This window comes from Luteococcus sp. H101, assembly GCF_038433155.1.
Lineage (GTDB): Bacteria > Actinomycetota > Actinomycetes > Propionibacteriales > Propionibacteriaceae > Luteococcus.
Genome location: NZ_JBCDMW010000023.1, coordinates 1 through 115343 on the forward strand (window position 1 = coordinate 1; position 115343 = coordinate 115343).

A 115343-nucleotide genomic window follows, 5' to 3' on the forward strand; every position below is an offset into this window, starting at 1 on the left:
CCCCCCCCCCCCCCCCCCCCCCCCCCCCCCCCCCCCCCCCCCCCCCCCCCCCCCCCCCCCCCCCCCCCCCCCCCCCCCCCCCCCCCCCCCCCCCCCCCCCCCCCCCCCCCCCCCCCCCCCCCCCCGGACGCTCTGCTGTGAAGTCACCTGTGTGGGGTCGGCTCTCACCAGGCTCGGAGGGCCACTTCGTGGCCCGTCCTCGCCCGGTGGAAACGCAGGTCAATGTGGCGCGAACGTCGGACGAGGACGGGTCGCGGAGCGATCCTCCGAGTCTGGCGGGAGTCGACCACCCACCGTCGCGAGTCCGACGCCAAGCGTGAGCGGCGGGGACGATGGAAAGGGCGCTGAAGGTTGCCCCGGCCACAGCGCACGGTGCCACGAGAGACAGAGTCTTGGAAGGTCGCCCATTCCATCGTCCCCGCCGCTCACGCGTCGCAAGCACCAAAACGCAACCACAGAGCCCCTCGACAAGCTCGGGGACCATGGACGCAGTCCCCTCGACAGGCTCGGGGATCATCTCCGGGCCCGGGGACCGTCGTCTCAGCTGTAGACGTGCGGGGCCAGCGTGCCGACGTCGCGCAGGTTGCGGTACTTGCCGGCGTAGTCCAGGCCGTAGCCGACGACGAACTCATTGGGGATGTCGAAGCCGACGTACTTCACCTCGACGGGGGCGGTGACCGCCTCCGGCTTGCGGAACATCGCCGCCACCTCGATGGTCTCGGGCTCGCGGCTCTTCAGGTTCTGCACCAGGTAGCTCAGGGTGAGACCGGTGTCCACGATGTCCTCGACGATCAGCACGTGCTTGCCGGAGATGTCGGTGGTCAGGTCCTTGAGGATCCGCACCACGCCGGAGCTCTTGGTGCCGGAACCGTAGGAGGAGATGGCCATCCAGTCCATCGTGCAGTGGCTGGTCATGGCGCGGGAAAGGTCGCTCATCACCATGATCGCGCCGTTCAGCACGCCCACCAGCAGCACGTCGCGACCGGCATAGTCGGCGTCGATCTGCGCCGCCATCTCGGTGATACGTCCCTGCACCTGGTCGGCGGTGTAGAGGACTTTGGTCAGGTCATCGGAAATCTGCGCGGCATCCACGACGCCAGCCTAGCCGGGACCCCTGCTGCATCATGCGCCGGCTAGGACGAGCCGGGACTGGGGCTGGCCAGGTCCGCCCGGAGCAAGGGTCATCAGTTCCCCACGGCCTTGGGCCCCGCCACCAGCACTCCACCGGATCGACGGGCCCTGATCCCCCCGGGGAGGTCCACGCCGCGCTGACCGCGCCACTGCTCCACCAGGGCGGCGACGGCCTGGACGTGCTGCATCGTCGGGGCCGGGACCCCACGGTCCAGCAGCCAGGCCCGCAGCACCCGGCCGCGCAGCGCGGGGTGCAGGTGCAGCAGGCCGACGGCATCCAGTTCGTCGCCGCGGACCAGGTCCCGCGCCGAATCGGCGGCCAGCCGCTCCAGCAGGTCATTGTCCTGCCGGGCGAGGTCCGCGGTACGGCCCAGGGCCTCGGTCACACCGGGGCCGAGGACGTCAGCCAAGGTGGGCAGCAGGTCACAACGCACCCGGACCCGACGGAAGCGGGGGTCGGCATTCATCGGGTCATCCCAGGGTTCCAGACCCCATTCGGCGCACGCCGCCCGGGTCTGTTCCCGTCGGACCCCCAACAGCGGACGCACCACCAGTGGGCCACCGTCGTGCCGGCGCATCGGCGCCATTCCCTGCAGGGAGGCGCAGCCGGAGCCACGGGCCAGCCCCAGCAAGACCGTCTCCGCCTGGTCATCCAGGGTGTGGGCCAGCCAGACCGGTTGCCCGTCGGCCAGCAGCGCGGCCAGCCGGGCTTCCCGCGCGGCCGCCTCCAGCCCCTGGCCCTGCTCACGCACCAGCACGCGGGTCACCCGGGCCTCGATTCCCATTCGCCGGACCTCTTCGGCCACGCTGGCAGCTCGCTCGGCGGAGCCCGCCTGCAGCCCGTGGTCCACCACGATCGCCGTGGCCGCCTGCGGGGCCAGATGGGCCAGGGTGGCGGTCAGCGCCAGCGAGTCGGCACCGCCGGAGCAACCGACCACCAGCCTGCCGCCGAGCTGCTCGAGCACAGGACGCACGGCCTGCACCAGGCTGAGCTGGGCGGGGCCCAAAGCACGCCGAGCCATCAGCAGGTGCACCCGGTCAGCGTGGCCGCCATCCGGTCCAGCCAGTTTCGGACCTCCCACTCCTGGGTGGGATTGTTGGCCATGAAGGCAAAGACCACCTCGCGGCCATTGCGGGTGCGGGTGTAGCCGGCCAGGGTCGAGACCTTGCTGAGCGTGCCGGTCTTGGCATTGACCCAGCCCCGGCCGGCCGCGGCCTCGGGATTGTAGAAGCGGGTGTGCAGGGTGCCGTTGACCCCGGCGACGGGCAGCCCCTCCAGTACCGGCCGCAACTTCGGGGTGACGGCGGCCGCCCGCAGGGCCTGGGCAAGGGTGACGGCCGGCAGCACATTGCCGCGGCTGAGGCCGGAGCCGTCGGTGATCTTGGCGCCTGCCGTGTTGATCTTGAGCGCTGCCAGCTGGCCCAGCACCGCCTGGGCGCCACCGGTGAAGCCGCCGCCCTTGCCACCAGCCAGGCCGATGTGGCGCAGCAGCACCTCGGCCGCCGCATTGTCCGAGTGCACCAGGGTCTCCTGCACCAGGGTGGAGACCGGCAGGGATTGCACCGCGGCGAGCTGACGGGCGTGGGCGGAAGCCGACTCCTTCACGGGAGTGCCGACGACGGTGATCCCGGCCGCCTTCAGCTGGGCCGCGAAGACCGTGCCGGCGGTCTGCGCCGGGGTCAGGCTGGGCGCGGACTTCTCGTCGGGCTTGCCCTTGTCAATCCACAGCGAGCTGATCGTGGTCACCTGGTCGTGGTATCCCTGCGGCCAGCTGGGGTGCCAATTGGGGCCGGTGAACAGCGAGTCGTCATAGCCGAGGCTGATCTTGCTGACCCCCTGTTTCTTCAGCGCCGCCGCCGTCTGCTTCGCCAGATCCTGCGTCGTGGCCGGGAAGGGGTAGGCCCTGGCCGGCTTGGAAGCGAGCAAGGGGTCGCCGCCGCCCACCAGGATGATCTTGCCGGGGCTGGCCTGCTGCACCGTGGTGGTGAAGGTCTTGTCCGGCCCCAGTGCGTTCAGTGCGGCCAGGCAGGTCAGCAGCTTCAGTGTCGAGGCCGGAATCTGTCCGGTCTGGGGGCGGCTGGTCCACAGTTCGGCACCCGTCCGGGCGTCGAGGATGACGCCGGAGGTGGTGCCCATCGCGGCCGTGGGGATGGCCGACAGGGCCTTGGCCAGGGCCTGCTTGTCGATGTCCTTCCCGGCCGACGCCGGCGCCGCGGAGGGGGCCACCCCAGCCCCCCGCTCAACCGCCTGACCCGGCTCTGGCGAGGGGTTTTGGGACGGATCGTCGAAGAACGTCGGGGAAACAGTGGGTGACCCGCCGTTGACCCAGAGGCCGCTGGCGTACAGCGCCGGGCGCCACCAGACGGCGCCCGCCACGGCCAGCAGGGCAACCACCACGGCCGTCGCCACCCAACCAAGGACACCGTGGCCCTTGACGGGCCCTTGTTGACCTTGCTGTGGGCTCACGATCGCCCCCTGTTTGGCGGTAGTGTACGGAATGTTCAGGTGCCCCAATCATAGAGAGAGCTCACCGTGACAGATGACTTCGTGAAGCCAAACCTCAACGGACTGCCGCCGGGCGTGACCTTCGACGTGACCGTCGAGATCCCCAAGGGCACCAAGAACAAGTACGAGATGGACCACAACACGGGCCGGATCCGCCTGGACCGCACGCTGTTCACCTCCACCCAGTACCCCTACGACTATGGCTATGTCGAGGGCACTCTGGGCGAGGACGGCGACCCGCTGGACGCCATGGTGATCGGCAACGAGCCCACCTTCCCGGGCTGCCTGATCGAGTGCCGGGCGATCGCGATGTTCCGGATGACCGACGAGATGGGCGGCGACGACAAGCTGCTGTGCATCCCGACGGCCGACCTGCGCCGCGGCCACCTGCAGGACATCACCGACGTGCCCGAGTACATGCTGCTGGAGATCGAGCACTTCTTCACGGTGTACAAGGACCTGGAGCCCGGCAAGTCGGTGGAGGGTGCCACCTGGACCGGCCGCGCCAATGCGGAGGCCGAAGTGGTTGCCTCCTTCGAGCGCGCCAAGGGGACGGCCTACGAGCACCACACCGTCTACGTCTCGCACTGAACACAGCACAACAGGCACGCTCGCAATGTGGCGAGTCGCACGGGGGGTGCGCTGGAGCACTCCCGCGCCGCTGAACACTGAACGGGTCCGCCCCTCGGGGCGGACCCTTCTGTTTGCCCGCTGGTCGGGGCACCCGAGCGGGAAGCAGAACTCTCCACCGACGATGGTGGCCCAGCCCCGCCGAACTGCCGCCCCGGGGTGTCGGTGCGACCCGGGCACACTGGCAGGCTTGACCGACCACGGCAGACGCCCCGACCCAAGCACGGCGGCCAGGCCGGATCACGCTGGCCGGGCCTGCCCCAACCAAGCCGGCCGAGCCTATCGAGGCCGTATTGCTCATGCGTCCAGATCGGCTGCCTGATCCGGCCCGAGCATCAGGGCAGCCAGAAACCCAGCCAGGCGGCGGCCAGGCACGCCGTGGCGCCACCCAGCAGGTAAGTCAGGGCCAGCCCGGCCCGACGGTTCTGGACCAGCCGCACCACCTCCACGCTGGCGGTGGAGAAGGTGGTGAACCCACCACAAAAGCCGGTACCCAGCACCAGTTTCAGGCCCGGGTCCACGCCGGAGCGCAGGACCGCCGCCGTGAGCAGGCCCAGGAAGAAGGAACCCACCACGTTCACCAGCAGCGTGCCCCATGGGAAGGGGCCAGCATGGCGGGCGCGCACCGTCGCGTCCAGCACGAAGCGGGCCACCGCACCCAGACCGCCGCAGACGGCCATCAGCACCAAGTTCATGCCCCCGCCCCCATCCGGCGAGCAGCCAGCCAGGCCCCGGTAAGCATCCCCGCCCAGGCAAGCAGCACCCCACCCAGCAGACTGACGGCCAGGTAGCCCAGGGCCAGACCAGCCCGGGAGGAATCCGCCAGCAGCACCGTCTGGGTGGCCAGCGCCGACATGGTGGTGAAGGAGCCCAGGAAACCGGTGCCGAAGTGCAACCGGGCCAGCCGCAGCCACCCCTCGTCGGGGGCCAGCCGCAGCAGCATCTCCAGCAGCAGCCCCAGGCAGAAGGCGCCCGCCAGGTTCGCGGCCAGGGTGCCGGCCGGCCACCCGTCGCGGACCGGCAGCCATTCGGCCACCGACCAACGCGCCAGCGTGCCCAGCACCCCGCCGACGAAGACGACGTAGAGATAACGCGGACGCAGGTGCAGGGGGCGAGCACAGGCCAGGTGGTCGACGTCCGGGTCCACCGCGGGATGGCTCGTGGGCTGGGCCGTCATGGGCATCTCACCTCCGGCATCGGGCTGACTCTCCTTCGGGGATGGGTGTTTTCGGACTGGGTGTTTCCGGACTGGGTGTTTGCTGACTGGGCGGTTCGCGGGCGGGACAGCCCAGGCGGAGCGGGTGTGGCAGGACACTCTGGGTCAGGACGGCTCAGGTCTGGGCAGTTGGGTCGGGCGGTTCGAGTCGGGACAGGTCACGGGGCACCCAGCTCGGCTGGGCCTGCGCGGATGCTCGTGGGAGGATTGGGCGGTGCCCAATCATCTGATGCTGCTGGCCCCGTCCGCCAACCGAGTCTATGCCGGGGAGTCCGCCGAGCTGGCCGCGGGTGAGCTGGCGATCAGCGCCCCCTTCACCACCCGGGTGGCCCCCACCACCGTCGCCGGCGTCGGCTACCTGGGCTTCGACGCCGACCAGCTCGGCCCCGCGGAATTGACCACCATCGCCCGCCAGTCCGCCACCCTGGCGCTGTTCGGCGTCGAGGGTGACCTGCTGCGCCCGCTGGAACTGCCGTCGGCGCTCAGCCTGGACGATGATCTGGTCACCATCCCCAAGTACCCGGGCAAGACCAATGAGCAGTTCACCCGGCTGCTGGTCAATGTCACCCTGGCCAGCATCGACACCGCGCTGAACCCCAAGGCGCAGCAGGGCCCGCTGGCCATCCTGGACCCGCTGTGCGGCCGCGGAACCACCCTGCTGACCGCGTGGCTGTTGGGCCACCACGGCTACGGCGTCGAGGGGGACGAGAAGTCCGTCGAGCAGGGGGCCGCCTACCTGAAGACCTGGCTGCGTCGCAAGCGGATCAAGCACACCGCCGAGATCACGCCGGTGCGCCGGGAGGGCAAGTCCCTGGGGAAGCGCTTCGACGCTCGGCTGAAGGACGAGGGGCTGGACCTGACCATCTTCACCGGCGACACTCGCACCTCGCAGGCCCTGTACGGCAAGAAGAAGTTCGACGCGATCGTGACCGACGCCCCCTATGGCGTCGTGCACGGCGCCCACCACGCCACCGATGTGCGCGGCCATGCGGGCAAGCGGGACCGGTCCCCGGCCGGGCTGATCGGTGAGGCGCTGCCGGTGTGGGCCAGCCAGCTCAAGCCGGGCGGTGCGTTGGGGATCAGCTGGAACACCTATGGCCTCTCGCGCGAGGACCTGGCCGACCTGATGCGGGCCAACCATCTGGCGCCGCAGGACGGCGAGCCGTGGCGGGGCTTCGCGCACCGCGTCGACGCATCGATCAACCGGGACCTGATGGTTGCGGTGAAGCAGGAGGAGAACTCATGACCCGCACGCTGGTGCTGATGCGGCACGCCGCCGCCGAGGGCTGGGCGGTCACCGGGGACAAGGGGCGGCCGCTGAGCGCAACCGGCCGCAAGGAGGCCGCGCTGGCCGGGCAGGAGATGGCGGGGCTGGGGATCCAGCGGATCCTGTGCTCCTCGGCGGTGCGCACCCGGGAGACCGTCGACTGCCTGAACCTGGGCGCGCCGGTGGAGTACATGGACGCGCTCTACAACTGCGGCGCGGGGACGCTGGTGCAGCGGATCGGGGAGATCGAGGACGAGGTGACCGGCCTGCTGGTGGTGGCCCACTCCCCCGCCATCCCGTCGCTGGCGGCGGACCTGACCTGGGCCGCCGACCCGTCGGCCGCCGACGACATGTTGTGCTGGTTCCCCACCGGGGCCTTCAGCCATTTCACGCTGGAGGGCAGCTGGGCCGACCTGACCGGCGACCGGAGCCTGAAGCTGGCCGGAATCCGCCGGGTCTGAGCGCACCACCAACCACGCGGCCGTCGACGCCCCGGCGCCGGTCATCAGCGACGGCGAGGGCCGATCCCGTCGAGACCCCGACGGGTTTGGCTCAGTACAAGATGTAGACCCGCACCGTGTTGCCGCGGGAGCAGACCACCATCCGGTCCGCGGAGCAGGTGAAGTCATAGCTGGTGCCACTGACCGGGCTGACCGCGGTGACCGTGAACCTGCCCGACGGCTTCCTGGGCAGCGCCTTCTGGACCGCCGTCGCCAGACCACACGAGGTGGCCTGACTGGCCCCCACCGTGGTGGTGCACTCCTTGGCCGATCCCGGCAGGGTGCTGGCCCGGTTGGTGGTGTCCTCCTCCACCTCCGGCGTGGGCGTGGGGGTGGGGGCCACCGTGGCCTTCTTCTTCACCACCCGCGCCTTGCTGGCCGCCCCACCCACCGGGGAGAGCTTGAACGCGTCCACCCGCTGGATCAACCGGGCGCCGTAGACCATCATCGCTGTGGCCAGGGCGACGGCCAACAGACAGACCGCCATCACCACCTGGTTGCGACGGTGCAGCGCCAGACTGTCCTGGGCGGTGCGGGCCCGGGTGGTGACCTGCGCCAGGGCGGGCAGCGACGTGATCGCGGCGCCCCTGGCGGCCGGGTCAAGGAGTCCGGCGCCGCGCTGACGCAGGTCCGGCCCATGCTGCTGAGGCGCACTGCCGGTGCTGCGCAGCGCGGTACCGGCCATGGCCGGTCTGCGGTCGGGGGCTGCGTGGCGGGAGCGCAGCCGGTCGAAGGCGGCCCAGGACCCGGACGGGATGGACCTGTCCGCCGGGGGCAGCCCTACGGTTGGCTCCGACACCCCGGCCGCGGCCGGTTCCCCAGCCCGGCCCGGGGCCTCACCGCCGTCGGGCCGGGAACCGGTGCCACTGGTGCCGCCGGATAGCGCGTCGGGCCGGTCAGAAACGGTGAACAGCGTCACCCGCGGCGGATTGGTGGCCTCGGGAAAGACGTCGGTGAAGTTCCGCACCGGCTCCCGGGCGGAGGTCATCCGCAGCGCGCCCGACTCCCACAGCTCTGCTCCACAGCCGGGGCAGACGTCGTCGCCGGCCCCCACCGAACGGCCGCAGCGCGCGCAGTACATCCCGCCTCCGTCTCCCGGGCCTTCGTGACCCGGCCCACCTGCTTGACTTGAACCGCGGCCGCGCCGGGCCGCCCTGCCCAGCACAAGATCGGGAGCAGCCATGACCACGTCCCAGCCACCCCGACGTCGCGGTGTTCAATCAGTCACGCTACTGCTCTGCGGTGCCATCACGGGCGGGTTCCTGACATCTGCCGCCGCGACGCCGGCCGTCGGCTCCCCGGCTGGGTCGTCTCCGCCCGCGCGCACCGCCGCACCGCAAGCCCTCCCCGAGGCACCCACCGGCCAGCAGATCAGCGCCCTGGTGCGCCGTCTGGAACGTCAGCACGGGGCCCACATCGCCGTGGCAGTGGTGCCCGTCGGTTCCCGTCAGGCGCCCTGGAGCACCGGCACGTTCAGCAACGGCCCGGCATGGTCCACCGCCAAGGTGCCGGTGGCGATCGCCGCCCAGCGCAGGTACCCGCGCGACGCCCGCACCCGGGCCCGGATGCGGGCCGCCATCACCGCTTCGGACAATGCCGCCGCGGAAGCGCTCTTCCGGTCCCTGGGCACCAATGCTCAGGCCGCCGCGGCCACCACCCGGGTGATCCAGGACGGGGCCGGGCGCACCATCGTGCCGTCGGTGCGCAAACGGCCGGGCTACACCATCTTCGGGCAGACCCCCTGGGGCCCGACCAACCAGGCCCGGTTCACCGCCTCCCTGCCCTGCCGTCGCGATGCGGCCGCCACCCTGGCGCTGATGGGCCAGGTCCGCGCCGACCAGCGCTGGGGCCTGGGCACCATCCGCGGCGCCCGGTTCAAGGGCGGCTGGGGGCCGGACCGCCAAGGCCGCTACCTGGTGCGCCAAATGGGCGTGGTGGACGTCAAGGGGCAGCGGCTGGCCGTCGTGATCGCGGTCAGCGGGGTGAGCTTCGCCACCGGCACCCGGATCAACACCCAGCTGGCCCGCCAGGTGGCGGCCACCCCGCCGGCGCTGGCCAAGCCGACCCGCCGTTGCTGAGCCCACCCCTGCTGAGCCCGCTGTCCAACGCGCCGAAACCTGCCCGAAACACCCGGCCCATTTTGGTCACCCAGCTGTAACACCGGCACAACAACGTCGAAATTCCGGCTGGGCACTGTGGTCCGCATGAACCTGATCGAGATCAATGCAGGCGATACCGCCTGGGTGCTGATCAGCGCCTCCCTGGTGCTGCTGATGACCCCGGCGCTGGCCTTCTTCTACGGCGGCATGGTCCGCTCCAAGGGCGTGCTCAACATGATCATGATGTCGGTGGTCAGCATGGGCATCGTCGGCGTGCTCTGGGTGCTGTTCGGCTTCTCCGTCGCCTTCGGCAATTCCTGGCACGGGCTGATGGGCAATCCGCTGCAGTTCGCGGGGATGCGTGGCCTGTTCGACGCGACGGTGGGCTCCGAGGGGCACCAGATCCCCGCCTTCGCCTTCGCCGGCTTCCAGGCCGCCTTCGCGGTGATCGCCGTCGCGCTGATCAGTGGCGCGGTGGCAGACCGGATGAAGTTCGGCGCCTGGATGGCCTTCAGTGCCGCGTGGGCTGCGGTCTGCTACTTCCCCGCGGCGCACTGGGTCTTCGCCTTCGACGGCTTCATGGCGACGCACGGCGGCTGGATCGCCAATGACGTCAAGGCCTTCGACTTCGCCGGTGGCACCGCGATCCACATCAATGCCGGCGCCGCCGCGCTGGCGCTGGCCATCGTGCTGGGCCCGCGGATCGGTTTCCGCACCACCCCGATGCGGCCGCACAACCTGACCCTGGTGATGTTGGGCGCGGGGCTGCTGTGGTTCGGCTGGTTCGGTTTCAATGCCGGTTCCGCCCTGGCGGCCGACGGCCTGGCCGCGATGGTCTGGGTGAACACCCTGGCTGCGGCCGCCGCCGGGATGCTGGGCTGGCTGGTCACCGAGCGTTTGCGCGACGGCCATGCCACCAGCCTGGGCGCGGCCTCCGGGATCGTGGCCGGCTTGGTGGGGATCACCCCCGGTTGCTCGGTGGTGACCCCGCTGGGATCGCTGGCGATCGGCGCCCTGACCGGCGCTGGCTGCGCCCTGGCGATCGGGCTGAAGTACCGGGTGGGGCTGGACGACTCGCTGGACGTCGTCGGGGTGCACCTGGCGGGCGGGCTGATCGGCACCCTGGCCGCCGGGCTGTTCGCCAAGGGTTCCCTGGCCGACGGTGCCGCGGGCCTGTTCTACGGCGGCGGGCTGGAGCAGCTGGGCCGGCAGGCGCTGGGCGCCGCGGCGGTGCTGGCCTACAGCCTGCTGCTGAGCTTGCTGCTGGCCGTCGCGCTGGACCGGATGATCGGCCTGCGGGTCGACGCCCGGGCCGAGGGCGCCGGGATCGACCTGGCCGAACACGCCGAGAGTGGCTACGACCTCTCCCGGGTGCAGTACTCCAGCTACAGCAAGTCCATCGTCCTACCGAGGCTGCCGGCCCCGGAGGCTGCCGAGACCATCGAAGACACCGACAAGGAAGGGGTGCCGGCATGAACCTGGTCACCGCCATCATCCAGCCCGACGCCGTCGACGAGGTGCAGATTGCCCTGCACCAGCATGGCATCAACGGCATGACCCTGACGGAGGTCTCCGGCTATGCCCGGCAGCGCGGCCACACCGAGGTCTACCGCGGTGACGCGATCACCATCGACTTCACGGACAAGGTGAAGCTGGAGATCCTGTGCGCCGGCGACGAGGCCTGGGCCGTGGTCAAGGTGATCTGCGACGCGGCCCGCACCGGCAGCGTCGGGGACGGCAAGGTGTGGATCTCCCCGGTGGCCGACGTGGTCCGGATCCGCACCGGGGAACGCGGCGAAGCCGCCATTTGAGGGATCCGACCCAGGGCCCCACAAGCGGTTCCTCCCTGTCGAGGGCGGCCGCCGTGGTTGGGTTCCCAACCGCGGCGGCCCGACCGTGTCTGTGTCCAGACCCTTCTCCCCGAGTCGGTCGGCGCCTGAGGGGCTCCCGCCAGGCGGTTCGGGACGCTGCCAACGGGGGCTTCCCGGCTGACCCACAACAAATGCGGCAGGTCAGTTGACCCGGTTTCGGGATCCCGCGGGACTCCGAAACTTGGGCAACTGACCTGCCGCATTTGTTGTGGTGGTCCGCTGGTACTCATGGGCAGCGAAGCACCAGAACCGCGTCACAGGGCGCGACGGGGCTCCACCACCGGCGTCGGATGATCGTAAAGGTCCACCAGGAAGGCATTGGTCAGGTCGTGACTGGCCTGGCGCAACTTGTTGATGTCGACGGCCTCGAACCGGTCGGCCACGGTGGGCTCGGCGCCGGACAGCACCTGCTCCCGGCTGGCCTCGGTCACCTCCGCCACCCGGACCGCCAGGTCCTGTCGCAGCTGTGCCCCCAGCACGCCACCCTTGCGGCCGGCCAGGTGCGCCACCTCAGCGCCGTACTTCTCCAGCTCGGCCACCTGGTTGGCGTCCTCACTGGTCAACATCTGTGCGGTCTGCGCCAGGATCCAGGCTCCATCGTGGTAGTTGCCCTTGCCCAGGTCCGCGATGGCCTGGCGCAGCAGCGGGCGGTCCTCGCGCTCGGCCTGACGGGCCAGCAGGTCCAGCTGCAGGCCCAGCAGCCGCTCGCCGGAGCGGGTGCGCCCGCCCAACCGGCCCAGCGGGACCCGCGGGTCACCGCCGCTGGAATTGCCCATGGTGTCCAGCAGCTCGGCGCCCGCCTGGTCCGCGGTGTGCACGGTGTCGCGCAGCGGGACTGCCTTGATGAACAGGCTGATCAGGAAGACCAGCACGGTCAGCGGGACCCCCACCACGAAGACGATGTGCAGCGCATCGCTGAGCCCGGCGCGGATGGCATTCGCAACCACCGGCGGCATCGCGGCCAGGGCGTCGGGGTCAAGTACGTCGCCGCTGGAGACCTGGGTGCCGCTGGCCTGCATCTTCTGGGCCAGCTCCGGTGGCAGGTGCTTGGGGATGGCGGTCTTCATCTGGGTGGTCATGATGGTGCCGAAGACGGCGATGCCGACGGTGTTGCCGACATTGCGGAAGAACTGGGTGGCCGCGGTGGCGACGCCCAGATCCCGTCGCGCCACCGTGTTCTGCACGGCGAGGGTGTACTGCTGCATGCACAGGCCCAGCCCGATCCCGAAGACGGTCATCGCCAGGGTCAGTTGCCCCTGCGAGGAGCCGACGTGCAGCCGGGTGAGCAGCCAGTAGCCCAGGCCCATGATGGCCACGCCGCCCAGCATGAACTCCTTGTAGCGGCCGGTGCGGCTGACCAGCAGCCCGCCGAGGATGGACAGGCCGATCAGGGCCAGGTTCATCGGCATCAGGATCAGGCCGGAATTCGTCGCGGAGACCCCCAGCACGCCCTGCGCATAGACCGGGATGTAGATGATGGCGCCGAACATCAGGATGGAGATGAAGAAGCCGGCCACATTGCTCAGCGTGAACAGCGAACTCCGGAAGAGCCGCAGCGGGATCACCGGCTCGGTGGCCTTGCGTTCGACGAGGATGAAGGCCGCGGTCAGCACCACGCCGGCCACGTATAGTCCGATCACCTGCGGGCTGCTCCACGCCCAGGTGGTGCCGCCCATCGACGTCGGGAGCAGCAGGCAGACCAGAGCGAAGGCCAGGGTGGTCATGCCCGCCCAGTCGATGCTGACGTCGCGACGTTCGTGCGGCAGGTGCAGGAAGCGGAAGATGGCGCCGAAGGCGGCCACGCCTACCGGCAGCGAGGCGAAGAAGAGCCAACGCCAGCCCCAGTGGTCGGTGATGAAGCCGCCGGCCAGCGGCCCGGCCACCGAGCTCATTCCAAAGACGGCGCCCATCAGACCCTGGTACTTGCCCCGCTGCCGGGGCGGAATGATGTCGCCGATGATGGTCTGGGAGAGCGGCATCAGGGTGCCGGTGCCAAGGCCCTGCACGGCGCGGGCCAGGATCAGGAAGGCGAAGCTCTGGGTGAGGCCGGCCAACAGGGTACCCAGCATGAAGACCAGCAGACCGCCGAGGTAGAAGGTGCGTCGGCCGTAGAGGTCCGAGAGCTTTCCGACGATCGGGGTGGTGATGGCACTGACCAGCATGGTGGCGGTGGCCACCCAGGAGTAGTGGTCCATCCCGCCCAGCTCGGCGACGATCCGGGGCATGGCCGGGCCGACGATGGTCTGGGTGATGGAGGCCACGAACATACCCAGCATCAGGCCGATGAAGATGCGCTTGTTCTGGGGGCTGAGGCCGTCGAAGACCTCGTCGTCGGCCGGTGTGCCCGCGGCGGCGGCCCTCGGTGTGGTGGATGTGGACATGCAGAACTCCTGTGGTGCAGCGGATGCGGAGGGATGGCGGTCGCTGAGGAATCCGTCGTGCCGTTGGTGCGGCGAGGTCGCGCGACCCATCCAGTGTGACAAAAACTTGCAGATACTGCAAAATATTCCCGTATCCGGGAACCTGAGTGAGGAGCGCTGTGTCCGAGGAGCTGACCGACGGTCTGGGCGAGGCCGAGGGGCTGCGGGAACGCAAGAAGCGCCAGACCCGCCATGCCCTGCACCGCGCCGCAATCGAGCTGGTCAGCGAGCGCGGGCTGGGTGGCGTCACCACCGACGACATCGCCCAGGCCGCCGGCGTCTCCCCCCGGACCTTCTTCAACTACTTCCCCACCAAGGAGGGGGCGCTGATGGGCGTGCCCGAGGTGATCGTGGAGAAGGTGTCCCGCTTGCTCAGCGAGCGCCCCGACGAGGAGTCACTGTGGGACAGTGCCCGGTTGGTGGCCGACCGGCTGGCCGTCCTGACGGTCCACGACGAGGACCTGTGGCGCAAGCGCCGCCACCTGATGGCCACCCACCCCGACATCGCGCACCTGGTGATCGGCAGCCAGCGGGCGCTGGAGACCGGCTTGCTGGATGCCCTGGTGGCCCGGGCGGAGACCCGACACCCGGAACTGGCACCGTGGCGCTCCCGGATGATGGGGGTGACGGCGCTGAACGCGGTCCGGCTGGCGTCGGTGATGGGCGACGACCCGCAGGAGGTCCAGCGGCTGCTGCACGAGATCCTGGACGCCCACGACGCGGTCTACGCCGGCTGAGCCCTGCCCCCCAGCCCACCTCCTGCAGTTGCCCCCAGGAGCCCACCTGCCGACAGTGTCCACTGAGAACAGATGCAGGATGGGGGCGGTCAGCCGAGCAGCTGGGCGGCCACCTCTTCGCCGGAGCGCACCGCGCCCTCCATGTAGCCGTTGTACTTGCGGGCATATTCGGCGCCGGCAAAGTGCACGTGCCCCTCGCTGGCGGCCAGGGCCGGGCCGGAGGTGGTCCAGACCCCGGGCGCGAAGTGCGCGCCGTGGCAGCCGCCGGTGAAGACCTCGGCGGACCAGTCCCGGTCCACGTAGGCGATCGGGGCCGGATGCTCGGCGCCGAAGGCGGTCTTGATGGTCTCCTCCATTGCCCGCTGGCGCAGGAACTGGGAGCGCTTGCCGACGCTGGAATCGCCCTCGAAGAAGCCCATCAGCACGCCGTGCTTGTCGTGCGGGCCGGAGTTGTCGAAGATCACCCGCATGGCGCCCTCGTCGGAACCCAGCTGGCCGGACAGACCGGCGCGGCGCCACCACGGGGCCTCGTAGACCAGCGCGGCCTTGATCACATTGCCGGCCGGCACCTTCTGCGCCGTCTCGGCGCGCCAGGCGGGCAGCGCCGGGGTGAACTCCAGTCCGCAGACCAGGCGCGGCGGCAGAGTGATCAGCACGTCGCGGGCCTCCACCTCGGTGCCGTCGTCCAGGGTCAGGGTCACCGAATCGCTGCCCTGCCGCACCGCGCGCACGATCTTGCCCAGCTGTACCCGGTCTCCCAGCGGCTCGGCCAGCAGCTCGCAGATCTGCACCACGCCACCGGCAACGCGCTGCTGGTGCACGCCCCCGTTGACGGCGATCAGCGATTCCATGTCCACCCCGTTGTTGACCCGGTGCAGGCCCTCCACCAGCGTGGTGTCGTCGGCGGGCACGCCCATCGCGGAGTCGAAGACCCGGCCGAACCAGGCCCGGGCGCCGGGGGTGCGCAGGTTGGTGGTCACCCAGGTGCTGACGCTCTGCTCCAGCCACTTGCGGTTGGCGTCCACCCAGGCGGCGTCCTTGGTCACCCGTTCCGCCAGCCGTCGGAAGCGCAACAGCCCCTGGCCGAGGTCGGCCATCTCGAAGGGGGACAGGTCCTGCTCGATCTCATTGCTGGTGGGCACCTTGCGGGAGGAACCGCCCACCCGCACCACGATGTCGCCGTCGGTGGGGTCCAGTGTGCTGAGGCCAAACTGCTCCACCAGCTCATACATCCGGGTGTGCGACGGGGAGAGCCACTGCCCACCCATCTCCAGCACGGCACCTTCGGCGGTGACATTCTCCAGCCGTCCACCGACGCGATCCCGCGCCTCCAGCACCAGCACATCCCGCCCGCCGGCAACCAGCTTGGTTGCCGCACTCAGACCGGCCAATCCGGCGCCCACCACTACACAATCCAGCATCGTGACCTCCCGGATCACCCGTCTGACATCTGCTGCAGACTCTACTTGCCCCCTGCGCGTGGTAATTCGGCGGGGGCGGCCTGCCCGGAGCATGGGCAAGGGGTCCCACCTGATGGTGAGACCCCTTGCCAAGGCCATGAGCTTGTGCTGTCTGGAAGTGCCCCTGCTCAGGGCCGAATGGTCACCTCCGGGAGTGCTGGACCTGCATCGGATCCACCACGGCGGCGCTGTTCACGTCGGGCTTGGCGGCGTCGAAGCGCGCGGTGAACCGCTCGCTGGTCCAGCTCTGCCAGTCCTCGGTCACCGATTCGTCGCCCAGGGCCCGCAGCGCCTTGAGCTCGAAGATGTAGTCGCCGGCCTGGGCACGGGCCAGGTAGGGCGTCTTGCCCGTGGTCAGGTAGGTGCCGTCCCAGGCCCAGGCCAGGTCACCGGCCTCGCGCCCGTTGTGCTCCAGCTCCAGCGCGGTGCCCAGCAGGTCGCCCTTGCTACCGTCGGGATTGGCCTTGTGCACCAGGATCTGGAAGCGCTCGACGGGGTATTCGATCCGGAAGACCACCGTGGGCTGGTCGCCCTCGGCCATCGAGAAGCTGTGCCCGGTCTGCACGTCGTGGCAGGTGGGCGTCTTGTCCACGACGAGGCCCAGGCAGGGCGCCTTGGAGCCGGGGGCGTGCAGCACATCGACCCGCTGGTAGTCCCCGGCCATGCCCGCGTAGGGCACGTTCAGGGTGGCTCCGGTGGCGGACTTCGCGACGATCCAGCCGCCGTAAAGGTAGCCGTTGGGGGCGTCGGCCGGGGCCTGGATGCGGACCGTGACCTTCTTGCTGCCGCGCGGTGGGACCACCACCCGGCTGGGCATGGTCACCTGGGCGTCCAGCAGGTCGAACTCGGGATCGCTGGTGCCCAGCGTGCCGATCGACGTCTGGTTGGTCAGGGTGTAGACCACCGGGCGACGCGAGTCATTGCGCAGGGTGAGGGTGGTGTTCACCGGCTTGGCCCGCTGCTCCCCCAAGCTGATCTTCGACGGGGTGATGCTCTGCTGGGTGAGGATCGCGCGGTCCACCTGGATCAGGCCGGCGCCCTGCCGGGCCACCGGCTCGGCCAGCCCGAGCGACGGGTTCAGGCTCCACGCGGCATCGTGCACCGCGGTGTTCATCAGCAACTGCTTGACCTTCTCCGGGCGGCCCTTGAGCGCGGGCCGGGCCTGCAGCATTTGGGCGACGGCGCCCGCGGTGTGCGGGGCGGCCATGGAGGTGCCGGACATCGACGTGTGCCCACCCTTCTCCAGCGGATAGGTGGACCAGATGTTGCCACCGGGGGCACCCAGGTCAGGCTTCAGGCTGAGGTCCGCGGCGACGCCCCAGCTGGAGAAGCTGGACACCCGGCCGGCGGCCGGATCCTTGCTGGAGATGGTCTGGTTGGTCCACTCGATCACCGGATTGGTGTGGGTGGCCAGCTCCGTCCCGTCGGCCTGGCTGATGATCACCACGGGAACGGTGATGGGCACCGCGCCCTCCACGCTGGGATTGATGGTGCCGGCCTGGTTGTTGTACAGCACGACGGCCTTCGCCCCGGCCTGCTGGGCGTTGAGCGCCTTCTCATAGAAGGTGCAGCTGCCGCGCTGCACCAATGCGGCGGCGGGGGTGGCGAACTTGGCCTTCTGCTCGTCGGTGTAGGCGGTGCAGCCCTGGGCCTGCGGGGTGCCCGGGGCGCCCAGGCTGACCACCGGCAGCTGGCCACTGGTGGGCGGCAGCGGCGCCGGGGAGGCGGTGCCGTAGCCGATCTTCTTGTCCGTGCCCACCAGCGTGACGACGCGCTGGGTGAGGTGGGTGTTGTCATAGCTGGCGACGGAAATGGTGCGGCTGCCGACGCTGGGCGCGCCGCCGCTGAAGACGCCGGTCTCGCCGGAGTTGCCGGCCGAGGCCACCATGATGGTGCCGCGCCTGGCCATAGCGTCGGAGGCGGTGGCCGTCGGGTAGTCCGGCCAGGTCATCATGTCGGCACCCAGGGACATGTTGACCACGTCCATGCCGTCGGCCTCGGCCCGCTCCATTGCGGCCAGGATCACCTCGGAGCTGGTGCTGCCCTCGCAGCCGAAGACCCGGTAGCCGCCGAAGGTCACCCTGGGGGCGACGCCCTTGACCCCCTGCTTGGCGGTGTTGCCGTTGGCGCCGATGATGCCGGCCACATGGGTGCCGTGGCCGCCGCAGTCGTCCGGGACCGCGTCGGGCACCGGGACGGAGGTGGGGATCTTGGAGTTGTACTTGTCCCCGACGAAGTCGTAGCCGTACTTCACCCGGCTGCTCGGGAAGGCGGTGCTGCCATTGGTGCCCTTGCCGCCCAGGTCCGGGTGGTCGATGTCGATCCCGGAATCGATCACACCGACCTTGATGCCCCGGCCGTCATAGCCCAGGTCATCCCGCGCGATCCCCGCACCCGAGAGGCTGACGGCGTGGGCAATGTTGGGCTCGGTGCCCTTCTGCGCCGGCCGGTCCACCTGGACGACGGGATAGATCCCGGTGACGCCCTTGACCGACGCCAGCTTGGTGACCTGCTTGGCATCCAGCGTGACCGCCATGCCGTTGAAGGTGCGGGAGTACCTGCGCTGGCCCTTGATCTTCACGCCCTTGGAGGCGGCGGCCTTCACGACGGCCTGCTGGGCGGCGTCGACGCCGGCGCTGCTGCCGCCGTCGGCCAGGCTGGCGCCCTGCACCCGGACCAGCCACCGGTCCTTCACGAAGTCCTCGCCGCCGCCACCGGCGGCCTTGATGTAGTCGGACATCCGGCCAAGATCAACATTCTGGGCATCTGCGGTGGGCACGGCGGCCAGGCAGGAGGTTGCCAGTGCCGTGGCGGCCAGGCCGCTCAACAGGACCCTGCGTCGGTGCTGCATGGTTCTCCTCATCATTGAGTGGGGGTGGGCAGCGAGGCTGCTTGGGAGCAACCTAGTGCGCAATTCCTCACGTCGCTAGGGTTGCCGGGTGAGCATCCCAAACACCGCCAGCGTGGGCGGCCGTCCCAGCACCCCCATCGACGAGATCGCCAACGCCTACTTCGAGGGCGTGCTGCGGCTCAGCCCCTGTTACCTCACCAGTCTTGGCCGGCCGGAGCGTCAGGACGAGTACGACGACTTCTCCCCCGCCGGGCTCGCGGCCCGCGCCGCGCTCAATCGGGAGACGCTGGGTCGCCTGGCCGAGGTGTCGCCGGTTGATGACATTGACCGCGTGACCCTGGCGGCCATGCGGGAACGGCTGGGGCTGGACCTGGAGATCTTCGAGGCCGGCGCGGACCTGTTGAGCATCAACAACATTGCCACCTCCCTGCATGTGATCCGCGGCGTCTACGACCAGATGCCCACCGCCACCGAGGAGGACTGGCGGGTGATCACCCGTCGGCTGCGCGCGGTTCCGGCCGCCGTCGACGGTTGGGCCGAGAGTCAGCGGGCCGCCGTTGAGCGGGGCCTGCTACCGGCGCGACGGCAGGTGAACCAGCTGGCGGAACAACTGGAGCAGTGGACGGCCACCGGGGGTTTCCTGGACGGTCTGCGCAGCGGTGCCCGCCTGGCCGACCAGATGCCGCTGGCCCCCGAGCTGGCCGCGGAGCTGTCAGCCGCCGTCGAGGTGGCCCGCGGCGCCTTCTCCGGCGCGGCCGAGCTGCTGCGCGGGGAGTTGCACGACGCCGGGACCGACGTCGACGGGGTCGGCGTGCAGCGCTACCGGCTGATGTCCCGCGCCTCGCTGGGCGCCAACATCGACCTGACGGAGACCTACCGGTGGGGCCTGGCGGAGGTGGCCCGAATCCAGGAGCTGGAGCGCCAGACCGCCGAACGGATCAAGCCCGGCGCCAGCATCGCGGAGGCCGTCGAGCTGCTGGACGCCGACGAGAACTACCGGTTGCACGGCACCGACGCACTGCGCGAATGGATGCAGGGCAAGGCCGATGAAGCCGTCACCGCGCTGGCCGACGTGCACTTCGACATCCCGGAGCCGGTGCGTCGGATCGAGTGCTGCATCGCCCCCACCACCGATGGCGGGATCTACTACACCGGCCCCAGCGAGGACTTCTCCCGGCCCGGCCGAATGTGGTGGGCGGTGCCCGAGGACGTCCAGGACTTCTCCACCTGGCGGGAGCTGACCACCGTCTACCACGAGGGTGTGCCCGGGCATCACCTGCAGATCGGCCAGACCGCCTACCGCTCCGAGCTGTTGAACCTGTGGCGCCGGCACGGCTGCTGGGTCTCCGGGCACGGCGAGGGCTGGGCGCTGTATGCCGAATGGCTGATGGCCGACCTGGGTTTCCAGGATGACCCGGGCAATCTGATGGGCCTGCTCGACGGGCAGATGCTGCGCGCCGTGCGGGTGGTGATCGACATTGGCCTGCACTGCGGCGCCGAGCTGGGGCTGACCGCGCCGGAGCTGGTGGGCGGCGGTGAATGGACCTTTGACAAGGCCTGGGCCTACTTCAACCGGTATGTCTTCATGGACGAGGGTTTCGCCCGCTTCGAGGTGAACCGGTACTGCGGCTGGCCCGGTCAGGCACCCTCCTACAAGCTGGGTGAGCGGTTGTGGCTGCAGCTGCGCGACGAGGTCCGCGCCGCGCAGGGTGAGGCCTTCAGCCTGAAGGACTTCCACCGCACCGCCCTGGACATCGGCGGGGTGGGGCTCGACGTGCTTCGGGAGGCGGTGTTGGCGGCGTACGGGGCTGGCCCCGCCCTCCCCTAGGCTGGCGGTGCCCAGAGAGGGGGAAGGCAGATGGTGAGATTCGCCAGCATTGGCACCAGCTCGATCGTCGACTTGTTCGCGCGCTCCGCTGCCCTGGTTGACCAGGCCGAGTACCGCGTCGCCTGTTCCCGGGATCTGGCGCGCGCCAATGAGTTCGGCGCCCAGTACGGGGCCCGCGGCGTCGGCGAGCTGCAGGAGCTGGCACGGTGCGCGGATGTCGACGCCGTCTACGTCGCCTCCCCCAATGTCTTCCACCACGAGCAGGCGCGGCTGCTGCTGAATGCGGGCAAGCATGTGCTGGTGGAGAAGTCGGCCTGCGCCAATGCCGAACAGTGGCTTGACCTGCTGCAGCTGGCCGAACAGCGGGGCGTGCTGCTGCTGGAGTCCGTCCGCTCCGTGCACGAGCCCAGCTGGCGAGCGGTCACCGCCTACCTGGACAGTCTTGGCCCGGTGCGCCAGGTGGAGCTGCACCTGTGCCAGCGGTCTCGTCGCTATGACAACTTCCTGGCCGGCCGGATCGAGAACATCTTCAAGCCGGAGATGGCCGCGGGGGCGCTGATGGACCTGGGCGTCTACAGCCTGCATCCGCTGATGACCCTGTTCGGGCTGCCAACCCGGGTCCGGGCCTCCAGCGTGAAGCTGAGCAATGGGATCGACGGCGCCACCACGCTCTTGTTGGACTACCCGGGGTTCACCGCGACGGTCAGCGCGTCCAAGATCTCGGCGAATTCGTCGTGGAATGTGATCGCCGGGGAGGACGCCTCGCTGGAGATCGACAAGATCGACGACCCCCAGCAGATGCGGATCTGGTGGGCCCACTCCCAGACCCACGAGGACCTGGACGTGCGCAAGGAGATGCCGCAGCAGGCCTATGTGCTCCAGGCCTTCGCCCGGATGGTGGCGGACCCGACGCTGGCCCGCCCCCACCAGGAGGCAACGCTGAATGCGCTCACGGTGATGGACGAGGCCCGCCGTCAGGTGGGCCTGCGCTTCCCCGGCGACCCGGACGACGAACACGACCACTGACCCCGCTGGGGTCCTGCCCACCCGGGAGGGCACCTGGTCAATGCGATTCCGAGCGAGCCTGCGGTGGGTCAAGGGCGTGCCGGGTGGGTGGAGCCGGCCCCGGCTGTCGTCTGGGCTGGCCAGACCATAGGGTGGCGGTGACACCATGACCCCGGGCACCGGCCCGGGGCCCGGACCTGATCAGGAGCAGTCATGTCACTGGCCATCGGCATCGACGTCGGCGGAACCAAGATCGCCGCGGGCGTGGTGGACGAGCAGGGCCAGATCCTGGCCCAGCTGCGCCGCGCCACCCCGGCCAAGGACACGGCCCGCACGGCCGAGCTGATTGCCACCATGGCCAAGCAACTCGCCGAGGAACACGGCGCTACCAGCGTCGGAATCGGGGCCGCCGGCTTCGTCGACGACGACCGGTCCACGGTGATCTTCGCCCCCAACCTGGCCTGGCGCAATGAGCCGCTGCAACAGATCGTGCAGGAGGCCACCGGGCTACCCACCGTCGTGGAGAACGACGCCAATGCCGCCGGCTGGGGCGAGGCCCGGTTCGGCGCGGCCAAGGACGCCAAGTCCGCCGTGGTGCTGACCATCGGCACCGGGATCGGCGGCGCGATCATCACCGACCAGCAGTTGGTGCGCGGGGCCAATGGCTTCGCCGGGGAGCTGGGGCACTTCATCATCCGCCCCGACGGCCGGCGCTGCGGCTGCGGGCTGCGCGGGTGCTGGGAGCGCTACGGCTCCGGCACCGCTCTGGTGCACGAGGCCCGGGAGCTCTCCGCGCTGGACCCGAACCTGGGGGCGCGGATGCTGGAACTGGCCGATGACAACCCGTTGAACATCACCGGGCTGCACGTCACCCAGGCCGCCCAGGAGGGCGATGCCGCCGCGCTGGACTGCTACAGCACCCTGGGCACCTGGATCGGCCGGGGGATGGCGGTGCTGGCGGCGGTGCTGGACCCGGAGGTCTTCGTGCTGGCCGGTGGCGTGAGCGAGGCGGGCGACCTGCTGCGCAACCCGGTGCACAAGACCTTCAAGAAGCTGCTGACCGCCCGCAAGGTCCGCCCCGAGCCGGAGATCCGGATGGCCGTGATGGGCAATTCCGCCGGGATGATCGGCGCGGCCGACCTCTCCCGCTGACCCTGGGCCCCCTCCCCAGACTTGCGGCCAGCGCCGCACCGCCCCCGGATGGCCCAGAGGCAAGCCTTTCGTCCGCTAGCTGAACCTGCTGCCACCGCAAGAACCCGCTGCTAGATTGCCGGGCAATGCCGCGCATCGGCGGGGCAGAATCCGCTTCTGCCCAATGAGGTGCGCATGAGCTTCCATGACGCTGTCGTCTACCAGATCTACCCCAAATCCTTCCGTGACTCGGATTCCGACGGGATCGGTGACCTGCGCGGCATCCTTGAGAAGGTTGACCACATCGCCTCCCTGGGCGTGGACCTGGTCTGGCTGAACCCCTTCTACCCGTCGCCCCAGCGCGACAACGGCTACGACGTGAGCGACTACTGCGCCGTGGATCCCACCATGGGCACCATGGAGGAGTTCGAGGAACTGGTGGCGGAGCTGGGCAAGCACGGGATCGGCGTGATGCTGGACATGGTGCTGAACCACACCTCCACCGCCCACGAGTGGTTCCAGCAGGCGCTCGCCGGGGACCAGAAGTACCGCGACTACTACCTCATCCGCCCACCCCGGGACGACGGCTCGCTGCCCACCAGCTGGCTGTCCAAGTTCGGTGGGCCGGCCTGGGCACCCTTCGGCGACACCGGGGACTACTACCTGCACCTGTTCGACGTCAGCCAGGCGGACCTCAACTGGCGCAATCCCGAGGTGCGCCGGGAAATGGCCGAGGTGGTCAATTTCTGGCGCGGCAAGGGGGTCAAGGCCTTCCGCTTCGACGTGATCAACCTGATCGGCAAGGCCGAACAATTGGTGGACGGGGACCCCGGTGGCGACGGCCGGGATGCCTACACCGACGGGCCGGACGTGCACCCCTATCTGCAGGAACTGGCGGCGGCCAGCTTCGGCCAGGACCCGGATTCGGTGACCGTCGGGGAGATGTCCTCGACGTCCATCCAGGCCTGCGTCGGCTATTCCAACCCGGACAACCATGAGCTGTCCATGGTCTTCAACTTCCACCACCTCAAGGTTGACTATGCCGACGGCAAGAAGTGGACCCAGATGCCCTTCGACCTGGCCGAACTGAAGCGGCTGCTGGACGAATGGGCCACAGGGATGCAGGAGGGCAATGGGTGGAATGCCCTGTTCTGGAACAACCATGACCAGCCCCGGGCGATCAACCGGTTCGGGGACCCGGAGCGGTACCACGCGGAATCGGCCACCATGCTGGCCACCGCCATCCACCTGCTGCGGGGGACGCCCTATGTCTACATGGGCGAGGAGATCGGCATGACCGATCCGGACTACACCGCCATGACCGACTATGTGGACGTGGAGGCGCATCATGCCTTCTCGGAGCTGGTTCAGGCGGGCGAGCTGCCGGACCGGGCCTTCCAGATCGTCCACGCCAAGGCCCGGGACAATGCCCGCACCCCGATGCAGTGGGATTCCTCACCCACCGCCGGATTCAGCGGCGTCCCGGGCTGGCTGCGGCCCACCAACCAGGACCGGTTCAATGTGGCCGACGAGGAATCCTCCGGCCGGATCCTGCCCTACTACCGGGAGCTGATCGCGCTCCGCAAGCGGGATCCGCTGATCTCGGAGGGACGCTATGAGTCATTCAACCCCGGGCACCCGTCGGTCTTCGGCTACCAACGTTCCCACGAGGGGCGACGACTGTTGGTGCTGACCAACTTCCGGGGTGAGGACGCGCAGCTGCAGATCCCCGCGGAATTCGCCGCCGGGCACCAACTGATCGGCAACTACCCCGAAAAACCGATCGAGGAGGACCTGACCCTTCGCCCCTATGAGGCGCTCGCCATCGTCGTCGAGCCCTCCTGATTTTCCTTCCCCATTTGAAAGGAGTGGGCATGACAACTGACATGCCTGAAACCCGTCCGGAAGAACTCGTCGCGCCAATGGCGGGCGAGGTGATTGACCTGGCCGCTGTGCCGGACCCGGCCTTTGCCAGCAAGAAGATGGGCAACGGATTTGCCGTTCGCCCCACCGGCAACGACGTGGTGAGCCCCGTCGCCGGCACCGTCTTCATGGTGGCCAAGACCGGCCATGCCATCGGGCTGCGCACGCCCGAGGGGCTGGAGGTGCTGCTGCACCTGGGCATCGACACCGTCGAGCTGGAGGGCAAGCCCTTCGCGCTAACCGTAGCCAAGGGTCAGGAGGTGGCCGCGGGCGAACCGATCGGCACCATGGACCTGGACCAGGTGGTGGCGGCGGGCAAGGACACCTCGGCCATCCTGGTGATCACCAACACCAAGAAGCGCTTGGGTGGCCTCGACGTGAACTTCGGCCCCTCGACGCTGGGTGCTCCGGCGGCCACCGCGCAGGTGCTGCCCGCTCCGGTGAAGAAGGCCGCCGCAACCGCAGCTGGGGCGAGTGCTGCCGCGGTCGGTACCGCCGTCGCCGCCACCACCGAGCCGGGGGCGGCTCCCGCCACGGAGCACGCGTCGAACCATCACCAGCTGGTGGACCGCACCACGTTGAGCGGCTACGACCTGCTGGCCTACGACATCATCGACAATGTCGGCGGCGCGGACAACATTCGCTCCGTGATCCACTGCATCACCCGCGTGCGCTTCTACCTCAAGGACGAGAAGCTCGCCAATGACGACGTCGTCTCCAACCTGGACGGCGTGATCGACGTCGCGAAGGCCGGCGGCCAGTACCAGGTGGTGATCGGCCCCGCCGTCGAGGACGTCTTCGACGCCATCACCAAGCAGCTGCCGCAGGTGGACAGCACCGTCGACGTCATCGACGACCGGGTGAAGCCCACCACCCTGGTCGGTTGGCTGAAGTACGGCTTCAGCGAGCTGATCGGCGTGATCACCGGATCCATGATTCCGATCATCGGTCTGCTGGCCGCCGCCGGTATCCTCAAGGGTGTCCTGGCGCTGCTGCTGAACTTCGAGGTGATCACCGACAAGTCCTCCACCTACGCGGCGATCAACGCGATGAGCGACTCGGTCTTCTACTTCCTGCCGATCTTCGTCGGCTTCACCGCGGCCAAGCGCCTGGGTTCCGACCCGATCGTCGTCGCCATCATCGGTGGCGTGCTGACCCACCCGGTGCTCACCACCGAGGCCGCCAAGGAGGGCACCCGCAAGATCGCCGGGATGAGCCTCAATGCGGACTTCTTCGGGGTGCCGTACCACCTGGCCAGCTACTCCTACTCGATCTTCCCGATCATCGTCGCCGCCTGGCTGGCGTCCAAGGTGGAGCCGTGGCTGAAGAAGGTGATCCCGGTGACGGTGCGGATGATCTTCGTGCCCTTCTTCGAGGTCTTCATCGTCTCCGCCGCGATCCTGCTGATCCTGGGGCCCATCGTCACCTTCCTCTCCGCCGGTCTGGCCGCGGGCATCCAGGGCATCTATGACCTGAACCCGACCATCGCCGGTGGCCTGATTGGCGGCCTGTACCAGTCGCTGGTGATCTTCGGTCTGCACTGGGCCGTGATTCCGCTGGTCGCCTCGGACATTGCCTCGTCGGGGCACTCCTACCTGAACGCCATCATCTCCGCGACGATGGTTGCCCAGGGCGGCGCCGTGCTGGCGATCTTCGCCAAGACCAAGGTGGCCAAGATCAAGGAGCTTTCGGGTTCCGCGACGTTGGCCGCCTTCTCCGGCATCACCGAGCCCGCCATGTACGGCCTGAACCTGAAGTACGGCCGGGCCTTCATCACCGCCTCGATCGGTGGTGCCGTGGGCGGTCTGCTCACCGGCCTGTTCCACGTGAACATGTGGGGCTTCACCGGTTCGCTGATCGGTTTCACCTCCTTCATCAACCCGAAGGACGGCATCGATTCCAGCTTCTGGGGCTACCTGATCGCCTCCGCGGCTGCGCTGGTGACGTCCTTCGTCCTCACCTACATGTTCGGCTTCACCGACGCCGACCTGGACGGCGAGAAGACGGTCAAGAAGGTTCGTCTGGGCAAGCGCGAGCCGGTCGCCAAGTGAGCTGATCCCACGGCAAGAGAGTGTGGATGGTCACCACACCGTCAAAGGTGGTGACCATCCACACTTGTTTTTGCCCTGGCTCCTCCCCGGAGCTGCCAAGCGGCGGTTCAGCGCTCCGGCTGCTCCCGGAAGTCCAGCTGCTCACGGGCCACTTCACCGGCGACCTGCACATTGCGCGTGGTGGTGTCCACCGTCAGCGCGACTTCTTCATAGGGCACGACGTCGTACTCAACCCGCGGCACCTCAGTGTGCAGCACGATCTGCTCGACGGGGTGGCTGGCAACCACCTGCGCGGAGGCGCCGACGGTCTCGCGTCCTTCAGCGGGCGCGTCGCCCACGTACTCCACCAACAGTTCCTCGCGTCGGACGGGGACGGTGATGGTGCGTTGCTCGGTGACGATCCGACGGGTGACCCGCGCCCGGGCCCACTCACGCACCTCCCCCGTCACGACGAGCCGCTCGCTGTGCAGCGTGATGTCGTCGGTCAACGCCTGGTCGTGCTCATTCGGGGTGGTCACAAGGATCTCCTCACGTCGGGGACGCACTGATCGTCGCACAGCCCCGTTGACGGCGACACCATCCAAGGGGGTGAATTCACCACCGGCGCAATGCACCCAGACCCGAAGGGGCACTCAGGAGCCCCTCGAGCCCGGGGAATCGTATTGCCGGAGGACACGCCATGACGGGGTGGCGACGGCTGGGTTACCTCCACGCGAACTCGCGGCGGACCCTTGCCCGACACCCTTACCCCCACCGCCATCGGTGCGATGGGGTCGAAGGGACCCACAATTCCACTCCAGGAGGATCCGGCGTGATGACAGACCCCGCCACCGCAGACCACCCCACCGCCCTTCCGGTGGGCCGGAGAACAGCGTGGGGCCGGGCCCTTGGCATGACGGGCGTGCTGTGGCTGGTGCTGGGGGTGGGATGCTTCGGCCTGGCCGCCAGCGCCATCCACCGGCGGATGGGCACCAGCGTGCATGCGGCCTTCGTACTGGACATGGTTTTCGTCGTCGGCTTCCTGACGGTGACAGCCGTGACGCTTTTGTGGCTGCCACGCACCGGCCGGACCCTGACGGACCTGGGCTGGCGTCGGCCTGCCCGACGCTGGGCGTGGGTGGCGGGCGTCACCTTCGGTGTCTTGTGGGCGGCACTGTCCTATGCCGCGGGTGGCGACCCCACCAGCACGGCCTGGCAGCGGATCCCGATGGTCCTGGCCGGGCCGGTGCTGGCCTTCGGCGAGGAAGTGGCGCGCGCCTTCATGCTGGACCACCTGCACCGGGCCACCGTGGCGCGTTGGGTTCAGGTGCTGGTGGGCGGGCTGGCGATGGGCAGCTACCACGGCGTGATCGGGGGCCACTTCACCCCCACCTACATGGTCTCCTCCGTCGTGATGTTCACCATTCTCTCGGCCATCTACGTCTGGGGTGGGCGCAGCCTGATGCCGGTGCTGGTGGGCCATGCGCTGCCCCACGTGCTGGCCGACCCGTCCCTCACTCAGGGAATCCTGGTGGGGCTCCGGGCGATGGGTGGGTGAGCTCAGCCTCCCGTGATGCTGGTGAGCTCGTGCTGCAGGTCGTCGAAGGCGGCCCGGGGCGTCGCCTTGCCCTGGATCACCTGGTGGGAGGCGTCCTGGATGGCCTGGGTGGCGTCGTTGTAGTCCACCACCTTGGGCCGGGCCTTGGCGCTCTTCAGGGTGGTGTGCAGCACCTGGAGATAGGGGAACTGCTTGGCCAGCGCCGGGTCCTGGTAAAGCTTCTCCAGGGCGGGTGCGATGGAGGCCTTCTGCACCTCGACGCGCTGCTGCTCCTCCGCATTCCACCACAGGATGAAGTCCCGGGCCGTGGCCAGATTCCTGGAACTCTTGGCGATGGCGAAGTTGTGCCCACCCAGGGTGGACACGCCCGGCCCGTCCAGCCCGGGCAGGGGCGCGACGGCGAACTTGCCGGCCACCTTCGACGAGCCGTCTGTGGCGCTCATCAACGAGTAGGGGTAGGTCCACTGCCGCAGGAAGACCAGCTTGCCGTCCTGGAAGGCGTGTCGGCTGGGTTCCTCCATCCAGGTGGTGGCGGCCTTGGGAATGGTGCCGTCGGCGAAGGAGTCCCGCAGCCACTCCATGGCCTTGACCGCAGCCTCAGAGTTCACCTGCGGCTTGCCCTCCTGGTCCAGGAATTGGCCCCCAGCCGAGTTCACGATCTCGGTGACATTGCAGGTCAACCCCTCGTACTTCTGGAACTGGCCGCCGTAGCAGCCCATCCCCTTGCCCTCCGGCAACTTCTTCACCGCGGCGCAGGCGGCCTTCATCTCCTCCCACGTCCTGGGGGCTTCCTTGACGCCGGCCTTGTCCAGCAGGTCCTTGCGGTAGTAGAGCATCGCGCTGTCCGAGGCGTAGGGGAAGGCGTAGAGCTTGCCGAAGTAGCTGCCGGTGTCCACGGCGGAGGGCAGGTAGCCGTCGGTAGGGAACTGATCGGCGGGCAGCTCGTGGACGTAGCCCTTGGCGGCGAACTCGGCGGTCCACACCACGTCCAGGCTGATCACGTCATAGCCCGACGCGCCCTTGGTGGTGGCATTGTTGATCATCTTCTGCCGCTGCTCGTCGGCCGACGACGGGAGCGCGACGGCGGTGACCTTCTCCTGCGGGTGGGCCTTGTTCCACTCGTCGAGCAGGGGCTGGACCAGGTTGTTGTTGTCCTTGCCCTGCACCAGGGTGATCGGGCCTCGCTGGTTCCAGTCGGCCTCGCCCGCCGTCGGGTCCGACGTGTCAGACCCGCAGGCCGTCATGGTCAGGGCCAGGACGCCCAGGCCAACTGCCACGCCGGGAACCTTCACACGTCGGGTCATCACTGTCTCCTCAAGGGCCGAGCTCACCCGCTCACGGTCCCTGCGCTTGTCAGGGGGTCAGTTCCGGGGAATGTCACAGCCACTGTGACCCAGACAGGAGACACGGGGCCACACCCTGCAGGGTGGAACGTGCCTGTCGTTCCAGCCCCCAGCCGGGGCGGGCTCGTCGGCTTCAGCCGAGCTTGCGGGCGAACCAGTCCGCCGTCGTCTGCACGGCCTTCCTGGACGGAGCCTTGTCATCGGTGAGCACGTTGAGGATGTGGTCGACGCCCGGCAGCGGGAGCCGGGTGACATCGCGGGACCTGGTGCCCTTCTCAAAGGCGGTCTGGACGCTGGGCGGGACGACGGCGTCGGCCTCGCCGTGGATGATCAGGATGGGGCCGGTGTAGTTGGCGACGTCGGTCAGCGGGGTGGAGGCGGCGATGCTGCTGAACCACTGCTTGGAGTAGTCGAAGGTTCGATAGCCCAAGTCCACCACCACGTGGCCGTCCTTGTTGGCAATCGCCTCGTTCTTGGGATCCTCGTGGGTGCCGTTGCTCACCGCACCGCTCCACGTGGCCAGGGCGGCGACCTCCGGGCGGGCCCCCACCAGGCTGGCCGCCACCGAGCCGCCACGGCTGAAGCCCAGCACCCCGATCTTCTTGGCATCGACCCACGGCTGCTTGCCGAACCAGGTCAGGCAGGCCTGAGCGTCGGCCACCATCCGCCGGTAGTCCAGGCTGGTCTCGCCCAGGTCCGCCATGCCCGAGCCGGGAAAGTCGATCCGCAGCGACGAGATGCCCTTGGCCTTCAGGGCCGCGGCCTCGTCGACGTAGAGGTTGGCCACCTCGTCACGCTGGGAGGCGTCGCCGTGCAGCATCAGCACCACCGGCGCCGGCTGGGCATCCTTCGCGATGGACAGGGTGCCGGCCACATTGTGCCCCTGACCAGCGGGGATCCACACCAGCTGCTCCCCCGGCGCGAAACTGCCGGACTGTTTCACGGGCTTCCCGTGGCCGGGGCCGTCGGCGACGCCCACCAGGGGTGGGATATCGGCCGTGGTTGGCGAGGAGCTGGCCGACGGGCTGGACTGGTCAGCCGAGGGCGTGGGCGCTTGCGCGTCCTCCTTCCCGCAGGCGGCAAGCAGGGGCACGACGGGCAGGCTGGCCAGCAGGCGACGGCGCTTCATGGCTCCATGCTTCCACCCGGAGGGCCGTGTGACAGGCCCCGGCCAGCATCGATTCAGGAGCCCCTGGTGGCCCCGCGCCGACGCCCCGCGGTGCTCCGGCGACCCTCATTGGCCCGTCCATTCCATGAAACGAGTCCAGCCCACAAAGACCGTGCTGCCCATGCCCCGTTGAGGAGGCATGGGCATCACATCTATGGAGCGGGACTGTCGGCTCAGCTGGCGGCCAGCTCCTCTTCCGGGGTGGGCAGGTGGAGCTTCTTGCGCTCCTTGCGTGCGAACGGGCCGATGACAGCCTCCCCCGGCATAGCATCGGTGAGAATCGTCAGGTCACGCCCCGCTACCTCGGGCATGACGATGGCTGCGCCCAAGGAGCACAGGCTGAACGCGCAGATCATGATCGCAATCGGCCACCAGGAACCGCCACTGTTGACCACCAAGGCGGCTGCAACGACGGGCCCGATACCGGTGGCGACAATGGCGGCGAGCTCCTTGGCCAGCGCGATCTGGGTGTAGCGGCGCTTGCTCCCGAAGACCTCAGCCATGGTCAGATTCTCCAACGACGCCAGTGCCAGCACGGAGGTCTGATGCATGATGATGTATCCCGCGAAGACCTGGTTGATCTCCTTCGTGGCGATCATGTGGATCATTGGGAAGACCAAGAGGACCGAGATCGAGCTCATGATGATGTACATCAGCTTGCGCCCGAAGACGTCGCTGAGGTGGCCAATCAAGGGCACCGTGATGAATCCCACCAGCGAGGAGAAGATCACGACATTCGTGCCCACCTTCGAGGACAGCAGCAAGGTGGCAGTGATGTAACTGATCAGGTAGGTCTGGATCATTCCCGAGTTGCCGGCCTGCCCGAAGCGCAGGAAGAAGGCCTCGAAGAACGAGCGCCCCTTCTTTTGCTTCAGACCGGCAGCAAGCACGTCTACGTGCTCAGTGTTGACCTGCTCAATGGCTGCTTCGCCAACCTCGCCCGCCTCACGGGCCTCAAAGACGGGTGACTCCTTGAGGCTGGCCCGTACCCAGATGGCAAAGCCCATGATCACGATGGACCCGATGAAGGGAATGCGCCAACCCCATTCGAGGATCTCGGAGCGGTCCATGGTGGCGACGATGATGCCCCAGATGGCGGACGCACCCAGCGTTCCTGAGTTCGTGCCCAGCGCCACCAGCGAACCGACCAGACCTCGCCGTTGCCGCGGGGCATACTCGGTCAACATCACGGAGGCACCTGCAATCTCAGCCCCGGCGCCGAAGCCCTGCACGAGCCGGAGGACCACCAGCAGGATCGGGGCCAGGATGCCAACTTGGTGGTAGGTCGGAAGGAACCCGATCAGGGTGGTGGCCAGGCCCATCAGGGCGATCGTGTAGAAAAGCACCTTCTTTCGGCCGATTCGGTCACCGAGTCCACCGAAGTACCAGGCACCCAAGGGCCGGCTGATGTAGCCCACGCCATATGTCGCCATCGCCAACACGACGGCCATTCCCGGAGCCCCGGCAGGGAAGAAGAGGTCCTTGAACACCAAGGCGGCGGCCAAGGAGTAGAGCTGGAAGTCCATGAACTCGAGCGCAGTGCCCAGCCAACCCGAGATTGCGGCCTTGGCCAGGTCACCAACAGTCCGCTCGCCAACCGCGGATTCGGTGACCTGCGGGAGAGCAGGATCGTTCGTCATGTTGTTGTCCTTTGTGTGATTTGGAGTCTTGGGCTCAGTCGAGCCAGAGGGAGACGAGCACCTTGCCGGACTGCTCCGAGTCCCGTGCGATGGCGAAGGCTTCCTCGGCGCGTTCGGCCGGAAGCACATGGGTCACCACCCCGGCAATCTCGGGGTGCTCTACGAGCAGCTGAATCGCGTCATCGATCTCGTCGTCGAATCGGAAGCAACCGAGGTAGGTGACTTCCTTGCTCACGAAGGGGGCCAAGTTCACTCCGCTCGCCTCGTTGGGCAACATCCCGACTTGGCAGACAGTTCCAGCCCGACGCACGGCGGCGAGCGCCTGAGTCACCGCGGGCGCAACTCCCGAGCACTCGAAGGCGATGTCATAGGTCATCGGTTCAATCTCGTCGGAACCGGATGTATACGTGGTGGCCGCTCCAACCGACTTCGCCCGGGCAAGCGGCCCAGCCAGCACATCGGAGGCGTCCACCTGCACCGCCCCCTTGGCAACGGCAGCCGCTATCACGCACAGGCCGATGGGGCCACAGCCGGTCACGAGCACACGCTTGCCAGAGACCCCACCTCCGATTGACAGGGCATGCAGCGCCACCGCCAACGGCTCGGCAAGCGCCGCATCCTTGACATCCAGCCCCTCCGGCAGAACGCGCACCATGAAGTCCTTCACGACGCGGTACTCCTGCATGCCACCTTGGGTGTGCGGCTGCGTCGAGGCACTACCGAGGTAGGTCCCGCCGGGCCACAAGTACTTGCGATCCTCAATGCCTGGCTGCGACTCACCGAAGGTGGCCGGGGCAATCGTGACCGGGGTTCCGGCTGCCAAGGTGCCGGATGGATCGAGGTCCACCACGCCCGACATCTCGTGGCCCGGAGTGAAGGGCTCGCGTACCTCGTACTCACCGTTGCGGCCGTGGAAGTAGTAGTGCAGGTCCGATCCGCAGATGCCGCCGTACTGCATGCGCACCCGGACCTCGCCCTCGTTAGGCTCGGGCACCTGGACATCATCGACGGCCATGTCTTCGGCACCCTTGATCTTCAATGCCTTCATCTCATCGCTCCTTTGGTCTGGATGATCAGCAGCCACAGGCAGAGTCGGCCGCAGCACCGACCCCATCCGTGACAATGGTTTGGACAAGTTCGGTCACCCGGTCGACGAACTCTTGATAGCCAGTCAGCTGGTCGGGGAAGAAGCCCCCGCGCAGGATCGCCTCGACGTGGGTGGGCACATCTCTGACACCAGCCGTTACTGTGGCAAGCGCCTGCGCCTTCGGGTCAGCCATGTCCCGCGCTATGGCCCCGGGCTCAAAGCCAGCTGGCGGGCAGACGCAGCAGATCCAGCCGGCAACAGTGAGAGCCAGTTGCTGTGGGATCTCGCCCTGCTCGAGCATCCGAATGGCTGGCAGGGGAACCCGCTGGAGCAGCTTGGTGGATCCGTCCGAACCCACCCGGGCAGTCCGATCCCCCAGATCGGAATTGGACCACCTGGCGAAGAGCTGCTCGATGTAGCTGTCCGCGTCGAAACCCGTTGGCAGATCAATGCTGGGCAGGTACTCGTCGGTGAGAGCGGCGCGCACGCACCGCTCCACGAACGGCACGGCTCGAGCCTCTGGAATGGTGGGCTGCTCGGCCAGCCCGCCCAAGTAGGCGAGGAGTGAATGCCCGCCATTGAGCAACCGCAACTTCACCAGCTCATACTTCTCGACCTCGTCGCTGAAGATCACGCCCGGCGCTGCTTCCCACCGTGGACGACCCGCCGCAAAGTCATCCTCGATCACCCACATCGTGAACAGTTCGGCCGGAACGGCTGCCTCATCACTTACGCCCAGTTCGGCCAGGGCAGCCTCACGGGTAGCTTCGGTTGGCGCGGGCACGATCCGGTCGACCATCGCGTTCGGGAAACTGACACTTTCGGCGAGCCAGGCGAAAAACTCCTCGCTCGCCCCAGCGTGGGTAAGGAACTGCGTCACCGCCGTCTGAGTGGTTCTCCCCGCGGCAAGCAGGTTGTCGCATGACAGGACTGTCACGGGTGCCTTTGACTGCCGGAAGCGACGTAGCAGCCCGAAGCACAGCTGACTCAACGGAGCCGAGGGTGACGCGCCACCATCAGCCAGATCACGAGCAATCTCGGGGTCCTCGGCCTGGAGCTCGTTGGTCCGTGGGTCCAGGTGATACCCGCTCTCCGAGATGGTCAGGGAGATGATTCGGTGCGCAGGATCAGCCACCGTGTCCAGGATCTCCAAGGCATCCTCAGCCGCCACGAGGGTATGACGATGCACATCGACCACCCCGACGCCTCGATGAGCAGGATCCAGGGTGACGATGCTGTACAGGAAGTCCTGCCGCCTCAGGGCATCGGTGACCTTGTGTGAGCGGTTTGCGATGCCGACGATCCCCCAGTCACCCGGCTGTGCGGCCAAGGCGTGGGCAGTGTTCACCGCGAGGTGTGCGCGGTGGAAGTTCCCCAGCCCGAAATGCACGATTCCGGTTTGCTGGGGGGCTGAGGCCCCGATCTGGTGGGACCTCGGAAAAGTGGTGTGGTTCAGCGACGTCATTGTCTGTCCTTGTAGGTTTTGTCCTGTGATTGGCCCTGGGCGGGCTGGGCTCACCAGTCGAGAACGGAACCGTCGAAGCGGCGGGCCGTGGGGAGGTAGGCCGGCTCGTAGGGCTCGGAGTTGAGGACTTCCTCGTTGAGCTCCACCCCCAAACCGGGTGCGTCACCCGGCTGAAGCCCACCGTCCTCGTAGTGCCATGCATGTGGGAAGGCCTCATGGGTCTTCTCGCTGAAGCCCATGTATTCGGCAACGCCCCAGTTGTGGACCGCCGTGCCCAGGTGGATCGACGCCGCCAGCGAGATGGGCGAGATGTCGGACGGTCCGTGCGGCCCGGCCTTGACCCCGTTGATTTCAGCAAGCGCGTAGATCTTGCGCTGGTGGCTGATGCCACCCGCATGATTGGGGGCCGTCCGGATGTAGTCGATCAGCCGGTTCTCGATCAGGTACTTGCAGTCCCAGATGGACGTGAAGACCTCCCCGATCGCCAAGGGCGTCGACGACGCCTGGCGGACCATGCGCAACGCCTCCTGATCTTCAACAGGCGTGACATCCTCGAGCCAGAACAGCCCAAATTCCTCGACCGCCTTGGCCAGCCTGACTGCCTGGTTGGGAGTCAGCCGATGGTGGGCGTCGTGAAGGATGTGTACCGACGGGCCGACCTTTTCGCGAACAGCTTCGAGCACCTTTGGGAGATGTCGGATGTAGAGCTCAGGTTCGAAGCTCTCCTCGGATGGGCGCGCACCACGGCTGGCGGGTTCGTAGTTCGGGTCCTTGGAGACGCCGTACACCTTGCTGTGTCCAGGCACTCCGGACTGAACCCGGATGTAGTTGGCGCCTCGCTCAAGTTCCCGGTCCACGGCCTCAAGCAGCTCCGGCACCTCCCAGCCAAAGGCGTGCCCGTAGGCAGGCACCTTGTCCCGAACCCGGCCACCCAGCAACTGGTAGACCGGCAATCCTGCCCTCTTGCCCAAGATGTCCCACAGGGCGATGTCGATGGCGCCGATGGCCGCCATCATCACGCCACCACGGCGCCAGTAAGTGCCGCGGTAGAAGTACTGCCAGATGTCTTCGATGCGGCTCGGGTCCTGTCCGATCAGCAGCGGACAGAGGTGGTCCTTGAGGTACGAGGCAACGGCCAGTTCCCGACCGTTCAGGGTGCCGTCCCCAAGCCCGACGATGCCGTCCGCGGTGGTGATCCGCAAGGTCACATAGTTGCGCGAGGGACTCGAGACGAGGACCTCGGCCGAGACGATGGTGTCATTCATCACACTTTCCTTTCGCTCAACGGTCGACGCGGGCGCTTCCGCCGCCAGCCAGCTTGAGTACTTCGGCCTGCGTGGCCATGGATGTATCTCCTGGGGTCGTCATCGCCAGAGCTCCGTGTGCGGCTCCGTACTCGACGGCCGTCTGCAGCGATTCCCCGGACATCAGTCCGTAGATCAGTCCAGAGGCGAAGGAATCGCCGCCACCCACGCGGTCGAGGATCTCCAGACCCTTGCGATCAGCTGCCTGCACCAATCCCTCATCACGGGACCAGGCCAGTGCGGACCAGTCGTTGTTCGACGCGGAGGTAACGGAGCGCAGCGTGGTGGTTATCACCTGGAAGTTGGCGAATGTGCGCTGCACTTCATCGATCATCCGAGCGAAGGAATCAACGGGCAGGGTCGAGAGGTTCTCGTCGACCCCCTCGATTTTGAAGCCCAGGGCTGCGGCAAAGTCCTCCTCGTTGCCCAGCATCACGTCAACCTGCTCGGCGATCGCCCGATTGACCTCGCGAGCGCGCTCCTGTCCTCCGTTGGCCCTCCACAGGCTGGGGCGGTAGTTGAGGTCGTATGAAACGACGGTTCCGTGCTTGCGCGCAGCGGTCAGGACGGCCAGCGCCGTCTCGGCAGATTGGGCAGACAGCGCGGCATAGATGCCGCCACAGTGCAGCCATCGGACTCCCAGCTCGCCAAAGACATGGTCCAGGTCCAGGTCCTCTGCCCTTAGTTGGGAGATTGCGGTGTTGCCCCGGTCGGATACCCCCTTGGCCCCGCGAACACCGAAACCTCGCTCGGTGAAGTTCAAACCGTTACGGGAGCTCCGGCCGATGCCGTCGCTCTCCAGCCACTTGACCAGGCTCACATCCACGCCGCCCGCCAACATCATGCTCTCAACCAGACGGCCAACCTCATCGTCGACGAGCGCAGTCAGGATTCCGGCGCGCAAGCCAAAGACCCGGGCCAGGCCGCGCGCGACGTTGTACTCACCGCCGCCCTCGAATACCTCGAAGCGTCGAGCCGTACGGATCCGGAAATCCCCGGGATCCAAGCGCAGCATCACCTCCCCCAGGGAGAGAACGTCGTAGCGGCACTCATCCGCGGAGCGCAACTGGATCATGCCCCGACACCCCCCTTGATGGCCGCCGCCGCAGCGACCGCCCCGCGCGCCAAGTCGGTGATCTTGGTGAACTCGCCCGCATTGACCAAGGACTGCTTCACCATCCAGGAGCCGCCCACGGCCGGCACATTGGGCAAAGACAGATAGTCGCCCAGATTCTCCAGTGAGACGCCCCCGGTCGGGATGAAGGACAGCTGTCCGAAGGGTGCCCCAAGCGCCTTGATGGCCGACGGTCCACCGAAGGTGGAGGCCGGGAAGAACTTGACCAAGTCCAATCCCAGTTCGGTTGCCAGCATCAACTCGGATGGGGTCACAGCCCCTGGCACCACCGGAAGACCGTGCTCGGCCGCTCGCTGAACCACTGCGGGCAACAGTCCCGGGCTCACAATGAACCGAGCGCCCGCCTCGGCCGCCAAATCAACCTGTCCGGGCGAGACGACTGTCCCCGCGCCGACCACCAGCGAGTTGACATGCGACATCTCCTTGATGGCGTCGAAGGCAGCGGAAGTACGGAAGGTCACCTCCGCAACGTTGATGCCGCCCTCCACGAGGGCATCGGCCAGGGGGCTCGCCTCACGGGCGTTGTCCAGAACGACCACCGGGATGACGCGATCGGCGACGAGGTTGATGAACTCACTCATGCTTCTCATTTCACTGTCTGAAACGCAAATTTGCGGACAATGAAACTATTGCACGGCCATCGCTCGGGCGTAAAGGGGGGTCCCTCATTTGCTACCGCTGGCGGTGGGCCCTGCGGAGAGTCCTGTGAGAGTCTCTAGGCGTGACTGATGAGACGCCACGGGTCGAGGCCGTCGACCGAGCCCTGCTCGTCCTGGAAGCCTTGGCCGCATACGGGCAGGACGGAGCCACGCTCGCGGAACTGGCCGAACGTGTGGGGGCCAACAAGTCCACCATCCACCGCACGCTGTCCACCATGAAGAGCAGAGACTTCGCCTACCAGCGCGCCGATGGACGCTACGAATTGGGGGCTGCGGGCGCGGCCCTCGGCGCGGATTTCGACACCGAGCAGCGACTCGCGCGGACACTGCACCCAGCCTTGGTGGCACTGTCTCAGTCCGCCAACGAATTGGCCCACCTCGGGATCCTGCGCGGGGGGCAGATCATCTATCTGGACAAGGTGGAACCAGAACGGGCCATCCGAGTCTGGTCCAGGGTCGGGCAACGAGTCAACGTCGCCAACAGCTCCTTGGGCCGCGCCATTCTGGCCGCGGATGGATCCACTGACGAGCAAGTGGCCGCTTATGCGCTGCACCTGGAGAACAGCACCGCCACCGACGGTCAGCGAGTTGTGGAGGCCGTGAGGGTGGCGCGCAAGCGCGGCTACTCGACGGAGGTCGAGGAGAACGAGCCGGGCGTGGCCTGCTTGGGCGTTGCGCTCATGCGCGACGACGGGGTAGCTGCGGCCATCTCCCTGACGTCGATGGCTGACCGGATGACTCCCCCACGCCAAACCGAACTCGCAGCCATGATTCGTCGGCTTCTGCCACCACTCCTACCCGCGGGAATTGAATTGTTCCTTGGCCACGACGACCGGAGGGCCTGAGGCAGTGCCCTTCATCGGGGTGCTCGTCGTCCAGATACTCGATGATGAGTTCCTCCCGGCTGACCGGCACCGCGATGGTGACATCTTCGGTGACGATCCGCCGTTAGGCTCGGCCCTGACCAGCCCGCACTTCGCGGATTGACCGAACGCATGAAAGGCGCCCCACCATGACCCGGAGTTTCCCCGTCGACGGCATCCTGTTCGACAGCGATGGGGTGCTGGTGAACTCGCTGGAGGTGGCGATGGCCGTCTGGCGGGAGTGGGGCAAGATCTGGACCCCGGGCTTTGACCCGACCGTGAACTTCCCGCACGGCACCCCGGCGCGGGACATCATTGCGCAGTGGGTCTCGCCGGAGGACCACCCGGCCGCGTTGCAGGCAATCGAAAAGATGGAGGTGGCCGAGTCCCACCGGATGCCCGAGATACCCGGCGCCGTTGCCTTCACCGAGAGCCTGCCCGCGCAGCGCTGGGTGGTGGTCACCTCCGCCGGGCGGGAGCTGGCCGTGCCGCGGCTGGCCAATGCCGGGCACAACCCGACGCGGATGATCACCGCGGAGGACGTCACGCTGGGCAAGCCCAGCCCGGATCCCTACCTGCGCGGCGCGCAACTGCTGGGCCTGGAGCCGTCCCGGGTGGCGGTCTTCGAGGACGCGGCGGTGGGCGTCGAGGCGGCGCGGGCCGCCGGGGCCGGCCTGGTGGTCGGCGTCGGCAACAAGCTCGACCCGACCACCGTCGACGTGTTGATCCCCGACCTGCGCCACGTTCGTCGAATACCCTCCGACGAGGGAATCCTGCTGGAGTTCAGTCCCGAGCCGCGGTGACCAGGCGCGCCGTGTGCAACGCCAGGAGGGCGAGTCGGGGTGCTTGTGCTTGATCAGGCCGATCACCGGCAGCGCGACGGCCTGCTTGATCTCGGCAACGTCGCGGGCGGAGTTGGCCCGGATACCGACGGCGCCGGCGCGCTCGGCGGCAATGGCGAACAGCGGCATCACACCGCCGTCGGGGCGATACATCGGCTCACCGGGAAGGGCCTGGCAGGACACCACCAGACCGCCGGCGAGGGCTGCGACGACATGTTCCATGTCTGCTCCTTGGGACTGTTACGAGCACCGAAGTGGTCGGGACATGAAAAAGACCCAAGTCTCACGGCAGCATCGACTGCCCGGACCCAGGTCTTGCCTCGCACGTGCTTCGAGTAACAATTCACGAAGGACTCTTTCTGCCAGACACTCCAGACCCCGCCGGGTCAGGGTTCGACGGCGGGGGTGGATTGCATTGAGGAGCCACCGCCGACGACATCGTCCAGGTCGACAGGACACGCTCACCCCTTGCCGCCATGAGCCCCGGTGCGGACCCAACTATCAGCGCAGATCGCTGCCTTCGGCTTGCCCAGCTCCGGCCCGCGCCTCGACGATGCTGAGCGGATGGGTGCGCTCCACCGTGGCAGCCGTACCCCGCAGCGAGTCGACGAATTCTCGGGCATACCCGGGCAGGACCCGCTCCTGGTGCCGGATCAGGTATAGGTCTTGAACGATGGGCTGCCCTCCGTCGAGCAGCGGAAAGACATTCATTCCCTCAAGGGGGCTGTCCACGGGAATCAGGGCGGTCTGCGTGCAGTAGCAGGCTGCCAAGCCAGCCATCGCCAGCGGAATGGTCTCCGTCGTCGCGGAGCCCGTGAACGCGATGTGCGGTTCAACACCGGCCCGTTGGAAGCAACCAGCCATCCGCTGGCCCAACTGGTTCGTCATCACGGAGAAGGGGAGCCTCGCCAGATCAGCGAGGCCCAGCCCATCGGGAGCCCTGGCCTTCAGCTGCCGTACCTGGTCTGGCGAATAGTGCTGCACGAGCAGGCTCTCCGGAACGCAGAGCACCACCTGCTCGCCGTACAGCCGCTCGCTGGCCAGCTCAGCGGAGAACTCACCCTCCAGCACGATCCCCAGGTCAATCTCCCCGCGCAGCACCATTGCGGTCACCACTGAGGTGATCCCGGCGCGGAAGACGATCTCCACCCGCGGATGACTCCGGGCAAACGGCGGAACCATCAACGGCAGCAAGGCATTGCCCCGCACGGGAGCGGCACCAATACGTAACTGCCCCCGCTCCCCCTCCGCAATCTCAGCCAGCGCGTCGCGCAGGTTGGCTTCTTGGCGCCCCAGCTTCTCCGCAAAGGCCAGCACCTCGACGCCGGCGTCGGTCAGCGCCAGCGAGGGCCGGCGGTGCAACAACGGCGCCCCGAAGTAGTCCTCCAGACGGCGGATGTGGTTGCTCAGGGTCTGTTGGGAAACGAACAGCCGCCCCGCGGTCCGGGTCATATTCAGGTCATGCGCCAATTCTCGGAAGTAACCAATGCTGACCAAGTCCATGACTACACCTCACAAATTTGCTTTGTTGCCACGCCAAAGAAACATCGCTCGCCGGGCGATGACTTCGAGCCTAGGGTCATAGACAGCAACGAGGCAAGGGGTAAACGAAGCCGTTTCCCCGGGGACTGGAATCCCCAGATTTCTGATGCGGAGCAAAATCAATGACGATTCGCGTACTACTTCCACAACCTCTACTTCCGGAGGGAAAATCCTATCTGCTGAACCGCGGCTATGAGGTGGTTGAGGGCCGGGGCATCAGCGAGGAGGAGATCATTGCGGACATCAAGGACTGTGACGCGGTGATCCTGCGCACCGCCCGCGCCACCGCCAAGGTGCTGGATGCCGCGCCCAAGCTGAAGATCTTGGCCCGGCACGGCGCTGGCTATGACACCGTCGACGTGGAAGCGGCCCGGCGCAACGGCGTGCTGGTGTGCACCGCCGGCCCGTCCAATGCCATCTCGGTGGCGGAGCTGGCCATCTTCTACATGCTGCACTGCTCACGGAATTTCAAGGCGGTGCAGAAGCACTACGTGACTGACTACAAGTACGCCAAGATGGGAATTCCCAAGACCGAGCTGGACGGCAAGACCCTGGGTCTGGTGGGCCTGGGAAATATCGGCGCGCTGGTGGCCAAGAAGGCCGCCCTGGGTTTTGACATGAACGTGCTGGCCCATGACCCCTTTGCCAAGGGGGAATTGCCGGACTACATCCAGCTGGTGGAAGACCGCAATGAGATCTTCTCCCGTTCAGACTACGTGTCGCTCCACCTGCCGGCCACCCCTCTGACCGTCGGATCGGTGGGGGCGGCGGAGTTCGAGCTGATGAAGCCCACCGCCTACCTGATCAACACCTCGCGCGGCACCATCGTCGACGAGCCGGCGCTGGTGGCCGCCCTGGAGCAGGGCCGGATTGCCGGTGCCGCGCTGGATGTGACCGCTGTGGAGCCAATCCCGGCCGACAGCCCGCTGCTGGCCATGGAGAACGTGCTCACCGCCCCGCACATCGGGGGCGCCACCCGGGAAGCCGCCGCCCGTTCCTCGGTGGCCTGCGCCAAGGCCGTCGACGACTACTTCTGTGGCCGCACCCCGGACTTCGTCGTGCCGGAACTGCGTGACCTGATCCAGAACTGACCTCAAGACCACCGGGAGAAATGACATGAGCTACGGACAGCGAATCTACCTGCAGCGTGAGATGCCGGACCCCGAGGTGCTGGATGGTTTCCGCACCATTCCCGCCTCCAATGTGGCCGACGTGATGTCCCGCGCGGCGTCCATGAACCCGCGGATCCGGCTGGTCAGCAGCCCCAAGAACCAGGTGACCGCCGGGCCGGCCTGGACCGTGAAGTGCCGCGCCGGCGACAACCTGGCCCTGCACGCCGCGCTCACCTACTGCCACGAGGGCGACATCCTGGTGGTCTCCAATGAGGAGGATGACACCCGCGCCCTGATCGGCGAGGTGATGATGGCGCACCTGCGGTGGGGCCAGAAGGCCGGCGGCATCATCATCGACGGACCAATCCGGGACATCGACGAGATTGGCACCTGGGACTTCCCGGTCTACTGCACCGGCACCACCCCGGCCGGCCCGTACAAGGAGGGCCCCGGAGAGGTGAACGTGCCGGTGGCCTGCGGCGGGATCACGGTGCATCCCGGTGACATCATCGTCGCCGATCCCGACGGGATCACCGTCGTCCCGCGGCGCGACGGCGCACAGGTGCTGGCCGACGCCCGCGCCTTCCAGGCCAATGACGAGGCCAAGCTGGTGCTGGCCCGCAAGGGCGAGGCCAAGCGCGGCTGGGTCAAGCAGAACCTTCTGGACAAGGGTTTCGAGATCATCGACGACGTCCACCGCCCCTGAGTCACCCGACTCCAACCCACCGTGGTGGCCGCAATGATGAGGCCACCCCCTTCACTGGAGGTGTCACATGGGACCCGGTCTTGCAGCACTGCTGGTCTTCATTGCACTGATCATCGCCTGGGCCGTCGTGCTAAAGCGCAACATCACCGAGGCTGCCCTGCTCAGCCTGATCATCTTGCCCTTCTTCGGCGGCCTGGACAAGGCGTGGGGCCTGATGCTGGGCGCCGTCAAGTACGCCCTGAACTATGAGGTGCTCTTTGCCTCGATGGCCTTCGTCTTCATGTCCTTCCTGCTCCAGAACTCCAATGTGCTCACCGGAATGCTGGAGATCTTCACCCGGTTGTTCGGCCGGCTCAAGGGCGGGCCGGCCTACGCCAACACCGCCATTTCCTCGGTGCTGGGCTGCTTCTCCGGCGGCAACACTCCCAATGCCGCCACCTCCGGTGCGTTCACCGCCAACTGGCTGATGCGTTCCGGGTGGAAGAAGGAGCAGGCCGCCACCCTAATTGCTGGAAATGGTGGCCTGGGGGCGGGTTTCCCGCCGTCGGCCTCGCTCTTCCTGGTGTTGGGATTCCCGACGGTGGCCGGGGTGGTTTCCGAGGGCGGGCTCTACGTGGCGCTGTTCGTCTCCGGCCTCTACCAGGTGCTGTGGCGGGTGATCTACATCCACTACATCACCCGCAAGAACAAGATCCAGCCAATGGTGCAGCCCGACGCGGATCCGGTGGGCGTCGTCTTCCGCAAGTACGGCATCAACCTGCTGCTCTTCCTGGGCGCCATCATTCCCGTGATGCTGACCATGGGCCCCATTCCCGAGCACTTCTCGGCCCTGTCCGAGACGTGGGAGGACGCCATGGGGGCGCTCAACCTGCTGGTCTGGCTGCCGGTGCTGATGATCCTGATCATCCTGCTGCTGGACGGCAAGAATGTGGCCCGCCAGTTCACCGGCTGGGAGGACTTCATCCAGAAACTGATCCCGCACATCGCGTCGATTGGCGGGCTGCTGTTCTTCATCTTCGCCGCCTCCAATGTGATCTCCAAGCTGGGCCTGGACAAGGACGTGGTGGCGCTGCTGGACCGGATGAGCCTGTCCCCGGTGATCACCACCGTGGTGATCCTGCTGCTCCTGGCCGTGGTGGCGGGGCCGCTGTCCTCGACGGCGACGCTGACCTCGGTGGGCGTGGTGAGCCACGCGATCCTGGTGGGCGTAGGCGTTGACCCGCTGGCCGCCGCGGTGGCGCTGCTGGTGGTGGCCTCCACCGAGGGCGCCTCGCCGCCCGCGTCGGGTGCACTGTTCGTGGCCTGCGGCCTCACCGAGACCGATCCACCCAAGATCTACATGCCGCTGATCATGTGGTTCGTCCTGCCCATCACCGTGCTTGCCGGGCTGATTGCCGCCGGCTGGCTGCCGCTGCCCTGAGAGACAAGGAATCCGACATGAAGAAGTTGTTCCACGTAGTGATTGGGCTGGGAACCGCCGTGTTCTTCTTGGGCGGCCTGCTCTTTGTCCTGGGCCAGACGCTGTTCCTGGTACTGGGCAAGCCGGAGATGATCATCGCGATTGAGGACCGCGTCGACGACGTCATCTTCCCCGCGATCGCGATTGTGGGGGTGCTCTGCTACCTCTACTCGGTGATCTACCCGCAGAAGAAGAAGGAGAGCGCCGAGCAGCCAGCGTGAGGTGGTTTGATTCGACATCGACCTGATGCCCATGCCTCGGAGAGGGGCATGGGCATCAGCCTCGGTAGCTGCCTCTCATCAGCTCGGGCGCTTGATCCACTGCGCGCACAGATTCGGGTTGCGCACGCGGCTCGGGCACCCGCGCCCTTCGGTCAACAACGTCCGGCGATAGTCCCAGAAGGACTTCTCCTCGATCTGCCCTCGCCACAGGGCGATACGCAAGAGGTCCCAGGTGGTACAGACGCTGATCCGCTGCTGCGCCTGGAGGACCTCCACCCGTTTGGGAACTGACGTGTCATCAGTGACCATCAGCCCGCTCTCCTCGCGATTCAGCATGATTGCCAGCGTTTCTGACTCTCCCTCATGGCCAGCATGCGGATCCGACGACACCGATGCGAACCAGTCCAGATTGAGGTGGTAGTCATCAAACTCCGCTCTGGTGACAAGCCGAATCGGCTCACCGAAGATCTGGCTGGAGCGGAGCATTTCTGGCAGGTTCATCCGCTCAGCGCGCCGTGCACACTCCTCGGAAACCGTGCCGCACCACGTCCCCCGACCGTTGACGAGCTGTTCCAGCAAGTCCATCCGGTCGATCAAAGCAAAGTTCACCAGCACGGTGGTGTCGGGGAAGATGAGTTCAGCAGCCGTCATGACAGCAGGTTCATCAGCTTGTCGCCGTCAATCGACTCAGCTTCGGACTCCTCAACCTCCAGTGCTTCCTCGTCCACGCCGAGGACCCACGCCAGCAGCGACTTCCGCACCACGCCCGTGGCAACTCCGTCGAGGCAGGCGGTGACCACCCAGTCGGGGAAACTGCGGGTGGCGGCCTCCTTCATCCGAATGGTGATGGGGTCACCGCTGCCAGCCGACTTCCAGTTCAGGCGCAAGTAGCGCTGGGTGGTGACGTCGAGGCCAGCCAGCAGATCCTCGTCCACCGGCAGCTTCAGCCAGCCGATCCGGGTTGCCAGAGCGCTGGTCGAGACACCCCGCGCCCAGACCTGCCCGGCCACCTCTGCGGGCGTCACAGACGACCAGTCGACGGCCCGCATTTCTTCCGCTGGCAGCAGCAGCTCAGCAGCAAAGGCATTGGCCGCCGCCTCTTCCCGGTCAACGTCGTTCCGGGTGGTGCAGTCAACCTCCCGGTGCCCCAGCACCAGATGCCCCAGCTCGTGGGCCATGTCCCAGTTCTCCCGGAACCAGTTGCCGTTCTCCGGTACCGCGATGACCGCCCGGTTGCCAACGTGCAGGCTGTAGGACGTTCCCAGACCCGCGACCCTGACCACGTCGATTCCCAGATCCCGCAGTCGCTCCATGAAGGGCCGTACAAAGTCGGAGCCCAAGGCAGCACGCGCATCCTCCACATCCTGCGGGATGGTGCTCGCGGGCTGCGGAGCGACGCGCGCCGCATTGCGCAGGGCAATGCCGACATCGGCCAGGATCTGCTTGTCGTCGGCGGCACCATCATTGGTCCGCTCCCACGTGTCGCGATCCACTTGGTGACGGGCGGCCAGCACCAACCGGTTTGGGTCCGGCCGACCGGTGATCAGCTCGTGAACGTCAACCTCCAGCGCCTCCCCCAACCGGGCAAGCTCCAAGGCAGAGAAGCCTCGCTTGCCGTGCAAGGCGCGCGAAAAGGCATCCTCCGCTATGCCCACCTTCGCAGCGATCTGCCGACGGGTGACACCTTCCGGGATTGCCTTGGCGACGCGCTCGCCGATGGTCTCGTTCATGCACCCACCCTACGCCAAACTTGTGAATATCCCAAGTTCATTGCTATCGACTCACCCAACCGCAGGCTCGTCCAGAGCCAACGGGCTCATCCTCGCTGCGATGTTCGCGCTGGGCACCCGGTCAGAGTCCGCCGACCTAGGGCGACCGCCGCACCGCCGACGAGGGACTCCCCCGCTGCCAGTCCTTGATGCTTGGCTCGTGATCCACAGGTTGCCGAGAAGCACCGAAACGAGCCGAAGCCTGGCGTAGGTTGTGGGACAGGTGCTTTGGCTGCATAACAAGGAGGTCGGCATGGCTCTGCAGGAGATTGAGTTCACGTCGCTGAACGGGCGCGACACCATTCAGGCACGGGTGTACACGCGATCCGTCCAATGCCAAGGCCGTTGCACTACCACGATGCTCCATCCATCCCATTAGTTAGATGCAGCTCGTTGGCGATACCACAGCCCGGACCCTGCCACAGCCTGCAACAGGCAGCGTCTAGAAACTAGAATTACGGGTTCCAATTCTTGGAATTCCACGTTCAAGCGAGAGGGATTCATGCCAGATAAAAACGTTCACGATTCACCACTCAGCCAAGACAGCCATAAGCCAGAATTGGTGAGACATCTGGCGAATCATCTAGGAGAACGGGGCAAGGCAGTGCGCCACCCAGATCATCCTTTACTGATGCGTGGACCTGACCTACTGGCCGCCATCAGGGGCGAACTACTTGCAATCTACGTATACTCATCCTTGGGGCTGGGGCCAGAAAATCCAAGCGAGTACGGCCGAATCATCCTCGGCCATCTAGCTCTCCCCATGCACGCGAAATTCATTCTAGCAACCACGCGAATCATAGATGACGTGAGCGTCAGCCTATTCGATGAAGTATGGCTCCTTGGAGACGACGAGGCCTTCCCCAGGAGAATGGCTGGTGACTTTCCTAGAGTGGCAGCGCACCTAGGACCACTACGTGAAGCCCATCACAGACGCTTTCTCTCTCGCGGGGCTGAGGCCAATTCAGATCGCGTAACTACATCACAAGCCATCTCCCTCGAGATGGGAAACCTCCGCCTCCCCTCCTTCGTAAATGTCGACAACGGTCAACTCTACGCTGGCATCAGTTCCACCGACGAGATAGCCATTTCCCGTAGAGTAGCGAGCCTCTCCTGGGTCGCCAGCGTAAATGACTTCTCCTCGAACCCCAGCGCACTCGCCGACATAGCCACGATGATTAAGCGCGGAGACGCCCGCTTGGCAAGGCATCACCTCCGAGCCACATTCACAGAAGTCCCAACTGGATTCGACCCCTACAAGCCATTACGAGCAGCCGAGTTTGCAGGCTACTGCGTTCACTCACAGCAATGGGGAGCTAACAATGCCTAGGTCCATGAAAAACCGAATAAACACGCTTCATATTCTAATCTCAACTAGCCAGACCTTGGCAAGCGCTCCATTTCTCAATGAGATCACCGGAGAAATGAACAGCCTAAAGAATCTCCCCGGTGACAAGCGCCCAGAAGACCGACTCCTAAAGGTTCTTTATACCACCAGATTCCTTGATTCATCCTTGGCACAGGTGATCCAGGTGCGCGGCTGGGATTCAAACGGTACCTGCCACAGTCTGGGCGACTACCTCAAGAGACTTAAGCGAGTATCTGTTCTCACCGAAGATCAGAAGAACCATTACATGCAGCAAGTCACGAACAAGCGGAATGTTTATATGCATCGAGCGAGCGCCACCCCAAGCCCGACGGAGGCTGAGGCAATCTTGTCTGAAATGCATAGCTGTATTACAGAGGTACTAAACAGCCATCTTGTACCGTGAGCCCAGAACGGGACGGCACCTGACCCATTTGAGCCCGGCGTTTCAAACCGTTCAACAACATCACCACCGCGTACTAACCAAAGCGTCAAGTCACCTCTCTGGGCCCTCCCTGACTTAGTAGACACCTGAGATAGCGAGATCTGGGGATTCCGTCGAAAGGTGCCGACATGGAGAGCAGAAGTGGCGGTCGTACACGCCGAGCCTGAGTTGAACCTCTTTAGTGGCTCTTTACAGAAGATCTCAGGGCACTAAAGAGGTCCAACTCCGGTCCAACTATCCGATCCGAGGCGAGGCAGTGCAGGAACTTCCATCCCCCACGGAACCTAGCCCCCCTGTCCGAACCTAGGTCTCGTACCCGTCCTACCCCCCCCAGTCTGTGAAGAGCCAAGCAATCTCCCGGAAGATCATCACCCACGGGGACCCAACACTCTGATCTGATCTGATCTCAATTGCAACCTCAGATCAGAAGGATGGCCTAGGAGAAATCAGCCACCAGATTGAACAAGGCAATCTATCACCTCGGATCCCAGACTCCACCGCCGAAGAATTTTTGACCTAGCGTCAACCGAGTGATCGGCCTCCCTCTATTCAGATCCATCCTTCGCCAGATCCAAAAATCCCGAACGACGTACAACCCAGTGATGCCATAGGAAAAGAAGAGCGCGGCAAACAGTACGAAGACGGAACAGAAACAGGTTCGCCAAGACCCTTGGAGTCCCAACCACGTGACGACCGCTAGGCCGAGAAGGGAAAAACCTCCCACCAGAACAACAACGGAACGGCCGCGGGTTTTGGAATACTTCCATTCAGTGCGAGCTATGGCATGATGCAGATTGCTTTCCGCTTGCTTTCCGCTTGAGCCTCTAGCGCATCTGCCAGTCTGCCGACAGCTTGATTTACACCCGATTTTGACGCCCTTGATCGAATCTGATCAGCCCTGGTCAGCGAACTCTCATGATTCTCTAGATCGAGAAGAAACCTTCGATCATCCGAGAGGTTCATCTTCTTCCAGAGAGATCTGATTAACGTTCCCAATCCCAACGTTCCCATGAACGCGAAAACTGAACTTAATATCAGTGTCGACTGTTGGATAAGCGCGGTAAAATCAGACATATCCCCACACATCCATGAGACGTCGACCACAATTCCAATTCACAGTAAATTCCTCCCCAAGAAACAGATCTCCATATCCACCAGAGAAATACTGAGTTTATTGCACCAAGGCTTCAAAAGTACACAGCGTTTAGCGAAAGGAATCCCAGTCCGGCGTCGCGAAGCCGTGCAGCACAACATATCGGAGCCGCCCAGGGGAGTCGAACCCCTGACCTACGCATTACGAGTGCGTTGCTCTACCAACTGAGCTAGGGCGGCGCGCCCGCCGGAGCGGACCAGAGAACTATAGCCGGTCCGGCTCCCCGGGCGCGAACGAGGCCGGCCGCCACCCGTGCGGCCGGCCTCACGGAACTTGTCAGCCCCTTGTGCCAACCTGGTCGCTATGAGTGAGTCAGCCGTCCAGCCGGGCCTGTACGAGACGCTGGTGACGCGCGCGCTCGCCTCCCAGCTCGACGGCCTGAATCAGTCCAAGCTCCAGGCCGAGCTCAAGGACGTCGATCCCGCCGACCAGCCGGAAGTCCTGGCCCGGCATCTCGCGGCGGCTCTCCGTCGTCGCCTGCCCAAGAACCCCGACGAACGCATCACCGTCGTCAATCAACTCCTGAGCCTCCTGCAGGCCCCGGAGGACGAGCCCATCGCACCGATCCGCCAGCTCCTGCGCGTCAGCCCGGAGCCGGGTCCGGGTACCCGGGCCGTCACCGAGCGCCGGCCCAACACTCCCCTCTCCGAGGTCGCGCTCCTCACCAACGCCCCTGGTGAACCCGGATTGGGTCACGAGCTACGGGCGGAACTCGCGTCGGCGGACAGCGTCGACCTGCTGTGTGCCTTCGTCCAGTGGCACGGCCTGCGCTTCCTGGAAGCGGAACTGGCTGACGCTCGGGACCGTGGCGTGCCCATCCGCGTCGTCACCACCACCTACATCGGCGGCACGGAGCGGCGCGCGTTGGACCGGCTGGTGCAGGACTTCGGCGCCGAGATCCGCGTCCAGTACGACGCCCGGGTCACCCGGCTGCACGCCAAAGCCTGGCTCTTCCGCCGTAACACAGGCTTCCACACCGCCTACGTCGGCTCCTCGAACCTGTCGCGGGCCGCTCTCGTCGACGGCGCGGAGTGGAATGTCCGGCTCTCGTCGGCCACCACCGGGCACCTGCTGGACAAGTTCGCCGCCACCTTTGACTCCTACTGGAACAGCGACCAGTTCGAGCCCTACCTGCCCGGTCAGGACGCAGAGCGGCTGGATCGCTGCCTGAACGAGGCCAAGGGCATCCGCGCCGGCACCCGAGAGAGCCTGATCTCGGGTCTGGAGGTCCGCCCCTATCCGTACCAGCAGGCCATCCTGGACGCCTTGGCCAGTGAGCGCGGCGCTCATGACCGGCACCGCAATCTGATCGTCGCGGCCACCGGAACGGGCAAGACGGTGATGGCGGCGCTCGACTATCGCTCACTCTGCGATGGCAGCACCCGCCCGCGGCTGCTCTTCGTCGCCCACCGCCGCGAAATCCTGATCCAGTCCCTGCGCACTTATCGCGAGGTGCTCGCCGACGGCAGCTTTGGCGAACTGTTCGTCGACGGCAACCGCCCGGAGAAGTGGAGCCACGTCTTTGCCAGCATCCAGTCGCTGAGCAGCTACGGACCCGAGAAGATCCCCGCCGAGGCCTTCGACGTCGTCGTGGTCGATGAGTTCCACCACGCCGAAGCCGCCACCTACAAGCGGCTGCTGAATCACCTGCAGCCCAAAGAGCTCTTGGGCCTGACCGCCACCCCGGAACGCGGCGACGGGATGGACGTCCGCACCTTCTTCGACGGCCGAGTCGCCGCCGAACTGCGCGTGTGGGACGCCGTCCAGCAGGGGCTGCTGGCGCCCTTCCACTACTTCGGGATCAGCGACGGCGTGGACCTCACCCACGTCAACTGGCGCCAGGGCCGCTACGACATCGGCGAGCTGGAGAAGATCTACACCGGCAGCGACGCCCGGGCGCGCTTGGTGCTGCAACAGCTGCGCGACAAGGTGATTGACCCGTCGAGCATGAAGGCGATCGGCTTCTGCGTCAGTGTGAAGCACGCCGAGTTCATGGCCGATGCCTTCCGCCGAGCCGGACTGAACGCGACCGCGCTGAGCGGCATGTCCCGTAGGGAGGAGCGCGACGCCGCCATCAAGCGGCTGCGCGCGGGCGAACTGTGCATCATCTTCACCGTTGACATCTTCAACGAAGGCGTGGACATCCCCGAGGTGGACACGATCCTGCTGCTGCGGCCCACCGAATCACCGACGATCTTCCTGCAGCAGCTGGGCCGCGGTCTACGCACCTGCCCCGGCAAGGACGTGCTGACAGTCTTGGACTTCGTCGCGCAGCACCGCAAGGAATACCGGCTGGACCTGCGCTTCCGCGCGCTGACGGGGCATCGCGGCAAGGAGCTGGAAAAGCAGGTGGATCAGGGCTTCCCGCTGCTCCCGTCGGGTTGCCAGATTGTGCTGGACCGGGTTGCGCAGAAGACGGTTCTGGAGAACCTCAAGAACAACCTGCAAATGCGCTGGCCACAGCTCGTCGGGGAACTGCGCGCCGACCCCACCGATTCCCTGCGCACCTTCCTGGACGAGCACCAGCTGGAACTGTCCCAGGTGATCCGGCCCAGTGCCGATCGCAGTTGGACGCATCTCCGGGCGCTGGCCGGACTGGTGCCCGCCCTCAGCCCGCTGGAGTCCAAGCTGTTGCGACGCGTTCGGGCGGTCACGCATGTGGATGATCCCGTACGCGCCAACGCCTACCAGCGGCTCTTGGCCGGAGAGCCCATGAGCGACGAGCGGCTGGCGCGGATGCTGTTCTGGACCCTGTGGCCCGACGGTGGTGGTTTCCGTTCGCCGGAGGAGGGGCTGGCCAGCCTGGCTTCCCACCCGCTGGCCGCCGACGAGTTCCGGCAAGTGGTGGACCTGGCCTTCGACTCCACGTCGCGGATGACCGTGGAGTTGGCCGGACCCTTGGCCGGTCTGCCGCTGCGTCCACACGCCAGCTACACCCGCGAGGAGGTCCTGGCCGGGCTGGGCCATGCGCGGATCGGGCGGCCACCGTCGCAATTCCGCGAGGGTGTGCTGTTCACCGAGGTGGACGGGCAACCCATCGATGCCTTCTTCATCACCCTCAAGAAGTCAGAGGCGGACTACTCCCCCAGCACCCTCTACCGCGACTACCCGATCAGCCGCAGCCTGTTCCACTGGGAATCCCAGTCGACCACCTCGGTTGCTTCCAAGACCGGCCAGCGCTACCTCACCGGCGGCAGCACCCCGCTGCTGTTCATGCGTCAACAGCGCGACGCTGAGTTCGGCACGGCGCCCTATGTCTTCCTGGGCGACGCGCGCTACGTCTCCCACACCGGGGACCGGCCGATCGCGATCACCTGGAAGCTGCGGGTGCCGATGCCGGCCGACCTGTTTGCCGCGACGACGATCGCGCAGTAGCAACCCACGTACGACGGCAGGTCAGCCAACCTTCTTGGGGACCCTTTCATCCGTCGAACCCGACTTGGTCACGAAACGTCCGGTTCCGGTTGAGCGCTTGGTCCACAGTTCCTTGTCGGCACCGGGCAACGTGGCCAGAATGGCCGCTGCCTTCCGCTGCTCGCTCTCGGTGTAGCGCCCCGTGGTGGTGCTACGCACCGTCCTGTTCGTCGCCATCGGTCACCTCCCTGGTGACCTCCATCAAGTCTGCATCATCGTCGGATGCTTGCACAGGCTCGTTCTCCCACACTGCCTCTCGCCGATCTCCTCCAGCGACAGACCGGCCGCCCGATAGGTCGCCACACGTCGCAACCGATCCACGTCAGCCATCTCGTACAACCGGTAGCCGGCCGGCGAACTCCCCGAGGGGCTAGCCAGACCGATCCGGTCCCAGTGGTGCAGGGTCCTGACCGTGACGCCCACGCGCGCCGCGACCACGCCGACGGTGATGCCCCCTTGAGCCATGAACCCATTGTCACTCACCGGGGCGTGACGATTCCCACCTGGGCAAGGCCTTCCGCCTCGGCACTGCCCGGGCACCAACGGCTTGGCTGCGACGTCAGGGTCAAGACCTCATGCAGGGCCTTGCGGAGCGCCCCCACCCATGCTTGAATATCACTAAATGATATGTCGTTCAGTGATATTCAAGGAGGTGTGTGATGGCTCGTAGCTCCGGCTTCGAGAGTGGGGAGCTGCCTGACTCGGCGCTGCACATCGCGCTGGCCCTCACCCGGCCCCGCCACGGCTATGCCGTCATGCAGTACCTGGCCGAGCAGAGTGACGGCAGCCTCACCATCGGCCCAGCCTCGCTCTACACCACGCTCAAGAAGCTCGTCGCAGCCGGGCTGATCGACGAACTCGACGGCGATGACTCCCGTCGCGTCTACCAGCTCAACGACATCGGCCGGGAGGTCCTGGCCCGCAACATCGCCCGCCGTCGACAACTTCTCGCGATGGCCGACCGCATCTTGGAGGAAGCATGACCACCACCCGCACCGGCCACGGACTGGCGGTGAGCCCGGAGAAGGACATGGCGATGTTCGCCACCATGGCCCGACGGGGCAAGCACCTCAGTGGTGTGAGCCCGCTAGCCCATGGGTTCACCTTCACCGACGGCCCCGCCGAGGAGCTCGTCTTTGACCTGGCCTATGAGAAGGATCCGACGCCGGACTACTTCGACATCTTCAGCGCGGCCGGGTGGAGCCACGTGCTGTCCGTGGGCAATGCCCACATCTTCAAAGCGGCCCCCGGGACCCCTCCGCTGCACCTGGGCACGGACTCCAAGCGCGACGAACTGATCCGCAACCGAAACCGGTACGCGCTCTACACCGCCATTGCCCTGGCAGTCCTGCTCCTTGTCGGCCTGGTGGTGCGGAACTCGTCGTGGAACGTCGGGGTCAAGGCACCCTTGATCACGGTCGCGATCATCCCCGTCGTGTACACGGCAGTGCCCCTGCTGGGCTACCTGAACGGCTTGCGCAAGCTCGGACGCTGAGGCTCCTTTACCCTGACGACCGGCGGTGCACGGGGCGCCTAGCCGGGAGACCTCCGGGCAGTATCGAGCGTGCACCTTGCACCCTGGAGGATCACTGGGCGGCCGCTGGAGCGGGTGCCCAGTGCAGCTCCGGGGTGCAAGGTAGCCGGGATGGTGTGTATACACACCCCCATACACACCGGATTTGAGAGGTGTCTTGGGAGCGCTCGCCCTGACCCCTCGACAGGCTCGGGGATCGGGGTCCGGTTCAGCCCTTGACCACGGCGGCGATCGCCCGGGCGACGTACTCCACGTTCTCCTCGTTGAGCCCGGCGACGCAGATCCGGCCGTCGTCGGTACCGTAGACGCCGTGATCCTCACGCAGGCGCACCATCTGCTCCACGTTCAAGCCGGAGTAGCTGAACATGCCGTTCTGGTGCAGCACAAAGTCCATGCTGTCGACGCCGGCCGCCCGGAGCCCGTCGACCAGTTCCTCGCGCATGGTGCGGATCCGGGAGCGCATCCCCGCCAGCTCCGCCTCCCAGCTGGCGCGCAGCTCCGGATCACCCAGCACGGTGGTCACCACGGCCGCGCCGTGCGTCGGCGGGCAGGAGTAGTTGGTGCGGATCACCTTGCACAGCTGGGAATGCACCCGCTTGGCCTCGTCGGCGTCGCGGCACACCACCGAGAGCCCACCAACCCGCTCCCCATACAGCCCGAAGTTCTTGCTGAACGAGTTCCCGACGAAGAAGCGCTGCCCGGTGGCGACGAAGGTGTCCACCGCCACTCGATCCTGCTCCAGCCCCTGCCAGAAACCCTGGTAGGCCATGTCCAGGAAGGCGACTGCGCCCACCTGCTGGATTGCCTCGGCCACCCGTCGCCACTGCTCGGGGTCCAGGTCATAGCCCGTCGGGTTGTGGCAGCAGGCGTGCAGCACCACCACGGTCCCCGGCTCCAGCCCCGCCAGGTCCTGCAGCATCCCGTCGATGTCCACCCGATGGTTGACGGCGTGGTAGTAGCGGTACCTGCCAATCTGGTAGCCCGCTCCGCCGAAGATGGCGGCATGGTTGGCCCACGACGGGTCGCTCAGCACGACGCGGTTGGCGCCGAGCAGCTGATGCAGGAAGTCTGCGCCCTCCTTCAGGGCGCCGGAACCACCCAGGGTCTGGACGGTGGCGATCCGCTCCAGTAGGCCCTCGACAGGCTCGGGGACCGTGACTGGGTTTCCGAAGACGAGCTCCTGGATCAGCGGAACCAGCTCCGGGCTGCCGCCCATCGGGAGGTAGCCGTGCGGCGCCTGTTGCTGGGCCAACCGCACCTCCGCCTCGCCAACCGCCTCGGGCAGGGGAAGCCGCCCCAGCTCGTCGAGGTAGATTCCCACGCCCAGGTTCACCTTCTGCGGCCGAGGGTCGGCACGGAAGAGGTCATTCAGGCCAAAGATCGGGTCGCCGGGGTAGAACTCAAGGTCCTCGAAGGTTGCCATGCAGGCACGTTACCGTGAGTCCTGCGGGTGGCTCCGACGAGCTCACCCACCGTTCGAGAGGAGAACCATGGCACGCGTGATCCACACCGGTCAGGCGCTGGTGGACGTGGTGGTGGAGATCCCCGCCCTGCCCCGGCGCGGCGACAACTCCATGGCCACCAGCTATGCCCGCTATGCCGGCGGCGCCACCAACATCCTGGTCGCGAGCGCCCGCACCGGCGCGACGAGCGTGCACGCCGGCGCCCACGGCAAGGGCCCCAATGGTGACCTGATCCGCCAGGCCATGGCCGCCGAAGGGATCCAGGTCAGCTCCCCCATCGTCGACGAGATCGACACCGGCATCTGCTTCGTGATGATCGAGCCTTCCGCGGAACGCACCTTCGTCACGACGATGGGTGCCGAGCGCCTGATCAGCGTCGAATCCCTGAACACCTGCAGCCCACAGCCCGGGGACCTGGTGCACGTCACCGGCTACTCGCTGGCGGTGCGCAGCACCCGTCGCCCCCTGCTGGAATGGCTGGAATCCCTGCCACACGGGGTGATCGTCCTCCTGGACCCGGGCGCCGCCTTCACCACCCTCCCCGCCCCCATCCGGCAGCGCATGCTGGCGCTCACCACGGTGTGGACCTCCAATGGCGACGAGGCCTACCAGCTCACCATGGAGCGCGACATGCAGCTGGCCGCCAAGGAAGCCGCCGAGGTGCTGCCCGAGGGCGCGATCGCCATCATCCGCGACGGGCGCGACGGTTGCGCCGTGCACGTCGACGGCCAGACCCACCTGGTGCCCGGCTACCCGCAAAAGCCCGTCGACACCAACGGCGCCGGGGACTGCCACACCGGTGTGCTGTCCGCCGAATACCTGCTCAGCGGTGACTGGGTGGAGTCGGCCCGACGCGCCAATGCCGCCGCCGCGCTCAAGGTGACCCGACGGGGCCCGGCCACCGCCCCGACCCGCGCCGAGGTGGACGCCTTCCTGGCCGACTGGGAAGCCAAACACTGATCCCCGGGGTGGAGGGGCCTCGACAGGCTCGGCCACCATGGCCACGCCCCTACCCACGCTCGGCGATCCCGACTCAGCAGGTGGTGACTCAGCAGGTGGTCTGGTCGGCCGGAACCTTGCCGTCGTTCACATAGCCCTTGACCGCATCCTTGACGCACTGGTTGCCCAGCTGGAAGGCCGAATGCCCGGCGCCCTTCCAGGTGAGCAGCACGCCGGACTCCAGTTGGTCGGCCATCCAGACCGCCTGCTGGTACGGGGTTGCGGGGTCACCCGTCGCCCCCAGCACCAAAATCGGCGCGGCCCCCTTGCCCACCAGCTTCAACTGCTCCGATGGCTTGGCGCTCCAGTAGACGCACTGCATGTTGGGGCCGAAGATGGGCCCCAGGATCGGGGTCTTCTTGTTCTCCTCGGGCCATTCCGCCCGGGCCCCCTTGGCGCCGGGATCCTCGCTGTCCTTGCAGGCAATCGCGGGGAAGGAGTAGGTCATGGAGCCATAGGAACCGTCGGCGGACCGGCCATTCATAAGGTCGGCGGTCTCCAGCAACTTGGATCCGTCGCCCTTGCGCGCAGCCTGCAACGCCTCGGTCAGGGAGGGGTAGGCAAGGCTCCCGGAGTACAGGTAGGTGATGGCGCCGGTCACCCCCAGCGACTGGGTCAGCTTGCGGCCCGCGACGGTGAGCGGCTGGGCGTCCAGTGTGGTGAAGAGCCCGGTGACCGCGTCCACCACCTGCTGCTGGCTGGTGCCCAGGCCACACTTCGACGTGACGCACCAGTCGGCGTAAGCCTTCAACGCCTTCTCGAAACCCATCGTCTGGGTCACCGACTCGTCGGTGGTGATGTTCACCGCGCTGTCCAGCACCATCCGCCCCACCCGCTGCGGATACAGCTCCGCGTACATCGACCCGATGTAGGTGCCGTAGCTCACCCCCAGATAGGTCAGCTTCTCGTCACCGGTCAGGGAACGCAGGTAGTCCAGGTCCCGCACATTGTCGATGGTGGAGACGTGGTCCAGCAGCGCCCCGGAACGCTCCCGGCACTGCTTGGCGAAGTCCTTGCCCATGGCCTCCGCCTGGGCCCATTCGGCCTCGTCATCGGGCGACGGGTCGCTGGCCAGGTAGGCGTCGGTCTGCTGGTTGCTGCCGCAGACCACCGGCGTCGACTCCCCGCTGCCCCGGGGATCCCAGCCGACGATGTCATAGCCGGGGAAGGCCTCGCCCTCGAAGCCGTCCACCATCTCCTGCCCAGACCCACCCGGACCGCCCGGATTGATGAACAGCGTCCCCTTCTTCTGGCCCTGCGCCGGGCGGCGCTTCATCGCCAGCGTGATGGCCTGGCCGTCGGGACGGTCCCAGTCCAGGGGCACCAGCACGGTGGCGCACTCGAAGACGCCGCAACCCTTCCAGGTGAGCTTCTGGTCAAGGTAGCGCTGCCGGCCCTGCCCCGCTGGGGCTTGGGCAAAGCCTTCCGGCGTCGCGTCGGAGACGACGGTGGTGCGGTCCGGCGAGGTGTATTTGGACTGCTTCTGGTGTGCCGACGCGTCGAAACCGGCCACATCCTGCGACGTGGTCTTGACCTCGGGCCCCTGGTCCACCGGGCCCTGCTGCGCGGACGGGCCGGCCGAGGCACCGGCCGCGGGGCTGTCCGATGCGGAGGTCTCCGCCGACGGACTGGCTGCCGGGCCGTTGGGGGTGCAGGCCACCAGCAGCGCCGCGGTGGCCAGCGCCGCCAGCCGATGGGGAAGACGTCGGGTACTCATGCTGGCTCCTGTCCGGTGGGTGGCTTGCGGCCGGCGAATCCGGCGCGCTTCTTGTGTCGCGGTTTGCGTTTGTCCCGGGGCTTGCCAGAACCGGGATCGTCGGAATTCGGTGCGTCGGTTGCCCCTGCGATGGGCCCAGCGAACGGGGCGGGCGTCGGGCCCGTGTGACGTGCCCCTTCGACCGGCTCAGGGACCGAGAGTTCTCCCGGCGTGGCGGCCAACTCCTCGTCGCGTTGCCGTCGACGTTGGGATGTGGGGCACACCTCCACCAACGGGCAACGGGTCACCTCGCCCTGTCGGTTGCGGACCGTGACGCTCTGGGTGGGCACCGAGTGCCCGATCACGACACCCTCGCCGATCGGGCTGTCCACCCGATCCCCCACCGCCGGGGCCTCCTTCTTGAAGTCGGCGTAGAGCGGGTGCTCGTACTTCAGGCAGCACATCAACTTGCCGCACTGCCCCTGGATGGCCAGCGGATTGGGCGAGAGGTCCTGCACCTTGGCCAGCCGCAGCCCCACCGGCTCGAAGTTGGTCAGGAAGGTGGAGCAGCACAGGTCACGGCCGCAGGAGCCGATCCCGCCGCTGATCCGGGTGGCATCCCGGGAGGCCACCTGCCGCAGGTCGATCCGGGCGTGGATGGTGCGCGCCAGGTCAGAGATCAGGGCTCGGAAGTCCACCCGGCCGGGCGCGGTGAAGTAGATGGCGGCCATCACGTCGAAGTCCTCGGAGCGATCAATCCAGTCCACTCCCACCACCTTCATCGGCAGGCCGTGCTGCGCGATCAGCGCCTTGGCGACGGACGTCGCCTCCGCCCGGTGTCGGCGGTTCTCCTCGTCGCGACGAAGATCCGCGTCGCTGGCCCGGCCGGCGCACATCGGCAGCCCGACGAGCTTCTGGCTGTCCACGAACTCAGGTGCCCAGACCACCTGCGCCACCTCCGGCCCGTGGTCGGTGGGGTACAGCACCTTCTCCCCCACCCGCCACTGCTGCTCCCCGGGGTCCAGGTAGTGCAGCTGACCATGGGTCTCGAAGGTCACCGCCATCACACGTGCCATGGGGCAAGACTAGAGGCTTGCCGAAAAGGGGCGCGAAACTGGCCTCGACAAGCTCGGCCACCGTGGCTGCCTTGCTGCACAGCGCCCGGCCCGGCACCCCCGCTGGGGTACCGGGCCGGGTGTCGGCGCTGCGGGTCAGGCGGTGGGTTCCCTCATCTCGGCAATGCCGCGGTCAACCGAACCGCGCTCCTCCTTGATCCGCTGGATCAGGCCCTCAGAGCGCTCGATCGAGCCGAGCAGCGCCACCAACGCACCCTTCTCCCCGGCGGGCAGGGACTTGGTGTCGATCACTCGCCAGCGCAGCTCGTCGATGCTCTGCTCCTTGTGGTGACCGGCGGGCAGCCGGGACTCGCCATCGGTGGGCACGACGATGTCGGTCATCCGCCGGTCCAGCCGCTCCAGCGCCTCCTCCAGGAAGACCTGGCTGGCGGGGCTGAACTCCTCGCGCTTCACCCGTCGGGCAATCTGGTGCAGCTGCTCGGTCAGGGAGCTGGTGAAGTCCACCTCCTCGATCAGGCTGGCCACCAGGTCCATCTGGTCCCGGTTCAGGTCCTCGTGGAAGAGGTGCGCGGAGTAGGCGCGGATCTCCCGGGAGAGCGAGTCGGCGGCCTCGGCGTGCTCGCCGATCTCCTTGGGGGCATCCGGCTTGCCGCGGGCGATGTCCAGGAAGATCGAGCCGGCCACCAGCGAACGCTGGATCTCGGACTGCACGGCGGGCACGGCCTTGTTGTAGTCGTCGCGGACCTTCTGGTCCAGGAAGCGCGGCACCGAGTAGTCCTCGACGTCGTCCCGGTCCGCACCCACGCGGGAGAGCACCCGCTCGAAGGTGCCGACGAAGGGGAACATGATCATCACATTGAAGATGTTGAACACGATGGAGAACAGACCGACCGCCACCGGGACCATCGGGAAGGTCTCCTGCCCGTCGACCATCACGGCCCGGCCCGGGTCGATGTTGAACAGCCCCAGCCCCCAGGCCAGCAGCTTGATGGCCGGGAAGAAGAGCGCCAGCACCACCATCACACCGATGAAGTTGAACACGATGTGGGCGTAGGCGGTGCGCTTGGCGTTCTTGGACAGGTTCAGCGACGCGATCCAGGAGGTGATGGTGGTGCCCAGATCAGCACCGATCGCGAAGGCGATGGCGGTCTGCCAGGGCAGCACACCGGAGGCGCCCAGACCCATCACGATGCCGATGGTGGCCGACGAGGAGTGGATCATGGCGGTGATCAGGGCGGCGATCAGGGCGCAGGAGACCACGCCGATGAAGTTGGAGGAATCCAGCTTCTGCAGGACGGCCATCACCTCGGGCATGTTGCGCAGCGGCTTGAGGCCACCGGTCATCAGGTTCAGGCCGTAGAAGATCAGGCTGAAGCCCATGGCGGCCAGCGCCATGTTGCGGGTCTTGTCCTTGCGGGAGAAGCAGTAGACGCAGGCGAAGATGCCGCTGAACAACAAGCCGATCGGTCCAAGTGGTAGCGCGATCAGACCATTGCCCAGCGTGGTACCGATGTTGGCGCCCATGATCACGCTAATCGCGGAGCGTAGGGACAGCACGCCGGCATTCACCAGGCCGACGGTCATCACCGTCATGGCGGTGGAGGACTGGATGACACCGGTGATGACGGTGCCGGCCATCAGGCCCTTGATCGGGGTGCCGGCGATCTTGGCCAACCACTCCCGCATCTTGTTGACCGACAGCGCCTGGATGCCGCTGTCCATGAATTCCAGGCCGAGCAGGAAGATGCCCAGCCCGCCCACGACGGGGACCAGAATTTCCTTGAAGAGATCCACTTCCATGGCGATACGTCCTAAGCAGTTGGGAACCAGAGGTTCTGGGGGGGGCTGTGTCAGTTGGTGGCGGGAGCGTGCGGGAAGGTCTCGGCGACGTACTTGCTGACCTCGGCGGCGCCCTCGGCGGGCAGCGGGAGGTAGCCCAGCTTGCTGGCAGAGGAGTCGAACTTGTTGATCACGTACATCAGGTAGGCCAGGCTGCGCTTGCCGTCGGTCTTCTGCTGCGGCTCACGCTTCAGCGCGACGTAGATGGGCACGGTCAGCGGATAGGCACCCTTGGCGTCGGGCTTGGCGGCCAGCTTGGTGAAGTGGTCGGTCGACGCCCAGTCGGTGCCCTTCAGCGCGGCGGCCATCCCGGCGGCATCCGGGGCGATGAACTCGTCGGCGCCATTCCTGACCTGCGCCACCTGCAAACCGGCGGACTTGGCCTGGCCGGGTTCCGCATAGGTCAGCGCACCCTTAGTCTGCTTGACCAGACCGATCACGCCACCAGAGCGCTCCTCGGCCTTGCCGACGCCCTCGGGCCAGGTGATCTGCGCACCGGAGCCGGGGCCGTCCTTCCACGCCGGGACCTCCCGGGTCAGCCACTTGGTCAGGCCCTCGGTGGAGCCGGAGCCGTCGGAGCGGTGTACCGGGGTGATCGGCAGGTTGGGCAGGGTGACGCCCGGGTTCAGCGCGGCAAGCTGCTTGTCATTCCAGCTGGTGATCTTGCCCAGGTAGATGTTGGCGACGATCTGTGCGTCGAGCTTCAGCGGCTTGCCGCCCAGGTCCAGGTCATGCACCAGCGCGATGGAGCCGGCGGCAATGGGGAACTGGCCCAGCTTCTTGCTGTCGATGGTGTCCAGGGTCAGCGGGTAGTCGCTGACGGCGAAGTCCACCTCCGGGTCGTCCAAGCGCATGATCCCGCCCAGCGAGCCGACCGGCTCATAGCTGAAGCCGCTGCCGTCCATCACCCAGTCACCCCCGGTCTGGTCCGGGCGTTCCGGGTTGTCCGCGGAGAAAGCATTGCGGTAGGTGATGGCCGAGCGGTCGATCAGCGGGGCGGCCAGGGTGGAGCCGGCGCCACGGATCTGCGAGTCCTGCCCGCGGTTCCACACCAGGCCCAGCACCAACAGGGCGGCCAGTGCGGCAATGAACAGCGGCATGATCAGCCGACGACGCCGGGCGTCGTCGGTCTTGAGAACGGGCACTCCGTTGTCAGGCGAACCGAGCACGGTGAACTCCTCTTGCGTGGGGGGCCTGCAGGCCATCGAAAGGGGTGAACATGACGCCCGCCCGGGCAGCGCATGACCAACCGGTGAACAGTTCAACCTCGGGGATGGGCTGCCAGGCCGGCCGCGGAGTTTCTTGGACAAGTGACCGTCGCCAAAAGTGGCAGGAATCCGGACACAGAAATCGATTGGCACGTGCAAAATCTCGAAATCCTGCCACTTTTGGCGGGGAGGGTTCCGGGCTGGCCCCGCAGGGTGCGGGCGCGAGACGGTGGCGGGGTTTGGGCGCGCTTTCGGCGCAGGGCGAACAGCTTGGCGGCGGATCACCGCCTTGCGGGTGTGGCGCCGTCGGCGGGTCTTTGCTGAGAATCGACAATGAGCACTTCCAAGAGCAAGAAGAGCACGACGCAGCGTCCCACCGCGGCGGCACCAACCCGCAGCAGCCGCGCCAAGCTGAACCGGATCCCCAGTCAGGCCCAGGAGTGGCCGGGCAGCACCGACGCCCTCACCCCGCGGCCGGACCACGGCGAGAAGTCCTGGACTGCCCGCGGCCGGCTGGCGGGCAAGCGGGCCTTGGTCACCGGCGGCGATTCCGGGATCGGCCGGGCGGTGGCCACCATCTTCGCCCAGGAGGGCGCCGAGGTGATGATCGTCGCGCTGCCCGAGGAGGCCGAAGACGCGAAGGCCACCAAGCGCTCCATCAAGGAACTGGGCGGGACCTGCCACGTGGTGAAGGCCAACCTGCGCACGGCCAAGGCAAACCAGCGGGTGGTGGCGCGCGCCGTGGAGAAGATGGGCGGGATCGACGTGCTGGTGGCCAATGCGGCCTACCAGATGACCCACCCCGAGCTCGCCGAATTCCCGGACGGCCAGGTGGAGCGCACCTTCGAGACGAATGTCTTCAGCCCCTTCTGGCTGGTCAAGGCGGCCGAGCCGCACCTGTCCGAGGGTGATTCGGTGATCCTGACGACCTCCGTGCAGGCCTACTCCCCCTCCGAGCCGTTGCTGGACTATGCCGCCTCCAAGGCCGCGCTGACCAACATGGCGGTGAACCTGGCCAGCCAGCTGGGCCCGAAGGGGATCCGGGTGAATGCGGTGGCCCCGGGCCCGATCTGGACCCCGCTCATCCCGTCGACCATGTCCATGGCCAAGGTGGGCGGTTTCGGCTCCGACACGCCACTGGGCCGCGCCGGGCATCCCGTCGAGGTGGCCGCGGCCTACGTCTTCCTGGCCAGCGACGAGGCCAGCTATGTCTCCGGCACCGTGCTGGGCGTGACCGGCGGCAAGCCGGTCTTCTGACCCGCGGCCCGCACCCCACTGAGAACAGATGCAGAACGGGGGGGTCGACGCAATAGTTGCGTCGACCCCCCGTTCTGCATCTGTTCTCAGCGGCGGGCATCAGACCTTCATCGTGTTGCGACGCCGATTGGCGCTGATCTGGCCGTCGATGGCCCACCGGCCCGCGCCAGGCCAGGGGAGCCAGCGGGCCAACACAACATATGCGGCAGGTCACTTGTCCAAGTGCCCAAAGAGGGGCTTGGACAACTGACCTGCCGCACTTGCTGTGGAAGGGCTCAGACACCCCATCCCCGGACCCGGCCGGAGTCTGCCGATCGGGACGTCTGGACACGCTCGGCCGCGGGGCCGAGGCCCTGCTGCATGCCACCCCGACACCGTCGCGTCGTCCAATGCCCCGAGAGAACAAGAGGGCCTCGCACCTGAGCGGTGCGGGGCCCTCTTGTCGCGTAGAGGATCAGACCTTCATCTTGTTGCGACGCCGATTGGCGCTGATCTGGCCGTCGATGGCCCACCGGCCGGCCCCGACGCAGAAGAACAGGATGCCGACCGCGGCCAGCAGCAGCTCCAGCTCACCGGTGAAGCCCGCCTTGCCGGCCTCGAAGGGGTTGCCGGACTTCCACTGCACCAGCGCCAGGGCGCCGATGGTGATGGCGGCCACGCCCAGCCCGGCCACGCGGGTCAGCAGGCCGAAGACCAGCGCGACACCGGCCAGCACCTCGGCGATGCCCATCCCCCACGCCAGGTACTGCGGGCTGGGCAGGCCCAGACTCTGCACGAAGGCCTGCGTCTGGGAGATGTCGCTGAGCTTCTGGTAGCCGTGGATGCCCATGATCCCGCCCGTCACCAGCCGCAGCAGGAAGAGGCCCAGGGAGGGCAGGAACTTGTGGGTGGTGGGCTTGGGGACCTCGGGCCGCACCGGATCCGGTCCGTCGTCGACGCGCACCCGGCCAAGCGCCCGGTCACGCTCGGCACGCTGGTGGGCGCGCAGCTCGTCCTCGTTCAGGATCTGGGTGGCCTCGGTGGAGCCACCGGTGGGGCGGTTGTCGAAGCTGTTGCTGGTCACGGGAGTGCCCTTCGTTTGGGGAAGCGCGTCGGGGCGCCGGAAGACCTTTCCATGGTGGCATTCCCGGACGCCTCCCGCGGGCCGGACACGCGTCGAATGGTTCAGCCCGTGGCGCACAGCGCGGGGTGGTCGACGGGAGCGGTGGCCGGGTGGGTCAGCCGTTCTCGGCCAGGTTGAGCAGCAGCGCCTCCATGGCCAACAGGGGCGCCACATTGGTCTCCAAGGCCTCCCGGCAGGCGATGATCGCGTCGATGTGCCGCAGGGTGCGCTCCGGGGTGGAGCCGCGGGCGGCCCGCTCCAGCTGCGGCCGCAGCTGGCCATTGATCAGATGGGCACCGCCGTCGGCCGGGACACCCGGATGCAATTCCTGGGCGGAACTCGGCGGCTGGATGGCCCGGGTCTGCAGCGCCAGGACGTCGCGGTAGAAGGTGGTCAGCTCGGTCAGCACCCGGTCCAGGGCGTCGCGCTGGATCCGCTTGGCCCGGGCCTTCTGCTGCTCCTCCAGCTCCTTCAGGGCGGCATTGGCATTGCGTGGTCGGGCCCCCTTGGTGCCGAAGCCCAGGGCTTCCTCCAGCTCGGCCCGCTCCTTGGCGTCGGTCTCGGCGGTGGCCTTCGTGGCCTCCTCCGCGGCGGCCTTCACCAGATTGTCCGCGGCGGTCAGGCAGGCACCGGTGCTGGTCAGCCGGCCCGGGATCAGCAGCACCTCGTGCCGCCGGTTGCGCGCCTCCTCATTGCGGGCCAGCGCCCGGGCCCGTCCGATGTGCCCCTGCGCCGCGCGAGCAGCGTGCGCGGCCAGGGCCGGATCCACCCCGTCGCGCCACTGCAACAGCTCCGCCACCGCGGCGTCGCTGGGGGTGGACAGCGCCAGCTTGCGGCACCGGGAGCGGATGGTGACCACCACGTCATCGGCGGTGGGCGCGCACAGGATCCAGACCGTCTTGGGGGCCGGCTCCTCGATAGCCTTCAGCAGGGCGTCGCCGCCGCGGTCGGTCACCCGGTCCGCGTCCTCCACGACGATCACCTGGTGCCGCCCCATGGTGGGGCTCATCGCGGCCCGACGGACCAGTTCGCGCACCTCGTCGACGCCGATGCTCAGCTTCTCCGTGCGCACCAGGGTGACGTCCGGATGAGCCCCAGACAGGCTGGTGCGGCACTCATTGCACTGCCCGCAGCCGCCCCGGGGGCACTGCAGCGCGGCCGCGAAGGCGCGCGCGGCATTGGACCGGCCGGAGCCTGGAGGGCCGGTCACCAGCCAGGCGTGGGTCATGGCATGCGCGTCACCGGCCACGGCACGCTTGAGCACCGCGACGGCCTTGGCCTGGCCCACCAGCTCCGACCACAGGTCGGGCGGGGCGCTGGCTTGCTGTGCTGGGGTCACGACTCCACCGTGCCAGAGGGGTCTGACAGTTTTCGAGCCAGCTCCCCCGGGGTGGGGATGGTGGGGGTGGCCGGCGTGGCATCGGATGGGGCCTCGACAGGCTCGGCCACCGGGGTCGAGTTGACCTCAACCCCAAGCTCCGCGGCCTCGACGGGCTCGGCCACCATGGACGAGTTGGCCACAACCCCCGACTCCGCGGCCTCGACCGGCTCGGCCATGGACGAGTTGGCCACAACCCCCAACTCCGCGACCTCGACGGGCTCGGCCATGGACGAGTTGGCCACAACCCCCAACTCCGCGACCTCGACGGGCTCGGCCACCATGGACGAGTTGGCCTCGGCCACCGGGGTTGGGGCAGGCGTCGCGGTCAGCAGTTCGGTGACGCGCTGGCGCACCCGTCGGGCAATGGAATCCACCGAGTCCCGGGCGGGCAGCACCAGATAGTGCTCCGGGTCACGCTCGGCTAACCGGAGGAAGCCCTGGCGCACCCGTCGGTGGAAGTCCTCGCCCGCACTCTCGATCCGGTCCTTGTCCGCAATCCGGTTGACCGCCTGGGAGGGATCCACGTCCAGCAGCACCGTCAGGTCCGGCCGCAGGCTTTGGGTGGCCCACCGGGCGATGGTCTCCACATCATCCGGCGGCAGGGAACGGCCCGCCGCCTGATAGGCAATGGTGGAGTCCACGTAGCGGTCACAGACCACCACCTCGCCCCGGTCCAGCGCCGGTTGCACCACCTCCACCACGTGTTGCGCCTTGTCAGCGATGTAGAGCAGGCATTCCGCGCGGGCGGTGATGTCGCCGGAGTCGGGGCTGAGCACCAGCCGTCGGATCTGGGCCCCCAGCCAGGAATCGCCCGGCTCGTGCGTGACCAGGTGCGGCGTCCGCTGCTGCTTCAGCCACGACGCCAGCTGGCGGACCTGGGTGGACTTGCCGGCCGAATCACCACCCTCGAAGACGACGAACAGGCCGGTCACGTCAGCTTCCCCTTCTTCCTCAGCCTGCGCATCCGCTGCTCCAGGTCCGGCCACTCGTCGATGAAGACCCGACGGGCAGCCGCGCACTCCTGGCGTCGACGCTCGAACCGCCTCCCCTCCTGGAAGGCGGTCACCACGTCCCAGTCAAGGTCAATCGACGGTTCGGCGACGCTGGGGGGCATCTGCGCCAGCTGCAGCCGGTCGATCACCTCGTCCAGCGCCTGCTCCATCTTGCGCGCCTTCTTGCCGAAGAGCAGTTGGTTGGTGTGCGCCAGGGCGGTCATCTGCTGCGCCGACGCCAGCGTCGCGGCCCAGCGGTGGTCCGGCGAGGCCAACGTGAGGGAACGTGCCCGGTCGAACAGAATGGTGGCGCTGGCCACCACCTGCTGCATCAGCACCGCCAGGGCCTGCTGCTGGGACAGGTCGCCCAGCTTGGGGGCCCGCACCCCCAGCACCAGCGAATCCAGCACGTCGAAATACTCGTCGCCCAGCTGGTGGATGGTGCGTGAGGCCAGCTCCTGCAGCACTAGATCCAGTTCCTGCTCGACCACGGAGCGCCAGGACGGCTCCAGCGCAAAGGCCAGACTGCGTACCTCGCTGCGCAGCTCGGCCAGCTCAGAACGCAGCAGGTCCATGTCGGTGCTCTGCCCGCTGCGCAGGGTCAGGTCGGCGCGCATCACCGCGTCGAGCCGACGGGCGAACAGCCAGCTGACAAAGCCCTCCAGGGTGGCGTCGTCGTCCCGCTCGAAGGGCCCGCGGAAGTCGGTCAACCCGGTGGCCGGGGCGCCGATGCGCTCCACCAGCGTCGGGAAGCGATCCACCTGGGTGCCGCCGATGGCCAGCACGGACTCCAGCACGAAGCGGCGCTGCTCCCGCGTCATGGCCTCCTGCGGCTCGAAGGTCAGCTCGCGGTGCCGCGCGGTGGTCAGTCCGCCGCGACGAATGGTGATCTGCTCGTCGCGCAGCTTGGCCAGGGTCTGTCCGTCGTCGTCCACCAACAGCCACTCATTGCGCTCATTGGTCACCGCGGCAACCGGGCCGAGCGCGGCGCTGCGTCGGAAGGGGCGGACCAGGCTGGCGAACTCCTCCGGCAGGTCACCGGCGGCGCCCAACGGTTCGTGCCGGTCCACGGGCAGCCACGGGCCCCAGCCGGGGGCGTCCAGGTACCACTCGCCCAGCCCGCCGGTCACCCGGTGCGCCAGCACGATCCCGGCCCGCAGCAGCCGGTGGTCCGGGGTGTCCAGCAGGGTGGTGTCGACGGTGAAGGAACGCTTCTGGCGATGCGTGGCGTGGCAGATCCCCAGCTCCGCATGCACCAGGATCGGGTCGCTCATGGCGAAGGGCATCTCGAACCGCAGGCTGCGCTGCTTCTTGGCCATGGCTGCTGCTCCCTTGGGGTGATCGGGCGTGTTCCCACCCTAGTGGCTGGCCGGTGCGGGCGGGCAGCGCACGGGGCCCCGGGTGGAAGGCCTTGAAAGGCTCGGTCACCGTGCCGAGTTCCCGCTCCGGGGGCGTCGACAGGCTCGGCCACCGTGGTTGCGTCCGGCACACGGACTCGGCCGTCGTGGATACGGCTGGCGGGCGGGACCGGACCACGGTCCCCGAGCTTGTCGAAGGGCCCCAGCCCCGACTACTCGGCCGGGGCGGCCGCCTTCTTGGCCGTCGTCTTCTTGGCGACGGTCTTCTTGGCCGTGGTGGTCTTGGCGGCCGTCGTCTTCTTGGCGGCGGTGGTCTTCTTCGCCGTGGTCTTCTTCGCCGTGGTCTTCTTGGCCGCCGTCTTCTTCCGGGTGGTCTTCTTGGCGGGGCCCTTGGCGCGCTTCTCGGCCAGCAGCTCCGCGGCGCGCTCCAGGGTGATCTCCTCCACCGAATCATCCCGACGCAGGGTGGCGTTGTACTCGCCGTCGGTGACATAGGGCCCGAAACGCCCGTCCTTGACCACCACCGGCTTGCCGCTCTCCGGGTCCTCCCCCAGCTCCTTCAGTGGGGGCTTGGCGGCGGCCCGGCCGCGCTGCTTGGGCTGGGAGTAGATCTCCAGCGCCTCCTCCAGGGTGATGTCGAAGATCTGCTCCTCGCTGGTCAGGCTGCGGGAATCCGTGCCCTTCTTCAGGTACGGCCCGTAGCGCCCGTTCTGCGCGGTGATCTCGACGCCCTCCGCGTCGGCGCCCACCACCCGTGGCAGGCTCATCAGCTTCAGCGCCTGCTCCAGGGTGACGTCCTCGACACTCATGGACTTGAACAGGCTGCCGGTGCGCGGCTTGACGGCATTCTTGCCGGTCTTGGGCACGTCATCGCCCAGCACCTCGGTGACATAGGGCCCGAAGCGGCCGTTCTTTGCCACGATCATGGTGTGCGTCTCGGGGTCCAGCCCCAGCTCCCGCTCCTCGCCCATCGGCTTGCTCAGCAGCTCCTTGGCCAGCTCGACGGTCAGCTCGTCGGGCGGCAGGTCGTCGGCCACATTGGCCCGACGCCCCTCCTCATCCTCCACATAGGTGCCGTAGCGCCCCACCCGGACATTGATCCCGTCGTCCAGATCCCCGATGGGGAAGGTGGACAGCCCGCGGGCGTCGATGTCGCCCAGGTTGTTCACCAGCTGGTACAGGCCCTCCCGGCCGTCGGGGGCCAGCTCGGAGGTGACCTCGGCCCGGCCACCGGCGTCGCCGAAGTAGAACTGGTTCAGCACGTGCAGCCGCTTCAGGTTGCCCTTGGCCACCTCGTCCAGCTCACCCTCCATGGCGGCGGTGAAGGAGTAGTCCACCAGCTTGGGGAAGTGCTCCTCCAGCAACCGGGTGACCGCGAAGGCCAGCCAGGTGGGCACCAGCGCGGAACCCTTCTTGTACACATAGTCGCGCGCGGTGATGGTGCGGATGATCGACGCGTAGGTGGAGGGCCGGCCAATCTCCAGCTCCTCCAGCTTGGCCACCAGCGTCGGCTCGGTGTAGCGGGCCGGGGGCTTGGTGGCGTGCCCGGCGGCATTCAGCGTGGCCGCCTCCAACGCCTGCTTCTCGACGAGCTTGGGCAGCTTGGCCTGCTCGTCGTCGGTTTTCTGCTCCTCGTCGTCATTGCCCTCGACATAGGCCTTCAGGAAGCCGTGGAAGGTGATGGTGCGGCCGCTGGCCACGAAACCGGCCTTGGCGACCGAATCCAGGCCACTGGTGCCGCCGCTGATCGCCACCGGGGAGCCCGGCAGGGCGTCGATCTTGACCGTCATCGACTGGCCCTCGGCGTCCTTCATCTGCGAGGCGATGGTGCGCATCCAGATCAGCTCGTAGAGCCGGAACTGCTCACCGCGCAGCCCCGTCTGGGCGGGGGTGCGGAAGGTCTCACCGGCGGGGCGGATGGCCTCGTGCGCCTCCTGCGCGTTCTTCACCTTGGAGCTGTAGTGGCGCGGCTTGTCCGGCACGTACTGCTTGCCGAACAGCTGCTCGGCCTGGGCGCGGGCGGCGCTGATGGCCTGACTGGACAGCTGCACCGAGTCGGTACGCATGTAGGTGATGAAGCCACCCTCGTACAGCTTCTGCGCCACGCTCATCGCGGTCTGGGCGCTCATCCCCAGCTTGCGGCCGGCTTCCTGCTGCATGGTCGTGGTGCGGAAGGGGGCATAGGGCTTGCGGGTGTAGGGCCGGCTCTCCACCGACGCCACCCGGAACTGGGCCTGCTCCAGCGCGGTGGCCAGGGCCTTGGCCGCCGTCTCGTCCAGCGCGACGGTGTTCTTGCTGGTCAGGGTGCCCGTGGCGTCGAAGTCCCGGCCGGTGGCCACCCGGGCCCCGTCCAGCGTGGTCAGCCGCGCCGGGAAGTTGCGCGGCGAGGCCTCCTGACCGGCATCGAGGATGGCCTCCAGATCCCAGTAGGAGGCGGTGCGGAAGGCCATCCGCTCCCGTTCCCGGTCCACCACCAGCCGGGTGGCGACGGACTGCACCCGGCCGGCCGACAGCCGGGGCATCACCTTCTTCCACAGCACGGGGCTGACCTCGTAGCCGTACAGCCGGTCCAGGATCCGACGGGCCTCCTGGGCGTCCACCAGGTCAAGGTCCAGGTCCCGGGTGTTCTCCAGCGCCGCAGTGATGGCGTTCTTGGTGATCTCGTTGAAGACCATCCGCTTCACCGGAACCTTGGGCTTCAGCTCCTGCAGCAGATGCCAGGCGATCGCCTCGCCCTCGCGGTCACCGTCGGTGGCCAGGTAGAGCTCGTCGGCCTGCTTCAACTCGTCCTTGAGCTTCTTGATCACCGACTTCTTTTCCGACTGCACCACGTAGAGCGGCTCGAAGTCGTTGTCGACGTTGATGCCGGTGCGGGCCCACTTCTCACCCTTGAACTTGGCCGGCACCTCGGCCGATCCGGTGGGCAGGTCCCGGACATGGCCCACCGAGGAGTCCACCACGTAACCGTCGCCGAGGTAGCTCTTGATGCTCTCCACCTTCTTGGGCGACTCGACGATCACGAGGCGACGGGGGCTGGCTGTCATGGTTGTCCTTCAGTACTGCTGCTCTGGGTGGATCTGGGCGAAAGGTGTTGCAAGGCCGCCGAGGACGAGTCCTGCGGCGGCCGGGTCGAGGGTCATGGTAGCCCGGTCAGGGCGATCGCTGCGTTTGCGTGCCGCTTGCGCCTGCGGGTTCAGCACAGGGTAGCCACCCGACGCGCCCCGGCCAACCCCACCGGCCGTCCGCTGAGACCCTCCCCCGAGCCACCGAGACCCGCAGATCCCAGTCCCGCCGATCCCCCAGTCACCCAGTCACCCAGTCACCCAGTCACCCAGTCACCCAGAACGATCCCCGAGCCCGCCCTCGACGAACCCGAGCCTGTAGAGGGGACTTCCCGGCCGGGCGTGCAAGGCGCGGGCGTCGCGCCACGACCCTCAAGCCTGCCGGGGGGCGCTCACACCCTTCCCTTCCCGTCCCTTCCCGGTCCCCACGACGACGCCCACGGCCCCCGACGTCGTCGGCGGGTGCCCCGGGTCAGCATCGAGCCGAGGAGGCACCACGCCCAACCCACAACAAATGCGGCAGGTCAGTTGTCCAAGTGCCCCACGAGCGGCTTGGTCAACTGACCTGCCGCATTTGTTGTGGGCGCCGGGAGCAGCCTGCCCAGCCTGGGGAGGCACTGGCCACTCATCGTCCGGCGTCGGCCCGGACCAGCAGCCCGTCGCGCAGGGCCTCGCGGATGCCGGGCATGACCGAGCCAACCAGGGCCGCCTCGTCCACCTCCAGGATCATCGCGATGGCGGCGGTGATCTGCCCCAGGGTGAGTTCACCGTCGCAGGCGCCCAGCACCCCGCCCAGGGCGGTGTCCACCTCCATCGCCCGACGCAGACCGGCCGCACTGCGCAGCACGATGTGCTGCGGGTCCGCCGCGCCGGGCTGGCCCAGGGTCTCCTGGGTCACGTGCTCCGCGAGCTTCCACCGCTGGGCCAGGATCTGCCCGTCGGACAGCAGGGCGTGCGTGACGCAGGCCTGGTGCTCCGCCAGCGCGGGCCCGACGGGCTGCGCGATGGCGTGCGGCCAGCTCTCCACCTGGATGTCCGGGGTGGGCCGCTCCGAGCGGGTCAGGGTGATCCAACCCATTCCGACCCCGACGATCCCCAGGCCCTTGAAGTACTCGATCCATTCCCGGTAGCGGGGCTGCCATTCCGGACTGCCGGCCAGACCGGCGTCGGTCAGCCAGACCTCGATGTAGTGGTAGATGTCCAGCCGTTCCCGTTCCACCACCCACAGGTCGCAGCCGGAGCCCTCGGCCCAGCCGGCCACCCGCTCCTCCCACGGCTGGCCGTCGAGGATGGCCCAATTGCACAACACCTGCAGGCTGCCGCCCGGGTTGAGGTGCGCCGGTGCCCCCTTCACGACGGCCTCCACCAGCCCGTCGCCGGCGAAGCTGCCCTCCCGGTAGACCAGTCGCTCGCCGTCGGTGGTGGGCGGGCTCATCACATAGGGCGGGTTGGTCACGATCAGATCGAACCTCTCCCCCGCCACCGGCTCATACAGACTGCCGTCGCGCAGGTCGACGTCCAGCTGGTTGAGCTGGGCGGTCAACCCGGCCAATTCCAGGGCGCGCGGGTTGATGTCGGTGGCCACGACGCGCTCGGCATGCCGCGCCAGGTGCAGGCTCTGCACCCCGCAACCCGTGCCCAGATCAAGGGCGCTGCCGATCGTGGTCCGCATGGTCATCTGGGCCAGGGACGTGGACGCCGGGGAGACGCCCAGCACGTAGTCGGGGCGGGTTCTGGTGGTGACCTGGTCCAGCCCGGGGGTGAGGTCGCTGACCACCCAGCCCGCCAGCGGGCCCTGCGTGGCAGCGGCCTGGGGCAGGTCCTCGTCGGCCCCGAAGGGGCGGATGTCCACCAGGGCGCGGACCACCTGGCCGTCCAACCGGAGGATTCCGGCCTCCACCAGGGCGTCGAAGACACTCTGCCCAGTCACGGCGGCCGATCCTGTCGAGGCCCCCTGGCCGGTGATCGCCTCCGGGGCCACACCCGTCGACGCCCCCAGGGCCGCGCGCACCGCCGCCAGCGGCACCTCCTGCTGCAGCGGCCACAGTTTGATCAGGGCGGCCTGCGGGTCGGTGGCGTCCCCCAACACGTCCAATGCCGGGATGGTGGAGTTGCGGCCCAGCCCCTCCTGACCGGTTTCGCCGATCCGGTTGATCACCGCGTCGATGGTGTAGTCGGCGGCAAGAAGGGCGGTGCGCAGCTGGGCCGCCTGGGTGGGAGTGAGCATGGAACCAATGCTCACTCCCGGCGGGGCCCGGCGCAACATCCGCCGCCGGACCCGTCCGAACCCGGCCCTGCGAGAGTTGCGCATCAATCGGCCCCCGAGCTCCCAGCGCCACCTCACCTCCCATCATGGCTTGTCAGCCTGCTGCGCGATGGCCGGTGCCTGCGCGACTGCGCAACATCCGCAGGCGAGGCCCTCCGCACTCTGGCCAGCGGGGCGGCAGACCGGGGACGCACGGCGACGGATTGCCGGCGCAGCGTGGCATCCTGAACCCCATGGCGGTTCCGGACTGGTTGATGAGCGACGAGGTCACCCACGTGGACCATCGCGACGCCAGCCCCGGCCGCACCTCCCCGTGGCCCGCCTGGCTCCCCGATGAGGTGCGGGAATCCGTGCAGAAACAGGGAATCCAGAAACCCTGGCGACACCAGGCCGAGCTGGCCGAGTTCGCCTTCTCCGGGCAGCACGCCGCCATCTGCACCTCCACCGCCTCGGGCAAGACCCTCGGTTACCTGCTGCCGGTGATGGCCGCCACCGCGGTGCCCGACGGGGTGCTGGGCGTCCCGGTCACCTCCGCCCGGGCTCGCCTGGTCACCCGCAAGCACACCGCGCTCTACCTGGCGCCCACCAAGGCGCTGGCCCATGACCAGCTGCGCAGCGCGCAGGAGCTGGGCCCGACGGGATGGAAGATCTCGTGCCTGGATGGGGATTCCGACGCCCAGGAGAGGCGTTTCGCCCGGGACTTCGCCGGCTATGTGCTGACCAATCCGGACATGCTGCACCGCTCGGTGCTGCCCAACCATTCCCGTTGGGCGGGCTTCCTGGGTTCCCTTCGGTATGTGGTGATCGACGAGGCACACCGCTACCGCGGGGTCTTCGGCGCCCACGTGGCCGCCGTGATCCGACGGTTGCGTCGGCTCTGCGCGATGTACGGCGCCAACCCGGTCTTCATCCTGGCCTCGGCGACGGCCACCAATGCCGGCGAGGCCGGTGGTCGGCTGATCGGCGAGGACGGGATTGAGGTGGTGGACGACGACTGCTCCCCGCACGCCGCCCGGGACGTGGTGCTGTGGCAGCCGTCGGACTCACCCCATGGGGACGCCGCCCGGGTGATGGCGAACCTGGTTGACGAGGGCAGACAGGTGATCACCTTCGTCGCCAGCCGCACCCTGGCGGAGCTGATCGCGGTCCGCGCGCAGGATCAGGTGACCCGCGGCGGACGGATTGCCTCCTACCGGTCGGGCTATCTGGCGCAGGACCGACGGGGAATCGAGCACGCGCTGTCCTCCGGCCAGCTGCGGGGGGTGGCGGCCACCAATGCCCTGGAGCTGGGGATCGATGTCGCGGGGATGGATGCGGTGCTGATCTGTGGCTTCCCGGGAACACTGGCCGCGTTGTGGCAGCAGGCCGGGCGCGCCGGCCGGGGCGAGCGGGATGCGCTGGTGGTGCTGATGGCCCGGGAGGACCCGCTGGACGTCTACCTGTTCGGCCACCCGGAGCTGCTCTTCGAGGCACCCGTCGAATCCACGGTGCTGCACCCGGACAATCCCTGGATCCTGGGCCCACATCTGGCGGCCGCCGCTCAGGAAGCGGCGCTGACCAGCGACGATGCCCGCTGGTTCGGCCCGGGGATGGCGGGCTTGTGTGACCAGCTGGCCCGGCAGGGGCTGCTGCGGCGTCGGCCGACCGGCTGGTACTGGACCCGCCCGGAGCGGGCGGTGGACTCGATTGACCTGCGCTCCCTGGGTGGGCGGCCGCTGGACATCGTCGACGCCCAGACCGGGCGGGTGGTGGGCCAGATCGAGCGTGGCGCCGCCGACCGCACCGTGCATCCGGGCGCGGTCTACCTGCACCTGGGTGAGCAGTGGCTGGTGGACGAGTATCTCCCCGACGAGCTGCAAGCCCTGGTGCACGCCGAACGGCCCGGTTACTTCACCCAGCCCAAGAGCCTGTCCGAGGTGCGGATCCAGGAGGTTTCCGAGAGCCGGGAGTTCGGCCGCGGGCGGGTTTCACGCGGCGACGTGGAACTCACCGAGCAGGTGATTGGCTACCTGCGACGCGACGAAATCACGGGCGAGGTGTGGGACACCACCCCACTGGAAATGGACGAGCACACCCTGCGCACCCGGGCGATGTGGTGGGAGGTGCCCGACGATCTGGTGGTCGAGTTGCGAATGAATGCGGTGCAGCTGGCGGGTGCGGCGCACGCCGCGGAGCACTGCGCCATTGGTCTGCTGCCGATGTTCGCACCCTGTGACCGGTGGGACATCGGCGGGGTGTCGACGATCCTGCACCCGGACACCGGGCGGTGCACCATCGTGGTGCACGACGGGCATCCGGGCGGCGCGGGCTTCGCCGACCGGGGCTTCGAGCGGGCCGAGGAATGGGCGCTGGCGACGCTTGAGCGGCTGGAGCAGTGTGAGTGCGAGGCAGGCTGCCCCCGGTGCGTGGTCAGCCCCAAGTGCGGCAACGCCAACCAGGTCCTGGACAAGGAGTCCGCCCGGCGCCTGCTGTCTACCCTGCTCGGCCTCGACGAGTTCGCCTGAGCCCCGCGATCCGTCCCGGACGGGCCTCGACAGGCTCGGCCACCGTGGTTGCGCCACCGAGCACGAACCCGACCACTGCAGTCGAGCTTGTCGAGGCCCTCCCCGGCTGACCGGGCAACCGTTAGCGCTTGCCCCAGTCCCAGTGCGGACCGTCGAAGACACCCCGGCCGGCCACCATCGTCTCCCCGGTGTCCTTGACCAGCTCGTGGTGCACCAGCTCCTCCCCCAGCGCTGCCCGCAGCGCGTCCACCAGGCCGGTGGCATGGGAGACCACCACCACCTGGGTTCGCCTGCTGGCGGCCACCACCAGTTCCGCCAGTGCGGGCAGCATCTGCGGGTGGAGGCTGGTCTCCGGCTCGTTCAGCACCAACAAACGGGGCGGCCGGGGGCTGAGCAGGGCGGCGGCCAGCAGCAGGAAGCGCAGGGTGCCGTCGGACAGGTCCTCGGCGGCCAGTGGCCGCAGCAGGCCGTGCTGGCTGAACTGCAGCTCCATCCGGGTCCCGACGTCGACCACGTCCACCCGGCCGCCCGGGAAGGCACGGGAGATGGCCTGTTCCAGCGGCTCGGCGAAGGCGGACTCCCGGATGGTCTGCAGAGCCGGCACCAGGTCCGAGCCGTCGGCCGCCATCACCGGCGTCCATGTATTGACGTGCAGGCCGCGGGCTGGGGAGCCGGCGTCGGTGCGGAAGGAGTCGTAGAAGCGCCAGTTGCGCACCTCCCGCCGGATGGCCACCAGCTCCGGATAGGCGGCGGGGTCGGTCAGCTCGGACAGGATGCTGAGCTGCGCGGGCAGGTGCTCCAGCACCAGCTCCCACCGGTCCTGCCGGGCTTCCACCCGGGAGAACTTGCGTCGGATCAGGGTGCTGGCGGGGCGCATCACCGGGGCGCCGAAGATGGCCTCCCGCTTGATCTCCGGGTCGTGCACGAACATCGTCTGCCGGGGAGTGGGCAGCCCGACATCCACCAGATAGCCCAACTCCTCGGTGGTGAAGCCCAACGACAGACTCACCGGGTTGATCCGCTTGCCCTTGCCCTGCACCGGGACCTCGCCCGACCGCATCGCCCGGCTGATCACCTCCGGCCCAGCCCACAGCACCGCCCCGAGCCCGCCCTGCCGTGCCAGCGAGCCGACCAGCCGACCGTCGGCCGCATCACTGAGCAGCCCGAGCGCCCGGTAGAGGCTGGATTTTCCCACCCCGTTTGCTCCGGTCACCAGGGTCACCCGGCCCAGCGGCAGCACCAGCTCCCGCAGGCTGCGGTAGCCACGCACCGCCACCGTCGTGATCATCCAAGGCCTCCGCTCCAGGTGTGGTGACCCGACCGGCCACCGATGCTGCGAGCCTACGGAGGCGCACTGACAGTTTTGACCGGTTCACCGGAGTCCTCCCGTTGCAGGCTGCCCGCGATTGCCTGTTCCACCACCTCCCGTCGGGACCCGCCGATCACGGGCCGCAGCTCCATCCGCACCCCGACGGTCACCAGGAAGTCCCGACGGCCGCCCTGAACCGCACAACTGTCCAGCAGCGCGCCATTGCGCCCGGCGGCAGCCCGGGCGGCGGAACAGGCATCGCCATCGCCGACGTGTGCCTGCGCTCCCGCCAGTGCCGCCAGGTCGGCCGCAGATCGGGCCCGATGGATGGAGTCCACCCAGCCTGCGATCCACACGCCCACCAGCATGGCGGCGCATAGGCAGAGCAATAGGGCGGCCGTCAGGGCGGTGCCGCCGCCCCGATCCGCCGTTCCGTCCCCGTGCCCATCCCGAGGCCACGCCAGCCAGGACGCCGGCTCGACGCGGTTCATCCCGCCTCCCCCGGCTCCAGATCGGCCGTCGCGGCGCCGGCCAGGTGCACCGGGCCCAGCACGCCGAGCCGGGCCGCAAGGTCAATCCGGACCGTCACGGTGGCCGACCCGCGGCTGATCCGGGTCTCGGCACCCTTGGGCGCGCGCTGCTTGGCCTCATCGGCCGCGGCCTGGTCACCCCGGGCCAGCTGGCGCGCCATCTGGGAGGCCGTGTCGGCGCACCGGGTCTGCAGCACCACCAGATTGACCACCCAGCAGGCGAAGACCACCGCCATCGCTGCCGCCAGCAGCCCGACGGCCAGCTCCGCGGTCACCATGCCCCGTTGGTCTCGACGCATCATGCGCTCCTTCTGCGCTGTTGGCCGGCCGGGTGACGGAGGGAGTGGTGAGGAAGCAACCGTGGCGACGCCCCCCACACGCGTCGCCACGGCCTGCCTGCCTCACGTTCCCCGTGTGCCACCCGTCCCGCGGGTCACTTGGCGGGCAGCTTCTGGCCCACCTGGCCGATCAGGACGGTGACCTGCTTCAGCAGGGCCCGGAAGAAGGAGTTGTCGTTGAAGACCTTCACCAGGACCAGCGCCAGGGCGATGGCGGCCAGGATCCCGACGGCGTACTCCGCGGTCACCATGCCACGCTGGCAGGCGCGACGGGTACGGCTGAGCGGGCGCTCCCGGAAGGCGACCTCCGGCTGGGCCCAGGAGGTCTGCTCGGTGAGGCCGGCCTGGGTGGCCTCGACCTCGGTGGGGGTGATGGTGCTGGCGGACATGGCCGCTCCTTTCGTTGGTGTTCCCGGGCATCACCGGGTTCACCCAGCAGTGTCGAAATCGGGTTCACGTTTGCGTCACGCCAACCGCGGGCTGTGGACAATTCCTCGGAATCGGATTTCTGTGGAAAAGTCGCGTCGCCGCTTGTCAGAGGCACTCACTGCGCGGAGCACGGGACCACTTCGGCCCAAATCAGGCCTCCAGGTGTTGTCCGACGGATCCTGGTGCGCTCGGCTGCTGACAACCTGGGCATTCGTGCCTTAGCTTTGCTGGTGAAGAGCTTGCAGACCTCGCTCGACCTCATGGAAGGTCACCTCAGCGGGAGCGTCACAAGCTCTTCCTCATTTGACCTGCAGAAGCCCTCCATCCCAGAAGACCCAGACGTGATGGTCGGGGTGCCCGTTCGGTTCCTGCTTGCGGAGACCATCGATCAGTCGCCTGCCAGGTCTGTGCGCTCCGTGGTCAACCATGAAGTTGGACTTGCCCTGACGTAGACCGCGGGAGATGTAGTCCTTCATCGTCTGCAGGTTTCCGGTGCGCTTGGGCTCGATCAGGACACCAGAGCGCCACTCGAAGTCCGAGGCCGCTGAAATCAGGCCCGTTGCCGGATCGACCTCCCCTTGGGGAATCCAGCGGACAATCGAGTTCCCGTCAGCGAGAAAGCGTTCCGCGAACTCGATCTCGTGAGGCTTCATCACCGCACCGGTGGTCGCGAGCGGCAGTGCGGTCTGGCGTCTTTGCCAGCGATCCTCGTCCGCTGGGCTCCGTTCCCGGGGAGTGCGGCAGTCCCTCGGAGCAGGCCGATACCCCTTACTGGGGTTCGATTGAGCTGCCTTCCATCCCTTCGGGCACGGCCTCACCGTCGATGCTCCCGTTACGCTCCGGCTGGCGTCTGCTGCGAACCACCGACGGTGTCAGCGCAGGGTCAGGCTGCCCACCAGGCCGGCGACGATCGGCACCACGCCGGTCAGCAGGAAGGCGGGCAGGAAGCAGGTCATCAGCGGTAGCACGGAACGGACCCCCACCGCCCGGGCGCGCGCCAGCTGGGCATCCTGCCGGGCCCTGCGCACGTCGGCCGCGTGCTGGCGCAGCACGGCCGCGGCGGCGCTGCCGGTGTCGCTGCTGCGCGCCAGATCCCGGGCGATCGGCCCCCAGCCCGCCTCTTCGGCGACGGCACGCCACGCGTCCGCATCGGACAGCCCGACCTCCACCCGGGACCGGACCGACGCCAGGGTCTCCGCCGTGGCCGTCGGGCCGATCGAGGCCACCTCCGCGACGGCCGTCCGCAGCGGCGCCCCCGCCTCCAGGGTGGCCGCCAGCAGCTCCAAGGTCTCGGGCAGCTGGGCCCGCACCCGGGCACTGCGACGCCTCCCCGCTCCGGGCTCCAACTGGCCGAGCACCACCACCGCCACCAGCCCGACCGCCGGGGCCAAAAGCATCCCCTGTACCCCGGGCAGCAGCAGGACGGCGACGGCGGCCAGCACCAGTGCCACCCGGATCCGCAGGCCCAGCCGCATCGCCCCCGGCCGGCCCCGGACCCAGCCGGGCAGCCGGCGCCCCTGACCTCGCGGCCCCAGCCGTCGCACGGGTTGGCCGGCGGTGAGCCACACCGCCAGCCCCGCACAGCCAGCGGCCAGGGCGATCGCCGGCGAGATCACGACTCCCCCACCCGGCGAGCCATGTGCTCGGTCCACAGCACCCCGGCACAGGCCAGCAGCACGCCACCGGTCAGGCAGAGCTGGCCCGGCAGACTCCGGGTGAGGAAGCCAACCGGGTCACCCCCGGACAGCCGCCCCATCAGGATCCCCACCACAGGCAGGAAGGCCAGCAGCCGGGCGGTGGCGCGCGGTCCGGCGAGTTCGGCGTCGATCAGCCGGCGCGCCGCCGACTCCTGCCGGATCTGGTCACTCACCTGGAGCGCCAGCTCCGCGATCGGTGCGCCGGTGCGTTCCCCCAGCTCCCAGGCCCGGGCCAGGCTCACCAGCCCGTCGCGGCCGGGCTGATCCCCCGCGACGCGCAACGCCCGGCCGACATCGCCCCCAATCGCCTGGGTGGCGGCAGGCCGCTCCATGCAGGGGCTGTCGGTGGCGGCCGAGACCAACGCGACGCTGGGCACCGCACCAATCCGCAGCTGCCCCGCCACCGTCTGGGTGGCGTGGGCCACATCGGCGGCGGCCAGCCGGCGTCGACGCTCAGCCCGCGACTGCCAGGCCAACCAGCCTCCGGTCAGCGCCAGGCACAGCAGGATCACCGTCCACAGCAGGCCAGCCAACCCACCGAGCCAGCCGCCCACCGTCAAAGCGCCCACTCCGCCCAGGACGACGGGCATTCCGGCGGGCAGCCGACGCCGGCTTCGCGGACCGGCGATCAGCCGACGCCCGGGCGGCACCAGCACCCAGACACACGCCCCCGCGGCCACGGCCGCCGCCGCACCGTGCGCCCAGCCCACCAGACCACCCACGCTCATGACAGCAACTCCTTCAGTTCATCCCAGGCCGCGGCCCGGGTGGCCAACCGATCGGGCCCGAAGCGCACCGCATCCACCACCTCGATCTCGTGATCCGGACGACGGCGCACCACTCCCAGCTGGGCGACTCCGCGTCGTCCGTCGCCGGTGCGCTGGACGTGCACCACCACCCGCAGCGCCGAGGCCACCTGTGCGTGGGTCGCCTCCCGGTCCATCCCGCCCAGTGCCGCCAGTGCCTCCAGCCGGGCGGGCACGTCGGTGGCGGAGTTGGCGTGCACCGTGCCGCAGCCGCCTTCATGCCCGGTGTTCAGGGCGGTGAGCAGGTCACACAGCTCGGCGCCGCGCACCTCCCCCAGCACCAACCGGTCGGGCCGCATCCGCAGCGCCTGCCGCACCAGATGGGTGAGGCTGACGGCGCCGACCCCCTCCGCATTGGGCTGGCGAGCCTCCAGGCGCACGCAGTGGGGGTGTTCGGGCGCCAGTTCCCGCGAGTCCTCCACCACTAGCAGGCGTTCCTCGGGCGGCACCAGCGACAGCATCGACGCCAACAGGGTGGTCTTGCCGGAGCCCGTGCCGCCCGAGATCAGGAAGGCCACCCGGGAGGCGACCACCGCCCGCAGCAGCTCGGCGCATTCGTCGCTGATCGAGCCGGTCTCCACCCATCGGGACAGGGGGAAGGACTGTCGCGACGGGACGCGCAGGCTGAGGCAGGTTCCCGGATCGGCGATTCCGCCCAGCACGGCATGCACCCGGGTGCCGTCGGCGAGCCGGGCATCGACGCACGGACTGGCCTCGTCCAGGCGTCGCCCCACCGAGGCCGCCAGCCGCACCGCCAGCCGACGCACCTCGTCGTCGTGCCCGAAGCGCACCTCGGTGCGTTCCAGGCCGCGGCCACGATCGACGAAGACCTGGCCCGGCCCGTTGACCAGCACGTCGGTGACCCCGTCCAGGTGGAGCAGCGGCTCCAGCGGGCCGGCCCCGACGCTGGTGCGACGCAGATCCTCCAGGGCGCGCAGCACCAGGGCGTCGGAGACCACCAGACCCAGCCCGCGCAGCGCCTGCGCCACATCCGACGGGTGGTAGGCCCGCCCCAGCCCGGCCAGGCGCATCCGGAGCAACTCCAGGTCCTCCGCCGGCAGCACCCCGCTGGCCGTCGCCCCCAGCCCGACCGGGGAGATCGTCGTCGGGCCGTCATCCGGCCCCGGCATCGCTCGTCGAGCGGACATCACGAGGCCCTCCCGCCGGGCAGGTCCACCCCGCCCGGCCCGGCCAGCAGGCCCTCCAACAGCCGGCCCACCTGCCGGGCATAGCCCCGCCGGCCCCGACCCACCGGCACCGCCTGCTCCGCTGCCCGGGTGACGGCCCGGTCGTCGTTGAAGGAACCCAGCAAGGCGATGCCCAGCGTCTCGGCCACTGTCTCCGGGTCAATCCGACGGGCGGCTCCGGTACGCACCACCAGCTCGATGTCATGCAGCCCCAGCGCCCAGGCGCGGCTCTGTGCCGCCACCACACCCCGCACATCGGCCCCGCAGATCAGCAGTTGCCGCTGCCCCGGCCAGCCCTCGACGGCCTGGTCACCGCCGGAACCCCCGTCCAGCACCACCAGGTCATGGGTCCGGCTGAGGCATTCCAGCACCGACCGCACCGCCTCCGCCCCCGGCAGGCCGGGTCTCATCCCGTCGGCTCCCGGCGGCCCGCCGAAGTCCGGCCGGCTGTGCGCCACCACGTCAACCCCGGAGACATTGGGCAGCTGGCCCACCAGGGAGTCAATGTGCCCGGCGGCCGAACGCAGGTCATGCCAACGCCACCCCGGCACCGTCTCCGCCCCGAAGATCAGGTCCAGCCCACCACCCGTCGGATCCAGCTCCACGGCGGCCGCCCGCAGCCCACGCTCCGACGCCTGTTGGGCCAGGGCACAGCACAGCGTGCTCACCCCCAACCCGCCGGAGCCACCCACCACCCGCACCACCTGCGCCTCCCCGGCGCCGACCTGCCCCTGGTCAAGCACCGACGTGAGCAGCGCGGACTGCTCCGGCAACACCAGCACCGACGCCTGCAACAGCGCAGACCAGTCCGCCAGCTCCGCCAGCGACGTCCCCACCAGATGGATGCCCGGCCGCGGTTCCAGCGCGATCCCGCACACCAGCGGCGCCATCTCCACCCCCACCAGCACGCAAGGTGAGGAACGCCAGGCCGCCCGGATCTGGCTGGGCTCGCGCACCAGCCGGGGCTCGACGCCCGCCGCGGCAGCCGCGGCCAGAGCCGCCTCGATCACCCGCGAGTCCCGGGCCACCAGCAGGGGCGGCGCCGGGGCCGCCGCGGGCCCGGATGACTGGCCGGCGGACACCCGGCGCGAGCCGCCCGGCGGCCGGGGCGACGCCGCTGTGGAACCGCTCTTGGATCCCCGTGGGGGACGCATCGTGGTCTTCATGCCCAGCAGTGTGTGCAAATGGCCCCGGGATTTTTCACCTCCGGGGCCTCCCGGGCAAATCTGTGGACAACTTCTGCCTGTGGACAACTCGTCCGTGACAACGCGCAGGTCACGAGGCCCACGCCACGTCGCCTAGAATCGCCCCCATGCCAGCCCCCCGTCGCAGCCAGTTCCCGGCGCCCGCCCTCGACTGGATGGTCGGCGCCGAGCCCCGTCGGGTGCTCAACCTGGCGGGTAGCGCCGCCCTGCCCAAGCTGCTGGCGGGGATGGGCCACCAGGTGATGACGGTGGACCGGGATCTGGCGCAGGTGGCCCGGCTGCACGCCGATGACCGGCTGGTGGCGATTGCCGCGGAGGCGGAATCCCTGCCCTTCGACCCCTGCCAGTTCGATGTGGTCACCGTCAACCAGGTCTTCCACCGCTTTGCACCCGGCCTGGTGCTGAGCGAGATGGCGCGGGTGCTGCGCCCCGGCGGCCACGCCAGCATCAGCTACCTGGTGCGCGACGACAGCGTGCCGTGGGTGAAGCGCCTGATCCGCCTGCTGCGCCAGGTGGACGAGAATGCGATGCGGGGTGACTACGGCGATGGGTCCGTGGAGTCCCTTGCCAGCAGCAAGTACTTCCCGGAGCTGGAGATGAAGCGCTTCCGGGTCTGGCAGCAGGTGGACCGCCCCACCCTGCTGGGCATGGTGGCCAACCAGACCGCCGTCGCGGCCCTGGACGAGGATCTGCGCCAGTTGGTGCTGAACGACGCCGCCGCCCTCTATGACTCGGCCAATCCCGGCGCCGACGAGCTGCGGCTGCCCTATGAGCTGCGGATCTGGCGGGCCTGGGTGGACCACGAGGAGCTCACCGCGCCCATCGAGATCGACGACAGCGGCCTGGTCATTCCGCTCTGACCAGCGGCTTCGCGTGATCCCCGCAGCCATCCGGTAGAATTCACCACTGGTGTGCCGGGAAGTCTGGTCGGCGTCGTTGCTGTCAACCCCGAACGGACTCCCGTGAGCCTGCCCCTCCCTCCCCGTCCCCGGATCATCTTCGGCCCCGGCCGCGACGCGGACACCCGCCATCTGGCCGACATCCTGCGCAGCGAGACCACCGGTGGTCTGCTGATGCTGGCCGCCACCGCCGTCGCACTGCTGGTGGCCAACCTGGCCCCGGGCTTCTACCAACACCTGTCCCACCTCACGCTGGGCCCGCTGGATCTGCACCACTGGGCCGCCGACGGGCTGCTGACCATCTTCTTCTTCGTCGCCGGGTTGGAGCTGAAACGCGAACTGGTGGAGGGTTCCCTCAGCCGCCCCGCCGACGCCCTGCTGCCAATCCTGGCCGCCCTGGGCGGAATGGTGGTGCCCGCGCTGCTCTACGTCGGAGTCAACCTGGCCGGCAACGGCACCCTGAATGGTTGGGCCATCCCGATGGCCACCGACATCGCCTTCGCCCTGGCGGTACTGGCCATCGTCGGCTCCAGCCTGCCGTCGGGGCTGCGCGCCTTCCTGCTGACCCTCGCCATCGTCGACGACCTGGGTGCCATCATCGTGATCGCCGTCTTCTTCGCCACCGGGATCGCCTTCCTGCCGTTGCTGGGCGCGCTGGCCTGCGTGGCGGCCTTCTGGTTCCTGCAGCGCCGCCGGGTGAACAGCGTGTGGCCCTACCTGCTGTTGGGGGTCGCGGCGTGGTGGCTGATGCTGCAGTCGGGGGTGCACGCCACCATCGCGGGCGTCGCGCTGGGCCTGGTCACCCGCACCGACGAGTACGAGGAGCACGACCCGGTGGACCGCTGGAAGCACGCCGTCGAGCCCTGGTCAGCGGGTCTGGTGGTGCCCATCTTCGCCTTCTTCGCCGCCGGGGTGCCGGTGAACCAGGAGATGATCCGTTCGCTGGTCAACCGCCCCGAGGCGCTCGGCGTGATGCTGGGCCTGTTCCTGGGCAAGTTCGTCGGCGTCTTCACCGCCGCCCGGCTGACGGCCAGGTTCACGTCTGCGACGCTGGCCCCGGGGGTTCGCTGGGCCGACGTCGGCGGGATGGCGGTGCTCACCGGGATCGGCTTCACCGTCTCCCTGTTGATCGCCGATCTGGCCTTCCCCGGTGACCCGCAGACCGCCCAGAGCGCCAAGGCGGCGGTGCTGGTGGCCTCCCTGCTGGCGGCCGTGGTGGGGGGCCTTCTGTTACGCCGACGGAGTAAAAGCCACGCGGCACAGCCCGAACAGTGAGCGCCTTGGTGCCCGTGACGGGCTGAAACGTCTAGTGTTTGACTGGAACACAGCACACTTCTAGGAGCTGAGCACATGGCCGAGCGGCAAGATCCGAAGACCTTCGTCAACAACCTGGTGATCGACACCAAGGCACTGCTGACGGACAACATCGCACTCGCAAAGGCCGAGGTGACCCCCTCGGCAAAGGCAGCTGGCGTCGGTGGTGGCATGTTCGGAGCAGCTGGCTACCTGGCCGCCAATGCGGCCTCGCTGCTCTTCCTGGCCGGCGGCTTCGGCTTCGCGAAGCTGTTCGCCAGCCTGCTGGACTGGTCCGCCATCCCGGCCATCGCGCTGGGCTTCGTGACCATGGCCGTCGTGCTGCTGCTGTTGGCCGGCATCCTGGCGCTGATCGGCAAGTCCAAGATGAAGCAGGTCAAGCCGCCGGAGAAGGCCATCAAGGAGGCCAAGGCCACCGTCGCCACCGTCAAGCAGTCGCTGACCACCGGCATCGACGAGGTGAACGCCAACACCCGGGATCGCAAGGGGCTGGCCGTCGCCAAGCGCGCCGCCAAGGACCTGGACGAGACCACTGCCTACCAGGCGTCGTCCTCGAAGGGCGCCACCGCCCTCTGAGGCACCTGACCACACGAAGGGCCGCACCCGTTGGGTGCGGCCCTTTGCTGTACCTGCCTGGGAGCCCCGGCCGATGATCGTGAGCGTTCAGCGTTCCGGCCCGGGCCCGGCCTCCCATCGCGGCCAACCACCCCTCGCTCGTCCCTCGCTCGGGGGGCCAGGCCCATCCACGGCCGCGGCCGGGAGGCCGGCTCCCGAACCGGAATCCTGCACGGCCAGGTGGCCGGGACCAGCTCGGCCGCCATGGAGCCGATCCACAGCCCCACCCACCGTGAAACTGACCCACAGCGAGCCACCACGGTGACCACGGTCCCCGAGCCTGTCGAGGGGCACCCGAAGGGTGCAGCAACCCAGAAGCTCTCGACAAGCTCGGCCGCCGTGTCTGGGTTGCGCGGCCGCCGTGATTTAGGGCTGGGCGGCCGCCCTGATCTACGGCTGGGCGCCCGCCCTGATCTACGACGCTCAGGCCAGCCGGATCACCCGCGACTCCCAGGGCGCCAGCTCCTCCGTCGAGCCGTCGCCATGGGTCCCCAGCAGCAGCTCACCCCCGGCGCGGCAGGATTGCGGCAGCGGGCACGGCTGGCTGGACATGTTGGCCAGCACCAGCAGCGTCGGCTCCCCCGCCAGCGTCCGGGTGTAGGCAAACAGCTGCTCGTGTTCCGGCTCCAGCAGCGCGAAGACCCCGTCGCGAACCACGGGCTCGTCGTGGCGCAGGGCAATCAGCTTCCGGTAGTGGTGGAAGACCGAATCCGGGTCGGCCACCGCCGCGGCGACATTGACCTCGGTGTGGTTGGGATTGATCTCCAGCCACGGCTCGCTGGTGGTGAAGCCGGCCTTCTCGGTGCCGTCCCACACCATGGGGGTGCGGGCATTGTCCCGGCTCTTGGCCCGGTAGCTCGCCAGCAGGTCCTCGGGGTCCGCGCCCAGCGCCGTCGCCTCCGCGTAGTGGTTCAGGGTCTCCAGGTCCTGGTACTGGTCAATCGAGGTGAAGTAGGCATTGGTCATGCCAATCTCCTCGCCCTGGTAGATGTAGGGCGTTCCCTTCTGCAGGTGCAGCACCGTGCCCAGGGTCTTGGCGGAGTTCACCCGGTGCTCCGGGGAGTCATCACCCCAGCGGGACACGATCCGTGGCTGGTCATGGTTGTTCCAGTACAGCGAGTTCCAGCCGCGCCCCTCCAGCCCGTGCTGCCACTTGGCGAAGTTGGCCTTCAGGTCCGGCAGGTGCAGCGGCTTGAGGGCCCACTTGCCCTTGCCAGGCTGCTCGTCCAGCCCGACGTGCTCGAACTGGAAGACCATCCCCACTTCCTTGCGTTCCGGGTCGGTGTACCGGCTGGCCTGCTCCACACTCACGCCGGGGCATTCACCGACGGTCAGCAGGTGCTGCCCGTCCAGCACGGCCTGGTTCATCTCGTGCAGGAACTCGTCCATCCGGGGGCCGTCGACGTAGCCGTTGTCCCAGCTCAGCGCCTGCCCGGGCACCACGACGCCGTCGGTCAGCGGCAGGCTCTTGGAGATCAGGTTGATCACGTCCATCCGGAAGCCGTCGACGCCCCGGTCCACCCACCACTGCATCATGTCGTACACGGCACGGCGGACCTCGGGGTTCTCCCAGTTCAGGTCGGGCTGCTTCTTGCTGAAGATGTGCAGGAAGTACTGGCCGCGCTGCTCATCCCACTGCCATGACGGGCCGCTGAAGGCACTGGCCCAGTTGGTGGGCTCGGCGCCGGGCTGGCCGGGCTCGAAGCCGGGGCGGGGGTCGCGCCACCAGTACCAGTCGGCCTTGGCCGAGTTCGGGTCCCGGGACTCGACGAACCACGGATGCTCGTCGGAGGTGTGGTTCACGACGAGGTCCATCACCAGCTTCATCCCGCGGCTGTGCAGCCCCTCGATCAGTTCGTCGACGTCGGCCAGACTGCCGAACAGCGGGTCGATGTCCTGGTAGTCACTGATGTCGTAGCCGTTGTCGTCCTGCGGCGACGTGTAGGCCGGGCTCATCCAGACCACGTCCACGCCGAGCGCGGCCAGGTGGTCCAGCTTGGAGATGATGCCGCGGATGTCTCCCATGCCGCTTCCGGTGGAGTCGCAGAAGCTGCGCGGGTAGATCTGGTAGACCACCGCGGACTTCCACCAGTCGGGGGTGTGTTCGGCGGTGCGGGGTTGATTGTCAGCCATGCAGACGATCATTCCATGTGGCCAGTCGGCCCCCTCCACGGCCCTGCCCCACGGGCACCCACAACAAATGCGGCAGGTCAGTTGTCCAAGCGGCCTATGACTCGCTTGGACAACTGACCTGCCGCATTTGTTGTGTTCGGCGCCTGAGCTCCCCTCGGGCGGGGCCGGAGATGGGGGTTTTGGGAGGCGGCCCCGACCCGTCGCTCGGGTTTCGTCTTCGCGCGACGGATGCATCCGACGCGGGAAGACGAAACCCGAGCGGCAGAGAGATGGGCGGGGCGCCCTCCGGGACTGGGGGGCGCCACCACAACGGCACAGACACCACAACGGCACCGACAAGGGCGGCAGGTCAGCGGACCGTGGGGCCCTTCCAGCCCCGCGGCGGCCCGGCCTTGTCCCGCAGGAAGCGTCGGGGCACCGGCTGCACCCGGCCGGGGTCCCACGGGCGCTGCCAGCCGCCCAGGTCCAGCACACAGTCCACCAAGTGTGCGGTGAAGCCCCAGATGAAGATGTCGTCCATCACGAAGGCCGGGCCGCGGTAACCCGACGGGATCTCGGCGGTCAACCGGTTGGCGGGGTCGGCCAGATCCCGGATCGGGTAGCGATGGATGGCGGCCACCTCGGCCGGGTCCACCGGGGCAATCGGAGTGTCCCCCTGCCCGTCCCAGGCGGCCACGATCCCCTTCACGTCAAAAGCGCTGGCGTTGACGTGTGCCGGCGGCAGCTGGCCCAGCACCCGGGCGCGGGATGGTGCGAGCCCGATCTCCTCGTGGGCCTCGCGCAGCGCCGCCTGGACGGCGCTCTCCCCCTCGTCCAGGGCACCCCCGGGGAAGGAGATCTGCCCGGGATGCTTGCGCATGGTCCCGGAACGTTCGGTGAAGGTGAGGTCCAGTTCCTGCTCGCCGATCATGATCAGCACGGCGGCCCGTCGGGAGCCCTGCTTGGGCGGGCGGGACTCACTCACCCGGCCGTGCAGCGCCTCGGTGTTCTCCAGCGCCCCGGCCAGGGCCACCAGTTCGGTGGGCAGCTCGCGCGGGTCGGCCAGCACGGGCTCGATCGGCCCCAGGGCCTCCCCGCTCACGCCTGCACCCCCAGGTGCTCCTTGATGGCGGCGCGCAGCTCCTCAGCGGACATGTAGACCTTGGTCTCGTGGTGCACCAGCTTCCCGGAGGCGTCGACGAAATAGGTCTGCGGAGGCCCGGGTACCTTGAGGGGAATCCGGCTCCGCTGCTTGGGGTCCACCAGTTGCGGGTAGAGCGTCTGGTGCTTGATCGCGAAGTCGATCGCCTTGCCGGGGAAGGGGTCGCCATAGTCGATCCCCAGGAAGGTGACCTTGCCCCCGGTCTGCCGGGCGACGTCGGCCAAGTAGGGCGCCTCGTCGGCGCAGGGCTGGCACCACTGCGCCCACAGGTTGATCACGTACGGCCTGCCGGTGGGCAGCCCGGCCAGGTTGACCTTGCTGTCGCCGCCCAGGCAGTCCAGGGTGAGGGCCGGCAGTCCCCCGTCGCGCTGTTTCGCGGCCAGGTTGCTGGTGGGGCAGGCGTCGATCCCGGCGGCCTTGCGGGCCTCCAGCACCTGGTCGGGCGCCAGGGAGCGTTGGCTGTCCGGTTCTCCCCCGACGGTCACCTGCGGCACCGACGGCTGGCTGGGCGCGCAGCCCACCAGCAGCAGCGCCGCGACGGCGGTGGCAAGACGGGTGGGCTTCATCCTCGGGGCTCCCTCACGAGCTTGGCGGCCTTGGCCGGGTCGGTTTCACCCTCACCATAGGCGGGGCAGAGCGTGGCGACGGGGCAGGCACCGCAGGCGGGGCGTCGGGCATGGCAGCGGCGACGCCCGTGCCAGATCACGTTGTGACACAGCTGCACCCAGTCGGCGGGGTCAAACAGGGCACCCACCTCACGCTCCACCGGATCCGGCTTGGTCGCCGTCGTCCAGCCCAGCCGTCGGGTGACTCGCATGAAGTGGGTGTCGGGCGTGATCCCGGGCACGCCGAAGGCATTGCCCAGCACCACATTGGCGGTCTTGCGGCCCACCCCGGGCAGCGTCACCAGCTCGGCCAGGGTGCCGGGCACCTGCCCGTCGTGCTGGTCGACGATGGCCCGGCTGAGCCCCAGCAGGCTCTGGGTCTTGGCCCGGAAGAAGCCAGTGGGCCGGATGATCTCCTCCAGCTCCGTCTGGGTGGCGCCGGCCATCGCCGTGGCATCCGGGAAGCGACGCAGGAGTTCCGGCGTGACCACGTTGACCCGCTTGTCGGTGCTCTGGGCGGACAGCACCGTGGCCACCAGCAGCTCGAAGGGGTTGGTGAAGTCCAGTTCACACCGGGCATCCGGATAGGTCTGGGCCAGCAGCTGGTTCACCTGCTGCGCGCGCTCGGTCAGGGTGAGCGAGTCCCCGGCGGTTGACACCCCACCACCATACGTTTGGACGAACGTTCCAGTGGAACGGGCAGGAGGTTGACCAGGCCCACGACACCGCCCACGCAATGTGACCAAAGCCACTACACTGAGGGCTCCGTGCCGAACAGAACCACCAAAGGGGGATCATGCACGAGGAGATCCTGGCGCGGCTGCCACTCTTCCAGAACCTGACTCCGGCCTCTCGTCAGGCCTTGGACGAGCAACTGCAGCCGGTGGCCCTGAGCCGCGGTGAGGTGCTCTTCCGCAGCGGCGATTCGGCAACCGGGATGTATGTGCTGGCGTCGGGCAAGGTGAAGCTGACCAAGCCGTCGCGCCAGCCGCAGCCCTCGGTGACCACCAATCGCAAGGGCCGCCCGATTGTGCCGGCCCCGCGGGAATCCCTGTTGGCCCTGATCGGCCCCGGCGAGATCTTCGGCGAGCTGTCCGTGCTCGACGGCGGGCAGCGCAGCACCACCGCCACCGCGATGCTGGACTGCAAGCTGCTGTTCGTGCAGCGCGAGCCGCTGCTGGACCTGGTGGAGCGCAACCACGACGTCTCCCAGGCCATGCTGCACCAGATGGCGCACCGGGTGCGGATCTCCAATGAGACCATCTCCGGCCTGGTGCTGAGCGATGTCCCCGGACGGATGGCCTTTCTGCTGCTCACCCTGGCCGAACGCTTCGGTGCCGCCACGGAGCGTGGGATCGAGGTGCACCATGACCTCACTCAGGCCGAGCTGGCCCAGATGGTTGGCGCCAGCCGGGAGACGGTGAACAAGGTGCTGACCGATTTCGCGGCCCGCAAGTGGATCAGCATGAGCGGGAAGACCGTGATCATTCGCGACGTCCCCCGCCTGCGCGCCCGGATCGACTGAACGCCCACGATGGCCTGGCCCAAGCACAGTGGCCGAACCTGACGAGGCCTACCGCGCTGTGGATAGTCTTTCCCCATGACCAAGTGGGAATACTTCACCGCGCCCGTGCTGAGCCACGTGAGCCAGCAGATCCTGAACAACTTCGGTTCCGAGGGGTGGGAGCTGGTGCAGCTCGTCCCCGGCCCGAATCCGGACACCCTGGTGGGCTACTTCAAGCGCCCGCTGCCCGAGGACAAGTGATGAAGCCCAGCGAAAAGTTGGCCGAGCTGGGGATCGAGCTGCCGGCCGTGGCCAAGCCCCTCGCCGCCTATGTGCCCGCCGCCAAGGTCGGCAACCAGGTCTGGACCAGCGGTCAGCTGCCCGTCGTCGACGGCAAGCTGACGGTCACTGGCAAGGTGGGGGCCGAGGTGAGCCCGGAGATTGCCAAGGGACAGGCCAAGTTGGCCATCCTCAATGCCCTGGCCGCGGCGGCAGACGTCGCGGGCGGGATCGACAACATCGCCCGGATCTGCAAGATCGTGATCTTCGTCGCCAGTGATCCCGCCTTCACCGGCCAGCCGGCCGTCGGCAATGGCGCGTCGGAAACCCTGGGTGAAATCTTCGGCGAACAGGGCGTGCACGTGCGCAGCGCCGTCGGGGTCAGTGCGCTCCCGATGGACGCTCCCGTGGAGATCGAGCTGGTGTGCGAACTGGCCTGACGGCCGCCACCAGCAAAAAGCGTAATCAGCGACGGGCCACGTCGCCCGGGCGGCTCGAGCAGTCGGCCGTGGCGACGGGACTCGACGCGAGCTGCAGCATGGGCTCCTCGCCGATATCCTGCTTGAGCAGCACCGCGGACCAGGACTTCACCTCGGGGCGCTGGCGCAGCAGCTGCCGCCGTTCCCGCTCGGTCAGACCGCCCCACACGCCCCACTCGATCCGGTTGTCCAGCGCCTCGGCCAGGCAGGTTGAGCGCACCGGGCAGCCCAGACAGACGGCACGGGCACGCTTCTGGTCCTTCCCCTCCGGGAAGAGGGCATCCTCCATCCCGCGGCAGCGGGCCATCAGGGTCCAGTCATCGGGTTCGACGAGAGTCATTGCAGCTCTCCTTCCACCTGGGGCAAGCGACCACGCCCCACATTGGGCATAGTCAGCGCGTCTTTGGCCGAATCTAGCGGGTAGTACAGCGGTTGACAATCCCCTGTGGAAAGTCATCCCAAACACGGCGCCGACGGGTGTGGACCCACTACCTCCCACGCGGGGGCGAGAAGGGGGCCGGATCTCTCACGTATTCTTGGTCTCATGACTTCTCGCAAGCTGGGCAGCAATGCCTACCACTTGGCCTGGTTCGGTGCGTTGAGTGTGCTCTGCGGCCTGCTGGTCGCCGGGCTCGCCCTTCCCGCCGCCTTCCTCACCGGCTCGGTGGTCAAGGCTGGCGCCAACTCCCTGGAGGCGCTGCCCGCCGACCTGACCATCGGTCAGCAGTCGGAGCGGTCCAAGGTGCTGATGGCCGATGGCAGCACGCTGGCCGAATTCTATGCCGAGAACCGCGTCTACGTGCCGCTGAACAAGATCGCCCCCATCATGCAGGTGGCCCAGGTGGCAATCGAGGACGACCGCTTCTTCGAGCACGGCGCCATCGACTTCAAGGGCACCGCCCGTGCCGCGGTCCGCAGCGCGTCGGGTTCCACGCAGGGCGGCTCCACCCTGACCCAGCAGTACGTGAAGCAGGTGCAGATCGAGGCGGCCGTCGTCGCCAATGACAAGGAGGCCCAGGCGGCGGCCACCGAGCAGACCCTGACCCGCAAGGTGCGCGAACTTCGCTATGCGGTGGCGGTGGAGAAGAAGCTCACCAAGAAGCAGATCCTCGAGCGCTACATGAACATCGCCTACTACGGCGCCAACGCCTATGGCGTCGAGGCCGCCTCCCGCCGCTACTTCAACACCACGGCCGCCAAGCTCACCCTGGGTCAGGCCGCAATGCTGGCCGGCCTGGTGCAGAACCCGGCCGCCACCGACCCGATCAACAACCCCACCGCCGCAATCAACCGGCGCAACATCGTGCTGAACCGGATGGTGGAGCTGAAGAAGATCACACCGGCGCAGGCCGAAGCCGCCAAGAAGGAGGGCTTCGACAAGTCCAAGGTGCAGACGCCGCCCAATGACTGCGTCTCCTCCCGCTTCCAGACCCTGTGTCTGTACGTGAAGAATGTGCTGCTCAGTGACGACTTCAAGGTGCTCGGCAAGACCCGGGACGAGCGACTGGGCGCGCTCCAGCGTGGTGGCCTGACCATCAAGACCCTGATTGACCCGCAGGCCCAGGCGGCCGCCGAGAAGGCGGTGAACCGGGTGATCGCCCCCACCGACCCGTTCATCTCCACCGCGGTGCTGATCCAGCCCAAGAGCGGCCTGATCGTTGCGATGGCGCAGAACCGGACCAAGATCGGCACCAAGCCGGGCCAGACCTGGTACAACTACTCGGTCGACGCCAGCCATGGCGGCGCGGAGGGTTACCAGGCTGGCTCCACCTTCAAGACCTTCACCGTGGCGGCCGCCCTGCAGAAGGGGATCACTCCGAGTCGGAGGTACAACGCGCAGGCCCGGATGAACTTCAAGGGGTCAACCTTCCGGGCCTGCAACGGCCCCTACACCGTCGGTGACTTCCCGGTGAAGAACTCCACCGGAGCCAATGGTGTGATGGACATGCGCAAGGCCACCGAGATGTCGGTGAACACCTACTTTGTCCAGTTGTCCAAGGATGTCGGTCTGTGCAATGTGGTCAAGATGGCCCAGGCCGTCGGCGCCAAGCGCGCCAATGGCAAGGACATGATCAAGGACAAGGTCAGCGCCGACGTCAACGGCGGCTACGACAACATCGCGTCGTTCACCCTGGGCCCGGTGGAGGTCACCCCGCTGTCCATGGCCGAGGCCTATGCCACCTTCGCCAACCGCGGGATCCACTGCAATCCGAACATCGTCGCCTCGGTGACCACCAAGGCCGGCAAGACCGTGTCCGCCCCCGGCGGTGATTGCAAGCGGGTGATCGAGCCGCAGATCGCCGATGGCGTCAGCCAGGTCCTGCAGGGCGTGATCAACAATGGCACCGCCCGCCGGGCGCACCTGAATGATGACCGGGACCAGGCCGCCAAGACCGGTACCACGGACTCCGCCGAGGCGGTGTGGCTGGCCGGCTACACCCCGGACATGGCCGGCGTGTCCATGATCGCCGCGGACAAGCAGGCTCCGCAGTACAAGGGCAGGGAGCGCCGCTCGATCACCGGGCGCACGGCGCACGGCACGGACTGCGGTGGGGGCTGCACCCTGGAGGGCTCGGGCTCGGGCGACGCCGGCCTGATCTGGAAGGCCGCCATGTCCGCGGCCCTGGCCGACGTGGATTCCCCCGGCAAGTTCGTCGAGCCGGGCTCTGACGTCACCGAGGGCAAGAGGGTGGAACTGCCCGACATCGAGGGCATGGGTCTGCAGGACGCGATGGCCGCCGTCGAGGCCGCCGGTTTCAGCACCGAGACGGTGGAGCAGTACAGCTCCCGCCCGGAGGGCACCTACCTGTACGCCTCCCCCAACAGCGGCACCTACCCAACCAGCCGGGTGATCCAGTTCTACGTCTCCAAGGGCCCGCGCCCCGCCAAGACGACGCCAAGCAAGCCGAGCAGCAAGAAGCCCGCCGCCTCCGCGAAGAAGTCCCGATGAGGCCCCTGGCCGGGGCCGTGGCCGGCACCGTGGCCGCTGGCTCGGCCGCCTTGGGCTACGGCCTGTGGGAGGCCCGGCAGTTCACCCTGCAGCGGGTGGCGGTACCGGTGCTCCCACCGGGCCAGGAGCCCATCCGGGTGCTGCACCTGAGCGACATCCACCTGCTGCCCCGGCAACGGTCCAAGTTGGAGTGGATCAGCAAGCTGGCGGAGCTGCGGCCGGACCTGGTGGTCAACACCGGGGACAACTTCTGTTCCCCCGACGCCATCGAGCCGCTGCTGGCGGCCTGGGGAGGGCTTCTGGATGTCCCCGGCGTCTTCGTCTTCGGGTCCAATGACTACACGATGCCGGGCTTCAAGAACCCGGCGAAGTACCTGGCCGGCCCCTCCCAGGTGCACGAGCACTCCAAGCCAGCCCTGCCCTTCGATGACCTGCGGGCGGCCATGACCTCGCGCGGCTGGGCGGACCTCAACCAGCGTCGGGCCGGGCTGGAGGTGGCCGGGCGACGGATCGCCTTCCGCGGCACGGACGACGCCCACCTGGGCCGGGACGACTACTCCGAGGTGGCCGGCCCCGCGCTGGACGGCTTCGACCTGAACGTTGCCGTCACGCACGCCCCTTACCTGCGGCTCTTGGACGCGATGACCGCCGACGGGATGGACCTGATCTTCGCCGGGCACACCCATGGCGGTCAGGTCTGCCTGCCCTTCAAGGGGGCGCTGGTGACCAACTGCGACCTGGACACCGAGCGGGTCAAGGGCGTCAGCACCCACGCCGTGACCGGCGAGGACGGCGTCGAGCACTCCAGCTGGCTGCACGTCTCCGCCGGTCTGGGCTCCTCCCCCTTTGCGCCCTACCGGATTGCCTGCCGCCCGGAGGCGACGCTGCTCACCCTGGTCAGCCGCTGACCGACTCCGCTCCGCCCCTCGACAGAAGCACCAGCCAGCCACCACCCCTGAGGCACCAGCCCAACCACGGCCGCCGAGCCTGCCGAGGCCCAAGCAGGGCCGAATTGGTTCTCCAGCCCAATCTGGGCTACAGTTGTCCACGGCCTTCGGGCCGAATTGCAGTACCGGGGTGTGGCGCAGCTTGGTAGCGCGCGTCGTTCGGGACGACGAGGTCGCAGGTTCAAATCCTGTCACCCCGACGAGGAGTACGGCCGAAAGCTTGCTTTCGAGGCGTACGACGAGGAAGGGGTAGTAGGGCGCAAGCCCGATACCCCGACTGAGCAGGAAGCTGATCCCGGGACATCACAGATGTCCCGGGATCTTCTGTGTCCGCCCTGGCGGTCAGCCGTCCAATTTACTGAAGGTCTGCTGGCTCGCCACGGAACACGCCCATGAAAGACTCCCCTGACAAGTAGGAACGCAGGAAGCCTGTGGTCTATCCACAGCACTTAATACTGAACAACTGAAAACGGGCTTTCCGGATTGCGCAGCTCTGACGGTCCCCATAGAGTTGTTCACAGATGACGAACCCCCGAGCGTCATCGAACAGTGGGAGCAGCAACCCCCCGAGTGTTGCTCCCCGACGTAGGTCTCGAACCCCCGAGCGAGACCTGCACCATGAAAGGCCCCGGCTTCCGCCGGGGCCTTTCTGCATGTGCTGGCCCGACCCCGACACCAAGCTGTTCGAGGACTCCGCCCGATCCAGCGGCAGGAGGGGTACCCGGCATCATGGTGTCACCGGATACCCCTCCTGCCGCTGATCTGGCAGGCCCCTCAGCGGCCGCCGACGGGCAGGCGTCGCAGCACGGGAGCCAGCAGGTCGTCGACCTCACGGATGTGCATCAGCCGAGCGCCGGCCAGGAAGACCAGGCCGAAGCACAGCCCCGACACCGCGCAGGTGACCAGGGACAGCAGCCAGCCAGCGCCGAAGCCGCGCATGCCGTAGACCGCCAGCCAGGCCACCACTCCGGCAGCCACCGAGGCGATCGCCAGCCGGGTCCACAGCCGCACCACGGAGCGCAGCCCCAGGCCGCCCAGCTGGCGTCGGGCAATGGCCATCCAGAGCAGTGCCTGGGCCCAGTTGCCCACCACCAGGCCGACGGCAATGAGCGGCAGCACCCAGCGGTCGGGCAGCAGCCACAGGCCGAGCAGGGCGGAGAACACCTGGACCAGGGTCAGGAAGCCCTGGTAGTAGAAGTTGGCCTTGCCCTCCTCCCGGGCATAGCAGTAGCGCTGCTGCAGCACGCTGATGCCGTAGCCCAGGGTGCCCAGGGCCATGATCCGCAGGGCCAGCACCACCGGCTCGGCCTGCCCCGGGGGGAGCCGCAGCATCACGTTGACCACCGGCTCCGCCATCGCGATCATCGCGGCGCTGGCCGGGATCACCGCCACCGCGGGAGTGCTCAGCGCCCGCACCAGCAGCCGCCGCAGGCCGCGGACGTCGCCGGCCTGCCAGGTGCGGCTCATCTGCGGGAAGAGCGCGGTCAGGATGCTCACCGTGATCAGGCCGTGCGGCAGGGTGAAGATCAGGTAGGCGAAGTTGTAGGAGGCGAAGCCGCCGACGTGGGGCACGTCGGGCAGGCTGGTCAGCACCACCTGCACCACGAAGCCGCCGGCCAGGGAGACCAGCAGGGCGCTCAGGGTCCAGCCCACCATCTTGGAGGCCGAACCCAGCCCCGACCCCCGCAGCCCGAAGCGCGGCCGGTAACGGAAGCCGCTCTGGATCAGCGGCGGCACCAGGATCAGGGCCTGGACCGCGATGCCCAGGGTGGTGGAGCCGGCCAGCGTCCACACCATCGGCATGGTCCAGGTGGCGGGATCGGTCTGCAGACCCCACTTCCACAGGAAGAAGCCCAAGCCGGCTATCTGCACCACATTGGCCAGCGCGGGCGCCCACATGAAGGAAGCAAACCGGTCCCGGGCGTTGAGCACATTGCCCAGCACGGAGTAGAGGCCGTAGAAGAGCACCTGCGGCATGCAGATCAGGCCGAACAGGATGGACAGGTGCAGCGCAGTGCCGGTCTGGCTGTTGGTGGCCCGGATCAACCACGGCGAGGCGGCCGTGCCCACCACGCCCAGGGCGCCGATGGCCAGGAAGGCGGCCGTCAGCAGCTTGTCGACGTAGACCCGGCCACCATCCTCGTGCTTCATCGCGGCGGTCATCTGCGGGATCAGCACCGCATTGAGCACGCCCGCATTCAGCACGATCAGCAGGTAGTTGGGCATGGTGTTGGCGACGTTGAAGGCCGTCGCCACCGCCGAGGCGGCAACCACCTGGGCGAACAGGAACTGCCGACCCAGCCCCAGGATCCGGCTGGCCAGAGAACCCATCGCCATCAGGGCGCTGTTGCGCGCCACAGAGTTCTTGTTCGCCCCACCTGACGGGGCCTCGACGGGCCCGGTCGACGTGGTCGTCTCCGGGGCGTCGGCCGGCTCGGCCGCCGGAGCTGGCTCTGCAGCCACCGCGGGGGCAGGCCCGGCCGCCGAGACGGCCGAGCCTGTCGCGGTCGGTTCCTCGGCCTTGGTCACCGGCCGGTGCCGGCGTAGACCACGGCCTCCCCATCGGCGTCGAGGCCGAAGGCGGTGTGGGCCGCGCGCACCGCATTGTCCACGTGATCGGCATCCACCACTACGGAGATCCGGATCTCCGAGGTGCTGATCATGTCGATGTTGATGTCCGCGTCGGACAGGCTGCGGAAGAACTTGGCGGTCACGCCCGGGTGCGAGCGCATCCCGACACCGATCACCGAGACCTTGCCGATCCGGTCGTCGTAGAGCAGTTCCTGGAAGCCGATCTTGTCCTTCATCATGTTCAGCACCTCGATCGCCTTGCGGCCGTCGCTGCTGGGCAGGGTGAAGGAGATGTCGGTGCGGCCGCTGGCCACCTCGGAGACGTTCTGCACGATCATGTCGATGTTGATCTCGGCGCGGGCGATGGTGTCGAAGATCTCGGCGGCCTCGCCGGGACGGTCCGGCACCCCGGCGACGGTGATCTTCGCCTCGTGGCGGTCATGGGCGACGCCGGTGATCAGTGCTTGTTCCATCGGATTTCCTTCGGAGAGGTCCTTCACCCAGGTGCCGGGCTTGTCAGAGAAGGACGAACGGACATGAACGGGGACATTCTCGCGGCGGGCATATTCCACGCAGCGCAGGTGCAGGATCTTGGCGCCATTGGCGGCCATCTCCAGCATCTCCTCGTAGCTGATCTCGGGGATGTGGCGGGCGCCGGGGACGATCCGCGGGTCGGCGGTGAAGACCCCGTCGACGTCGGAGTAGATCTCACAGAACTCGGCGCCCAACGCGGCGGCCAGGGCGACGGCGGTGGTGTCCGAGGCGCCACGGCCCAGGGTTGTGACGTCCTTGGTGGTCTGGGAAACCCCCTGGAATCCCGCCACGATCACCACATTGCCGTCCTCAAGGGCGGACTCGACCCGCCCCGGCGTGATGTCGATGATCCGGGCGTCGCCGTGCGAGGCGGTGGTGATCACGCCGGCCTGGGAACCGGTGTAGCTGCGCGCCTCGGCTCCCAGGTCACTGAGCGCCATGGCCAGCAGGGCGGCCGACTGACGCTCGCCCGTGGTGAGCAGCATGTCCAGCTCCCGCGGCTTGGGCTGCGGGCTGACCTGCAGGGCAAGGTCCATCAGCTCGTCGGTGGTGTCCCCCATCGCGGAGATCACCACCACCACCTCATTGCCGGCCAGCTTGGCATTGAGAACCCGGCGCGCCACGCGCTTGATCGAGTCGGCATCCGCCACCGACGATCCACCGAATTTCTGGACGATTCGTCCCATCGCACCTCCCAGTTGCCGGCCACCCGTCGTGGGCGCGCCGCGCACCACTGTACCGAGCAAGACTGCGCCCACCGGGGAGATCCGACGAGTGGAAGCCGGGAGACGCGGGCCGGATCCCGGGGCCCGGGGGCGGCACACAATATTTGCGGCAGGTCAGTTGCCCCACTTCCGGGAGCCCGTGGGATTGCAATTCTGGGTCATCTGACCTGCCGCAAATATTGTGTCAGACCTCAAGGCACCCACCGGGATTCGGCCGTTGGGGACCGTCAGAGCGACGCCCGAGGCCGAACCGGGCAAGATCTAGGCTGGGCTGCATGGAGGAATTGACGCCCAAGCCCTACCGGATCGGCGACGAGGAACGCGACCGCGCCGTCGGACAGTTGCGGGAGCATCATGCGGCGGGTCGGCTGGACGTCGCCGAGTTCGACGAGCGGATGGGCGCGGCCCTGGCCGCACGGACCAGCACGGAGCTGGCCGCCCTCTTCGACGACCTCCCGCCGCTGGACGGGCACCTGCCCGTCATCCCCACGGACCGTCCCGCCGAGATGGCACCGCGCTCCAGCAATGTCTGGAACTGGCGTCAGGGAGTCTCGGGAGCTGCTTTTCCGGCGGCGCTGGTGATCTGCTTCGCCACCGGCTGGCAGTACTGGTGGATCATGCTGATCCCCATGGTGATCTCCGGGGCCCTGCTGGGCGGGCAGGGCAACCAGGACGACGAAGCCCCTGGGAAGGACGCGAAGTCACTTCCTGGGGGCTCGTGAGGGCTGGCGGCAACGCCCCGACAGGCGAGGATCGGGTGTCAGGCCAGCAGGTCCTGGTAGTCGGCGTTCTTGTCGATGTACTCCTTGATGAAGGGGCAGCTGGGCTTGACCTTCTTGCCGATGGTGCGGACCAGGTCAAGGGTCTGCTTGACCAGCTCGGTGCCCACGCCCTGGCCCTCGTACTCGGGGAAGACCTCGGTGTGGTGCAGGTCCAGGACATCGCCCTCGGGCTCGTAGCTGATGAAACCAGCCAGCTGACCGTCGGCGGCGGCCTCATAACGCTTCTTCTCGTTCTTCAGCGCAACAGTGATGTTCATGCCTCGATCCTGCCTGATTGCGCGGGCGATGGACAGAGGTTAAGCCAAGGGCGTCACTGGATGGGACGGGGTGGCAGGTGTCGCCGCAGGTCCGCGTACTCCGGGTTCTTGGTCAGGAAGTGCGCGACGAAGGGACAGCTGGAGACAATCCGGTCCCCGTCGGCCCGGATTCGGTCCAGCGACTGGCGCACCAGCTCGGTGGCCACCCCGCGGCCGGTGAACCGCTCGTCGACCTCGGTGCAGATGATGTCCAGCGAACCGTCCGGCAGGGGCCGATAGTCCATGAAACCGGCCAGGGTGTCGGCCACCCAGGCCTCGTACCGGGTCTTGGCCAGGTTCAGCTCGACGGTCAGATCCATCGTCGCCCCGCTCAGAGCGGCTGGTCGGTGTGGGTGACCCCCATGTCGGTGAGCGCCTGCTCCAGTTGCGCCATCACCGCCAAGGTGTCATCCAGCGGCATGATCTCGCTCTCGGTCCGGCCCGCCAGGATGCACCGGGTGACCTCGTCGATCTCATGGCTGTAGCCCGTTCCCAGCGGGGCCAGGGCCAGCGTGCGCGGGGTGACCCCCTTGCGGTGCAGCACCACCCGGTCCGGGTGGTGGAAGCGGGGCTTGACCTCGGCCCAGCCCTGGTCTCCCATCACCACCATCCGACCGGGGCCGAAGGACTGCAGGGAGACCCCCAGGGTGGCCAGGGCGCCGGACTCGTAGGTCAGCACCATGCCTGCCTGCGCATCCACCCCATTGGGGTAGAGGCTGCCGTTGACGGTCAGTTCCTTGGGGCTGCCCAGGAAGTCCTGGGCAAAGTGCAGCACGTAGACGCCCAGATCCAGCAGGGCTCCCCCGCCCAGGTCCTTGGCGAACAGCCGGTCCTCCGGGTTGAAGTCGCGTTGCGCGTACAGGTCACCCTGCACTCCCAGGATGGTGCCCAGCTGACCCTCCTCGATCACCTCGTGCAGGGCGCGCACAACGGGCTGGAAGCGGGTCCACAAGGCCTCCATGGCAAACACATTGGCCTCGCGGGCGGCGTCGACGATCTCCTGTGCGCCGGCCAGCGTCGTCGCGAAGGCCTTCTCCACCAGCACATGCTTGCCATTGCGGATGGCCTCCAGGGCGATCGCCTTGTGCTGCGGGTGCGGGGTGGAGATGTAGACCACATCCACCTCGGGGCAGGCACACAGCTCCTGGTAGCTGCCGAAGGCGCGCTCCAGGCTGTACTTGGTTGCGAAGGCCTGGGCCCGCGTGAGGTCCCGGGAGCCGACGGCGAAGGCGACGGCGTCGGGCACGTGCTCGAAGTCCTGGACGAAGGCCTGCGCCATCCGTCCGGGTCCGGCGATCCCCCACCGGACAGGGCGCGATGCCATTTGGTCTGTGTGTGCCGCCGTCGTCTCCATGCCCCCAGCCTGTCACGTCCGGACGACATCGGAAAGGGCCGCCCCGGCAGGATGGTCCGCGCCCCCGCAGCACCGCGACGACGCAGCGGGATGGTCCGCGGGTCCACAGCCCAGCGCTCAGGTCCAGGTCACGGTAGCCAACCGACGCAGGGGCCGCTCCCGGGATTTCCGGGAGCGGCCCCTGCTGGCGTCCGAATCACGCCATCGAGCTGATCTTCTGCCAGTGCTGGCCGATCTGCTTGGCCTTGCCCCAGCGGCCATTGCCGAGGTTGGCGTAGTAGTACAGGTTGCCATCCCGGCGGACGCCCACCATGTCCCGTCGGCCGTCCCGGTTCAGGTCTCCGGGGCTGTAGACCTGGCTGAAGTTGGTCCAGCCGTGGCCCACCACCGTGGTGGCGGTGATCCGGGCCCGGGAATCCAGGGTGTAGCGGTAGAGATTGCCGTCGGTGTTGATGGCCAGCAGGTCCGCCCGGCCGTCGCCGGAGAAGTCGCCGACGGAGAAGATCTCCCGCATCTTGCCGAAGTTTTGGCCGATGGTCACCGGGTCACTCACCCGCACCGGCCGGACCGACTGCCGGGTGAGCCGGTTGTCCTTGCGGATCACCAGCAGCTCCGCGGCACCGTCCCCGTTGACGTCGTTGAGCACCGTGATGTCCTTGGCGTCATTGAAGCCGTAGCCGATGATGGTGGCGAAGCCGGCCCGGTTGTTGCCCATCATCCGCTGCTGCCACAGCGTGCCCGAGCTGTCCCGGGCCAGCAGGTCGGTGGCGCCGTTGTGGTCCATGTCATTGGCCTTGCCCACCCAGGTGTAGGCGGAGTTGACGCCGCGGGCCCCGGTGCCGACGGCATTGGCCAGCGCCGGGCCGGAGACGGTGCGATAGGTGACGATCTGGCCCTGGCTCAGGGCCACCACGTCGGCCACCCGGTCATTGGTGAAGTCGCCGTGGTGGTTGCTGGTGCCCTCGGAGCGTGGCCAGCCGACCTTCGCGATTCCCTCCCACTCCGTGGCGGGCAGCACGTCGACGCGCTGGTTGGTGCGCAGGTCATGGAAGCTGAGCAGGTTCGGCGCCTGCCCCATCGAGACCAGGGAGCCGGTGACGCACCGGCCGGGAGCCAGCAGCTGGTTCTTCAGGCCGTAGTACAGGTAGCCGTCGTGCGGCTGGTAGATCCGGGTGTTGCGGTCCTTGGTGGTGTAGCTGAAGGTGTCCGGGCCGACGGGCTGGGGCTCCGAGCCCCGGTTGCAGACCTTCACCTGGTGCTCGAAGACGTCCGATTCGCCCAACTTGTCGCCGTAGCCGACGCGCAGCTCGACATTGCCCACCCGGCGGGTCTCGCCGAAGTTGATGTAGGACGTCTTGCCGGGTTGCACCGGGTCCGCGGCCCGGGCGGGGGTGAGGGACAGCCCGAGGCTGGAGACCAGCCCGAGGCTGAGCGTCAGGGTGGCGAGCCGACGGGTGTGGCGCGGGTGAGTGCCGTTCATGATCTCTCCTGTGAATGCGGGCCGGCTCCTGTGCGGCCTCCTGCCCTCACTACGCCCCACCCCCACCGGGGCGTTGCATCACTTCCCCAAATATTGACTAAGTGAAACTGCCCGTCGTCCTCAGGAAGGACGACGGGCAGTATCCGTGCCGGTCCACCGCGCATGCAGCGCGACGGAGCGCTGGGCTCAGGCCTTGGCGACCTGCACCGCGAGACCCAGATCGGTCTCCTCGGCCCAGCCGTCGGCCTTGGTTGCCGGAGTGATCGAGGTGGCCAGCACCTCGTCGGCGATCAGCTGGGAGTGCGCCGTGATGGCCTCGGCCAGGTCACCGTCGGCGGCCCACTGCAGGCTGATCCGGTCGCTGACCTGCAGGCCGGTGGCCTTGCGGGTCTCCTGGACGAAGCGGATCACGTCGCGGGCCAGGCCGGCCTGCACCAATTCCGGGGTGAGCTGGAGGTCCAGCGCCACCGTCTCCCCCTGCTCGTTGACAACGCTCCAGCCCTCCCGCGGGCGCTCGGAGATCAGCACCTCGTCGGCGCTCACCTCGGTGCCGCCCTCGAAGTCCACCGTCGCGGTGCCATTGGCGGTCAGGTCCGCGGCCAGCTTGGCGGCGTCGGCCTCGGCGATGGCCTTGGCCACCAGCGGCGTCTGCTTGCCGAAGCGCTTGCCCAGGGCGCGGAAGTTGCCCTTGGCGGAGTAGTCGACGACGTCGCCGGCCGAGCTGAAGGACTCGATCCGGGCGATGTTCAGCTCGGCTGCGATCTCCGCCACGAGGCTCTCGTCCAGCTGCGCGTGGGCATAGCTGGGCACCAGCATCCGGGCCAGCGGCTGGCGGGTCTTGACCTTGGCCTCGGCCCGGGCGCTGCGACCCAGCTCCACCAGGCGCTTGGTCATGTCCATCGCCTTGTCCAGCTGCTCGTCGATCACCTCGGTGTTGGCGGTGGGCCAGTCGGCCAGGTGCACGGACTTCGGGGCCTCGGGATTGGTGGCGACGAACAGGTCCTGCCAGACCCGCTCAGTGATGAAGGGCACCATCGGCGCCATCAGCCGGGTCAGCACCTCCAAGGTCTCGTGCAGCGTGGTCAGGGCGGACTGGTCGCCGTCCCAGAACCGCCGACGACTCCGCCGGACGTACCAGTTGGACAGCTCGTCGACGAAGTCGGCAATCCGGCTGCCGGCGTGCTGGGTGTCGAAGCGCTCCAGAGCCTCGGTGACGTCCACGACGAGCTGGTTGGTGGCGCTCACCAGCCACCGGTCCAGGACATGCCGCTGGGCGACGGCGGGGGCGGAAACGCCGGCCGAACCCGCCGAGGCCCCGGGCGTCCACCCATTCGCGTTGGCGTACAGCGCGTGGAAGGCCACGGTGTTCCAGTAGGTCAGCAGCACCTTGCGGATGGTCTCGGTGATGGTGCCGTCGCCCACCCGTCGCGCCGCCCACGGCGAGCCGGAGGCGGCCATGAACCAGCGCACCGCGTCGGCACCGTGCTTGTCCATCAGCGGGATGGGCAGCAGGATGTTGCCCAGGTGCTTGCTCATCTTGCGGCCGTCCTCGGCCAGGATGTGGCCCAGACAGAGCACGTTCTTGTAGCTGGACTGGTCAAAGACCAGGGTGTTCACCGCCATCAGCGTGTAGAACCAGCCGCGGGTCTGGTCGGTGGCCTCGCAGATGAAGTCGGCCGGGTAGTTGGCCTCGAACTTCTCCTTGCTGCCCTCCACCCACGGGAAACCCCACTGTGCAAAGGGCATGGAGCCGGAGTCGAACCACGCGTCGATCACCTCGGGAACCCGGCGGTAGGTGCCGGGCTTGCCCTCGACGGTGAAGGTCACGTCGTCGACGAAGGGCCGGTGCGGGTCCATCGTCGCCAACTCGGGATTGCCCGCCAGCTGCGCCAGCTCCGCACGGGAACCGACGCAGACCAGATCCGTCGGGTCCTGGTCATTGCGCCAGACCGGCAGCGGCGTACCCCAGTAGCGGCTGCGGCTCAACGCCCAGTCGATGTTGTTCTCCAGCCAGTCACCGAAGCGGCCGTGCTTGATGGACTCCGGGTACCAGTTGGTCTTCTCGTTCTGCTCCAGCAGCTGCTGCTTGCGCTGGGTGGTGCGGATGTACCAGCTGGGCATGGCGTAGTACATCAGCGGCGTGTGGCAGCGCCAGCAGTGCGGGTAGGGGTGTTCGTGGTCCAGGGTGCCCAGCAGCAGACCGGTCTCCCGCAGCTTGTCGATGATCACCGGGTCCGCGGCCTTGAAGAAGAGACCGGAGACAAAGCCCTGGCCCTCCTTGAAGCAGCCGTCGACGCCGATCGGGTTGACGAACTCCACCCCGTGGCGCTTGTTGGACTCGTAGTCGTCCTGGCCGAAGGCGTAGGCCTGGTGCACCAGACCGGTGCCCTCACCCAGCGCGACGTAGTCCTCGCACACCACGAAGAAGGCCTTGCCCGGCTGCTCCATGCAGTCGAAGGGCCGCTGGTAGGTCCAGCCCTCCAGCTGCTGGCCGGTGTAGGTCTCGCCGGGCTCCCAGCCCTCGCCCAGCGCGGTGGGCACGTTCTCGGTGGCGATCACCACGGGGGTCTCGCCGTCCTTGCGGGCGACGGTGTACTCCAGTTCCGCGCCGGCAGCGACGGTGACATTGGCGATCAGGGTCCACGGGGTGGTGGTCCAGATGGCCAGGTCCGCCTTGCCGGCCAGCGGGCCGCTGGTCAGCGGGAAGCGGGCGAAGACGGTGGTGTCGACGGTGTCCTCATAGCCCTGCGCCAGCTCGTGGTCACTCAGGGCGGTCTGGTCATGCGGGCAGTAGGGGGCGACGCGGAAGTCCTCCACCAGCAGGCCCTTGTCGAAGATGGTCTTGAGCGCCCACCACTCGCTGTCCACGTACTCCGGGGCCATGGTCCAGTAGGCCTCGTCCATGTTCACCCAGTAGCCCATCCGCTGGGTGAGCTCGGCAAACTGGCCGACGTGGCGGCTGACCGATTCCCGGCACCTGGCGTTGAAGGCCTCCACGCCGAAGTCCTCGATCTGGTCCTTGGAATCGATCCCCAGTTCCTTCTCCACCGCCAGTTCGACGGGCAGGCCGTGGCAGTCCCAGCCGGCCTTGCGGTCCACCCGTCGGCCCTGCATGGTCTTGAACCGGGGGAAGACGTCCTTGAAGACCCGGGCCTCGATGTGGTGGGTGCCGGGCTGACCGTTGGCGGTGGGCGGGCCCTCGTAGAAGGTCCACGGCTCGCCGTCGGCGGTCTTGGCCAGGGTCGCCTCGAAGGTCTTGTTCTGGTCCCAGAAGTCCAGGACCTCGCGCTCCATCTCCGGCAGGCTGATCTGCGCCGGGACGCTGCGATAGGTCAGGCCAGCGGCCTGCCCGGGCACGGCCTGTGCTGATTCTTCGGTGCTCATCGGATTCCTCTTCGTCGGGTCTTCAGACGAAGGGACGAGACTGCCGGACTCCTGTCCGGGCGGCCCGCGGTACCACCCTCCTTGGATTCCGTGGCCTGGCTGGGCCGACGGACATCCCGCTCTTGCTCGTCGCGGCCGGGTCTAGTGAGCGCCTCTCCCGATGGGCTGGCGCCGTTCTTCCGGCAGCTCCGGGGTGATGGCCCCATCAGTGCCGTGCGACGCGCTCATTCTAGGCGGACGCGACGGGTGCCCCAAAACGAGTTTCAGGGCCGCCCATCTGCCCTGCCCAACCCGGCCTCCCAACCGTCGACGTCCCATCCGACCCAGGCGACGCCCCACCCGACTTGGCTTGATCTTGGAGTACTTGGCCCGGGCTGGAAGCCGAGCCAATTACTTGTCATGTAGCAACACTTCTGGGACACCTGGATGTCATGACTTCTGGGAGGGGCGGCGCAGCCGCCGGCGCAGCAGGATCATCGCCAGCAGGCCCGCCACCGAGCAGCCCAGCCCCGTCAGGAAGGCGCCGCGGTAGCCCAGGGGATCCACCAGGGAGCCCAGGACGAAGGGGCCCAGCCCGGTGCCCGCGTCCACCACCAGGAAGTAGCTGCCCACCCCGATCCCTGCCCGGGCGGAGCCCACCAGGTTGAGGGCGACGGTCTGCCCGGCGGGCACCAGGGTGCCGTAGCCGAGCCCCAGCAGCGCACCGGCGCCCACCAGCTTCCACTGGTTGTCCGCCAGCGCGGTGGCGGCGAAGCCCAGCACCGCCAGGCAGATGATCGGCAGCATCACGGAGAGGTCCCCGTGCCGGTCCTGCAGGACGCCGGCCACCGGGCGCGATACCGCGACCACCACCGCGAAGGCCAGGAAGAAGGGGCCGACGGCACCGGCCAGACCCATCGCATCCGCGTAGGGGGCCAGCAGGGTCAGGATGGTGCCGAAGGGCATGGCGCACAGCCCCACCACGACGGCCACCGGCAGCACCCGCACGTCGATGTAGTCGGAGACCCGGAAGCCCGCCCCGTGCTCCCGGGGCTGGCGCGGATGCAGCTGCCCGGCCACCAGCAGGGAGAGCGCCAGGGCCACCACGGCGCAGACCACGGCCGCCACGAAGACCCCGTGCTGCCCGGCGGGGCCGCGTTGCAGCACGCTGCCGAACATCGGGCCCAGCCCGGAGGCGATCGCCATCCCGAAGGTGAACCAACCCGAGCCCTCGCCCCGACGGGTGATCGGCACCCGGGCCAGGGTGGCGGCGCCCACCGCCGTCGCCGAGAGGCCGAATCCCATCCCGTGCAGGAAACGCAGGGCCAGCAACGCCACCACCGTGTGGCAGGCGAAATAGGCCAACCCACCCACCAGCATCAGCACCAGACTCGCCACGACGGTGGCTCGCTCGCCCAGCACGGTGAGGATCCGGCCGCTCACCAGCCGGGCCATCATCGCCCCGACGAACCACGCCGTGCCCACCAGCCCGGCCTGGGCCTGACTGGCGTCGAGCTCCTGCAACGCCCACCCGCTCAGCGTCGAGGTCAGGATGTAGAAGATCACCGCGACGCAGAAGTTGGCGATGGTCAGCGACGTGAACAGGCGGGTCCACAGCCGTGGGCGTTGGCTGGTAGTGGCAGTGTCCGTGACAGTGGGGGTGGGCATGAGCGCGATGCTAACCCGTCGTTGAACGGTGAAGTGAACGGGGCGTTCCCCTCTCGGAAACATGCGCCCCGTGGACCACCCGCGTGAGGTCCTCGAGGTCGGCATGCCCGCACCTGGCGCACCGTGGCCGCCCCGGCCGGACCTCCAAACCAGACATGGGTGCTGCGAGCCGGCCGGAAGCGATCGCTGCGCCACTCAATCCACGCGGACCGCCCGGGGCGCCGGGGGCCGGGTCAGCAACCAGGCCAGCCCCATCGCCAGTGGCGGCACCACCAGCAGCACCACCGCCAGCTTCCCCCATGGCGCGCTGAACGGCATCCGGCCTTGCGAGACCCACATCGCCAGGCCCATCGGGAGGAGCCCGGAGAGGATTCCCAGCAGCACGCCAATCAGGGTGCTGACCAGCGCCTGCACCCCCGCCATGGTGCGGATGGTGGCACGGCTGGCGCCCACCCCGGCCATGGTGCGGTGCGCCTCCCGGGCATCCTTCAACCCCAGACCCGTCGTCAGCGCCGCAATCGCCAGCAGCACCGCGATCCCACCCGGGAGCAGGTAGTTGTTCGTCGACGAGTACCCGTCGGTGGGAGCCGGGACCATCCGCAGACCACCCGGAATCCCCAGGACGTCCAGGTCGGCCGTCGCCTGATTGATCTGCAGCACGCTGGGTGCGGCGCCCACATGCAGCAACAGGGCGGGCTGGGTCTTCCCGAGCTTGTGCTTGGCGGCGGTACCTGGCGTGAGGAAGGCGAAGCCGTCAGGCCCGTCAACCACCACCCCGGGCAGCTCCACGGAGAGCTCCGTGGTGCCGTCGATGTTGAGCACACTGGTTTTTCCGTCCCGGACCGACTGCGGATCGGTGCTGACCACACCACCGGAGGTCAGGACGGACAGCACCTCCGGGCTCGCGGCCTCGCCCAGCACCTGTCGCACCTGCTCGGCGGTGGCGACGTACAGCTCCGGGTTGGTCATGGTGCAGGTCTGCCCAGGCGGACACGTGGAGCCGAGGCTGAGCGCCGAGCCGCTGCCGCTGGACGGAACCGTCGCGACGGACACGGCACGCGGCGTCTGCCCCAGGGACTTGCCGACGACGGCGGGCACGGCGTCGGCCTGCTTCTGCGACAAGGCCTTTCCGTCGGCGTCGATGAGTGTGACCGAGCCCCACCCCTGCCGCGGCACCTGGGTGTGGGCCAGATCTTCGGCGCCCAGAGTGCTGAAGGCCACCATCGCGCCGGTGAGCAGGGTGGTGGCCGCCATGGCTGCGGCTACCGTCGACACCCCTCGGCCACGGTGCCGGGCACCGTCGCGAACCGCCAACCGCCACGGCAACGACCCGCCGCGCGACACCCGAGTCACACCGGTCAACAGCCAACCCACATTGGACAGCAGCCCGAAGAAGAACAGGGCGCAACCCAGCATCCCGGAGATCACGAAGTTCTCCACGTGCACGCTTCCGCGCCGCATGGTGCCCGGTTCGGCCTGGTCATTGGCCCAGATCCCGCCCACCACCGCCACCACCAGACCGGCGACGGTCAGGGCACCTCCCAGCCGGGAGAAGGCCGGCGGCCGGCCTGAGTCCGCCTCGGAGCGCATGGCGGCCAGCACGTCCTGCCGGGCCAGCTTGCGGGCGGGCAGCCAGGCCGCCACCGTGGCCGACCCGGCGCCCACCACGGCCAGCAGGACCAGCAGCAGCCACGGGATGTGCAAGCCGGCGAAGCTCGAAATCGGAGCACGAAGGCCGATGCTCACCTGCCAGGCCCCAAGCCCGACGCCCACCAGCACCCCAGCCAGCGCTGCCGGCACCCCCAACACAAGCCCCTGGGCGGCGACGATCCGCTGCAGCACGCCTGCGGGGGCACCAGTGGCGGAGATCAGGGCCAGGCTGCGGCGCTGCTTGGCGACGCCGATGGAGAAGGCCGCGGCCGTGATGGTGGCGGTCAGGGTGCTGATGATCAGCGCGGCCGCCAACAGCAGCGCTCCAATGCTGGCGGTCTGCCCCTCATTGCCCGCATAACTGCTCCGCGTGCTGACGCTCACCCCAGCCCCTTCCCACTTGGCCACTTGCTGCGGGCTGGGCTCGGCACCGATGATGAGGATCTCCGTCGGCTTCGTGCTGGCCAGCCGATGGCCGGGGAAGACCAGGAAGTCCTCGGAGGTCATTCCGCCGACAACCCCGTTGACCCGGTACTCGTGGCCGTCGAGCGTGACCTGCTGGCCGGGCTGGATGCCGTACTGCCACTGGGCATTGGTGGTGACCCAGACACCGGCCCGGTCACCGTCCACCGCGCCCCGCAGCCGGCCACGGAGCCCGGGCTCGGTCCAGTCCGCGGCAGCGACATAGGGCTTGACCGTGCTTCCCGGCCAGTTCAGGCTGACCTGTTGCCGGGAGATCGGCAGGGCACGTTGCCCTTCGGACAAGGTGGGCGTGGTCAGCGGCACCTTCTCGTCGACCTGGCTGATCCGGGCGACGGCCTGCCCCATCTCCTGGGTGATCGCCTCCTCGTCGGTCGGCACGATGCTGAAACCCAGCACCGCCAGGTAGGACAGCACGGCGAGCGGCAGCGCGATCAACAGCAGGATCAGCGCGGTTCGTCCCTTGTGCTGGGCAATGTCGCGGCGGGCAAGGCGCAGGGGAAGCGAAGCATTCATTTCAGTCCCGCCTCAGGCGCCGCGACGAGGACGGGGCTTGGCGGCCAGCAGTGCCGACGGGTCCTGCACCGCCTGCGCCTGGTCCGTTTGCCGGCCGTCGCGCAGGAAGACGACGCGATCCGCCCAGCCGGCATGCCGGGCCTCATGGGTGACCAGGACGATCGCCACCCCCTCGTCGGCGAGGTCTCGGAGCAGGGACATGATCTCGTCGCCCGTGTTGGAGTCCAGTGAGCCGGTGGGCTCGTCGGCCAGGACCAGCCGACGGTCTCCGCAGATGGCCCGGGCGATGGCGATCCGTTGCCGCTGACCACCTGACATCTGGTCAATGAAACGGTCCGCCAGTTCCTCCAACCCAACCCGGCGCAGCGCCACCTCTGCGGCGGCCCGAGCATCCTTGGTGGAGGCGCCGTCCAGCTCCAGCGGCAGCATGATGTTCTCGATGGCGGTGAGGCTGGGCACCAGGTTGAAGTCCTGGAAGACGTAGCCCACGCTGCGGCGCCGCATCCGGGCCAGGTCATCGCGTGACTTGCCCCCCAGCGGTGTGCCACCGATGATCACCTCGCCCGCGGTAGGGGCATCCAGACCGCCCGCGATCCCCAGCAGAGTTGACTTTCCGGAGCCTGACGGACCCATCACGGCCACGAACTCCCCCGGATCCAGGGCGAGGTTGAGCTGGTTCAGGGCGGTGACCAGCGTCTCCCCCTCGCCATAACTGCGGGTTACCCGGCGCATCTCCAGGACGTGACTCATCTCACTTCCCCTTCCGACTGGTGGGTCTGGTGTGCTCGTCGGCCGGCACCTGGGCGCTGGTCCGCGCATCGGACTGGGCGACGACGGGTGCCGTGCTGCGGCGGCCACGACGGGCGGCCCGCACGGCGGCGGACTCGCAGTGGTCCAACCAGCGGATCTCGGCGTCGGCGGCGTGGATCAGGGATTCGATCACCAGCTGCCAGGCCAGGTCATCCGGGTCTGCCTGCCGCCGGGCCCTGATGTAGTTCTGCAGGCTCTCCACCGAGGCCCGGCGCTGGGTCTGGATCAGGCCGGTGACGTCGACGTCAGGCAGCGTGACCGCCAGGGCGATCTTGATGGCCAGCTCATTGCGCGGCGGATTGTTCATGGTGACGGGGCTGGCGAACCACTCGTCCACGGCCCCCCGGCCCGCCTCGGTCAGGCGGTAGACCACCCGACCGTCGGCGTCCTCATCCCCGCGCAGCACCAAACCGTCACGCTCCAGCCGCTCCAACGTGGTGTAGACCTGCCCGATGTTCAGCGGCCACGAGTTGCCTGTGCGCCGGTCGAACTCGCTCTTCAGCTCGTAGCCGTGCCGGGGCTGCTCGCCGAGCAGGGCCAGCAGTGACTGTTTGACCGACATGCGCACTCCTTGGATGCATACTGCGTATGCGCCAATGATTGCATACTCGATATGTGGCGCCAAGGCCGAGTTGACTCATCCACTTATTTTGATAATGATTCTCAGTATGGATAATCGATCTCTTCGTTGCTTCGCTGCCCTCGTCGGCCTCGCCACCCTCAGCGCTTGCGGCTCGGCCAGCGCCCCCGCAGGACAAGGCCCCACCCCAACCGACAGCCCCACCAGCCGACAGACCGTGGACGCTGCCGGGCGAACACCGCGCCTGGCCGTCACCTACGCCGGCGGCGTGCAGGTGATCGACGCGGAGAAGGGCGAGAAGGTGGCGGACTTCCCCCTCGAGGGCTTCACTCGACTCAACCAGGCCGGCAACGGGCGCCACCTGTTGGTGACCGAGGGTGACCACTTCAAGGTGCTCGACATGGGTGTCTGGAGTCACGCCCACGGGGACCACTACCACTCCCGCAAGACCGAACCGCTGCTCACCGACATGACCTTCCAGGGCTCCCACCCCGGCCACGCCGTGCACCACGGTGGCCGAACCGCCCTGTTCTACGACGGTGAGGGGCGCATCGAGTGGTTTGAGCCCACCGGCCTGAGCGTCGAGAAGCCACAGACGCATGAAGTGAAGCTGCCGAAGGCACACCACGGTGTCGCCGTATTCCGTGACGACGATTCGCTGGTGCACACCGTCGGTGACGACAAGGTGCGCACCGGCATCGCGATCCAGGACGGCAGCGACCGCACGGTGGCCCAGAACACGGACTGCCCCGGCGTGCATGGCGAAGCCTCCGCCAAGGGCGCCCTCAGCGTCGGCTGCGAGGACGGCATCCTTGTGATCAAGGGCAACAAGATCACCAAGGTGAAATCCCCCGACTCGTACGGGCGAATCGGCAACCAGGCCGGCAGTGAGAAGTCCACCGTCGTGCTCGGTGACTACAAGGTGGACAAGAAGGCCGAGCTGGAACGCCCCACCCGGATCACCCTCACTGACACCGCGACGGGCGACCTCAAGCTCGTCGACGTGCAGGCCTCCTACTCCTTCCGCTCGCTGGGCCGAGGTGCCGACGGTGAGGCGCTGGTGCTGGGCACCGACGGCAGACTTCGGGTGATCGACCCGAAGTCCGGCAGGATCACGTCGCAGATTCCGGTCACAAGGCCCTGGACCGAGCCCACGGAGTGGCAGAAGCCACGCCCCACGCTGTTCGTGCAGGAAGACCAGGTCTGGGTCAGTGAGCCCGCCAGCAAGCGGCTCCACCGGGTGGACCTCGCAGCGGGGAAGGTGTCGCGCACCGTCACGCTGGACCGGGTACCCAATGAACTGAGCGGCGTCAGGGGCTGAGCCTCTGGGTAGTCCGGGCCGCCCCTGCAGGCGGGCCCCAGAGAGTCTGCGGGGCCGCGCCCAGCCCATGAATGTCATCACCCACCCTCGACGCGCCGACCGATTCACGACGGTCGGCGGCAGTGCGCCAGTAGGCTCGACGGACCTCGCGCACTGCTGGGCAGCACCCTTGGCCGGGCAGGGCGACCATTGACGTCTATCCGGACAAGGCCTCATGAGCACCATTGCCCGCCGTCTCCATACCGCCCTCGGA

The 115343-nt window shown here is 68.0% G+C and carries 95 protein-coding genes, 2 tRNA genes and 2 pseudogenes (1 of these 99 running past the window's edge); 38 read left to right on the top strand and 61 right to left on the bottom strand.

Annotated elements, in window-relative coordinates:
- Positions 1 to 540: 540 nt before the first annotated feature.
- From hpt to dacB, 3 genes are all read right to left on the bottom strand, one after another.
- Complete coding sequence (gene hpt / locus AAEX60_RS10030) at positions 541 to 1092, bottom strand: hypoxanthine phosphoribosyltransferase (RefSeq protein WP_342103172.1); 552 nt, start codon at positions 1090 to 1092, stop codon at positions 541 to 543.
- 92 nt (positions 1093 to 1184) lie between these two features.
- Positions 1185 to 2165 carry a tRNA lysidine(34) synthetase TilS gene (gene tilS / locus AAEX60_RS10035; RefSeq protein ID WP_342103173.1) on the bottom strand — a complete coding sequence of 327 codons (981 nt, stop codon included), beginning with the start codon at positions 2163 to 2165 and terminating at the stop codon, positions 1185 to 1187.
- On the bottom strand, positions 2153 to 3598 hold the full coding sequence (dacB, locus tag AAEX60_RS10040) for a D-alanyl-D-alanine carboxypeptidase/D-alanyl-D-alanine endopeptidase (RefSeq protein ID WP_342103175.1): 1446 nt from the start codon (positions 3596 to 3598) through the stop codon (positions 2153 to 2155). Before dacB ends, tilS begins: the two co-directional genes overlap by 13 nt.
- Positions 3599 to 3664: 66 nt before the next feature.
- Here dacB and AAEX60_RS10045 point away from each other — a divergent pair, with 66 nt between their 5' ends.
- Positions 3665 to 4228, top strand: coding sequence for an inorganic diphosphatase (locus AAEX60_RS10045; RefSeq protein WP_342106418.1), 564 nt, complete (start codon positions 3665 to 3667; stop codon positions 4226 to 4228).
- Positions 4229 to 4602: 374 nt separating this feature from the next.
- Here AAEX60_RS10045 and crcB read toward each other — a convergent pair whose 3' ends face one another.
- Together crcB and AAEX60_RS10055 are read right to left on the bottom strand one after the other, a co-directional pair.
- Complete coding sequence (gene crcB / locus AAEX60_RS10050; protein ID WP_342103179.1) at positions 4603 to 4962, bottom strand: fluoride efflux transporter CrcB; 360 nt, start codon at positions 4960 to 4962, stop codon at positions 4603 to 4605.
- The gene (locus tag AAEX60_RS10055) at positions 4959 to 5444 is read right to left on the bottom strand and encodes a fluoride efflux transporter FluC (RefSeq protein WP_342103180.1); all 486 of its coding nucleotides are present in this window, start codon (positions 5442 to 5444) and stop codon (positions 4959 to 4961) included. Before AAEX60_RS10055 ends, crcB begins: the two co-directional genes overlap by 4 nt.
- 253 nt (positions 5445 to 5697) lie before the next feature.
- On the opposite strand from AAEX60_RS10055, the gene AAEX60_RS10060 reads away from it, so the two are divergent.
- Entirely contained in the window at positions 5698 to 6729 is a 1032-nt protein-coding gene (locus AAEX60_RS10060) for a TRM11 family SAM-dependent methyltransferase (protein WP_342103183.1), read from the top strand.
- A complete protein-coding gene (locus AAEX60_RS10065) occupies positions 6726 to 7211 on the top strand; it encodes a SixA phosphatase family protein (RefSeq protein WP_342103186.1) in 486 nt (161 codons plus the stop codon). The genes AAEX60_RS10060 and AAEX60_RS10065 overlap by 4 nt, the downstream gene beginning before the upstream one ends.
- Positions 7212 to 7302: 91 nt before the next feature.
- Here AAEX60_RS10065 and AAEX60_RS10070 read toward each other — a convergent pair whose 3' ends face one another.
- Positions 7303 to 8331: a hypothetical protein gene (locus tag AAEX60_RS10070; protein ID WP_342103188.1), complete on the bottom strand. Its 1029-nt coding sequence runs from the start codon at positions 8329 to 8331 to the stop codon at positions 7303 to 7305.
- A 100-nt stretch (positions 8332 to 8431) separates the two neighbouring features.
- Here AAEX60_RS10070 and AAEX60_RS10075 point away from each other — a divergent pair, with 100 nt between their 5' ends.
- The 3 genes from AAEX60_RS10075 to AAEX60_RS10085 all read left to right on the top strand — a co-directional run bounded on the left by AAEX60_RS10075 (position 8432) and on the right by AAEX60_RS10085 (position 11160).
- Positions 8432 to 9328, top strand: coding sequence for a hypothetical protein (locus tag AAEX60_RS10075; RefSeq protein ID WP_342103191.1), 897 nt, complete (start codon positions 8432 to 8434; stop codon positions 9326 to 9328).
- A gap of 126 nt (positions 9329 to 9454) precedes the next feature.
- Positions 9455 to 10825 (top strand): ammonium transporter, encoded by a 1371-nt coding sequence (locus AAEX60_RS10080; protein WP_342103193.1) that lies wholly within the window; start codon positions 9455 to 9457, stop codon positions 10823 to 10825.
- Positions 10822 to 11160 carry a P-II family nitrogen regulator gene (locus AAEX60_RS10085; protein WP_342103195.1) on the top strand — a complete coding sequence of 113 codons (339 nt, stop codon included), beginning with the start codon at positions 10822 to 10824 and terminating at the stop codon, positions 11158 to 11160. Before AAEX60_RS10080 ends, AAEX60_RS10085 begins: the two co-directional genes overlap by 4 nt.
- Positions 11161 to 11474: 314 nt before the next feature.
- Here the strand turns inward: AAEX60_RS10085 and AAEX60_RS10090 are convergent, their stop codons facing one another.
- Positions 11475 to 13601, bottom strand: coding sequence for an MDR family MFS transporter (locus tag AAEX60_RS10090; RefSeq protein WP_342103196.1), 2127 nt, complete (start codon positions 13599 to 13601; stop codon positions 11475 to 11477).
- A gap of 158 nt (positions 13602 to 13759) precedes the next feature.
- Between AAEX60_RS10090 and AAEX60_RS10095 the strand changes: the two genes are divergently transcribed.
- Entirely contained in the window at positions 13760 to 14377 is a 618-nt protein-coding gene (locus tag AAEX60_RS10095) for a TetR/AcrR family transcriptional regulator (RefSeq protein WP_342103198.1), read from the top strand.
- 89 nt (positions 14378 to 14466) lie between these two features.
- Here AAEX60_RS10095 and AAEX60_RS10100 read toward each other — a convergent pair whose 3' ends face one another.
- Complete coding sequence (locus AAEX60_RS10100; protein ID WP_342103201.1) at positions 14467 to 15798, bottom strand: flavin monoamine oxidase family protein; 1332 nt, start codon at positions 15796 to 15798, stop codon at positions 14467 to 14469.
- Positions 15799 to 15979: 181 nt separating this feature from the next.
- The gene (locus tag AAEX60_RS10105; RefSeq protein ID WP_342103203.1) at positions 15980 to 18688 is read right to left on the bottom strand and encodes a S8 family serine peptidase; all 2709 of its coding nucleotides are present in this window, start codon (positions 18686 to 18688) and stop codon (positions 15980 to 15982) included.
- An 88-nt stretch (positions 18689 to 18776) separates the two neighbouring features.
- Between AAEX60_RS10105 and AAEX60_RS10110 the strand changes: the two genes are divergently transcribed.
- From AAEX60_RS10110 to AAEX60_RS10130, 5 genes are all read left to right on the top strand, one after another.
- Complete coding sequence (locus tag AAEX60_RS10110) at positions 18777 to 20516, top strand: DUF885 domain-containing protein (protein WP_342103206.1); 1740 nt, start codon at positions 18777 to 18779, stop codon at positions 20514 to 20516.
- Between the two features lie 30 nt (positions 20517 to 20546).
- Positions 20547 to 21542, top strand: a complete 996-nt coding sequence (locus AAEX60_RS10115; RefSeq protein ID WP_342103207.1) for a Gfo/Idh/MocA family protein — start codon at positions 20547 to 20549, stop codon at positions 21540 to 21542.
- Positions 21543 to 21734: 192 nt separating this feature from the next.
- The gene (locus AAEX60_RS10120; protein WP_342103208.1) at positions 21735 to 22673 is read left to right on the top strand and encodes an ROK family glucokinase; all 939 of its coding nucleotides are present in this window, start codon (positions 21735 to 21737) and stop codon (positions 22671 to 22673) included.
- 174 nt (positions 22674 to 22847) lie between these two features.
- Complete coding sequence (locus AAEX60_RS10125) at positions 22848 to 24497, top strand: alpha,alpha-phosphotrehalase (RefSeq protein WP_342103209.1); 1650 nt, start codon at positions 22848 to 22850, stop codon at positions 24495 to 24497.
- A 29-nt stretch (positions 24498 to 24526) separates the two neighbouring features.
- Positions 24527 to 26626, top strand: coding sequence for a glucose PTS transporter subunit IIA (locus AAEX60_RS10130; protein ID WP_342103210.1), 2100 nt, complete (start codon positions 24527 to 24529; stop codon positions 26624 to 26626).
- A 107-nt stretch (positions 26627 to 26733) separates the two neighbouring features.
- Here AAEX60_RS10130 and AAEX60_RS10135 read toward each other — a convergent pair whose 3' ends face one another.
- On the bottom strand, positions 26734 to 27144 hold the full coding sequence (locus AAEX60_RS10135; protein ID WP_342103213.1) for a DUF2382 domain-containing protein: 411 nt from the start codon (positions 27142 to 27144) through the stop codon (positions 26734 to 26736).
- A gap of 296 nt (positions 27145 to 27440) precedes the next feature.
- Here AAEX60_RS10135 and AAEX60_RS10140 point away from each other — a divergent pair, with 296 nt between their 5' ends.
- A complete protein-coding gene (locus AAEX60_RS10140; protein WP_342103381.1) occupies positions 27441 to 28163 on the top strand; it encodes a CPBP family glutamic-type intramembrane protease in 723 nt (240 codons plus the stop codon).
- Between the two features lie 2 nt (positions 28164 to 28165).
- On the opposite strand, the gene AAEX60_RS10145 is transcribed toward AAEX60_RS10140, so the two are convergent.
- The 8 genes from AAEX60_RS10145 to AAEX60_RS10180 form a co-directional block, all read right to left on the bottom strand.
- Complete coding sequence (locus AAEX60_RS10145; RefSeq protein WP_342103216.1) at positions 28166 to 29467, bottom strand: ABC transporter substrate-binding protein; 1302 nt, start codon at positions 29465 to 29467, stop codon at positions 28166 to 28168.
- Positions 29468 to 29639: 172 nt separating this feature from the next.
- Entirely contained in the window at positions 29640 to 30635 is a 996-nt protein-coding gene (locus AAEX60_RS10150) for an alpha/beta hydrolase family protein (protein WP_342103218.1), read from the bottom strand.
- Positions 30636 to 30847: 212 nt separating this feature from the next.
- Entirely contained in the window at positions 30848 to 32443 is a 1596-nt protein-coding gene (locus AAEX60_RS10155; RefSeq protein ID WP_342103219.1) for an MFS transporter, read from the bottom strand.
- Positions 32349 to 33362: an L-idonate 5-dehydrogenase gene (locus tag AAEX60_RS10160; protein ID WP_342103220.1), complete on the bottom strand. Its 1014-nt coding sequence runs from the start codon at positions 33360 to 33362 to the stop codon at positions 32349 to 32351. Before AAEX60_RS10160 ends, AAEX60_RS10155 begins: the two co-directional genes overlap by 95 nt.
- Before the next feature lie 25 nt (positions 33363 to 33387).
- Positions 33388 to 34866, bottom strand: coding sequence for a mannitol dehydrogenase family protein (locus tag AAEX60_RS10165; protein ID WP_342103223.1), 1479 nt, complete (start codon positions 34864 to 34866; stop codon positions 33388 to 33390).
- A 50-nt stretch (positions 34867 to 34916) separates the two neighbouring features.
- Positions 34917 to 36131, bottom strand: a complete 1215-nt coding sequence (manD, locus tag AAEX60_RS10170; protein WP_342103226.1) for a D-mannonate dehydratase ManD — start codon at positions 36129 to 36131, stop codon at positions 34917 to 34919.
- Positions 36132 to 36147: 16 nt separating this feature from the next.
- Entirely contained in the window at positions 36148 to 37245 is a 1098-nt protein-coding gene (locus tag AAEX60_RS10175) for a sugar kinase (RefSeq protein WP_342103227.1), read from the bottom strand.
- Positions 37242 to 37886 carry a bifunctional 4-hydroxy-2-oxoglutarate aldolase/2-dehydro-3-deoxy-phosphogluconate aldolase gene (locus tag AAEX60_RS10180; protein ID WP_342103229.1) on the bottom strand — a complete coding sequence of 215 codons (645 nt, stop codon included), beginning with the start codon at positions 37884 to 37886 and terminating at the stop codon, positions 37242 to 37244. Before AAEX60_RS10180 ends, AAEX60_RS10175 begins: the two co-directional genes overlap by 4 nt.
- Positions 37887 to 38026: 140 nt before the next feature.
- Between AAEX60_RS10180 and AAEX60_RS10185 the strand changes: the two genes are divergently transcribed.
- Together AAEX60_RS10185 and AAEX60_RS10190 are read left to right on the top strand one after the other, a co-directional pair.
- A complete protein-coding gene (locus tag AAEX60_RS10185) occupies positions 38027 to 38809 on the top strand; it encodes an IclR family transcriptional regulator (protein ID WP_342103233.1) in 783 nt (260 codons plus the stop codon).
- Positions 38810 to 38976: 167 nt separating this feature from the next.
- Complete coding sequence (locus AAEX60_RS10190; protein ID WP_342103235.1) at positions 38977 to 39630, top strand: HAD-IA family hydrolase; 654 nt, start codon at positions 38977 to 38979, stop codon at positions 39628 to 39630.
- An 84-nt stretch (positions 39631 to 39714) separates the two neighbouring features.
- Here AAEX60_RS10190 and AAEX60_RS10195 read toward each other — a convergent pair.
- Both AAEX60_RS10195 and AAEX60_RS10200 read right to left on the bottom strand, forming a co-directional pair.
- A pseudogene (locus AAEX60_RS10195) lies at positions 39715 to 39891 on the bottom strand (N-acetylmannosamine-6-phosphate 2-epimerase); the annotation flags it as partial.
- Between the two features lie 279 nt (positions 39892 to 40170).
- Entirely contained in the window at positions 40171 to 41172 is a 1002-nt protein-coding gene (locus AAEX60_RS10200) for a LysR family transcriptional regulator (protein WP_342103238.1), read from the bottom strand.
- A gap of 161 nt (positions 41173 to 41333) precedes the next feature.
- Here AAEX60_RS10200 and AAEX60_RS10205 point away from each other — a divergent pair, with 161 nt between their 5' ends.
- From AAEX60_RS10205 to AAEX60_RS10220, 4 genes are all read left to right on the top strand, one after another.
- Complete coding sequence (locus AAEX60_RS10205; RefSeq protein ID WP_342103239.1) at positions 41334 to 42302, top strand: hydroxyacid dehydrogenase; 969 nt, start codon at positions 41334 to 41336, stop codon at positions 42300 to 42302.
- 25 nt (positions 42303 to 42327) lie between these two features.
- The gene (locus AAEX60_RS10210) at positions 42328 to 43029 is read left to right on the top strand and encodes an RraA family protein (RefSeq protein WP_342103240.1); all 702 of its coding nucleotides are present in this window, start codon (positions 42328 to 42330) and stop codon (positions 43027 to 43029) included.
- Between the two features lie 67 nt (positions 43030 to 43096).
- Entirely contained in the window at positions 43097 to 44449 is a 1353-nt protein-coding gene (locus AAEX60_RS10215; protein ID WP_342103242.1) for a TRAP transporter large permease subunit, read from the top strand.
- 17 nt (positions 44450 to 44466) lie between these two features.
- Complete coding sequence (locus AAEX60_RS10220) at positions 44467 to 44709, top strand: hypothetical protein (RefSeq protein WP_342103244.1); 243 nt, start codon at positions 44467 to 44469, stop codon at positions 44707 to 44709.
- 78 nt (positions 44710 to 44787) lie between these two features.
- Here the strand turns inward: AAEX60_RS10220 and AAEX60_RS10225 are convergent, their stop codons facing one another.
- Both AAEX60_RS10225 and AAEX60_RS10230 read right to left on the bottom strand, forming a co-directional pair.
- Complete coding sequence (locus AAEX60_RS10225; protein ID WP_342103246.1) at positions 44788 to 45360, bottom strand: hypothetical protein; 573 nt, start codon at positions 45358 to 45360, stop codon at positions 44788 to 44790.
- Positions 45357 to 46439, bottom strand: coding sequence for a helix-turn-helix domain-containing protein (locus AAEX60_RS10230; protein WP_342103247.1), 1083 nt, complete (start codon positions 46437 to 46439; stop codon positions 45357 to 45359). Before AAEX60_RS10230 ends, AAEX60_RS10225 begins: the two co-directional genes overlap by 4 nt.
- Before the next feature lie 670 nt (positions 46440 to 47109).
- On the opposite strand from AAEX60_RS10230, the gene AAEX60_RS10235 reads away from it, so the two are divergent.
- Entirely contained in the window at positions 47110 to 47808 is a 699-nt protein-coding gene (locus tag AAEX60_RS10235; RefSeq protein ID WP_342103249.1) for a hypothetical protein, read from the top strand.
- A 1740-nt stretch (positions 47809 to 49548) separates the two neighbouring features.
- Here AAEX60_RS10235 and AAEX60_RS10240 read toward each other — a convergent pair.
- Positions 49549 to 49621, bottom strand: a tRNA-Thr gene (locus tag AAEX60_RS10240).
- A 124-nt stretch (positions 49622 to 49745) separates the two neighbouring features.
- Between AAEX60_RS10240 and AAEX60_RS10245 the strand changes: the two genes are divergently transcribed.
- Entirely contained in the window at positions 49746 to 52817 is a 3072-nt protein-coding gene (locus tag AAEX60_RS10245) for a DUF3427 domain-containing protein (RefSeq protein WP_342103250.1), read from the top strand.
- Positions 52818 to 52838: 21 nt separating this feature from the next.
- Here AAEX60_RS10245 and AAEX60_RS10250 read toward each other — a convergent pair whose 3' ends face one another.
- Both AAEX60_RS10250 and AAEX60_RS10255 read right to left on the bottom strand, forming a co-directional pair.
- Positions 52839 to 53033, bottom strand: a complete 195-nt coding sequence (locus AAEX60_RS10250) for a hypothetical protein (protein ID WP_342103251.1) — start codon at positions 53031 to 53033, stop codon at positions 52839 to 52841.
- 24 nt (positions 53034 to 53057) lie between these two features.
- Entirely contained in the window at positions 53058 to 53321 is a 264-nt protein-coding gene (locus AAEX60_RS10255; protein ID WP_342103252.1) for a MerR family transcriptional regulator, read from the bottom strand.
- Positions 53322 to 53515: 194 nt separating this feature from the next.
- On the opposite strand from AAEX60_RS10255, the gene AAEX60_RS10260 reads away from it, so the two are divergent.
- Together AAEX60_RS10260 and AAEX60_RS10265 are read left to right on the top strand one after the other, a co-directional pair.
- A complete protein-coding gene (locus AAEX60_RS10260; protein WP_342103254.1) occupies positions 53516 to 53839 on the top strand; it encodes a PadR family transcriptional regulator in 324 nt (107 codons plus the stop codon).
- Positions 53836 to 54351 (top strand): DUF2812 domain-containing protein, encoded by a 516-nt coding sequence (locus tag AAEX60_RS10265; RefSeq protein WP_342103257.1) that lies wholly within the window; start codon positions 53836 to 53838, stop codon positions 54349 to 54351. The genes AAEX60_RS10260 and AAEX60_RS10265 overlap by 4 nt, the downstream gene beginning before the upstream one ends.
- Before the next feature lie 247 nt (positions 54352 to 54598).
- Here AAEX60_RS10265 and AAEX60_RS10270 read toward each other — a convergent pair whose 3' ends face one another.
- Positions 54599 to 55813: an amino acid aminotransferase gene (locus tag AAEX60_RS10270; RefSeq protein ID WP_342103258.1), complete on the bottom strand. Its 1215-nt coding sequence runs from the start codon at positions 55811 to 55813 to the stop codon at positions 54599 to 54601.
- Positions 55814 to 55880: 67 nt separating this feature from the next.
- Here AAEX60_RS10270 and AAEX60_RS10275 point away from each other — a divergent pair, with 67 nt between their 5' ends.
- Positions 55881 to 56813, top strand: coding sequence for a PfkB family carbohydrate kinase (locus tag AAEX60_RS10275; protein ID WP_342103260.1), 933 nt, complete (start codon positions 55881 to 55883; stop codon positions 56811 to 56813).
- 88 nt (positions 56814 to 56901) lie between these two features.
- Here the strand turns inward: AAEX60_RS10275 and AAEX60_RS10280 are convergent, their stop codons facing one another.
- The 4 genes from AAEX60_RS10280 to pstS all read right to left on the bottom strand — a co-directional run bounded on the left by AAEX60_RS10280 (position 56902) and on the right by pstS (position 62632).
- Positions 56902 to 58569, bottom strand: coding sequence for an alpha/beta hydrolase (locus AAEX60_RS10280; RefSeq protein ID WP_342103263.1), 1668 nt, complete (start codon positions 58567 to 58569; stop codon positions 56902 to 56904).
- Positions 58566 to 59624 (bottom strand): PSP1 domain-containing protein, encoded by a 1059-nt coding sequence (ricT, locus tag AAEX60_RS10285; RefSeq protein ID WP_342103264.1) that lies wholly within the window; start codon positions 59622 to 59624, stop codon positions 58566 to 58568. Before ricT ends, AAEX60_RS10280 begins: the two co-directional genes overlap by 4 nt.
- 135 nt (positions 59625 to 59759) lie before the next feature.
- Complete coding sequence (locus AAEX60_RS10290; protein WP_342103265.1) at positions 59760 to 61424, bottom strand: Na/Pi cotransporter family protein; 1665 nt, start codon at positions 61422 to 61424, stop codon at positions 59760 to 59762.
- A gap of 50 nt (positions 61425 to 61474) precedes the next feature.
- Positions 61475 to 62632, bottom strand: a complete 1158-nt coding sequence (gene pstS / locus AAEX60_RS10295) for a phosphate ABC transporter substrate-binding protein PstS (protein ID WP_342103266.1) — start codon at positions 62630 to 62632, stop codon at positions 61475 to 61477.
- A gap of 372 nt (positions 62633 to 63004) precedes the next feature.
- On the opposite strand from pstS, the gene AAEX60_RS10300 reads away from it, so the two are divergent.
- Positions 63005 to 63928 (top strand): SDR family oxidoreductase, encoded by a 924-nt coding sequence (locus AAEX60_RS10300; RefSeq protein ID WP_342103267.1) that lies wholly within the window; start codon positions 63005 to 63007, stop codon positions 63926 to 63928.
- Positions 63929 to 64382: 454 nt separating this feature from the next.
- On the opposite strand, the gene AAEX60_RS10305 is transcribed toward AAEX60_RS10300, so the two are convergent.
- From AAEX60_RS10305 to AAEX60_RS10330, 6 genes and pseudogenes are all read right to left on the bottom strand, one after another.
- Positions 64383 to 64991, bottom strand: a complete 609-nt coding sequence (locus AAEX60_RS10305) for a DoxX family protein (RefSeq protein WP_342103268.1) — start codon at positions 64989 to 64991, stop codon at positions 64383 to 64385.
- Between the two features lie 154 nt (positions 64992 to 65145).
- Positions 65146 to 66369, bottom strand: coding sequence for a DNA polymerase III subunit delta' (locus AAEX60_RS10310; protein ID WP_342103269.1), 1224 nt, complete (start codon positions 66367 to 66369; stop codon positions 65146 to 65148).
- Between the two features lie 368 nt (positions 66370 to 66737).
- Positions 66738 to 67397, bottom strand: a pseudogene (gene tmk, locus AAEX60_RS10315) (dTMP kinase); the annotation flags it as partial.
- On the bottom strand, positions 67340 to 68722 hold the full coding sequence (locus AAEX60_RS10320) for a hypothetical protein (RefSeq protein ID WP_342103271.1): 1383 nt from the start codon (positions 68720 to 68722) through the stop codon (positions 67340 to 67342). The pseudogene tmk and the gene AAEX60_RS10320, both read right to left, overlap by 58 nt.
- Before the next feature lie 251 nt (positions 68723 to 68973).
- On the bottom strand, positions 68974 to 71805 hold the full coding sequence (gene topA, locus AAEX60_RS10325; RefSeq protein ID WP_342103273.1) for a type I DNA topoisomerase: 2832 nt from the start codon (positions 71803 to 71805) through the stop codon (positions 68974 to 68976).
- Between the two features lie 643 nt (positions 71806 to 72448).
- Positions 72449 to 74089, bottom strand: a complete 1641-nt coding sequence (locus AAEX60_RS10330) for a methyltransferase (protein ID WP_342103382.1) — start codon at positions 74087 to 74089, stop codon at positions 72449 to 72451.
- A gap of 233 nt (positions 74090 to 74322) precedes the next feature.
- Here AAEX60_RS10330 and AAEX60_RS10335 point away from each other — a divergent pair, with 233 nt between their 5' ends.
- On the top strand, positions 74323 to 76593 hold the full coding sequence (locus AAEX60_RS10335; RefSeq protein WP_342103274.1) for a DEAD/DEAH box helicase: 2271 nt from the start codon (positions 74323 to 74325) through the stop codon (positions 76591 to 76593).
- A 121-nt stretch (positions 76594 to 76714) separates the two neighbouring features.
- Here the strand turns inward: AAEX60_RS10335 and AAEX60_RS10340 are convergent, their stop codons facing one another.
- The 9 genes from AAEX60_RS10340 to ssd all read right to left on the bottom strand — a co-directional run bounded on the left by AAEX60_RS10340 (position 76715) and on the right by ssd (position 84055).
- Positions 76715 to 77881 (bottom strand): AAA family ATPase, encoded by a 1167-nt coding sequence (locus tag AAEX60_RS10340; RefSeq protein WP_342103276.1) that lies wholly within the window; start codon positions 77879 to 77881, stop codon positions 76715 to 76717.
- 53 nt (positions 77882 to 77934) lie between these two features.
- Positions 77935 to 78393 carry an Rv3654c family TadE-like protein gene (locus AAEX60_RS10345; RefSeq protein WP_342103278.1) on the bottom strand — a complete coding sequence of 153 codons (459 nt, stop codon included), beginning with the start codon at positions 78391 to 78393 and terminating at the stop codon, positions 77935 to 77937.
- Positions 78390 to 78734 (bottom strand): TadE family type IV pilus minor pilin, encoded by a 345-nt coding sequence (locus AAEX60_RS10350; protein WP_446721307.1) that lies wholly within the window; start codon positions 78732 to 78734, stop codon positions 78390 to 78392. Before AAEX60_RS10350 ends, AAEX60_RS10345 begins: the two co-directional genes overlap by 4 nt.
- A gap of 131 nt (positions 78735 to 78865) precedes the next feature.
- On the bottom strand, positions 78866 to 79159 hold the full coding sequence (locus tag AAEX60_RS10355) for a DUF4244 domain-containing protein (protein ID WP_342103280.1): 294 nt from the start codon (positions 79157 to 79159) through the stop codon (positions 78866 to 78868).
- Positions 79160 to 79498: 339 nt separating this feature from the next.
- Positions 79499 to 79852, bottom strand: a complete 354-nt coding sequence (locus AAEX60_RS10360) for a hypothetical protein (protein WP_342103281.1) — start codon at positions 79850 to 79852, stop codon at positions 79499 to 79501.
- A gap of 219 nt (positions 79853 to 80071) precedes the next feature.
- On the bottom strand, positions 80072 to 80815 hold the full coding sequence (locus tag AAEX60_RS10365) for a type II secretion system F family protein (protein WP_342103282.1): 744 nt from the start codon (positions 80813 to 80815) through the stop codon (positions 80072 to 80074).
- Positions 80812 to 81624 carry a type II secretion system F family protein gene (locus tag AAEX60_RS10370; protein WP_342103284.1) on the bottom strand — a complete coding sequence of 271 codons (813 nt, stop codon included), beginning with the start codon at positions 81622 to 81624 and terminating at the stop codon, positions 80812 to 80814. The genes AAEX60_RS10365 and AAEX60_RS10370 overlap by 4 nt, the downstream gene beginning before the upstream one ends.
- A complete protein-coding gene (locus AAEX60_RS10375; RefSeq protein ID WP_342103385.1) occupies positions 81621 to 82733 on the bottom strand; it encodes a TadA family conjugal transfer-associated ATPase in 1113 nt (370 codons plus the stop codon). The genes AAEX60_RS10370 and AAEX60_RS10375 overlap by 4 nt, the downstream gene beginning before the upstream one ends.
- Positions 82734 to 82849: 116 nt before the next feature.
- The gene (gene ssd / locus AAEX60_RS10380) at positions 82850 to 84055 is read right to left on the bottom strand and encodes a septum site-determining protein Ssd (RefSeq protein ID WP_342103285.1); all 1206 of its coding nucleotides are present in this window, start codon (positions 84053 to 84055) and stop codon (positions 82850 to 82852) included.
- A 146-nt stretch (positions 84056 to 84201) separates the two neighbouring features.
- On the opposite strand from ssd, the gene AAEX60_RS10385 reads away from it, so the two are divergent.
- The 3 genes from AAEX60_RS10385 to AAEX60_RS10395 all read left to right on the top strand — a co-directional run bounded on the left by AAEX60_RS10385 (position 84202) and on the right by AAEX60_RS10395 (position 86883).
- Positions 84202 to 84954: a class I SAM-dependent methyltransferase gene (locus AAEX60_RS10385; protein WP_342103287.1), complete on the top strand. Its 753-nt coding sequence runs from the start codon at positions 84202 to 84204 to the stop codon at positions 84952 to 84954.
- 102 nt (positions 84955 to 85056) lie between these two features.
- Positions 85057 to 86268 (top strand): Na+/H+ antiporter NhaA, encoded by a 1212-nt coding sequence (gene nhaA, locus AAEX60_RS10390; RefSeq protein ID WP_446721308.1) that lies wholly within the window; start codon positions 85057 to 85059, stop codon positions 86266 to 86268.
- A gap of 75 nt (positions 86269 to 86343) precedes the next feature.
- Positions 86344 to 86883 (top strand): phage holin family protein, encoded by a 540-nt coding sequence (locus AAEX60_RS10395; RefSeq protein ID WP_342103289.1) that lies wholly within the window; start codon positions 86344 to 86346, stop codon positions 86881 to 86883.
- A gap of 462 nt (positions 86884 to 87345) precedes the next feature.
- On the opposite strand, the gene AAEX60_RS10400 is transcribed toward AAEX60_RS10395, so the two are convergent.
- The 4 genes from AAEX60_RS10400 to nth form a co-directional block, all read right to left on the bottom strand.
- Positions 87346 to 89055, bottom strand: coding sequence for an alpha-glucosidase (locus tag AAEX60_RS10400; protein WP_342103290.1), 1710 nt, complete (start codon positions 89053 to 89055; stop codon positions 87346 to 87348).
- Positions 89056 to 89404: 349 nt separating this feature from the next.
- The gene (locus AAEX60_RS10405) at positions 89405 to 90136 is read right to left on the bottom strand and encodes an NUDIX hydrolase (protein ID WP_342103291.1); all 732 of its coding nucleotides are present in this window, start codon (positions 90134 to 90136) and stop codon (positions 89405 to 89407) included.
- Positions 90133 to 90762, bottom strand: coding sequence for a TlpA family protein disulfide reductase (locus tag AAEX60_RS10410; protein WP_342103293.1), 630 nt, complete (start codon positions 90760 to 90762; stop codon positions 90133 to 90135). Before AAEX60_RS10410 ends, AAEX60_RS10405 begins: the two co-directional genes overlap by 4 nt.
- Positions 90759 to 91460: an endonuclease III gene (gene nth, locus AAEX60_RS10415; RefSeq protein ID WP_342103294.1), complete on the bottom strand. Its 702-nt coding sequence runs from the start codon at positions 91458 to 91460 to the stop codon at positions 90759 to 90761. Before nth ends, AAEX60_RS10410 begins: the two co-directional genes overlap by 4 nt.
- 137 nt (positions 91461 to 91597) lie before the next feature.
- Here nth and AAEX60_RS10420 point away from each other — a divergent pair, with 137 nt between their 5' ends.
- The 3 genes from AAEX60_RS10420 (at position 91598) to AAEX60_RS10430 (ending at position 93024) form a co-directional block, all read left to right on the top strand.
- Positions 91598 to 92326, top strand: coding sequence for a Crp/Fnr family transcriptional regulator (locus tag AAEX60_RS10420; RefSeq protein WP_342103296.1), 729 nt, complete (start codon positions 91598 to 91600; stop codon positions 92324 to 92326).
- Between the two features lie 75 nt (positions 92327 to 92401).
- Positions 92402 to 92566 (top strand): DUF4177 domain-containing protein, encoded by a 165-nt coding sequence (locus AAEX60_RS10425; RefSeq protein ID WP_342090496.1) that lies wholly within the window; start codon positions 92402 to 92404, stop codon positions 92564 to 92566.
- Positions 92566 to 93024: a RidA family protein gene (locus AAEX60_RS10430; protein WP_342103297.1), complete on the top strand. Its 459-nt coding sequence runs from the start codon at positions 92566 to 92568 to the stop codon at positions 93022 to 93024. The genes AAEX60_RS10425 and AAEX60_RS10430 overlap by 1 nt, the downstream gene beginning before the upstream one ends.
- 25 nt (positions 93025 to 93049) lie before the next feature.
- Here the strand turns inward: AAEX60_RS10430 and AAEX60_RS10435 are convergent, their stop codons facing one another.
- Entirely contained in the window at positions 93050 to 93403 is a 354-nt protein-coding gene (locus tag AAEX60_RS10435) for a WhiB family transcriptional regulator (protein WP_342103298.1), read from the bottom strand.
- A 204-nt stretch (positions 93404 to 93607) separates the two neighbouring features.
- Between AAEX60_RS10435 and AAEX60_RS10440 the strand changes: the two genes are divergently transcribed.
- From AAEX60_RS10440 to AAEX60_RS10450, 3 genes are all read left to right on the top strand, one after another.
- A complete protein-coding gene (locus AAEX60_RS10440) occupies positions 93608 to 96013 on the top strand; it encodes a transglycosylase domain-containing protein (RefSeq protein WP_342103299.1) in 2406 nt (801 codons plus the stop codon).
- Entirely contained in the window at positions 96010 to 96921 is a 912-nt protein-coding gene (locus tag AAEX60_RS10445) for a metallophosphoesterase (RefSeq protein ID WP_342103301.1), read from the top strand. The genes AAEX60_RS10440 and AAEX60_RS10445 overlap by 4 nt, the downstream gene beginning before the upstream one ends.
- Positions 96922 to 97086: 165 nt before the next feature.
- Positions 97087 to 97160: transfer RNA gene (locus AAEX60_RS10450), tRNA-Pro, on the top strand.
- A 574-nt stretch (positions 97161 to 97734) separates the two neighbouring features.
- On the opposite strand, the gene murJ is transcribed toward AAEX60_RS10450, so the two are convergent.
- Together murJ and AAEX60_RS10460 are read right to left on the bottom strand one after the other, a co-directional pair.
- Positions 97735 to 99318, bottom strand: a complete 1584-nt coding sequence (gene murJ, locus AAEX60_RS10455) for a murein biosynthesis integral membrane protein MurJ (RefSeq protein WP_342103302.1) — start codon at positions 99316 to 99318, stop codon at positions 97735 to 97737.
- Positions 99319 to 99485: 167 nt separating this feature from the next.
- A complete protein-coding gene (locus AAEX60_RS10460) occupies positions 99486 to 100751 on the bottom strand; it encodes an aspartate kinase (RefSeq protein WP_342103304.1) in 1266 nt (421 codons plus the stop codon).
- A gap of 314 nt (positions 100752 to 101065) precedes the next feature.
- Between AAEX60_RS10460 and AAEX60_RS10465 the strand changes: the two genes are divergently transcribed.
- Positions 101066 to 101512 carry a DUF1707 SHOCT-like domain-containing protein gene (locus AAEX60_RS10465; RefSeq protein ID WP_342103306.1) on the top strand — a complete coding sequence of 149 codons (447 nt, stop codon included), beginning with the start codon at positions 101066 to 101068 and terminating at the stop codon, positions 101510 to 101512.
- Between the two features lie 38 nt (positions 101513 to 101550).
- On the opposite strand, the gene AAEX60_RS10470 is transcribed toward AAEX60_RS10465, so the two are convergent.
- The 9 genes from AAEX60_RS10470 to AAEX60_RS10510 all read right to left on the bottom strand — a co-directional run bounded on the left by AAEX60_RS10470 (position 101551) and on the right by AAEX60_RS10510 (position 113751).
- Positions 101551 to 101829 (bottom strand): GNAT family N-acetyltransferase, encoded by a 279-nt coding sequence (locus tag AAEX60_RS10470; protein ID WP_342103308.1) that lies wholly within the window; start codon positions 101827 to 101829, stop codon positions 101551 to 101553.
- A gap of 53 nt (positions 101830 to 101882) precedes the next feature.
- Positions 101883 to 102188 carry a GNAT family N-acetyltransferase gene (locus AAEX60_RS10475; RefSeq protein ID WP_342103309.1) on the bottom strand — a complete coding sequence of 102 codons (306 nt, stop codon included), beginning with the start codon at positions 102186 to 102188 and terminating at the stop codon, positions 101883 to 101885.
- 11 nt (positions 102189 to 102199) lie between these two features.
- The gene (locus AAEX60_RS10480; protein WP_342103311.1) at positions 102200 to 103192 is read right to left on the bottom strand and encodes a Gfo/Idh/MocA family protein; all 993 of its coding nucleotides are present in this window, start codon (positions 103190 to 103192) and stop codon (positions 102200 to 102202) included.
- Positions 103193 to 103418: 226 nt separating this feature from the next.
- Complete coding sequence (locus AAEX60_RS10485) at positions 103419 to 104702, bottom strand: FG-GAP-like repeat-containing protein (protein WP_342103313.1); 1284 nt, start codon at positions 104700 to 104702, stop codon at positions 103419 to 103421.
- Positions 104703 to 104888: 186 nt separating this feature from the next.
- A complete protein-coding gene (ileS, locus tag AAEX60_RS10490) occupies positions 104889 to 108086 on the bottom strand; it encodes an isoleucine--tRNA ligase (RefSeq protein WP_342103314.1) in 3198 nt (1065 codons plus the stop codon).
- Between the two features lie 429 nt (positions 108087 to 108515).
- Entirely contained in the window at positions 108516 to 109733 is a 1218-nt protein-coding gene (locus AAEX60_RS10495; protein WP_342103316.1) for an MFS transporter, read from the bottom strand.
- Between the two features lie 195 nt (positions 109734 to 109928).
- Positions 109929 to 112379, bottom strand: a complete 2451-nt coding sequence (locus AAEX60_RS10500) for an FtsX-like permease family protein (RefSeq protein WP_342103317.1) — start codon at positions 112377 to 112379, stop codon at positions 109929 to 109931.
- A 12-nt stretch (positions 112380 to 112391) separates the two neighbouring features.
- Positions 112392 to 113129 carry an ABC transporter ATP-binding protein gene (locus AAEX60_RS10505; protein ID WP_342103319.1) on the bottom strand — a complete coding sequence of 246 codons (738 nt, stop codon included), beginning with the start codon at positions 113127 to 113129 and terminating at the stop codon, positions 112392 to 112394.
- 1 nt (position 113130) lies between these two features.
- On the bottom strand, positions 113131 to 113751 hold the full coding sequence (locus tag AAEX60_RS10510) for a PadR family transcriptional regulator (RefSeq protein ID WP_342103320.1): 621 nt from the start codon (positions 113749 to 113751) through the stop codon (positions 113131 to 113133).
- Positions 113752 to 113986: 235 nt separating this feature from the next.
- On the opposite strand from AAEX60_RS10510, the gene aztD reads away from it, so the two are divergent.
- Both aztD and coaE read left to right on the top strand, forming a co-directional pair.
- The gene (gene aztD, locus AAEX60_RS10515; RefSeq protein ID WP_342103322.1) at positions 113987 to 115090 is read left to right on the top strand and encodes a zinc metallochaperone AztD; all 1104 of its coding nucleotides are present in this window, start codon (positions 113987 to 113989) and stop codon (positions 115088 to 115090) included.
- A 214-nt stretch (positions 115091 to 115304) separates the two neighbouring features.
- Positions 115305 to 115343: the 5' portion of a dephospho-CoA kinase gene (coaE, locus tag AAEX60_RS10520; RefSeq protein WP_342103324.1), read on the top strand. The gene runs 2328 nt beyond the window's last position; only the first 39 of its 2367 coding nucleotides appear in the window; it begins with the start codon at positions 115305 to 115307; its stop codon lies off the right edge, out of view.

Excerpts from the sequence above, each read along its gene's own strand:
- AAEX60_RS10430 (WP_342103297.1), top strand. The coding sequence starts at position 92,566 with ATGAAGCCCAGCGAAAAGTTGGCCGAGCTGGGGATCGAGCTGCCGGCC.
- AAEX60_RS10355 (WP_342103280.1), bottom strand. The coding sequence starts at position 79,159 with ATGTCCGCCAGCACCATCACCCCCACCGAGGTCGAGGCCACCCAGGCC.
- AAEX60_RS10150 (WP_342103218.1), bottom strand. The coding sequence starts at position 30,635 with ATGAAGCGCCGTCGCCTGCTGGCCAGCCTGCCCGTCGTGCCCCTGCTT.
- AAEX60_RS10080 (WP_342103193.1), top strand. The coding sequence starts at position 9,455 with ATGAACCTGATCGAGATCAATGCAGGCGATACCGCCTGGGTGCTGATC.
- AAEX60_RS10070 (WP_342103188.1), bottom strand. The coding sequence starts at position 8,331 with ATGTACTGCGCGCGCTGCGGCCGTTCGGTGGGGGCCGGCGACGACGTC.
- AAEX60_RS10085 (WP_342103195.1), top strand. The coding sequence starts at position 10,822 with ATGAACCTGGTCACCGCCATCATCCAGCCCGACGCCGTCGACGAGGTG.
- AAEX60_RS10470 (WP_342103308.1), bottom strand. The coding sequence starts at position 101,829 with ATGAACATCACTGTTGCGCTGAAGAACGAGAAGAAGCGTTATGAGGCC.
- AAEX60_RS10480 (WP_342103311.1), bottom strand. The coding sequence starts at position 103,192 with ATGGCATCGCGCCCTGTCCGGTGGGGGATCGCCGGACCCGGACGGATG.
- AAEX60_RS10375 (WP_342103385.1), bottom strand. The coding sequence starts at position 82,733 with ATGCGCCTGGCCGGGCTGGGGCGGGCCTACCACCCGTCGGATGTGGCG.
- AAEX60_RS10400 (WP_342103290.1), bottom strand. The coding sequence starts at position 89,055 with ATGGCTGACAATCAACCCCGCACCGCCGAACACACCCCCGACTGGTGG.
- AAEX60_RS10225 (WP_342103246.1), bottom strand. The coding sequence starts at position 45,360 with ATGACGGCTGCTGAACTCATCTTCCCCGACACCACCGTGCTGGTGAAC.
- AAEX60_RS10245 (WP_342103250.1), top strand. The coding sequence starts at position 49,746 with ATGAGTGAGTCAGCCGTCCAGCCGGGCCTGTACGAGACGCTGGTGACG.
- ssd (WP_342103285.1), bottom strand. The coding sequence starts at position 84,055 with ATGAAGACCACGATGCGTCCCCCACGGGGATCCAAGAGCGGTTCCACA.
- AAEX60_RS10345 (WP_342103278.1), bottom strand. The coding sequence starts at position 78,393 with ATGAACCGCGTCGAGCCGGCGTCCTGGCTGGCGTGGCCTCGGGATGGG.
- AAEX60_RS10180 (WP_342103229.1), bottom strand. The coding sequence starts at position 37,886 with ATGAGTGAGTTCATCAACCTCGTCGCCGATCGCGTCATCCCGGTGGTC.
- crcB (WP_342103179.1), bottom strand. The coding sequence starts at position 4,962 with ATGAACTTGGTGCTGATGGCCGTCTGCGGCGGTCTGGGTGCGGTGGCC.
- AAEX60_RS10500 (WP_342103317.1), bottom strand. The coding sequence starts at position 112,379 with ATGAATGCTTCGCTTCCCCTGCGCCTTGCCCGCCGCGACATTGCCCAG.
- AAEX60_RS10320 (WP_342103271.1), bottom strand. The coding sequence starts at position 68,722 with ATGGCCAAGAAGCAGCGCAGCCTGCGGTTCGAGATGCCCTTCGCCATG.
- AAEX60_RS10465 (WP_342103306.1), top strand. The coding sequence starts at position 101,066 with ATGGAGGAATTGACGCCCAAGCCCTACCGGATCGGCGACGAGGAACGC.
- AAEX60_RS10340 (WP_342103276.1), bottom strand. The coding sequence starts at position 77,881 with ATGATCACGACGGTGGCGGTGCGTGGCTACCGCAGCCTGCGGGAGCTG.
- AAEX60_RS10220 (WP_342103244.1), top strand. The coding sequence starts at position 44,467 with ATGAAGAAGTTGTTCCACGTAGTGATTGGGCTGGGAACCGCCGTGTTC.
- ricT (WP_342103264.1), bottom strand. The coding sequence starts at position 59,624 with ATGGCACGTGTGATGGCGGTGACCTTCGAGACCCATGGTCAGCTGCAC.
- topA (WP_342103273.1), bottom strand. The coding sequence starts at position 71,805 with ATGACAGCCAGCCCCCGTCGCCTCGTGATCGTCGAGTCGCCCAAGAAG.
- AAEX60_RS10215 (WP_342103242.1), top strand. The coding sequence starts at position 43,097 with ATGGGACCCGGTCTTGCAGCACTGCTGGTCTTCATTGCACTGATCATC.
- AAEX60_RS10460 (WP_342103304.1), bottom strand. The coding sequence starts at position 100,751 with ATGGGACGAATCGTCCAGAAATTCGGTGGATCGTCGGTGGCGGATGCC.
- AAEX60_RS10140 (WP_342103381.1), top strand. The coding sequence starts at position 27,441 with ATGACAGACCCCGCCACCGCAGACCACCCCACCGCCCTTCCGGTGGGC.
- AAEX60_RS10065 (WP_342103186.1), top strand. The coding sequence starts at position 6,726 with ATGACCCGCACGCTGGTGCTGATGCGGCACGCCGCCGCCGAGGGCTGG.
- manD (WP_342103226.1), bottom strand. The coding sequence starts at position 36,131 with ATGAATGACACCATCGTCTCGGCCGAGGTCCTCGTCTCGAGTCCCTCG.
- AAEX60_RS10205 (WP_342103239.1), top strand. The coding sequence starts at position 41,334 with ATGACGATTCGCGTACTACTTCCACAACCTCTACTTCCGGAGGGAAAA.
- AAEX60_RS10255 (WP_342103252.1), bottom strand. The coding sequence starts at position 53,321 with ATGGCTCAAGGGGGCATCACCGTCGGCGTGGTCGCGGCGCGCGTGGGC.
- AAEX60_RS10440 (WP_342103299.1), top strand. The coding sequence starts at position 93,608 with ATGACTTCTCGCAAGCTGGGCAGCAATGCCTACCACTTGGCCTGGTTC.
- AAEX60_RS10265 (WP_342103257.1), top strand. The coding sequence starts at position 53,836 with ATGACCACCACCCGCACCGGCCACGGACTGGCGGTGAGCCCGGAGAAG.
- AAEX60_RS10200 (WP_342103238.1), bottom strand. The coding sequence starts at position 41,172 with ATGGACTTGGTCAGCATTGGTTACTTCCGAGAATTGGCGCATGACCTG.
- AAEX60_RS10075 (WP_342103191.1), top strand. The coding sequence starts at position 8,432 with ATGACCACGTCCCAGCCACCCCGACGTCGCGGTGTTCAATCAGTCACG.
- AAEX60_RS10125 (WP_342103209.1), top strand. The coding sequence starts at position 22,848 with ATGAGCTTCCATGACGCTGTCGTCTACCAGATCTACCCCAAATCCTTC.
- AAEX60_RS10165 (WP_342103223.1), bottom strand. The coding sequence starts at position 34,866 with ATGACGTCGCTGAACCACACCACTTTTCCGAGGTCCCACCAGATCGGG.
- AAEX60_RS10395 (WP_342103289.1), top strand. The coding sequence starts at position 86,344 with ATGGCCGAGCGGCAAGATCCGAAGACCTTCGTCAACAACCTGGTGATC.
- AAEX60_RS10130 (WP_342103210.1), top strand. The coding sequence starts at position 24,527 with ATGACAACTGACATGCCTGAAACCCGTCCGGAAGAACTCGTCGCGCCA.
- AAEX60_RS10260 (WP_342103254.1), top strand. The coding sequence starts at position 53,516 with ATGGCTCGTAGCTCCGGCTTCGAGAGTGGGGAGCTGCCTGACTCGGCG.
- AAEX60_RS10100 (WP_342103201.1), bottom strand. The coding sequence starts at position 15,798 with ATGCTGGATTGTGTAGTGGTGGGCGCCGGATTGGCCGGTCTGAGTGCG.
- AAEX60_RS10410 (WP_342103293.1), bottom strand. The coding sequence starts at position 90,762 with ATGAAGCCCACCCGTCTTGCCACCGCCGTCGCGGCGCTGCTGCTGGTG.
- AAEX60_RS10115 (WP_342103207.1), top strand. The coding sequence starts at position 20,547 with ATGGTGAGATTCGCCAGCATTGGCACCAGCTCGATCGTCGACTTGTTC.
- AAEX60_RS10350 (WP_446721307.1), bottom strand. The coding sequence starts at position 78,734 with ATGATGCGTCGAGACCAACGGGGCATGGTGACCGCGGAGCTGGCCGTC.
- AAEX60_RS10425 (WP_342090496.1), top strand. The coding sequence starts at position 92,402 with ATGACCAAGTGGGAATACTTCACCGCGCCCGTGCTGAGCCACGTGAGC.
- AAEX60_RS10280 (WP_342103263.1), bottom strand. The coding sequence starts at position 58,569 with ATGAGTACCCGACGTCTTCCCCATCGGCTGGCGGCGCTGGCCACCGCG.
- AAEX60_RS10485 (WP_342103313.1), bottom strand. The coding sequence starts at position 104,702 with ATGAACGGCACTCACCCGCGCCACACCCGTCGGCTCGCCACCCTGACG.
- AAEX60_RS10420 (WP_342103296.1), top strand. The coding sequence starts at position 91,598 with ATGCACGAGGAGATCCTGGCGCGGCTGCCACTCTTCCAGAACCTGACT.
- AAEX60_RS10290 (WP_342103265.1), bottom strand. The coding sequence starts at position 61,424 with ATGGAAGTGGATCTCTTCAAGGAAATTCTGGTCCCCGTCGTGGGCGGG.
- AAEX60_RS10370 (WP_342103284.1), bottom strand. The coding sequence starts at position 81,624 with ATGAGCGTGGGTGGTCTGGTGGGCTGGGCGCACGGTGCGGCGGCGGCC.
- AAEX60_RS10055 (WP_342103180.1), bottom strand. The coding sequence starts at position 5,444 with ATGACGGCCCAGCCCACGAGCCATCCCGCGGTGGACCCGGACGTCGAC.
- AAEX60_RS10360 (WP_342103281.1), bottom strand. The coding sequence starts at position 79,852 with ATGAAGCCTCACGAGATCGAGTTCGCGGAACGCTTTCTCGCTGACGGG.
- AAEX60_RS10270 (WP_342103258.1), bottom strand. The coding sequence starts at position 55,813 with ATGGCAACCTTCGAGGACCTTGAGTTCTACCCCGGCGACCCGATCTTT.
- AAEX60_RS10210 (WP_342103240.1), top strand. The coding sequence starts at position 42,328 with ATGAGCTACGGACAGCGAATCTACCTGCAGCGTGAGATGCCGGACCCC.
- AAEX60_RS10155 (WP_342103219.1), bottom strand. The coding sequence starts at position 32,443 with ATGTGCTTCCGGCCGAACGCGCCGAGGAAGCCTTCGCCATCGCACGGG.
- AAEX60_RS10330 (WP_342103382.1), bottom strand. The coding sequence starts at position 74,089 with ATGTTGCGCCGGGCCCCGCCGGGAGTGAGCATTGGTTCCATGCTCACT.
- AAEX60_RS10250 (WP_342103251.1), bottom strand. The coding sequence starts at position 53,033 with ATGGCGACGAACAGGACGGTGCGTAGCACCACCACGGGGCGCTACACC.
- AAEX60_RS10190 (WP_342103235.1), top strand. The coding sequence starts at position 38,977 with ATGACCCGGAGTTTCCCCGTCGACGGCATCCTGTTCGACAGCGATGGG.
- AAEX60_RS10145 (WP_342103216.1), bottom strand. The coding sequence starts at position 29,467 with ATGACCCGACGTGTGAAGGTTCCCGGCGTGGCAGTTGGCCTGGGCGTC.
- AAEX60_RS10445 (WP_342103301.1), top strand. The coding sequence starts at position 96,010 with ATGAGGCCCCTGGCCGGGGCCGTGGCCGGCACCGTGGCCGCTGGCTCG.
- ileS (WP_342103314.1), bottom strand. The coding sequence starts at position 108,086 with ATGAGCACCGAAGAATCAGCACAGGCCGTGCCCGGGCAGGCCGCTGGC.
- AAEX60_RS10175 (WP_342103227.1), bottom strand. The coding sequence starts at position 37,245 with ATGATCCAGTTGCGCTCCGCGGATGAGTGCCGCTACGACGTTCTCTCC.
- AAEX60_RS10275 (WP_342103260.1), top strand. The coding sequence starts at position 55,881 with ATGGCACGCGTGATCCACACCGGTCAGGCGCTGGTGGACGTGGTGGTG.
- AAEX60_RS10505 (WP_342103319.1), bottom strand. The coding sequence starts at position 113,129 with ATGAGTCACGTCCTGGAGATGCGCCGGGTAACCCGCAGTTATGGCGAG.
- AAEX60_RS10510 (WP_342103320.1), bottom strand. The coding sequence starts at position 113,751 with ATGTCGGTCAAACAGTCACTGCTGGCCCTGCTCGGCGAGCAGCCCCGG.
- AAEX60_RS10495 (WP_342103316.1), bottom strand. The coding sequence starts at position 109,733 with ATGCCCACCCCCACTGTCACGGACACTGCCACTACCAGCCAACGCCCA.
- AAEX60_RS10300 (WP_342103267.1), top strand. The coding sequence starts at position 63,005 with ATGAGCACTTCCAAGAGCAAGAAGAGCACGACGCAGCGTCCCACCGCG.
- AAEX60_RS10385 (WP_342103287.1), top strand. The coding sequence starts at position 84,202 with ATGCCAGCCCCCCGTCGCAGCCAGTTCCCGGCGCCCGCCCTCGACTGG.
- AAEX60_RS10160 (WP_342103220.1), bottom strand. The coding sequence starts at position 33,362 with ATGAAGGCATTGAAGATCAAGGGTGCCGAAGACATGGCCGTCGATGAT.
- AAEX60_RS10435 (WP_342103298.1), bottom strand. The coding sequence starts at position 93,403 with ATGACTCTCGTCGAACCCGATGACTGGACCCTGATGGCCCGCTGCCGC.
- AAEX60_RS10120 (WP_342103208.1), top strand. The coding sequence starts at position 21,735 with ATGTCACTGGCCATCGGCATCGACGTCGGCGGAACCAAGATCGCCGCG.
- AAEX60_RS10475 (WP_342103309.1), bottom strand. The coding sequence starts at position 102,188 with ATGGATCTGACCGTCGAGCTGAACCTGGCCAAGACCCGGTACGAGGCC.
- AAEX60_RS10105 (WP_342103203.1), bottom strand. The coding sequence starts at position 18,688 with ATGCAGCACCGACGCAGGGTCCTGTTGAGCGGCCTGGCCGCCACGGCA.
- AAEX60_RS10090 (WP_342103196.1), bottom strand. The coding sequence starts at position 13,601 with ATGTCCACATCCACCACACCGAGGGCCGCCGCCGCGGGCACACCGGCC.
- AAEX60_RS10230 (WP_342103247.1), bottom strand. The coding sequence starts at position 46,439 with ATGAACGAGACCATCGGCGAGCGCGTCGCCAAGGCAATCCCGGAAGGT.
- AAEX60_RS10335 (WP_342103274.1), top strand. The coding sequence starts at position 74,323 with ATGGCGGTTCCGGACTGGTTGATGAGCGACGAGGTCACCCACGTGGAC.
- AAEX60_RS10235 (WP_342103249.1), top strand. The coding sequence starts at position 47,110 with ATGCGTGGACCTGACCTACTGGCCGCCATCAGGGGCGAACTACTTGCA.